Here is a 106,945-nt window from a genome sequence, read left to right on the forward strand (position 1 = left end):
AAGGTTAAAACGGAGGAGTTAGTTGGATGATCCAGCACCTCCGGCGCTGCCTCATCCCGCGCTGCGCCGCGGGGGCCCGGGCCGGGCCGCCAAGGCGGCCCGCGGCGCTGGGGCGGCCGCGGTGCGGCCGGGCCGGCCCCGGGTTGGTCATCTGGCTGTCAGCTGGGCCGAAGGGGCCCCGGCGAGGAGGGGCCCGCCAGGCCTCTCGCCGGGTGGGTCAGAGGGGCGCTCCGATGGGGCTGAGGTACACCACGGTGTGCCGTTCCGGCACCTCGAAGTACGAGCCATCCGCGAGCTCGATGTAGGTGGTCAGGCCGAGGGTGTGTGCCCTGGTCACGAAGGTGGGGCGCATGCCGGGCCCCTCTCGGACGATCCAGTCCGAACCGGCCATGAGGTAGCAGGCCAGACCCTTGCAGATGTGGTTGCCGTTCTCGTCATAGCGGGCCATGTCAGGGCGTCCTCTCGGTTGCTGGTCCGGCCCCGGGGAGGGGCCGGACCGGTGGCTCAGGTCCAGCAGGTGCGCTCGGTGCAGTGGGCCGCGTGGCACTCGCGGTGGCAGGTGCCGTACTCACTGCACCCGGTGGGATCTCCTGCGCCGGTGAGGGTCAGGTCCCAGGAGTGCTCGGGGCAGACGGGCTCGCTGCACAGGCCGCACTCGTCGAGCGCCTCGCACTCGTGACCTGCGGGGCAGCCGGTCGGGTAGGTGATGGTGGCGGGGGCGGGGAAGGCCAGGGCCATGGTCGGCGCCTCTCTCTGCGGGGGCTGGTCCCGGCCCATTGAGGGCCGGGACCGGAGGTCAGTGGCGGCAGGTGCAGTACGAGTCCTCGGGGTCCTCGCCATCGAGGTAGGGGTTCCACGCTGCGTAGGCGCAGTCGCCGTGGGCGCCGTCCTCGCATGCCGCGCAAATGTCCTGGTCAGAGAGGGTTTTGATCGGTGGCATGGTGCGCCTCTTCCTGGAGCGGGTCGAGCCTTGCGGCCCCTTGCTTGCTGACACTCTTAGTTTAACAGATTCTACGGTCCTACGCACACCCTCGCCGCGCCACGTTATCTATCCGTTACCGAATCTGGAACGATTCAATCGATCCTCCTACTTCTTATGTGTTAAAGTAAGAGTGTCAGCAAGCAAGGAACCCGAGTTGAGAGGGACGCCCATCCCATGAGCACCACGCCCGCACTGAACCGCACGACCGACCCGCTGCTCACCGTCATCGCCGCCGCCGGACGGGTCGGTGTCCCGGTGCTCCTCTGGGGGCACCCGGGCACCGGGAAGTCCTCGCTCCTGAGCGCCGTCGCCGCCGCCGAGGGGCTGCCCATGGAGACCGTCATCGCCTCCGTGCGCGAGCCCTCCGACTTCGCCGGGCTCCCCGTGGTCGCAGATGACGGCACGGTCACCATGGCCCCGCCCTCCTGGGCCCGACGCCTGGCCGACGCCGAGGACGGCGGTTTCCTGTTCCTGGACGAACTGTCCACCGCTCCCCCGGCCGTCCAGGCCGCGACCCTGCGCGTCACCCTCGACCGCGTGGTCGGGGACCTCCCCCTGGGCAAGAAGGTGCGCGTCATCGCCGCCGCCAACCCGCCCGAGTCCGCCGCCGACGGCTGGGACCTGCCCGCCCCGCAGGCCAACCGCTTCCTCCACATCAACCACACCCTCGACACCGAGGCGTGGTGCAGCGGCCTCATCACTGGCTTCCCCACCCCCACCATGGGACGCGTCTACGACCCGACCCGCGAGCGCCTGGCAGCCTCGCGCGGCCAGGTCTCCGCGTTCATCCACCACCACGGCGACTTGCTGCACCGGATGCCGCCGACCACGGACGCCTCTGCGACCGGCCGCGCCTGGCCCTCGCCGCGCACCTGGACGATGCTCGCCGACGTCCTGGCCGTGCTCGACGCCCACGACACCCCCGCCGCCCTCCTGGCCGCGTCCGGCCTGGTCGGCACGGGACCGGCGACCGAGTTCCTCAACTGGCGCGAGAACAACGACCTGCCCGACCCGGCAGACGTGATCGACGACCCCACGACCACGAACTGGAGCGCGCTGCGCCCGGACCAGGCCTACGCCCTGCTGTCTTCGGTCGTCGCCACCGCCACCGCACCGGGCACCAAGGCCGGATGGCTCCGCGCCTGGCCCGTCCTCGCGCACGCCAACGACAACGGCAAGGCCGACATCGCGGTCAACGCCGCACTATCCCTGCTGCGCGCCCGCCCGGCAGGAACCATGCCCCCGACCTCCGTCAAGGCCTTCACCCGCGTGCTCGACGCCGCCGGGCTCCTGAACGGCTGACACCCGCCACCGGGCCGCGAGCGCCACCCCACGGCGCTCGCGACCCGCGTCCCCCCGCAGCCGGGCCCGGTGGTGGCCGGGCGCCCAGCGCGGGTGACGCGTCCCCTGACCCGAGGAGAGGAGACTCCTATGCCCGGCACCACGACGACTGTGGCCCTGATCGGCTGTGGCGCAGCGAAGTTGGCCCGCCCGGCACCGGCCCGCGATCTCTACACGGGCGGCTTGTTCCGCAAGTCGGTTGCCTATGCCGAGGCGCTCCCCTGTGACCGCTGGTACGTCCTGAGCGGGCTGCACGGGCTCGTTCATCCGGACACCGTGCTGGAGCCCTACGACGTCGAGCTAGGCCGCGCACACGACGACCCGGGCACGGCGGCTCCGCCGACCTGGGACTGGATCGCGCTGGTTCGCGCGCAGCTGGCCGCCGAGCTCGCCGACGTCCCCCGGCCGTCGCTGGTCGTCCTGGCGGGCGAGCGGTACCGATCGTTCCTGCACCCCTGCCAGTGGCCGTACAGGGTCCCGATGCAGGGGCTCGGCATCGGCCAACAGCTTGCCTGGCTCAACCGGAACACCCCGCGGGACACGGCCGCCCCTGACCTCACCGAGGGAGCAACCCGATGAGCAACCGGCGCCCGTGGCGCCGCTGCGATGGCTGCGGCGGAGTCACGCACTGGCACGACGAGTGGTGGGTCTGCGACGAGTGCGGCGCCGAGTGGGACAAGGACCACGCCGCGAAGTACGCCGCACCCGACGCCACCCCCAACGACCCGACCCGAACGGAGAACCCTATGCAGATTGCAACCCCCCGCGACGTCGCCTTCGATGCCGCACGGCGAGCGGTCGACGCCGCGTCGTCCGCCGAGCAAGCCGCCGACCGGATCGCGGCCGAGTACGGCAGGACGCCTGTCACCGACCGGCCCAGCCTCATGGCGCTCTCGCAGGCCGCCGACTCCGCCGCGATCCTCGCCCGGCAGTGCGCCACGCAGGCGGCTCACCTCGCTCACCCCTGGACACAGAAGTGGAAGCCCGGCGACGAGCAGCGCGCCACGGAACTTGCCACCAGCACGCACCGCTACGCCCTGGACGCGCTGACCGCCCGCGATGCCGCCATCCGCCTCACGAACCAGGAGCCAGGGGCCCTCGCGCCCGACGTCGTCCTGCCGGGCGGCATCACCGTCGCGTTCTACACCGGCGAGCGAGACGGCCGGACCGTCGTGCAGATCGACGCCGAGACCGGCAGCGAGGTCCGCGTGAACCTCAACAACGGCCCAGCGCTGTTCGACGGGTCCCCGGAGCACGACAACCCGCCGGGCATCCTCAGCCACTCATGACCCGCACGACATCCACCGCGAGCAGCAGCTCGCACCCCGACGCAGAGCACACCGCCCCGAGACCTCAAGGAGATCCCGCCATGTCCGCCAGCAACATGGGCTTCGCAGCCCGATACGCCCACCCCATCGTGGTCACCGACCCTGAGCACCCCGACCTGGTGGAGGTGGGCGGCGACTCAGTCCCGACCCTGCTCATCACCGACAACGAAGACAACATGTGGTTCGACGGCGAACCCGCCGAGCTCGCAAGCGTTGGCGAGCGCATCCACATCGAGACGGCCCGCGCGTTCCCCGAGCACTCCCGAATGCGGTTCATCCACCGCGGCCGCCCCGACCCTGTATGCGTGTGCGGCAACGGCCACCCAGGCCAGCCGGAGCACACCGGCTTCTACCCCGGTGACGACGCCGGCGAATTCGCCGGCCGCCGGGGCACGACCACGACCATCGTGTGCCGCACCTGCGGCCGCGTCGGGACCCTCCCCAACCACACGCCGCTCCCCCGCACCCTGCCCGGGTACGGATTCATCGTCGCCCGGGTCACCGGCGCGACGATCGCGGCGGCCAACGCCCAGGCACTCATCACGGGGACGGCCGTATGAACGCGACCCATGCCAGGGGTGGCCGCGAGCGCCCCAGCGCTCGGCGCTCGCGGTCCTCGTATATGGGATGCACACGCTCATCATTTATGTTATTCTCATAGCGTCAGCAAGCAGAGCGTGAGAGGAACGCACGATGAGCAACAGCACGAACGAAAGCCCCGCCGGATTCTGGGGCCACGTGGTCCACACCTACCTGGTGGCCGACGCCGTGGCCGACGGCACCATGATCCCGGTCGACCAGGCCGTGGCCACCGAGGCCGGGTTCAAGATCCCGGTGATCATGTCAGCGCGCGCATGGGCCGACCTGGTCACCTGGGACCGCGACGAGAACTGGCAGGACGAGGCCGGGCGCCTATGGGACGTGCTGTTCATGACGGCCCTCGCAGCGAGCGTCACCCGCGACGGCGCAGCAGGCACCTCCGTCACGATCGGCCGCGTGCCGAACCGCACCAGCTCGGGCACACCTTCCCGGGCCCAGAAGCCCCAGAGAGTGACGTTCGAGGCCGTCGTCCAGGCGTACGACATGGGCGGCGAACCGTGCCTGACCATCTACCTCCCAGAGGAGCGGTGACCGCGCTCGCGGAGCGCGACGCCACCCACTGACTCGCCGCCGGGCTGGGCTGGGCGCGGACACTAGCCCGCCCAGCCCACCTGGCGACCTGGAATCCAGATCGAGAGGAGCACACCCATGGAGACCGCGACCATCAACCTCGCCCACTTCTACTCCCCCACCGAGCTGGAGTCCTTCGTGAACTTCGCCGGCTACCACCACAACGGGTGGGACCTCGCGGTACTTCACCACACCGTCTGGCGCGGCCAGATGGTCACCGTCCGGGCAGAGTTCATCGACTGCCCCGACATCCGCGTCCCCATCCCGGCCCTTGAGGCAGCGCGCACCCTCATCGCGCGCTCCCTCGTGTGGTCCATCAACGAGGTGGAGCCCAACCGCTCCACCGAGCAGGGCCGCGAGTCCTTCTCGTGGTACCTCTTCCCCTCCCTCATCCCCTAGCCCAGGGCCGTGCCCCGCCGACGCGGGGCACGGCCAAACCGCACGCTCGAGACCGCCGACCCTCCACACCCGCCCGGTGCGCACCTCCTCGACGTCGCCGCGGAGCTCGACGCCGGCAACGCGCGGGCGCTCGCGGCGGTGCGATGGGCGCGGCCGGCAGGGCGACAAGGCCTCCTGGCTGGGAGGCCCGACAAGACTGCCCGGGTACGCGCCCGCGGCACCGCCGAGTCAGTCGCAGGGGCGACGGCCAGGCCTCAGGAGCGCCCAACGCACTCGGCGATCGCGGCCGAGTCGCGTTCGGCGGCTCGGCGCGGTCGCGCAGATTGTGCCCACCAACTTGGCGCTCGGGGATGCCCCGCACCAATATCTATGTTATTCTAAGAGTGTCAGCAAGCAGAGATCGAGAGGACCCGAACTGATGACCCCCACAGACACCCCGCGTTCGAGCGAGCACACCGACGACGACGCCCCCGCACCAGTCCCCTACCCGGGCACGCTGACCAACAGCATCAACGCCACGTCCGAGGACGTCGGGACACTGGACTGGGCCCTGGCCAGCGGTGGCGTCGCCGCTGCGACCGACCCCAGCGGGCGGCTCATGGACTTCTGGTACCAGACCGACGCCCCGCAGGACGTCGCGCGCCTCGCCACCAAGACCCTGCTCGGCCACGCCGACGACCAGGTCGCTGCGCTCGTCGCCGGCGACGACTGCCTGCACCTCGACGGCAGCGGCACCGCGAACTTCGCGGTGAACGAGCTGGCCGGGGCCGTCCGCTGGTGCGAGGCCTATGCACGAGCGCTCCCACACGACGGCGCGAGCTAGTCCCACCTCAAGAAGCGGCCAGGCCGCGCCCGCGAGCGCCAACGTGCGGGCGCGGCCTGGCCGCTGAGGGGCCGTCTGCGCTGATGGCCCCTGCGGCGTGAACGCGGCGATGTCAGTGGTCGCAGGCACGATCAGAACTGAACACGGTCCGACGACGAGCGAAGGACGCCATGACCACCACTCCCAGCCCATCGCCGGGCTACGTCCCGACATTCGACGACCCGTACGACGGTTGGCTGTTCTCGATCGTCCAGAGCCTCTACGTCGTCCAGGCCGGCGCGATCGCCCCGCGCGACCGTGATCCCGACGCGCAGCCCGACGTCGCCGCGGCGCTCGCCGCGGTCACTGCGCGACTGGCCGCGGACGTTGGCAGCGTCGACGCGCTCCTGGCCGGGAACCCGGCGGGGAGCGGGCAAGCAGATCTGGTTCGCCAACTCGTCGCCTCCGCGACTCCGCCCGACGGACTCCTGCCCCTTCGCACCCGGGCCGTGCGGCTCACCGTGGACACCAGCGCGGAGTTCCTCACCTTCGGACTCACGCAACGGTTCACGGACGAGTACGAGGCCGTCTGTCGCGCCATTGGCACCGCGCAGACCGAGATCGAGGCAGACGACGCGCGCACCCTCGCTGGCGAGATGAACGCCATCTGGGAGGCAGACAAGGCCGCCTGGATGGACGACCTGGCCAAGACCGCTCGCGCCATCCTCGCCGCTCGCGGGCTACCGGAGACGGTGCCCGTCGACGTCGTCGACGTCGGACCCGCCGCCGAGCTCGAGCACGACGCCCTCGCGACCGAGGTCTTCGAGCTGGCTTTCGACCGCACCGCGATTCCGCGGGCGGCCGAGCCGGAGGCATGGGCGGACCCGGCGGACGCGACCTACACCGCAAGGGCCCGGCGGGTGCTTGCCGCCCGTGAACAGGCCGCGGCGCAGAACCAGGAGCCCCGATGAGCGTCACCGTCACGCCCGATGAAGAGGCAGAGCGGATCGGTACACGCCGCGCCGCCGGCCAGCTGGCTGAGCACGTAGGCCAACCCGTCACCCCTGGCGACGTTCGCGCCCTTGTCGCGGCCGGCGTCCCCGCGTAGCTACCCGACACCCAGGGGGCGGGGCCTGAGTGAGCCCTGCTCCCCTGTTGGCCGGTTCTGGAGGATGAGATCGGGGATGCATTTCGGCTTCATTTCTGTTATTCTAATAGTGTCAGCAAGCAAGGATCCCGGCTAGGAGAATCCATGACCCACTCACTCAACCTCACCAGCAACCAGGTCCAGGACCTGCGTGGCATCCTCATCTCCGCCGAGCAGGACCGCGCCAGTCTCCGCCGGCGCGCGTCGAGCGACGACGCGATCACGCTGGAGACCGCCATGGTCCATGCACGGCAGGCGGCCACCACGAAGCTCATCCTCGAACAGCTCGACCTGGACGAGGCCGAGCGAGAGGGCGCGGTCTCGAACCTGCGCCGCATGGCCGGGGCCACGCGCCTGGCCGTCACCCTCGGCACCGCGCCGCACGGGCTCGACTGGCTGTCCGTGGCCGTGGAGTGCGATGCCATCGCCGACCAGGTGAACATCGACATCAAGGCATCTGCTGCCACCGAGGGCTGAGCAAGAGGACCGGGGGCGCCGTCGGATGGCGGCGCCCCCCCCCCGGCGCCCACGGACGGCCCACGCGATAGCGTCGTCCCAGGCCGACTACCACAGCGGGTAAGGAGCCCACCATGTCCCAGAACAACGACCAGAGTCCCCAGAACGAAGTCCAGGGACATCGCTCGGGCGGTTGGTTCCGCCCCCCTGATCCTGGCAGGAGCGGCGATCGTCGCATTCGTAGTGGTACTCATGCTCATAGTCCCGTGGATCGAAGAGTCGATCTCGAAGATCTGACCGACCGCGTCGATCCCAGCAGCGACCAGGAGGAGATCGCGGGCCTGGTGCGAACGACGCTGGTCGACGCGGCCCGTCACGTGGCGGACGCGTGAATCCAGCGAGCGAGGTCCGCACGACCTGACCAGACTGGCAGCCATGTGCGGTAGGTACGCCAACGCGCGGCGAGACCAGGAGCTCGCTGACCGGTTCCACATCGCGGAGCTCATCGGCGGGCGCCTCGACCCGTCGTGGAACGTCGCGCCGACGCAGGACGTCAGGGCGGTGCTCGAGCGAGTCGAGGGCGGGCACGCGATGCGTCAGCTGCGCACCTTGCGCTGGGGCCTGGTGCCGTCCTGGGCCAAGGACATCAAGGTCGGGGCCCGCCTGATCAATGCTCGCGCTGAGACGCTCACCGAGAAGCCTGCTTTTCGCAAGGCCGCTTCGCGGCGGCGTCTGATCGTTCCCATGGACGGCTACTACGAGTGGCAGGCGCCCGAAGGGAAGGGCCGCAAGCAGCCCTACTACCTGACCGACCTCGACGGCGAGCCGCTGGCCGCGGCAGGCCTGTATGAGCTGTGGCCGGATCCAGCCAAGGACGACGGCGCTGACGACCGGTGGCTGTGGACGTTCACGGTCATCACGACCACCGCGACCGACACCCTCGGGCACATCCACGACCGCTCCCCGCTTCTGCTGCCCCAGGATCGATGGGACGACTGGCTCGACCCCGAGCTGACCGACGCCGGCGACGTCGACGCTCTCATCGCGTCGATACCCGAGCCCCACCTGACCCCCGTGAAAGTCGGCGTGGCCGTGGGCAACGTCCGCAACAACAGCCCCGCGCTCGTACACCCCATCGAGTGAACGTGGCTCGCCATATCCGAGGTAGCTGGCCAGGTTTGATCGGGACGGCTACCAGCGGGTGGCCGCGGTGGCCCCGGCCACCGCGCTACCCATCACTCGCTGATTGTCCCGTCCGGCGGCGTCCGGCTGCCCAGCTCACCGCCGGCGCCGCCAGGACCGTCACTGTCACCCAGGCCGCGGCCTGGGCCTGGCCGCCCAGCTCCCAAAGGAACCGGAACACCGCGACGCCAACCGCGGCTCGGACCAGCAACCACACAGCACCCCACAAGACCGCTCGACACCAGCTCATGACGCCCTCTTTCGCTACGCTCCCCGCTTTGTCCGGGGAGTCAGCGCGAAGCAGACCAGGTGCCGCAAGTTACCGTCGCGGTCTGAGTTGGGTCATCGAGTGCGGGCCAGCGACGGCGTTCCCGTGCTCTGCGGCGTGAGCTCCGCCGAAGTCTCCCGAGGCCCGGCGGGTGGCGAGCTCGGCGCTGGCTGCTCGTCCACGACGGCTCGGTCCTCTCGCTGGTCGACGTAGTTGGCCAGCCACGGGCCCATGCCAAGGCTCCAGGCCGCGAGCGCCACGTCGTAGTCCTCTGCGTGACCGTCGGCAGGACTATCGTCGCGCGGCCCGCCCTGGGAGGAGAATCCTGTCCATGCCGGACCTCGCTCCTCAGTCAGCAACCGCAGCGCGGCTGTACGCCGCCGCGAGGTACCACGCTCGCGCTGCTCTCGACCTCGCGCAGGCTCCGTGGGACGCACACAAGGCGCTCGACATAGCCACGCGCGCAGGGTCAGTCGTGGAGCTGCTCGCCAAGGCCCTTCTCGTGCACCACGACGAGAGGCTCGTCACCTACAGAGACGCTCACCAGCACCTGCTCGACATCGTCCTGCACAAGGCCGGCAAGCCCGCTCCTTCAGCATTCAGGCCGAACAAGCAGACTGTCGATGCCAGAGTCGCCGTTGAGCTCGTCCAGCGGCTTGGCCCAGACATCGATCGGCACGGCAGAGTTGCCAAGAACGTCCTCAGTGCTCGCAACGATGCGGTGCACATGGCGGTCCCGCGGGACCGCGCGGACCTCGAGGTGATGATCACGCAGATGAGCGACTTCGCCAATGCGATCCTCATGGCGCTCAAGCTCGAGGTGCACGATTTTTGGGGCGGGCACACGAGCGCCGTCCGCCAGCGGGTCGACGAGCACCATGCGGAAGTCCTCCTCGACGCACGGGCCGCCGTCGCTGCTGCCCAGCGCGCGTACGAAGACCTCCGCTCCTCGATCGGTCCAGAGGCATGGCCGGCCGTTCTTCTCGCGCTGCAGCAGCGCGTGCCTCAGTACACCGCCAGCGAGCTGAGCGCCGAAGTCGCCTGTCCTGCATGCACGAACCCCGCCAACATCAGCTGGTCGACGGAAGTCGAGGTCGACGTCGACCACGGGGAGACGATCTATTACCCGTACTACGTCCTCGATGGCCTGCTGTGCCCCGTGTGCTCGCTCCATCTGAACTCCGACCAGGTGGAGTCGCTCGAGCTTGAGGACATGCCCGACCTGGGTGAGATCGCGTCGGCCTACGAGGAACGTGAGTCCGAACGCCTCTACGAGCTCTGGCAATCACAGTAGGCGACAGCCGGCCCGGCACCGGTGTGCTGCCGGTGCGCTACGTGAGTCGCCTGACTTCGGCCAGCGGATACGGGGCGAGCTGGCCCGTGTCGTTGAACAGGATGTACACGAGGCCATCTTCGATCTGCTCGACAACGCCGTGATGGTTCGGCTTCGGCTCGCGCCCTGTCGCTCTGCGCATGATCTCGCGCAGCTGCGCCAGGCCCTCATCCAGGACCTCGACCTGTTCGCCGACTCTCACCTCAGCCATGACGCAATACTGCCTCACAGGCCGAGCCGGGCCTCGTCGACGGCACCAGATCACGTCGACCGGCAGCGCACGGCATGATGGCGGGCATGGACTTCACGCCGCAGATCCTCGCCAACTCCGGTCTGATGCACGCGTGGGCCCAGGGCGCCCACCGCATCCTGCTCGACGCGGACCGCAACGCGCGCGACCGGATAAAGATCGGGCGCCGGATGATCTATCTGATGGCGCTCGACCCCGACAACATCGCCGGCATCCCCGAGATCGGGACAGCGCCGGAAGCCCTGCCCGCCGAACTGCACGAGTGCTGGCAGCTCGCGTTCTCCGACGACGACGCTGACACCGACACCGACCGGCTAAGCGCCGTCCTGTACGTCTACGGCACTCTGCAGATGGCGGCGGCGGCGCTTGAGGGCGAGAAGATCCTGTACCGCGAACTCGGCTCGTCGACGCCAACCACCGGGTTGCTGGCCAGACAGTAGAAGCCGACCGCCCGGCAAGCATGACACCCAGCTCGTGGAGCCCCGCACCCTGGCCGACAGCGTCCAGACCGCGAGCGCCAATCTCTGTGGAGTCGCAGTGTGCGACGTCGTGCGCCTTGGCGAGCTGTGGGTCGGCACGGTCTCGACCATGCCGAGACCGTGCCGACCCGAGGGCTTCGGCTTTGCCTGGGTCTCGCGCTACCGCTCAGTGGTGAGCGCAAGTAGCACCGCCGACGTCGACCAGCGACATGCGGAGGCCGCGCACCTGTACGGCGTCAATCACCGACGGCATGAGATCTACCGCCCGGTGGGGTCGCCCGCGGCGGCACGGATCTGGTTGACCGGAAGGTCCAGGCCTGTCTCGTCGGCGGCCCTAACCATCCGCCCGATCACGTCCCGTGCTTCGCTGTAGTGCTCGTATCCCATCGCGGTCGCGATGTGCTCGGCCAGGTCGTGCGGCCCGCTGCTGTCGAAACCGTAGGACCACAGCTGTTCCATGGTCGCCGCCGTCCGCGGCAACGGGACCAAGGTTTGGCTGGGCAAGAGCACCAGGACCGGGGTGTCGTACTGCGCGGCGTCTGCCACGACCCGGGCGCCAGGCACCATGAGGTCCTCGTTGGGGCGAGCTGGCCACTCGGGCTGCTCGACCCCTCTGATGCGTGCCGGCCACTCGACGGCGAACCGGTCGATCCCGCGGGCCGTGACGACCGCGACGCGGTGTCCCTGAGGGTCGGTGCCGAACCACTGGTCCTTGTCCTCCTCGGTGCCGGTCGGAACGTCCTTGCGCAGCTGCGCGGCCAGCCGGCGCTCGTTGGCGGTCAGTGGCGCGCCGAAGCGCCGGTCGGTGAGCTGGTCGAGGTAGGCGCGCGTCCGCGGGCCGTTGACGTCGTAGGGGCCGCGGGGGATCCACGGCGGGCCTGGGTACCGGTAGAGGTTGTCGTAGCCGGTGAGCGACGTCGCGCGGTGGCTCATCAGCAGGATGCCCTCGGCGAGCGCCGTGTGGAGGACGGGGTCGGGGAAGTCGGCGTACTCGTCGACCTCGTACTGGAGCTCGCCGAGGTGGTCGATCGTCTCCAGGACGGTGGGCAGGTGGTCGTCCTGGATCTCGTATCGCTGGGCGAGGTCGGTCAGGAAGGCGCGGTCGTCCGCGGAGACGTCGGGCTGGACGACGCGGGTGGCGAACCGGTCGGGGTCGGGCCACTGGGCGTCGTCGTCTCCGCGCTGGGTCTCCGGCCTGGTGCGGTCCGGGCGCGGTGTCTGGTCACGTTGCTCGATGCGGGCCTTGGTCAGGTGGCCGGTGAGCGACGCGGCACTGCCCAGGAGATCGTCGCCGTGGCGCCCTCCGAGTTCCTCTGTGTAGTCCGCCAGGGCGCGGCTGCTGGCCACCACGCCGGTGACGTCCCAGTCGTCCAGGACCACGTCGATCTGCGTGGTGGTGTGATCGCGTGCCCGCTCGCGCAGCCAGCGCTCGACGTTCTCCACGGTGTAGGTGCCCTTGGCGAACACGTAGAACCTGTCGCCCAGGACCTGCTCCAGGTCGGTGAAGTCGATCCGCAGCGGGTGGCCCGGGTCGTCGTAGACGTCGCTCGGTCGTGCGTCCTTGCGGCTGGTGTCCTTCTTGATCAGGTTGGTCACGCCGAGCCACTGGCTGCGGTCACTCCAGTGCTCTGGCCGGTACTCGAGGAACACGGATCCGCTGATCGTGACCGCGGGCAGCAGCCGCATGAGCTCGGCGACCACCTCGGGCAGGTGCTGGTTGAGGGCGACGACCTGGTCCTCCAGGTGTCCGAGCACGACCAGGTGCTGCCCTCCGTCGTCCGGGTGCCGCTGCCAGACGCGGACGTGGACCGCTGCGGCCGCTGAGCCGCCCCAGTCGCTGTGATAGGCCATGACCGTGTCGACGATCTTGGCTGCTGGGCGGGTCGCCGGTCCCATGCCCACCAGTGACAGGGAAGTCTCCTGCCCGCGGCGTCGGGCGATCAGCGCCTCGACCGAGCCCTGGTGGATTGCTGTGGCGCGGCTGCCCAAGTTCGTCGCGGTGGGGAGCTGGCTCTCGGCCAGCTTCCGGACGCGCTGCTCGCTCACGCCCAGCATCTCGGCCACCGCTCGGATCGGTAGCCAACCAGGGATCTTCATAGCCACTCCACTCCATAGGGTTGTTTTAAGGAGACCCTAACTGGATTAAGTGAGTTGCGCTAGAGAAACCATGACTAGCCGGTTCTGGTTCTCTAGCGCAACAGGTGGCGCGACACTCGCCCGGGATCGCCCCCTGGGCGCTGAGCCTCGATCTGCGATCGCTGGGCGGGTGGCATCCGTCATCTCGTATGACAGTGCTACACTTCTCGTCATACACACCATCAAGGAGTCATCATGGCAGTTCTGAACATCCGAGTCGACGACCACGTCCGCGATCAGCTCAAGGAGATCGCCGAGGGCAACGGCCTCACTCTCAGCGAGTACGTCCGAAACCTGCTCATGGAAGCGGTCGTCCCGGTCTACGAGGCCGAGGTCGAGCACGGCAGCGAGCCCGCCGCGGAGAGCATGCGGATCGTCGACCGTCAGGTGCTCTCGCTCCTGCACCGGATCCTGGGTCGCGTGCTGCCGGAGGACGCGAACGACGTCGACGGCGACCGCGAGTACCAGCTGATGCGGGCGGAGATCCTCGAGGAGGGCTACACCGGCGAGTACTGGTACGAGACGGCCGGCTTCAGCACCGAGCTGTCGAAGCGGGATTGCGCGCGGGTCTCAGACATCCTGCAGATGTTCCGGATCATCACCTTCAGCATCGGCGACCTCGCGAAGGAGGGTGCGCCGGTCGACGAGAAGCTGGCACAGGACCTCGAGTTCGAGGGCTTCGACCACAACGATCCGCTCGAGGGCCACATGGCGAGCTACGTCAAGTTCCTGATGCGCGACGAGCGCAAGTGGACGGAGCTGCGACCGCAGCTCGAGCGCCACGACGAGGGCAACTCGCACATGCCCATGCTCGACGTGTACCTGCGGATGCTGACCGAGTACCGGCGCATCAAGGACAGCCGCGAACGTGGGTCCGGCCGTCTGGGTTACATGCTGTCGCTGGACGAGCTGAAGCAGCTCGCCGATGCGCAGACGCACCCCTCTCACCGCCGGAAGGCACAGGACTGACCGATGGCCGAAGTCTCCAAATACGAGCCGCGTCATGCTAGCCTTGGGGCATCACGACCGGTTCCGCCTACTTCGGTAGGTCCAGGGCCGGTCTTCATTTTTCCCGGACGGTCCGCATGCACGACGAAGTGAAGGCGTACCGGACGTACGACGAGCAGGTTGAGCCGCTCGTCCAGCGGGGCATGGATGTTGGCGACCATGACGCCGCTGTCGGCGTGCTGCAGCGGATCAACTACTACCGCCTCAGCGGGTACTGGTATCCGTTCCGGCAGCAGACCAGCACCGGCCGCGGCGACGACTTCTACCCTGGCACCCGGCTGGACGACGTCGTCGCGCTCTACGAGTTCGACGCCAGGCTCAGGGCGGCGACCTTCTCCGTGCTCGCGCCGATCGAGCTCGCGTTCAGAGCCTTGCTCGGACACGAGCTGGGGCGCATCGACCCGTGCGCCCACCTCGATCCCGCTCTACTCGGTCCCACCGCACGCGACCGCACCGGCGGGGAGAGTGAGTCGTATCGCCGGTGGCGTGACGGCTACGAGCGGGAGCTCGGGCAGTCGCGCGAGGACTTCGTCGCGCACCACCACGCCAAGTACGGGAGCAAGCTGCCCGTCTGGGCCGCGGTCGAGCTGCTGGACTGGGGTGCGCTCTCGTATCTGTACGGTTTCGCACCGCGCGACGTCCAGGACTCGATCGCCGACGTGTGCGGCCTGCGCAGCCCTCAGCTGGCCAGCTGGCTGAAGACGCTCAACCTGCTGCGGAACAGCTGCGCGCACCACGGCCGCCTCTTCAACCGGGTCCATACGATCAAGCCCAAGCTGCCCAGGGTCGGAACACACCCCGATCTCGATACCGCAGCGACGCAGTGGAGTCGCACCTTCGGCCAGCTGACCATGATCCAGTTCCTGCTCGACCGGCTCGAGCTCGGCCGCATGAGAATGCTTCCCGCGGTGGTCAAGAGCTACCCCCAGGTCACGCTGATCCCGCTCTCCCACTTCGGTGCCGAGCGAGACTGGCAGACCGCGAGCCCGCTCTGGAGCCCGTGAGCACCCGTCCGAGGCAACGCCTGACGGCGGGCAGCTGGTCGTCAGATCGAGCGTTCCCGGACGGTCGTCACGCGCTCAGACGACGCGCGACCGATACTGGCTCGGTGACGACCGATGACGATTGGTTCGTGGCCGAGAGCGCGGCGATGGCCCCGCACGAGATTCGGCAGAGGTACATGGCCGAGCATCGCCCAGGAGACGACGAGCCGGTGGCGATCCAGCGGCGCCGGCTGGAGAAGGTGGCACTGATCCTCGAGACGTTCGCGTTCGACGAGGTCGGCGAATCTGCCGACGCTCGGGCCGCGATCCAGTACCTCCGGCTGGAGTCGATCGAGCAGTACCGCGGGCCCGGCGCGACGGCGCCGTCGGCTGCGGAACTCGGGGAGCGCATCGATGCGCTCGAGTGGCCGGCCAAACCAGCTTGACCGCGCAGAGGGCCGGCTCTACATGCCGACCCTCCGCGCGGCACCGGGCACGCTGGCTCTGCTCAGACGCCGCTGTTGCCCGCCGCAATCTGGAGCGGCTCTGGGCCAGGCCTGACTGCGAGCCGCTCTTGAATCCATAGGGGCAGCGGCGCGATCGCCAGTGGGATGGTCGGGGTGTCTCCGGGCAGGTACTCCCGGCGCTCGCCGCTCTCGGGGTCGACGACGACGGAGTACGGGGCCACGACGTACCCGGCGCCCGCCCGGACATCGATGTCCGGGCCGAGGGCCGTGGTGCCGCCCGACGACGACGGCACCTGGATGCCCTCCGGGGCCAGGAAGTAGAGGTGCCGGCCGCCCGAGGGCGTGTGCACGTAGAACGTGGCGGGGATCGTCTCGCCCAGCTGCTCGGCGAGCGCTGTGAGCGAGGAACGCTTGCCTGCGTTGTCGGGGGTATCCGCGAAGTCGTCGTCCAGCACGATGACGCCCGAGGGGCCGCACGCCACGCCCACGTTCGCGCCGTCGTCCGGCCAGGACGCGGCAACCTGCTCGGGAGTGCTCACCAGCCGATCACCCCAGCCGGCGGCCGGTACCCGACCGCCAGGCGGCAGTGGGAACACGGTCAGTCCACGGTGCACGGCAGCGAGCGCCGCGGAGGCGGTGACGGCGCCTTGCCAGGACTCGTCGAAGGCGGCGCGCTCGGCGGCCTGGGCGGGGGTCGCGGTGGCGGTCTCGCACACACACTCGGCGTAGGGGCTGCAGCCGTCCTCGCAGCCGCCGCAACCACCGCCGCACTCCGGGCAGCCGGTGTGTGCGCAGCCTTCCTCGTCGAGGTCGTGGAAGCTGCCACAGCGACCGCAGTACTCCGCACCGTCGTCGGGGTGGTCGGAGGCGATGGAGTAGTCGGGGTGGGCGCCGTCGGCGATCGCGACGGCCTCGGTGTACGTAACGCCGAGGCGGGCCTGGAGCTCGCGGGCCTGGTTCTTGCGTGCGTAGTTCTTCACCATGGTGCTGGTCCTCTCGCACCGACGTGCCCGTGATCCGCCGGCGTGCTTGGAGCCAGGCAGGTGGGTGTCTTGGGTTCTGATCCGAGGGACCTTCGGGGCCGGGCGGTGGCTGGTCACGGGCCGGCCACCTGCACTCCGGGCCCTGAACCAGGGCCACGACCACACCATAGCGAGGGCCACTGACAGCCGGCGGCCGGGCGTGCGGGATGTCCGCGAGCGCCGGGTCGGCGGGGCGCCGGCCTGGCACCGCTCACCCGGGCCGGCGTTCAGCTGGTCGGCGGGCGGACGTCGTCCGGGCGCAGGTCTGGGCGCGCCCGGATGAAGCGGAGCGGGTGTCTGAACGAGGTAGAGTCCCAGGCTGCGTCCGCACTGACCTCCACGACCAGCGGTTCGACACGGGTGAGGTCGATGTCGGCGCGTGGGCCGCTGAAGCGTCCGAACGTGGTCGAGCGCACACGTACCGGCCATGGATGCTCGCCGGCCGCTGGCACCAGCCACGGCACCAGCGACGCTCGCGCCGTAGGCCCCAGGGGCCCGGTCCTGCCGACGATCCGCAGAACGCCGTCCACGGGCAGCCCGGCGACGACCTGCTGTGGGGCCCGCACCGAGCCGATGACTGCGGCGCACACCACGTCGTGCGCGCGTCTGGCCTTCACCTTCAGCCACCGGCGGGCGCCGCCGGCCGGGTACGGGTCGGCTCCGCTCTTGATCATCAGCCCTTCGATGCCCACCGCGGTGTAGCTCCGGAACCACTCGGCAGCGACGGCAGCGTCGGAGGTGATGAACGAGAGGTTCAGCGGTGGAGCCCAGCTGGCGGCCAGCTGCTCGAGGTGCTCGCGGCGCTCGTCGAAGGGGTGGTCACGTAGGTCGACGTCGTCTTCAGCGAGGAGGTCGAACGCGGCCAGCGACGCTGGGTGCTGGCGCGCCAGGACGTGCGCGCTGCGCGGTCCGCGGGCCATGCGCATCTGCAGGAGCGGGAAAGCCAGTCGGCCCTCGTCCCAGATGACGAGCTCACCGTCCAGGACGGTCCCGGGGGCGAGCTGAGCTTCGGCCGCGGCGGAGATCTCGGGAAACACCGGTGTGAGGTCGGTGCCGCGGCGAGACCACAGGCGCGCGGCCGCGTCGTCGCGCACGATTGTGATTCGAAAGCCATCCCACTTCGGCTCGTACCGCAGCAGCGCGCCGGGAGCCGGGAGCCGTTCGACGGAGCGCGCGAGCGCTACCTCTACCGGGCCGGAGAGCCCGGGCGGCAGTGCCATGTCAATCCGGCGTCGGCTGGTTCGTAGTCATCGGCGCCCCCTTGTCGCTAGATCCACGGTCGCGCGCGGACAGCGGCCGCGCATCCGGGAGCTGAAAGGGTCGCTGGCCAAAGCGGGCTCAGCTCGCTCGAGCATGAGGTTCAGGAGGTGGACGGCGGCTGCGGCGCAGCCCCGTCCCGTCCAGGCTCACGCTGGCCCTCTGCCCACCCGACCACGCGCACCATGCTTACTGCTCACTGGTGAGCGCAAAGGGTGCCAGCCGCGAGCGCCGCATGAAGTGCGGTGCTCCGTAGGGACTCAGCTCCGGCGGAGGAGGCGGTCCATCCAGGAGCGAGTCGGCTTGTCGTCCCACCACAGCGGCTTGCTGGTGGACAGGTACCAGCCGTGGCTGCTGCCGTCGCGGGTCACGACAATGTACGCCTCGTCTCCGAACACGGGAGTCGGGAACCGTGCGGTGCCCTCCCCGAGCGGCACCCACCACCCTCGTGCAGTCTCACGAGCTCGGCTGTCATCGAGCGCCACGTTCGAGGCGACGATGCGTTCGGCGAACCACTCGGGCCGTTCGCGCAGTTCTTCCTTCACCAGGTCGAGAGCTTCCACCGTCGTCGTCGGTGTCGTGCCGGTCATCGAAGTCTCCGTTTCCTGGGTGCCGGGTCTGTCAGGAGTAGTGGCCCAAGTCCTGGGCTTCTGGTGCGTTGTCGAGCGTAGCTGGCCGCTCCTGGGTACAGAGCGGCCAGCTGCGGTGGCATCAGGAAGAGAGGAACGCGCCGCAACGAGGGCAGGTGTCCTCCTCTGAGTTCTTGGTGACCCGGGCCGCATGGCCCCGGAGCGCGCAGAAGTCCGCGGGCGCGGTGCGCTGGCACGGGGTTGAGGCGGGAACCTCTCCGTCCGTTCCGGTCGCCCAGTCGACCCAGACGTTTCCCCTGCTGCCGACCTGACTCCGGATGGCGAAGGCGCGCTCGGCGAACTCGCCGTCGGTGATGATGCCCGTCTCCCCCGGGCGTAGGGCGCCAGCCGTTGTGGTCATGGCCGGCTTGGTCGCCGGGGCGCGCACCAGCTCGACATCCAGCAGGACGAGCATGTCCAGCACCGCGGACACCTGCCCGTCGAAGACGTCGTCGCGATACGTGAGCCCCGCGTGGGTCGTGGTCGTGATGGTGCAGGACAGGTCGCCCGCCTCGTACAGCTTGACGCTGACCTCCCTCGACCTGACGTCCACGTCGGCGCACTCGATCTCACGCATGTCGAAGAGCGCGACGGCGTGCTCTCCGCTCCGGCGGACGGTCCGGTAGCTCAAGTGAAAGCTGTCCGGCGCGACGGACTGCAGCGAGCGCGCCAGGACGGGCGCCTGCTCCTCGAGGCTGATGTTGTGCTCGGTCGTGGTGAACATGCTGCTCCCTCTCCATTGCCCTGGGTGCGGTGCTCACCGCTGGTCCCAGGGGATGCCGTTGGCTTCAATATATGTTATTCTAAGAGTGCCAGCAAGTGCTAGCCCGATAGGAGCCCACCATGGTCACCACCCGCCCCCTCGACCACGACGAGACCGAGGCGCTCGCAGCCGCGCGCCTCGTCGCCCTCCAGCACGCCCCGTACCTGGCCACCGCGCTGTTCGCGATGCGCCCGGTCGCCGCCGAAGGCCTCGGCACCTTCGCCGTGGACGGGGCATGGCGGCTCTACCTCGACCCCGCCACCCTGCGCGAGTGGGGCGCGGAGCACGCCGGTGGCGTGCTCCTGCACGAGGCAGGGCACCTGGTGCGCGACCACTCAGGCCGCAGCCGCGCGCTCGGCAGCCGCGTCGACCACGACCGCTGGGGCCTGGCCACGGACGCGGCGATCAACGACGACCTCATCGAGGCAGGCATCCCGCTCCCCGGCTCCCCGGTCACCCCTGCCGCTCTCGGCCTGCCCGACGGCGGCATCGAGGAGGCCTACTACCACGCGCTCACTCCGCCCGAGGGGGAGGAACAGGATCAGGCGAGCCCGGAGGCGGAGGACGGATACGGGTGCGGCTCCGGAGCCGGGGACAAGCCCGCCCCGTGGGAACTGGGACTGGACGACGACGCGGCCCCTGGCCTGGACTCCGGCCAGGTCGAGATCGTGCTGCACCGCGTAGCACACGACGTCGTCAACCACATCGAGGCCAAGGGGCGTGGCTCCGTCCCTGCCGGGTTCGAGCGCTGGGCGATCCGCGCGCTGACGGCTCCGGCACTGCCGTGGACCAAGGTGCTCGCGGGCATGGTCCGCCACATCGCAGCCCTGACCACAGGCAGGGTCACCTACTCCTACTCCCGACCGGGTCGCCGACGCGTCCCCGGAATCGTCATGCCCGCGATGCGAGCGCCGCGCCCGCGCGTCAGCGTCGTCGTCGACACCTCCGGCAGCATGTCCGAGGGCGACCTCGCCGCCGCACTCGCCGAGGTCCAGGGAGTCCTCAAGGCGGTCGGCGGGACAGTCCGGGTCCTGACCTGTGACGCGGCCACCGGCGACGTCCAGACGATCCGCAACGCGGACAGCATCCGCCTGACCGGCGGCGGCGGTACGGACATGCGGGTCGGCATTGCCGCCGCCGAGGCCGACCGCGAGCGGCCTGACGCGGTCGTGGTCATGACCGATGGCTACACCCCGTGGCCGCAGCAGCCGACCCGGGCCCGGCTCGTGGTCGTGGTGATCGGGAACACGACCGCTCAGGCCGACGTACCCGCGTGGGCGCGCGTGCTGTCGGTACCCGCATCCGACTGACCCCAGGGGCGCCCTCCCGGCAACCGGTCCGAGGGGGCGCCCCGAACGGGTCGCCACAGGGCGCTCGTCGCCACGCCACGGCGAAGGCCTCTGTGGGTGGCCGGCGTCCAGCTCGAGCCGCACGGCCGCAGGCAGCTCGCCGAACTCCGGTGTTGAGCACGCTGACATGTTTCTGTTATACTGGGAGTGTCAGCAAGCATTCACGAAAGGGAGCACCATGAACCTCGACCACCTGCCGTCCGACCTGGCCGACTACGCGTCGCAGGTCGCCGCGAGCGCCGGGATGGCGCTGCGCGAGGTCGTCGACGTCGTCGGCGAGGCCGGTCCTGAGACGCCGCCGCTGCGGGCGCTGCACGCCGGTTGGGCCTGCCCGAGCCGGGACGGAGAGCGGCGATGAGCGCGACGTGGTTCGACCTTGGCGCGCGGCTGCGCGCGGCGCACGACGGCGCGCCCACTCAGGTGGCTGCGTACAGCACGAGCCTTCCCGTCAACGCACCGGTGGCGGTGCTGACCTGGCGCGAGGGCGGGCAGATTCACATCGAGGCGACCGACGGCCGCGAGGTGGTTGCGGCGGCTGGGCCCGACGCCCTCGCCGCGCTGACCGGGCTCGGTGTGCGGCTCGGGGCGGTGCACCGGACCCTGGTGGTCGCCGACCGTGCCACGGTGAGCGACCTCGCGACGCTGGCCCGGACCGCTGGGCACGAGGAGTCCGCTTCGGTGATCGGCTGGTGGGACCAGCGCGCCGACCACCCCGGTTCGGGCGCGGTGCACATGGTGGTCCCCGCGGCGCGGGCACGGTGGGTGCTGGGCGTGGCTCCTGAGCGGGAGCAGCAGCTCGGGACCTGGATGGAGTGGCTGGGGGTGCAGAGCGAGGGTGCTACCGGCCTTCTGGAACTGGCGACGATCACGTCGGGCGGGCCGGTCCTGCCCGGCCTGCTCGTGATGGCCGAGGCTGACTCGCGCTCGTGGAAGTACCACGTGGAGCGGATCACGACCAAGGGCTGGGACTGGCGCACCTCCGACACCCGCAAGGAGGCCGCGCTGGGTCTGGCGACGCGCAACGACGCCACCGAACTGTTCGAGTCGCTGCGGCTTGGTGACCCGATGGTCGCCGCCCGCGAGGCGTGGCGCGGCCAGGTAGTGACCGGGCACGTGGTCTCGCACGACGACGCGCACCTGGTCGTCGAGGCCACTGCTCCCCTGTCCCGGCTCCGGGCAGGTGCTGAGGTCGCCGGGTGGTCCGGGGACCCTTCCCAGACCGAGGCCGCGATCCAGCGGCTCGACAAGGCGCGCATCGTGTCGACGAGCATGAGCCCGACGGCCGTGCTGACCCTGGTCCTGACCGACTGCATCACCAGGCCCGGACAGTTTGCCCCGGGTCAGGAGGTCACGCTGCGTCCAGCCCCGGTCTCCGACACCGTTCAGCAGCGCCGCCGCATGGGCATGTCCTCGCGCTACAGCCGGTCGGGCAATTGGCTCGCCGGGCGGGGGAAGCCGACCGTTCGTCGCGCCGACGTTCCGTTCGACGTCCTGCTCGCGGCGGCGGACGACTAGGGATGCGCGATCCGAGAGAATCTGTTAAACTAAGAGTATGAGAACAGCACCCGGAAGTGTCGCGACGAAGGCACCGGCCACCCGGCCGGTGCCCCGCCCGGCCGCGCACACCAAGAACCCGACCCTGGCCCGGGCGCTGTACGCACTGTGGTCCGGCGACCCGGCCGTCGTGGTGGACTCCCCTCCCGGGGCTGGCAAGACGCACCTCATCACGAACCTCGCCGAGCAACTGCACCGGCGCGCCGGGATGAGCGTCGCCATCGCAGCCCAGACGCGCGCACAGGCCTACGACGTGGCCAACCGCACCGCTCGCACCGGCGCGCCGGTCACGTTCCTCGGCAAGGTGGGCGCCATGCGCCCGACCGAGCTGGAGCAGGGCGTCACCTTCGCCTCGACCCGCTCGATGCGCCCCGACGCTGGCATCGTCGTGGCGACCACCGCCCGCTGGCTGGTCACCGACCCCAACCGGTGGCGCGCCGACGTCCTGCTCGTCGACGAGGCCTACCAGATGACCTGGGCCGACTTCGGGGCGCTGGGCGCGCTCGCCCGCGACACCGGGCAGGTCGCACTCGTCGGCGACCCGGGCCAGATCGACCCGGTCGTCGTAGCAGACACCCGCCGCTGGCAGCGGTGGGCCTCCGGCCCCCAGGTCCCCGCACCCGCCGCGCTGCGCGCCGCCATGGGCGACGCCGTGACCGTGCTGCGCCTGCCCCAGACCTGGCGACTCGGGCCGGACACCACGGACCTCATCCGCGCCCTGTACGACCTCGACTTCACCTCAGCACGCCCCGCACGATCCGTGCTGGCACCCACCGCCCTGCCCGAATACGCCGCCCACCCCATCACCATCACCAGCGGCGTGGCCGACCCCGCACTGATCCTCACCGCCGCCGACCTGGCACGAACCTTCGCCACCGGCAGCGCCACCGTCCGCACCGACGACGCCTCCCACCCCGTCACACCGAGCAACATCGCGGTCATCGCACCCCACGTGGAGCAGACGACTCTCCTGGCCGCTGCGCTCGCCGACCTGCCCGACATCTTCGTCGGCACCATCAACCAGGCCCAGGGCCTCGAACGCGATGTCGTCATCGCGATCCACCCCCTTGCGGGCCATCCGGTGGCCGAGGAGTTCGCCACCGACCTCGGTCGGATGTGCGTGGCGCTGTCCCGTCACCGGGCACACCTCGCCATGGTCACCGACGACCGAACGCCCGCCGTCCTTGCCCGGGCACTGCGCGACAACCCTGACAACGCCGCCGCACGCGCTCACCAGACGATGCTCGCGCGGCTGCTCGACCCTCCCCCACCGCCACCATGATCTCCGACCGAGGGGGAGCACCCCACCACCGCCCTGCGTGATCCTGCCCGGGTCACGCAGGGCTCCGCCGGGCCAGCCGCTCGAGGAGCTCGAGTTCAGCGCCGGCGGCCGGCCGCCGTCCGGCACGAAGTCCGCCGGCGACGGCAGGTCTACACGCTTCTCAATCCGTTCACCGTCCAGCCCGTGCGACCGCGCGATCAACCCCGCGGCGCAGGCCGGCGCCCGACGAGCAACCCACCCGTCCCACCGACGACTCGCCAGGAGGCGATTCCATTGCCCACACCCACATCCCCGACCTACCGTGTCCCCGTCCGGGCTGACAACGGCAGGTACACCCGCACGCGCGGTTGCCCAGAGGTCGAGCTCTTCCCTCACGTCAGCCCGGACAACACCTCGGAGGCAGGCGCATGAAGACCGCCGACTGGAACAAGTTCGCGGCCGCCCTGCAGGAGTGGCTGGCCAACAACGGCCCGCAGATCGTCGTGCCGGCCGCGGCGACCGTCGAGCTCGACGGCGCCACCTACCCCCCTGGGCGCCCGGTGCCAGGAGATCCTCGCCGCGGCGCGCGCCGGCGAACTCACTCCCCGCCAGATCGACACCCTGACCCACCTCGGGCAGAGGCCGTCGTTCCGCGAGCTGCTCGACCGGCTCGACGAGTGGGTTGCCGAGCACGGCACCGCCCAGATACCCCAGGCACAGGTCGTCACTGCACCCGACGGCAGCACCTACAAGCTGGGCCGGCAGGCCAACCAGATGCGCGACCGGTACACCCGCGGCACGCTGTCGGTCCCGCAGATCGTCGCGCTCGAGCAGCGGCCAGGCTGGACGTGGGGAATCTGGTACGAGCGCGCCGACCGGGTCGCGGCCTACCTGGCCGACAACGGTTCGCTGGACGGCCTGTACAACCACGACCGGGTGCTCTACGCGTGGCTGCAGCACCAGCTGCGCGCCGACCTCAAGCCCGAGCAGGCCAGCCGGCTGGCCGAGCTCACCGGCGATCATGACACCCGGTCCCACCTCGAGGTGTTCATCGACGACGTCCAGGCGTGGCTCGAGCAGGACGACCAGCGGACCCTGGCGGACCTGAAGGTCAGCGTCACCTACACCACGCCGGACGGGACCTCCGTGCTTCTCGGTAAGAAGGCTGCGAACTACCGCAGCCGGTACAACACCGGCAAGCTCGCCCCCCAGGACGTCGAGCTCATCGACGCCCGGCTACCCGGCTGGGTATGGACCCGTGCCTGACGTACCTCAGCGCCACGACAAGCTGGTCACTGCAGTCCGCCGTCGCGCCGGCGCCAAGCCGTTCGTAGCCGGCATGCCCGGCGACTCTTCACTGACGGACCTGCCACAGCTCACCCCACTCGCGGAACCTCCGTCGACGATCGCCCAGGAGGTGCACTGATGGACCTGACCGTGTGGGACGCGACCGCGGTACGGGAACTGTTCTGCGTGCTCTACGGCGGGCACCGTGACAGCCACGGCGAGTGGCACCCCAACGTGCACGAGGCCGCGCGCCGGCGGCGCGTCTCGGTGCGCACGGTGCAGCGTTGGCTCAAGGCGCGTGACGACGGCCAAGCCTCGATTCCCCCGGCCCAGCTCGCCGCGATCACAGGGCGCCGGCGCGTGCGCCGATCGGACCTACGTCGCGAGGAACTGCAGAGGATGCGCCAGAAGAAGATGCTCGAGCGCGAAGCCCTCGGCCGCGGCCGCGGAAATCTGCGCGCGGACTACAGCGAGACTGGGTGGCTCGAGCCCCACGTCGTCCTGGTCCTCGAGGACACACAGCGGCCACTGCGACGTATCGCCGTCGTCAAGGACTCGCAGACCGCGCGCCGGCGAGCTACACGCGGCGCGACGGTCGTCGACGTCTCGGTCGCCCGGAACAAGTTCCTGGCCGAACGCACCAGGTATGAGTACCTCGAGGCGGTAGGCCCGTGGCGGATCATGCTCCCCGGGCGCTCAGTTCCGACCGGGCACACCCAAGTCTGGCTCGCGAGTGCACCGCTGCCGACGACCCCTCTCAACATCGACGAGTAGATCAAGTTCCGCGTCCAGGCCCCGCCAGGCGACGTCGTGACCATCGCCTCCCCGTAGACAACAGCCACGTGACCAGAAGGATGAGCAGATGACCCAGCAGTGGATCGGCAGGCAGTTCGTCACTCGCTCGAAGCACCCCGAGGAAGCTGGACGAACCATCCAGGTCCTCAAGCAGAAGACGCCCGCCGCGTCCCTGTCGTTCGTCGTGCAGAACGTCGCTCACCCCGCCAACCCCAGCCTGGTCGGGCGCGAATCCACTGTGAGCGCCAAGACACTGAACAGTGCCTGGCTCCCCGTCGAGACCCCTGCAGGCCCAGGAGGCGGAACTTCGTTTGTCTCGCTCGACGAACTCCTAGCCAAAATCCAGGCCGAGCACGACCAGGAACACCCTGACGAGCACGCTGGTTGCCACACGCTGGTCCTGCTTGCGGGCATCCGTGCCGCACTGATCGCCTGCGACAAGGCCTCTACCGGGTCCATCGCCCCAGCGGCCATACGTGAGGCGATCGCCAGCGGTATTCGTGCCTCCTGAGCTGGAGTCTGAGCGACATCGTCGCAACAGAGGATCAGGGCGCAATCAGAACATCGTGCATCTCCAGCATCACGCTCCTGTCGTGCTCCGATGGGTCGCGCACACCACGGAGTCCCGCATCGCCTGTTTTCTGCAGCGGCGACCGTTGGTATTGGTCCCGTCGCAGCGGTGCCCCTCGCATATCGCTTCGTACGACACCTGGCCGTTCTCCCAGGCCATGACGACCTCCGCGGTCGCCTCGCAGCCTCGCTGCCCACACGGCTTCGGCCTGGTCCAGTACGGATACGCACGGATGCACCAGCTCGTGCCCACGAATGCGATGTACATCGTCTGCCGAGTGGCAGCGATCGTGGCGGCGTCGGTGCCGCGACGCGCATGGTCGTGAGCGGCGCGAGCTGAGAGATAGGCGTGGTCGCGCTCTGTTGCCGGGTCGCGCGGCGGCGGACCCAGATGCCAACCGCGCTGATCTGAGATTTCGAGCTTGTCGTTGATCATCCCGAGAGTCTCTCGACCTCTGTCAACGTGAGCCGACGTCGACGTGTACGAGCCGACGACCTCTAGCCAGGAAGGCAAGGGGTCACCAGGACTGGCTCCACCCGTCACGACTCAGGGCTGTCCGGCTCGTCGGGGCGGTGCAGGTGGTGGGCGGTGCGGTGCGGCCGTCTCTCACCGCGCGGACGCTTCGGGTGCAGCGACGGGATTCCCACGGTTGGCCCATAGCTGGCCGCGCGACCCTCGGCCGACGGCGGCACGGCGCCGGTCGCCTCATCCGGGACAGGTGCACCGGCCTCACTTGCTGGGCTTTCGCCCTGCCCGGACAGCCGCGACAGCTCCTCGAGCACGGCCTCCGGTGACATGCCGGAGAGAAGTCCCAGTGCCCCTGTGACGTCCATGCGCAGCGCCATCACGCCCGTCAGCTGCTGCTCGACGTAGCCGATCGGGCGGCCCAGGAGCTCCGCGATCTGGCCGGCGGTCAGCCCGCGAGCGCCGATGAAGGCAGCCAGAACCCTGGCGAGGTTGGGCTCGTGTGGGTTGCTCATCCGTGAGGGTACGCATCGACGGCACGGCCGCGCGACGGCAACCGTGCGAGATCTCGCCGAGCAGCTGCACGCCGCCGGTCTGCGGCTCTGCTGCGCCGGATGGTCTGTCCTTTACCGCTCACTAGTGAGCGGTAAAGGAGAGCGGCCGCGAGCGCCGCGATGCGCCGTGTAGCGCGCGCCGCTGTTCCGAAGCTGGTCCTCAGTGCTGTGTGGACGTCAGCGCCGGGCCTGCTCTGTTTCCGTGGGGCGGAAGATCATGCGGAGCACGAAGCTGGCGAGGGTCGTCAGGGAGATGAGGATGGCTGCGAGCAGTGCCGCTCGGGGTATATCCAGGCCGGTCCCTCCCCCCAGCGGTATCAGGACTTCCGTGCGGGTCAGTATCTGGTGGTCGGCGAGCCACTGCGCAACCTGGGGCCATGACGACCACAGCCAGAGGATCCCGCCACCAATCAGGATGGGGACGAGGATCATCGACCACAGCTCGTAGTCGTCCTGACGGCCGGGACCGAATTTGCCGGTCATCGTGTGCCCCCGTCCGGTGAGAGCCCCCATGAGTAGCTGACGTGCTTGACCTCCATCGGGAACTGGCAAGCGTCGAGCTCGCTGCTGACCTTGGCCAGATCCCAGTACGACTGCTGCTGAACTTCGTGGATGGTCGGAGGGCGGGTGACCAGCACCTGTCCGGCGGTCAGGGGGTAGGCGACGAGGTCCTGATCGCCGTTGTCGAGGAGCGTCACCCGCTCGATCCCGCGGTCGGACAGAACGAGAGAGTCCAGGTCCTCGACGTCGTAGACCCACGTCGGCAGGTCGGATACGGTCTGGCCGGCTCTCCCCATCCCCGAGTGCCGGAGGCGGTGCTCAGTCCTCGTCGTCATGCGGCCACCGCCTCGGCAAGCTGCCTCACCTTGTCGGGCTGGAACCCCGCCCAGGAGTCGTGGTCCGTCACGACGACGGGGGCGCCTAGGTACCCAAGGTTCTTCAGCTGGGCGAGGGCTTCGGGGTTGGCGTCCAGGTCGACCGGCGTGTAGTCGACGCCGATCCGATCCAGCAGCTTCTTCGTCGCGTCGCACTGGACGCAGGGGCTCTTGGTGTACACGGTGACCTTCATGCCTGGCTCGCTCCACCGCGCGGGGCGGCCTGGGGCCGCCCGGACGTGACGGTCGCCTTGAGTTCCTCCAGCTGCGCGAGAACCATGCCGAGAAGGAACTCTTCCGCCGGGACCAGGCCGAGCTGGTCTCGCACCTCCTGCACGGTTCTCACCTCGTCGCGAACGTGGGCAGGCCACAAGAGGGATGACACATAGAGCCGCCGATGAACCTCCTCGGCCGATAGGCCTCGAGCGTTGACGATCCACTCACCGTCGACGAGCAACGGAGCGGGCACACGCAGCGAGAAGGGTTTGAGGAACTCCAGCCCCAGTCCGACCATGAACCCAGCGATCACCCCCAGCAGGAACGCGCCGAGCACGGCCCAAAGCAAGGCGTCGCCGGGACGCCCGAGCACGATTGTGACGGCGATGATGGTGATCATCATGGCCGGTTGCTGGATCGCGCCAATGACCCGGTTGCGTGCGAGATTGCGCCGGCGAGTGTGTTCGTCGAACCCTGGATGGACAACGACAACAGAGGTCTCTCGTGCGAACACTCCAGCGTGCGGAGCGTGTACGCGCTCCTGGGTAGGCCCGGTGGGCATGGGGTGACCCGTGAGCACTGGGACCAGGTGGACCACCCACGTCGGAGGGGCGACCGTGTGCCGAGCTCCTCCACGAGGGAAGGCCTTCACCCAGGTGCCATGGCCTGCCCAGCGGCGTTCGGCGGGTGCGGATGTAGTTGGCGTCGTGACTGGCTTGTTGCTGGTCATGCTCTCCTCCGGTGTCTCGGTCTCGTCTGGGACAACGGCGCAAGATCTGGTGCGTGTGACATGGGTGGCCGACTTACTCGAGACCTGCAGCGGCTCATGCCGCTGACCTGGGCGCGGGCTGCCCCTGCAGCTTTTCGGCCCGCAGGGTTTCGTTGGCCCGCAGGGCGCCGAGTAGGTCGCTGCGCTTGGCGCGCCAGAGACGGCGCGAGAACGGGTTGACGTGCTCGTACCCGGTCTTGGCCAGCGCTTCCCGCACAGTCGCCCCGCCGTCGGCGAGCTCCTGAACGGCCTGGACGAACTGGGCTTGTTCAGAGAGTCGTCCGCCGCGCGGAGAACCCACGCGAGCACGCTGCTTGAGGCTGGCGCGCCATGCAGCCGGGTCGGTGACCAGGTCGCGTTCCTGGGCGGTCAGGCCGCCGCGCATTCCGACACGAGGCACCTGGGCACCTTCGCTGCTCAGAGCGTCAGCCAGACAGTCGCGGACCACCGGGCACGCCGCGCAGATGGTCCGCTGCTTGCGGACCTGGGCCCGGGTCGGGGCACCGTCCTTCTCATGAAACAAGGGGTCCTGCCCGCACTCAGCCCGACGATGCCAGCCGGGCCGTGCCGGCCGGCGCGCACCGAGGACGAGTTCTGCCCACGCAGCGAGCAGCTGCTCGCGAGCAACGTTCTTGATCGGCGGCCGATATGCCGAAGGGTTCATCATCTTGCGGTCCCCCTCTGGGTGTGGACGGCACCTCAAGCAGAGCCGGGCCCGGTCGCTGGAGACGCACAGATCGGGATCGAACCGGTGTGCCGTGCGCCGAGAGCCGTCTCCCTCATGCGGAAGCACCGACCAGCTCGTTGTCTGGTTCAGGCTCGGGACGGCGGACCTCGACGACGTCGTCGCTCGGGAGCGAAAGAGTCCCGTCCGCGCCGTCGTCGTCACGCCACGCGATCGAGACGTAGCCGTCCTCGTCCTCGTCGAGTTCCTCGATGCCTTCGACCGCCGCCCACAGCCCGAGCTGATCGTCGACGCACAGCAGATCTCCGATCTCCACGCGTGAGACCGCGGCAGGGGCCGCTTCGAGGTAGCCATCGAACGGATCGAACTCAGGCGGCTCGTGGTGGTCATGGTGCTCGGCGCTCGCCAGCGGGGCGTCCTGCTCACCGGCTGAGCGCTGGACGCCGTGGAGCGAAGGCAGCCCCGGGAGGGCAGGTCGGCGAGCGCGTGGCTTGGCTGGGACGAGCGTTGCGTCCATGACCTGGAACCACTCGCTGATGTCGTGGCCGTCAAGGTCGACGTCGTCGCCCAGCTCGATCTGCTTGGGCGGGTGGTTGGTATTGGCAGGCCGGAGGTTGTCGAGGAGCTTCTGGTCGGACTTGTTGTCGTTGTGGTTGGTGCGGCGCGGGTCGGGGGTCCACAGGACCTGCACCTCCTCGACGCGCTCGTCCTCGGTGAGGCCGGTGCCGCGGCCGCGGATCTTGCGCGGCACGGAGACTCCCAGGTAGTACGACTCCCACATCATCTTGGCGCCCTCTGGCGAGAGTCGGCCGAGCGAGAAGCGGGTGTCGAAGTTGTCTCGCATGGAACCGGTCAGGAAGTCCGCGTCGGGACGCTGGGTGCCCAGGATGATGTGGACGTGGCCGGAGCGGCCCTTTTCGGCGATCGCCGCGACCCACTCGAAGACGGGGCACTTGGTCGGCAGTCCCTTGATGCCCGCCTTGGCTTCGGAGTACCAAGAGTTCACCTGCCTGAAAAAGTTGCGGTACTCGTCCAGCACCAGGACCAGCGGTTCGAAGTCGTCCTCGGTCGCGACTTCGTTCTCGATGGCCTCGTAGCGGCGTTCCATCTCGTCGTGGGCGAGCTTGATCGTGGCGATCATCTCGGCGACCGTGGTGGACACCATCTCGACGTTCGGCCAGTCGCGCAGGCCCATGAACTCGATGCGTTTGGGGTCGCAGATCCAGACCGGCCACCCCCGGCGGGCGATCTCCATGATGGCGCCGTTGATGGCCACCGTCTTGCCGGTGCCGGTCTTGCCGGTGATCAGCATGTGCGGTCCGGATCCCTTGAGGTTCCAGACCACGAGGTTCTCGTCCTCGTCGACAGCGACGGGAATGCGCCATCGGTTCTCGTCCGTGATCGGTGCCGGCTTGTGCGGCACGGCGGTGGGCATGACGGGCCGGCGTTCGAACGTGACCTCATCCTTGGTCAGTTCCCACTTCGCGCGCCAGCGCCCGTCCAGGAGCGCCGTCAGCGAGTTCTCGATGCCCTTGCGGACCTGCTGGCGTGCGGCCTTCGCCTTGAGCTTGTGCTCCACGCGCATGCGGTTGACCTGGTCGCCGTCATAGGCGAATTGGATGGTGGCCGACTCGCCGAACAGGTCCTGCAGGAGCTCACGGCTGCGCTTGACCTCGGACGGCTCGACGACGGGTGCTACCGATCGGAAGGTGATGCGGCAGCGGCGCTGGTTGTGCTTGCTGATCTCGAACGTGAGGCCGGTCCGTTGCTCGAGGACCTTCTTGAGCTTGCCTCGCAGGTCCGGCCCGTCGTCGACGGTGGGCGAGTAGTCGATGACGACCCGGGTGGGCAGGCCTCCGGTCACCTTCGACCAGCGCAGAACTTTCACGGAGGCGCGCACCGGGCGGGGGTAGCCCTGGAGCTGAGTCGCGGCCACGACGATGCGGTCGAGGATCTCGTCGCGGTGCAGCTCGCGCGCCCACAGCAGGCCGCTGACCACTGCGCCGGCGGCGCCGGCGGTCAGGCCGGGTCCGGCCGCCTGCTCGTAGCCGGTCAGTGTCGCCCCGCCGAAGGCGGCGAGTCCCGCCGCGACGCTGGCTGCGCATCGGCCGGGCCAGGCTGACCGACGGCGCGGCAGCATCGGTATCGGCGCCCGGGTGGGTGGCGCTGTCTTGAGACTCATCGAAGCTCCTAGATCGGGTGCTACCCCAGACAACGGCGCGGATCGGGGCGCGTGTGACACCCGTGTTTCCGTTTGGGCGCCTTGCACCGGGGGGCTACGCTCGCGACGACCGACTTGTCGCTAAGGAGCGAGCGAATCCCCTCCTCGCAGCTGTTGTTCTTCCCACGGGCTACTCGTCAGGTTCGTGCAGGCTCCTGGGCACGTTCTGGCCGCTTACTGGCTGACGTCGAGCGCCGCCCAGGCTTGAGCTGAGTGGTCGCCTTGCCCGTGTTCTCGCCGTTCCCGTGCCTCATTCCGGCACTGGACAAGGGGGTACCGACGAGCCCAGAGATGCGATGGCGCGCTTCAGGAGGCGGGTTGGCCGAGGGCGACGCCCTGCCCGGCGAGGAACACCCTGGGATCGATCGCCTGCCCGTCCTGGTGCACCTCGAAGTGCAGATGACATCCCGTGCTGGTGCCGGCGCCGGCAGGGTCGATCGACCTGTCTCCTCCCATCGAGGCGATCTGCTGCCCGGCCGACACCGTGTCCCCGACGGCGACCTGGTACGTCCCCGAGAGCACATGCCCGTACACGGTGCCCAGCCCATTGCCGTGATCGATCCGGACCTCGTTGCCCGTGCCCCACTGCGTCAGCCCAGCCACGGTGACGACGCCGTCAGCGGCCGCGTACAACGGAGTTCCGCAGGCCGCGGCGACATCCGTCCCCTGGTGGAAGGTCGACGCCCCGGCCGTCGGCGCGGTCCGGGGGCCGAACCCTGAGGCCAGGCGCCCCTCGGCGGGGTTGGCCCAGCCGTGAACGCCCACGTCGACCTGCTGGCCCGCCGCCGAGCACGGGCCGCGCGTCGACGCGTGGGAGGTTCCCGGCAGCTCGGAGCTTCCGGTGAGCGCTGCGACGACGTCGACCGCCGAATCCCAATACTTGGCGTAGTGGTAGGGGTCAGCGTTGCGCTGGGCCTTGTGCGCCACGATGGTCGGCTCCAGCGTCTGCCAAGCGTCGACCTGCAGGAGCCGGTCATAGAACCTCGAGGCCGCGCCGGCCGGATCCATGCGCTCGGCGACCGTGCCGTACCACTTCTGTTCCTGGAAGACGCCGATCGAGCTGGTCAGCGACCCATCCGGGTTCCGCACCCCGTACCGGTCGTCGCCATAGTCGACGTTGCGCAGCCCCGACTCCCCCATCCCGGTCATCACCGCAATGGTCTGGGCCCGCACCGGCAGCTCGCGCTCGGCACCGACGGCGATGATCGTCGCCGCGATCGCGAGCTGCTCACCGCCGTAGCCGGCAACATCGTCGCCCTCGTACTGACCATCCAGCTGAGCGGTGGGCCCATTGGCCCAGCACGCCTCGCCGGCGCCGCCCGACCCGGAAAACTGAGTGGCCGCCGTCAGGCCGACGACCGCGACCACGGGAGCGCCCAGCAACACGGCCAGGAGCACGGCCAGCCCAGTCGCCACAGCGAGCGCGGTCTTCACGAGTCGACCGGGACGATCTTGTCCGCAAGCCACGGGCTCGCGCCGTCAGCCCGCACGAGGGTCACCTCGTACGGACCCGCCCCCGTCGGGACGGTCGCCACCGCGAGCAACGCGCTGGCGGTGGGCGAGACCTCAGCGCTCCCGGTACGCGAGGCCGCCGGCAGCGCCTCTGGCGGCACCGTGTTGTAGACCGCGCGCGCAGCTGGGGTCAGGAGGACGGACAACCGGTCCCACCACCGTGTGTCCGAGTCCAGATAGGCGTCGACAAGGTCCTCGGCGGCGCTCGCGGCTGCGGCGCGTTCCTCTCGGCCCCAGGACGCGCGCGCCACCGGGGACGGAGCTCCGGCCAGGTCATAGCCAGGCTCCGATTCGTCCGCGCCAGGCGCCGCGGGCGTGGGCGTCGCCCCGGCGCGCTCGCCACCGGGCGCCGCCTCGGCGGGGGCGCTGGGCATCGGGGCCGCGATGCCTGGCGGCAGTGCCCCTTGTCCAGCGCCCGGTGGCTCGTCTTGCTGCGCCCACAGGTACCCGGCCGCGCCCACTGCGAGAGCCGTCAACGCCCCCAGGAGCAGGGCCCGCCTCACCGCTGGCCTCCGGTGGACTTGACGCGCGCTGGCTTAGACGCCGGCCTCGGCGTCGACGGGACCGCCGGCGGGGGCGGGTAGGTCACTGTGGGCGAGCTGCGCTGCGCGGTGTCGAGCTGCTTGCGCACGGTGAGGTTCTGCGTGCTGCGTACTGCCCCCTGGGCGGTGCGGGTAGCGCCGTGAACGGTCTGGACGACTCGGACGACCTTCGCCGCCTTCGCCGCGCCGGTCACCGCGGCCGATGATCCGCCGGACGCTGCAATGACCCCTGCCTGCACCGCCGTCTTCGCTCCCCTGGCAACCACCTTTCTCAGCCTGCGCACGTGTGGGCTCGGCGTGGCCCTTGCTGTACGCGAAGCGAGCTCGGTGCGCCGGAGTCGGACCGCAGGCTCGGCAGCTCGTGCTCGACCCGGGCCTACCGGTGCGGGCTGGGGACCAGCTGGCACGAGGCTAGGAGCTGGCGGAGGCGGCGCGGCCGGACCGCCGACGGTTGGTGGGCCGGCTGGGCCGCTCGGCACGGTCGGATGCGGCCCTGGGCCTGAGCTACCGCCCGGACGCGACGGAGGCGTGCCGCCCGGCGGAAGTGGTGCAGCTGGCGGCATGCCGGTGGCTCCAGGGCTGGGCGGTGCGATCGAGCGCATCTGTGGCTGCGCCGCGCGCGCTCCGGCCTGTGAGCGGGTCCAGTATTCCCAGCCCCAGTCGGCCATGCGGGCCATCGTGAAGATCTTCTGAGGTTCGGCCGGCTTGCGACCGTGAGGGCCGAGCTGGGCGATCTTGTCCCCGAGGTTGCGCATGGCTCGCTTGATGCGCACTCGGAAGGCGATCAGCACGATGACGCCGGCGACGATCAGGACGTTGGCCAGAGTCATCCGCATCTGCCAGGGCACGGGGGCGCTCACTGAGAAGAACGCCAGCAGCAGCTTCATCCACATGACGATGAATCCGATGCAGACCGCGATCATGATCGCGGCGAAGCCGACGTCGGCGAATGTCCTCATCAGCGCGGCACGTGGCCCTCCAGGGACGATGCCGGTCACCAGTAGGACGACGAGCTTGATGGCGGACCAGGCCGCGCCGAGCACGGTGATGAACAGGACGGCGACCAGGCCGAGGCTGAAGAATCCAAGGGCGCCTGCGGTGAGCAGGAGGCTGGTGGTGCCAGCGAATTTGAACGCATTGGGCTGGTCCGACCAGGTCTTGTAGGCGGGGTCGCACTCGGCGACCATCTCGCGGGCTGCCGTCTCGTCGGTCTCGGTCAGGGACCGGTCGTAGACGTCCTCGCACCGGGTGCCGTCGATGATCTCGCCGTAGTTCATCATCTGGTGCGGTGCCCGGATCAGTGTGTCGGTCAGGGACCCGATGGTGGCTTCTCGGATCAGGGTCTGGTCGCTTGTCTGGACGCGACCTTCGGTGACCACCGCGGTGGCGATGTCCATGCCAGCGTCTCGCCCGGAGTAGATGACTCCGTCGGGACCGGCGACCATCGCCCAGGGGTTGGACAAGACGTAGACCGCGAGACCCGCGATTGTTGCGCCGATGAGCAGTTCCGCGATGCCGCCGCCGTAGCGGCCGCGCATCAGCCAGAACCCCACGACGGTCGCCAGGATGGCCAGCATCAGCGGCATCAGGCCGATGTAGCCCATAACCGACTGTGTGAGGACGGAGACCGCCTGCATCGGAGTCAGCAGCCACTCGACCCACACCATGGACAGTGCCCAGTCCAGCAGCCAGATCATCGCTGAGGTGATGAACCGGTAGATGTCCCAGTACATGACCGTCAGCAGATTCCAGATCATCAGCTGCGCGTCAGCCGGGTTCAGCGGGTTCCCGTTGTACAGGGTCAGGTCGAACTGGAGCACGGAGATCCCGCGGGAGTCGTAGACGACCGCGGCGCCTCCAGTGGATTCCTGGTCGGCAGCCTGGACAAGGGCGTACGAGATCCCCGTGCGGCTCATCGGGCCACGTCCTGGTCGGGTGTGGTGAGGACGGCCTCGGCACGCTCGGGCACGAAGGGCAGCAGGATCTTCCCGCGGCCGTATCGAGCCTGGAAGTCACGGATGAGGCATTCACCTCGCCGATGGAAGGGCGTGCCGTCGGCGGTCACCGGGGAGGTGCCCTGGCTGATCAGGTCGATCAGGTCCTGGGCCACGGGCTGGTCTGGCTTCAGGCCGTAGAGCCAGCGCAGTCCGCGCACGGCGAGGTTCGCGTCACGGTGTCGCATCAGTACGCGGAACGGGATCAGGCCCCGCAGGACCTCGCCCCCGAAGTCTTCCTCGGCATCGTGGGATCCGAGGATGACCGCCGCCTTGTGCTTGCGCCCGTCACGGATGAACTCGCCGAGCTCCTCCTCACCCTCAGGGGAGGCGGTGAGGCCGTGGGTCTCGTCGGCAGCCAGGATGTCCAGGCGGGTGCGGTCGGCGAAGCACCGGTGTCGGGCGATCGACATGATCAGGGCGTAGACGGCACGACCGAAGATCTTCTCGACGCTCATCTGCGCGAACCGGTGCGACGAGTTGAGCTCGTCGTTCTTTGGCAGCTTGAGCTGGTGCGTGCGGAACACCAGCGCCGGTGCGTCGAGGTCGACGGCCGGCAGCGATGGGTCGAAGATCGCAGCGGCGAAGTCGAGTCGTGCATGCCCTTGTATGCGGCGGGCAAGACCCTTGGCACCAGCGATCTTGCACCCATCGGCCAGGTGCGCGAGCAGCCCTGGCAGGCTGTCGATCTGGTGCGCGTCCAAGTACTTGGACTCGAGTACCTCTCCCAGGAGCACTTCCTCGTCACTCCCAGCGGGCAGCCGCAGCAGTGGAATGAGGAACGACCGTGCCACTCGGCTACCAGTGGAGGACCCGAAGAGCCTGAGCGGATCGATGCTGAACTGCGCACGCTCAGTGACCTCGACGCTCACAGAGCCAGGCATGCCTGCGACCGCCTGCGACCACTCCCCCATGTCTGTGCGGTCGATCGCGGTCAGCGTGGCGCCACGGTCGACGGCATCCAGCGCCAGGCGCTTGCAGGCGAGCGACTTTCCAGCACCGAGCTCTCCGACAAACGCGACGGCCATAGCCACGTCCAGCGTCGACCCCGCTCCCGCCAGGTCGACGAGCACCGGTCGCGGCTGCCCGGCAGATGTCTCGAACGCCAGGAGGCTGCCCTGTTCGTCCCCGAGCTCCGTCGTGATCAGCGGAACCGCGGCCGCGAAGTTGTGGGCCGTGGTGACTTGGGACAGTTCGCGGACGGCTCGCGGGGTGGACGTGCCGGGCAAGCTCGCCCACCAAAGAGCCTCTTGCGCTGTCGGGTCGGTCACGAGACGAAACTGCGCGCTGGCGAAGAACTTCGTCAGCATCCGACCCTTGTCCATCGCCTTGGCAGGAGTCAGCGCGCCGACAGCGAAGATCGTCGTCGACTCGACCTCGACCTCCAGCTCGTCCGAGTCGATCAAAGCCTGATACTCGCCGAGCGCCTCCGCCGCGATACCCAGCTGACCACCGCTGGCCAGCTGCTCCCCCACACGCTGCTCCGTCTGGTCGGCCAGCTGGGTGCTCGCGCGCCGGTTCCGCGCCGAGACCTCCTCACGCTGCCGGATCGTCAGCCGAATCGCCCAGTCGATCTCCTCTCCGCACTCCTCGACGCGACCGATCCACTCCCCGCCCGGGAAGACCACACCTCCAGACGGGACTCCCGCCACGGCGAGCATGACCTGGTACGAGGGCGTCCCCGTATCCGCACTGACGACCTTCAAGTACCGACGGGCAAGCACGTCCGTCGGGCTCAGAACCTTCTTCCCGTCATCCGAAGTCCCGCAGGGGTCAAGCAGGGCAGACGGCACCACAGCACCGGACTGCAGCTGTGACTCCAATCCCCCAGGCGCGTCCGGCACCCCGAGATCCATCCGCAGCCCTCGTTGCTGGGCATGGACATGCAGCCACACCACCTCAGCCACGCTCGCCGACGTCGCCCCGAACACCCGCGGGATCTCCTGCTCCACACGAGCCGCCTGCGCCCTCCTGGCCTCGACCTGACCCGTCGACGGCCCACCTCGAGGCAGAGCCAGCGCATCAGCGAATCCCGACCACGCAGCGCGCACAGGCTCAGCCCACCCGCTGCCGGCGTTGGAGAGCGGCACCGCGAGGTAGAACACCCGGCGAGCAAGCTTGATGTCTTCAAGCTGATCCAGCGTCGCGACACATTCAGCGGCCCACTGCGGGTGCCGCTCGATCTCCAGCCCACGCATCATCCGCGCGATCAACTCAGCCGGATCCGTCTGCGCGCAGACGCCCAGGAGCAGACCCTCGCCTCTCAGGCCGCGCAGCAACGCGGTGTGCGCCGCCCGCACCTCCTCCTTGGCGTCGTCAGACCGGTACCCGTACGGCAGACCCCTCAGGCGCCAGACCGCCCACACCACGCCGCCGCGGGTCCACATCAGGTTCCCGGCCATCGCCGACAGCTCGCCGATCATGCGGAGGCCTCCCTGCTCGCTATGGCTGCCGCCAACAGCCGGCCTACGCCGCTCAGCGGAGCTACCCCCGTCATCTCCACCTCGGCCGGCTCTACCTGCTCCACCTGCTCCACCTGCTCCACCTGCTCCACGGGTACGAGGTGCGAAACATCCACCGAGACAGCAGCAGTGGGAACCGCCATCCGATAGGTCACCACACGGCACCGCGGCGCTCGCAGCGGTCGTAGGTCGAGCAGGCCACCCGCCGGACGGAGCAACAGCAGCGCCATGTCGAGTACCCAGGACAAGGGGTTTCTGCCTGTCCGAGGTAGCTTCCCGGCTCCCCAGGTGGCAGCGGCAACGACTGCTACTCCGAAGACCAGGTTCATCAGTCCGCCGAAGCGGGCCCAGATCCACGTGGTCTGCCAAAGGAGGAAGGCGGTACCCAGGAACGTGACGACCTGTCCGATGGTGTACGGCCCATACGGGATCGGCGCGCCGCCCACCAGCCGCCCGATCAGCGTCGGGATCCGACGGGCGACGGTGTAGAACCGTGCGGGTTCACGATCAGTCACGAAGCGCTCCTTAGATCTGAGGGTGGTTGGATCAGACGGCCAAGGGCACGGTCAGTGCGGCGCTGGCGAACTGCTCTCCAGCGAGCTGGGAGATGAGCTGAATGCCGCCACCGACCACGAGCCAGAGCACCAGTCCCCCCATCAGGCAGACCACGAAGACTGCCGCCGCGGCCATGCGGGTCTTGATCACGATTCCGGCTACCGTCGCCACGACACAGAGGATGACCACCGCGTAGAGCGCCTGGGTCGCCTCTGATGCCTGGGTCTCGACGAAGTCGAACAGGCCGTCTGCGTATACGGCGGAATGGGCGCTGATCGTGCTGGTGAGGCTTTCGATCTCGTACATCAGTTGTCTCCTTCGGTAGTTCCAGCCGGCTGAGGTCGGCTGGTCGCGTCGTGGTTGGTCCGAGTGACCTCCCACCGCCCTGCTCTCGCGGTCAGGGTCAGGTGGTACTGGCTCGTGACGGTCTCTCCGTCGGTTCGTGTGAGCTCGACCTCTGCGACGACCGCTGCTTGCTGGCCTTCCGCCGGCTCGTCGGGGTCTGTCACGTCGTCGCGCGCCGTCAGCGCGGTCAGGGAGACGGCCTCGTATGGGGCTGGGGCGATCGGGGCGAGCACGGTCTCCGGGCTCGTGTAGCGATCGATCGGACCCGTCCCCGTCAGGTAGGCCGTAAGAAAGCCGGTGATGGAGTCACCCAGTTCGCCGGACACCGACAGCGTTCCCCCGAGGTCCTCGCTGGTGTCGTTCAGGCGAACCGGCGCAGCCACAGGGGCTGGCAGGGCGGACGCGACGAGCCCGGTCCCGTACGCGGTCTCTGCAGCCTGGACCGGCACTTCGTAGTAGCGCCGGATCCACGAGACCTGCCAACCATCCTTGGCAGGATCCGCGACATCGGCGCCGACCAGAACGATCCAAGCTCCTTCGCCAGCCGGCTGGATCTGTGCTGGTGCCGCATCCCGCACATGCATGGGTGTCGCGGGCAATGCCGCAGGTACCGCGGGGTATAGCCGTTCCAGGTCAGAGTCGTCGCCCTCCGTTGCCGTGAGCCACGCCTCGACGACCTGGACGGCGTACTCCCCCGCCAGTGATCCAGCACCCTCCGACGATCGCTGCGCCTGCACGGGCTCAGGACTGGTCTGGTTCGCGAGTGCTGCAACTAAGGCAATCGGCCCGCAGGCCAGGGCTGCGAAGAGCCCCACGGTCACTGCCCGGGTCTTGAGCACCGAGCCTCCGGTCCACTCGATCCCGCGCTCGGCAGGACGCTCTTCGGCCAGCGCCGCCCCTTCTGTGGGTTCGTCCGCGGGTCGTGAGCGTCGAACCAAGGGGAGCCTCATGTCTCCTCCACAGCTGATGACTGCAGCAGGTCTTCAACCCGCGCGCGGGCCGCGCGACTCCCTGCAGCGCGCGGGCTGCTCAAGACCTCCCCCAGAGCGATCAGTCGCGCGGGGGTCAGGTTCGTGCCGAGGGGATCGGTCGAGAGGTCCTGGACGACCTCGTCCACCAGCGGCCGAATCTGCTGGCGGGCGTGATGCAGGTCGGCAATGTCGCGCAGACGGGAGATGAGAGGCAGCTCGGTCGTCATGTCAGTGGCTCCAGGGGTGTGGTGGGCTCCATGACCCTGACAACGGCGCAGTTGGACGCGCGTGTGACAGCGCGTCGCGATCTTTTTCTCCTGGCCCTCCCCTTGTCTGCGGCGCCCTGACCAGGTCGGATCCTCCCCGACGCGCGATGTGATCCAGATCACATCTTTGGCCGTCCGCTGGACAACGGTCTCGGACAAGGGCTGATGCGGAGCGTCGGGTGCAGACCTACCGAAGGGGGCTGCACCCATGTCCGCACCAGTACGAACCGTCGCGGCAGTACCGACCGTCATCACCGACCTGATCCTCGAGTGGGAGGCGCTCATCCGGCAGGGCTCGTTCGCGGACCAGCTCGACGCCTGGCTCGAGGCGTATCCCTGCCTGCGGGACGCGATCACACCCACCGATGCCGTGGTGGACCGTTCGGAGCAGGACGAGGCGTTCCATGCGCTCTTGTCGGCACACCGGGCTGGAAGCTACGCGGCCGGTCGGCTCGTCCTGCAGTGCATGCTTCCGGCCATCCGCAAGATGGTCGCTCGCGGAGGGCACCGGTACGGCTCCGGTCATGAAGCGGCTGCCGACGCAACCGCAGCGATGTGGACGGCCATCGCAACCCACGACCTCGATCGCCCCAGCAAGGTCGTGTCGCGACTCTGGTCACGCGCCCTGGATGCCTTCACCCGGCCCAACGGCCGTGCCGCGACGATCGTAGAAGTGGCCGCGTCAGATGCCATGATCGAGAGCGTGGCCAACTCCCGAACCCGCCTCGCCGGATCGTCGGCTGATGCCCAGCACCTCCTCGGGGCGACAGGCGAAGTCCTGGAGGTCCTCGCTTGGGGGCTGGACAACGGCATCATCCGACCGGAGGAGGCGGCACTCCTCACCCGGCTGTATGCCCCCGACCCCGATCTGCCGGAGTACGAAACGCTCGTCGACACGACCGCAACGGACCGATCAGGGCGCCCTCGTCCTCACTCGCGTTTCCAAAGCCGCGTTGCCGATGAACTCGGCCTCAGCCACGACGTGGTTCGACAGCGCGCAAGCCGTGCAGTCCGACGCCTCGCAGAAGGGGTCCAGGCGGCCCTGTGAGCGACTTTTGGGCCATCCCCGGTGTCTCGGTCCATTCCGGTGGGTCTGCGCGCCTCTGAGGCGCACGCGCGCAAAGCCGTTTTTCGTGGCATTTCAGACCGGTCACTCCCTGGATATGTATGCCGATACGGCAGTAAAGCCGCCAGTGAAGGCCTGGATACACCTGAGATCCACGCCCGTTGCGCGTCGGTATTTGACGCTGGACGTGCCCGCTCTCGGTCGGGACCTGGCCATGGTTCGGCCGTTATGCCGTCCGCATACGGCTGCTCACCCGTGTTCTTTGGGTCAGCCCCCGGTTGCTTCTGGGTTGACGACTAACCTGCATACGGCTGCTATACCACCAGTGGCCGATGTACTTCCGAGGCCTGTACTGCCAGGTGACGGCACTACGACGGCTAGTAGATAGTCAGCGTCGCGCTCGCTACAGCCCGACTCCTGGCTGTATAGGAGTCGACTCATCGCTATATAAGTACGCGCGCCGCGCCGCTGACTGGCAGCCTACTAGGCTTCTACTGGCTGGCTACTGGCCGGGTACTGGCTGGCTACTGGTCGCCTACTGCCTTGCTTACCGCCGGGCGCCCATCTAGGACGCGCTGACTTCTCGCCCCTCACCGGCTGCTTTACCGTTGGTCTACAGCGGCCTCCACAGGAGTGACCGGCTGGTGGTGCGCGAGTGTGCTATCTCCATACGGCTCGATACCGACGCTCAACTGACCGTCTACCGACCCGATGATCACTGCTATCGGGCTTGTCCCGGGCAGGTACCGGGGGTAACCTGCGCAGGGTACCTGCCGGATCCACGTGCTGAACCAGTGCCGCCGACGCTTGCAACGCGCTCGTCCACGGCCCGGCACGTGTCAGATCACAGCCACGAAGGGCGCATACGCGATGTTGACAGACGACCAGTGGTACAGCCTCAGGCGAGTCATAGCCGTGGCGAACGCCAAGGGAGGCGTTGGCAAGACATCGATCACCACCAACGTCGGCGCGCTACTCGCCGACGAGGGATTCAAGGTCCTCATCATCGACTGGGACCCACAGAACAACACACGACACGACCTGGGCTACGCGACGGACAACGGACTCGCCGCCTTCCAGGCAGTCAGCACCGGTCAGCCTCTTCCCGTCATCGCCAACGTCCGCGAGCGCCTCGATGTCGTCGCGTCGGGCGACTTCACCAAGAGCCTTAAGGCGGTGCTGCGAGACCTGGGAAACCGCGGTCCGGCTGGGCGTATGGAGCAGCTCGAGGCTCTGGCCGTCGCGCTTCTTCCCATCGCACCTCGCTACGACTTCATCCTGATCGACTGCCCGCCTGAGGCGGAGCTCCTTCAGGAGATCGCTCTCGGCACGGCGCGGTGGCTTCTTGCGCCAGTGAAGTTGGATAGTGCGTCGCTGGACGCGCTGGCAGATGTCGCGGGTGTGTTCGTCCGTGTCCGGGAGGAGATCAACCCCGGCCTGGATCTTCTGGGTGTCGTCCTCTTTGATTCCGACACTTCCGCGTCGAGTCTCCGTGAGAGCGCGAGCACCAAGATCCGTCGGGATTTCGGGTACTCCAGCACGTCTGGTGATGGGGACGCACTGGATCTGGATGACCCGCTGTTTCAGGGATTCGTGCGCCACGCTCCGAAGCCGTCCTCGTTGGCGCGCGAGCAGGGCGTCCTCGTCTTTGAGCTTGAGGACGCAGGGGTTCAGGTCCAGTCCGGAGAGCCGACCGAGAGTGACGAGGAGCAGGCCGCGGCGAGTGTCACTAGCCGTCTCGCGCGGAGTCGAGGTGTCCGCGTGACGAAGTCGATGTCCGGACTTGCGGCTGACTACCAGCGAGTGGCCTTGCAGAGCATCGACAGGATTCAAGCGGCAGAGAGCGCCGAGGAGATGGAGGAGGTTGCGCGATGAGCGACGACGAGAAGAACCTGGGCGCGATGTTCGCCAAGAGTGGCGGTCGGGGTAGGGGAGCGATCGCTGAGCGCGTTAAGTCGGCGGCGGTCGCTCGGGACGACGTTCCGTTGACTCCCGTTCCGACGCCGGTCGTGCCGGTGACCGATGCGGAGCCCTCGGACGAGGACGCGCCGGCGACGCCGGATCTTGAGCCGGCCCAGAAGGCGGCTGCGGGCTCCAAGAAGAAGGCGTCGGCGAAGAAGGCTGCCCGGCCTGCTTCGAGTGGGGCCAGTGACTACTCGCTGTATGTCCCGATCCAGATCCTGCCTGAGTTCCGGAAGCGCCGGGCAGAGGAGGGAACGCAGAACGCCCTTCTCGTGTTCGACGCAATCGAGGAGCTGGTTGAACGGGATGCGAAGGACCCCTACGAGCGGCTGCGTGGCTTTGTCCAGGCGTCGCTCGTCGGCGGAGCGAAGAAGCCAGCTCAGGCCAGCCTGTTCGAAAGGAAGCCGACTAGGGCGCAGAACAGCCCGTACGCCGGGCCGACGGCTCCGATCGTTCTTCGCCTCACGCCGACCAATCGCGACGTCTTTGACGACCTCGTCGAGAAGACAGGGGCCAAGGACCCCGGTCATCTTGCGTCCGTCGCCCTCGTCCACTACCTCGGTCTTGCCGAGGCCTGAAGAACTTTCCAGCAGGGGGAGTCAGTTCATGTCGAGCATCACGCACGCCGAACCCGCACCGCCGGCAACCCGCACCGCGCCGCCGGTGCCAGCTCCTGTGCGGACCAAGCGCAAGCCCGCACGGACGGCACTCGGGATCGCTCTGGTTGCCGCCGCGGCCCTGACGGGAGGCTGGTACGCGAACTCGGTATCCAACACCACCCAGGTGGTCGTCACCGGCGCCGACGTGAGCCGAGGACAGCAGCTCGCCGCTGGTGACCTGCACGTCATCGAGGTGCCCACGACAGTGGGAGCGCTCGCGACAGTGCCAGGTGACCAGATCGACGCCCTTGTCGGGCAGTTTGCCGACCGGGACCTCCCGGCCAACACCTTGCTCGACCCGGCGGCCGTCGCCCCGGAACTCAGCCCTGCAGCTGGGCGGTCCGCTGTCGGGCTCGCGCTCACGCAGTCCCAGATGCCACCGCGCACTCTCGTGTCGGGTGATCAGGTTCGGATCGTCGAGACGCCCGTCACCGGTGGAGACCCGCCGGTCGAGTCGCCCCGTGCGATCAGCGCCACCGTGGTTTCCTCAGAGCTGGCGGCCACCGGCGACGTCACCATCGTCGAGGTGGAGGTTGACCAAGCACAGGCGGCCGACCTGGCCGCGCGAGCAGCGACTGGCCGTATCGCGCTCGTGGTCGACCCTGCGGGGGAGTGACAGCATGCTGATCACTCTCGCATCCGCCAAAGGCGCACCTGGGGTCTCCACCACGGCCATAGCGTTGGCGATCCATTGGCCGCGGCCCGTGGTCATCCTCGAGGCCGACCTCTCCGGGTCGTCGATCATCCCCGGATACCTGCGCGGCCAGATCAAGCACGACCGGGGCGTGCCCCGGCTCACGATCGCGCACAACAATGGCCACCTCGCCGACGAGCTCCCTACGCAGACTCTGCCCCTGGATCCTCGACGACCAGCTGACGGCCCGCTCCTGATCCCTGGCCTGTTCGACGCAGGAACTGCCACGGCGGCCAAGGACCTCTGGGGGCCTCTGGCCAGCCACCTGGCGAGCCAGAAGGACCACGACACCATCGTCGACCTCGGCCGGCTGGATGCCGTCAGCGACCACCGTGACGCCTTCATTAGGCTCGCTGACCTTTCGCTTCTGGCCAGTACGTCTCGACTTCCCGACATCCTCGCGACCCGACACCTCGTGCGGCGTCGTGAGGCAAAAACCACCGAGGGTGCGCGCGCATTCACGAACCTGCGCAGCCTCACCATCGGGCCGGGCAAGCCGTATACGGCGAAAGAAGTCGCCGAGACCGTCGAGCTCCGGGCCGTCGAGCCCGTGGGATGGGACCCCAAGTACGCGAGCGCCTTCAGCGACGGTGTTTCGCGTGCGCCCCGGGAGTATTCGAAGTCAGAGTTTTCTCGTTCGATCGACAAGCTTGCTGCGGATGTGTCGCGTCAGGTTCGTGAGCGTGAGCTGCAGCTGCGACCACGAAAGGTGCGGTCATGACTGGTCCCGGTGAGCCTCCTGCTATTTCGAGTCTTCCTGTCTACGACTCGCCTGTTCCGGAGCCTGGTGTCGTTCAGGAGGTGTCTCCGTGGGCGTCGTCGTCGGTCACTGACAAGCTCACGGCGCGACGAACCGCTGGTGGTACCGGTGGGGTGACCAGTGGCGTGGTCGCCTCGCAGGCCACGCGGGGTCACGTGGGGGAGGCGCAGCGGGTCGTGCAGGAGGTGCGCCGTGTGCGGCCGTTGCCTGCGGATCCGTCGTTCTGGCGGCAGGTCACTGGGCTTCGGGAGCAGGTTGCTACGCGGTTGTCGCAGATCTTGGCGGATCGGCAGATGGATGACGAAGCGCGGCAGGAGCTGGGGAGGGAGCTGATCAGCCAGGTGGTCACGGACCACTCGGCGGGGCTGCTGGAGGGTGGGAGCACTGGATTGACCGATGGTCAGCGCTCGGATCTGACGCGGGCCTTGTTCGATGCGATGTTCCGGCTCGGCCGGTTTCAGCCTTTGGTGGATCGGGAGGATGTCGAGAACATCGAGATCACCGGCAATGACGACGTCCTGCTGCAGCTGGTGGACGGTTCGTTTGAGGAGGCTGCGCCGGTGGCTGAGTCCGACGCTGACTTGGTTGAGTTCCTTCAGTTCCTCGCGACCCGCGATCCTGCCAATGAGCAGGCGTTCACGCGCTCGAACTACAAGCTTGAGATGCCGCTACCAGGCAGGGCCCGGTTGGCGGCCATCTACTGGGTCGTGCCGCGGCCTCGCGTCACGATCCGTCTCCAACGTATTCAGCGCGTGGACCTGTCATGGCTGCGCAGGGCTGGTGAGCTCGACCTCGTGCTCGAGCGATTCCTTGAAGCCACGGTGCGTGCACGGCGCACGATCGTTGTTTCGGGTAAAGGGCAGGGCAGCGGGAAGACCACGTTGCTCCGGGCGCTGTGCGCTTGTATTCCGCGGATGGAGTCTGTCGCCACGATCGAGGGTGACTATGAGCTCTACCTGCACGATGATCCCGAGCGGCACCGTCGGGTGATCCCGATGCAGGCGCGGACCGGGGCAGGGGAGATGACCGCTGCCGGTACTCGGGTCGGCGCAGCCCCGACCGGGCTCCTGCTGCATGACTCGCTGCGGCACAACGTCGATCGCATCATCGTCGGCGAGGTGCGGGGCGCTGAGATCGTGACCCTGTTCGAGGCCATGCAGGCTGGCAACGGGTCGATGTCAACGGTTCACGCTGACTCTGCGCGCGACGTCGTGGAGCGCCTTGCTGGTCTGGCCGCGCGGGACGCGACCCTCTCCGAGACGTTCGCCTATCGCCAGGTCGCGCAGACCATCGACCTGATCGTGTACCTGGATCGGCGCCAGCGCCCTGATGGCTCCTGGCACCGGTACATCACCGAGATCATCGAGTGCACCAGGGGGGAGCAGGGCAACCCAGTCGCGACCAGCACCATCTTCGGGCCGGACGAGAAGGGGCGCGCAGTGCCGATGAACCCGCCCACGTTCCTCGACGAGCTGGTCCGCGGGGGTTTCGATCGTTCGTTGCTGAACTACCGCGATGGTCTCTGGGATGCGGACGACCAGGCCGAGGGGGGAGCAGCATGAGCCCCACGATCATCGGGATGGCCGTCGCGGCAGCGCTCGCCGGCGGTGGGCTGCTTCTCGTCACAGGGATCCGCCAGCAGCCGGCGGACGCTGCACCTGCCCCAGGGAGGGCCGCTGCACAGGCGCTGGTCGCAAGGCTCCTGGCCGCAACCGGCCTATCCGGTTCGGATCCTGCCATCCGGAGACGTCGGCAGTTCGTCGTGGGGGCTGCGATCGTCGGCCTGGTGCTGGCCTTGATGACCGGCTGGTACATCCTCGTGCTGGTCCTTCCCGCCGCGGTCCTCGGCCTTCCCGTGCTGATCCAGAGGGCGCCTGCCGCGAACGATCTGCAGCGGCTGACCGACCTCGATGCCTGGGTTCGGTCGTTGGCCGGCATCCTCGTCGGCGGAGGATCAGGCCTCGAACAGGCGCTGCGCGCAAGTCTTGGAAGCGCACCGAGCACCATCCGACCGCACCTCGGGCGCCTCATCGCTCGCCTGGATGCCCAGCAGCCCATCAAGCCCGCCTTGGAGCTGTGGGCCCATGACATGAATGACCACACCGCCGACATCGTGGCCATGGCGCTGATCCTGGAGTCCGAGCGCCGTGAGGGCGGAGTCGGCGAGGCATTGGCAGAACTAGCCGACAGCGTGTCGAACCAGGTCAAGGCCCGGCGTCAGATCGAGGCCGACCGGACCGGATACCGCGTCTCAGCACGGATCGTCACGGCCATCACGCTCGTCGTCATCGGTCTCATGATCTTCAGCGGCACCGGCATCGAGCCCTACAAGACACCCGTCGGACAGTTCATCGCTCTTGTCCTGCTCACCGCGATCACCGGCTGTCTGCTTTGGATCCAGAAGCTATCGGCCGGCAAGCCGATCCCGCGCCTGATGCCCGACCGCATGGGAGGTTCCCGATGACCTGGATCGTCGCCGCATTCATCGGTGCCACCGCCGCGGCCGGCATCTACCTCCTCATTCTCGAGCTACTGCCCACCGAACCCAGCCCCTCTCACGCCATCGCACGGATGAGCGGCACCGATCGGCCGACAATCATCAGAGCACCGTCGACCGACACGAAGGACCGCGTCGGAGGGTGGCTCGAAACCCGCATCCCAGAGCACTACCTGCTGCGCATCACACCGTCGGCCGCTGACCTCGAGCTCATCGGCGGTTCCCGTACCTCGCTGCTTGGTGAGAAGGCATTGGCGATGGTCCTGGGCCTGTTCGCGCTGCCGGTGCTGGCGCTGGTGCTCTCTCCGCTCGGTCTGCCACTCACCCTGCCGGCCGCGCTCACCCTCGCGTTCGTCGTCGCCGGGTTCGTCCTGCCAGACCTCGAAGCCAAGGCCAAGGCCAAGGCGGCCCGGGCCGACTTCGCCCGAGCCGTCACGGCCTACCTCGAACTGATCGCGATCGAACGGATCTCTGGATCCGGCGCCACGCAGTCGATCAAGGACGCCGCCCGCGTCACCGACTCCTGGCCCTTCCAGCGGATCACCTACGCACTCGACCACGCCCAGAACGCCGGACACCCCGCATGGCAAGGCCTGGCAGACCTCGCTGAGGACATCCAGGTCGACGAGCTGCGCGACGTCGCGAACATCATGAGATCGGCCGCTAGCGAGAACGCGGCCGTGTATGCCCAACTGCGCGCACGAGCACGGAGCCTTCGCTCCTCGCAACTCGCCCGTGAACAGGAGAGCGCCGCGGGGGCGACAGTCGTGTTCACGTTTCCGGTCTTCGTCCTGGCTGGCATCTTCTGCGCGATGCTGCTCTACCCAATGCTCCAGCTCCTGTAACCGATCACATAACGACCGCTAACCTCGTTTCGCCAGCGGAACTAACTTTCTGGCGAAAACTGACACCTACTCGATGTCACACCAGGCGCCTCCAGCGCCGTTGATATAGGTAGCGGGACACCACACGGACCGCACAGCAAGGAGATCCCCATGACCTGGCTCACCACACAGATCGTCACCGTCAAGGCCTGGTTCCAGCAGGCATCCCCCTCATCTCGCGGAGAGGACCCCGAGCGCGGCGACGCCATCCAGTGGATCCTCGTCGCAATCGGGGGTATCGCCCTGGCTGGGCTCGTCGTTCTCGCGCTGACCGGAAAGGTTGAGGAGCTGATCTCCCAGCTATGACCGCCGGTGCCACGTTCGTGCGCAGGACCATCGCCGCAGGGAGGCGCTGGCGCGATGCAGTGCGCCACGACGACCGGGGAAACCAGGCCCTCGCTGCCGTGCTGATCTACCCGTTCCTGCTCGCTTTCGTGTTCGGGCTCTTCCAGACGGCGTTCTACTTGCACGCTCGCAATGTCGCTCAACACGCCGCCAACGGCGCCGTTCAAACCGCACGCCTCGAAGGTGCCACTGACGCCGATGGTGTCGCCGCAGCCGAGGTGCGTCTCGACGCCGCTCAAGGCGTAGTGATCGACCCAGCCATAAGCGTCACACGCACCCCGATCGAGGTCACGGCCACCATTCACGGAGCCGTCCCCTCCATCATCCCGTTCATCCCGGATTGGTCCCTCGATCAGACGGCGAGCGGGCCGGTCGAGAGGTGGATCGAACCATGACGAGGACCAAGCCCCACAGAACGCCCGATACGGAGCGCGGTGACATGGCCATCAGTACCGTGATGGTCACGGTCGTCTTGACAGCCTTCTTCCTCACCGCGATCGCTTTCGGCCGAGTCTCCCTGGCCGAGATCACGGTCAGTGCCGCGGCCAGCGAGGCAGCCAGATCCGCCTCTTTGAGCCGAACAGTCGCACAAGCGCAGGTGAACGCAGAACAGGCGGCCAGTTCGACGCTGACGAACCGCGACCTGAAATGCTCCACCACCAGCGTGCACACAGACCTGAGCGCCTTTCGTGTCCCGGTAGGCCAACCAGGCACGATCACGACCACAGTCACCTGCGTCGTCCCGCTACGCGACCTCGGCCTTGCTGGCCTCAGCTCCTCGCGCACGATCACGGCGACCGGACACTCCACACTCGATGCCTACCGGGAGAGGGGATGACGATGAGGTCTCACCAGGAGGACCCCGAGCGCGGCGACGCCTCGCTGTTCATCATGGTCAGCGCCGTCGCCGTGATACTCGCCGTCGGCTTCATCGTCGATGGTGGCGGAAAGCTCGCAGCCACCGACCAAGCCCAGTTCGCGGCCGAGCAAGCCGCACGCGCAGCGAGTCAGAGTGTCTCGGGCGCTTCGTTGCGCGCCGGCACCAATCCGACCGTCGACGCCTCAGGGGCGCTCGCGGCAGCTCAGGATTCTCTTGCGGCAAATGGCGTCACTGGGTCGGTAAGGGTCTCCGCCGGCACGGTCTCCGTCGACACCGCCACTACGTACAAGACCAAATTCATTAGGGCAATCGGATTCCCATCCCTGCCCGCAGAGGGTCACGCCAGCGCCGAACTTGTACGCGGAATCACCCAGGGAGGCCAGTGATGGGCGGCACTTCTCTGCGCCTACTGCGGGGCCTGGGCGCGCTCCTAGTCCTCGGCGCCCTCATCATCGGTCTGCCGGCGCTGCTCATCGCCGTGGCCGGCAACCCGATCCCCAGCGAGCTGCCTGACTTCGAGCACATCCGCGGGGTCCTGTCCCGGCCGGACTCCACCGGGGTCGTCACGTCCACCATCCTGACCTTCGTGGCCTGGATCGCCTGGGCCACGTTCGCGGCCGCGGTGCTGGTGGAGATTCCGGCGCGCGTGCGCGGGCTGCCCACCCCGAAGGTGAGCGGACTCGGCGTCCAGCAGCGGATGGCCTCCGTCCTGGTCGGCGCCGTCGTCGCGATGCTCGGCGCGGGACCGCTTGCGGCCACTGCCGTCGAGGCCGCGCCCCAGCAGACCGTCGCGCAGGCCGCCGCCGTCTCCACCGCCGCTGCTGCTACAGGCGCCATCGACCTCGCCGCACAGCCGGCCGCTGCGTCGACGGCTTCGGAGCGCGAGGAGCGCAGTGCGTCCTCCCGGGGGAGGGAGGAGACGCACGAGTACACGGTGCAGCGAGGAGACAGCCTGTGGCGGATCGCCGAGCGCGAGCTCGGTGACGGGCAGCGGTACAAGGAGATCGCAGACCTCAACTACGGACGTCAGCAGCCTGGCGGCTACAGCCTGGACAAGTCCCACTGGATCGACCCGGGCTGGGTACTCCTCATCCCGGGGCCTGCCGCTGCCCCGGTCAGCGCCGAGGGCACGGCAGGCGAGTACACGGTGCGGCCGGGGGACACCCTCTGGGACATCGCGGCCAGCGAGCTGGGCCGTGGTGAGGACTACCCGCGGATCATGAAGGCCTCGCGGGACATCGTCCAGCCGGACGGCAGCACGCTGTCCGACCCCGACCAGCTCCAGCCAGGTTGGACGCTGCGGATCCCCGCCCAGCAGGCGTCGGCCCCCGCTGCACCGCAGGCTGAGCCCAAGCCGCAGAGCTCCCCGAAGGCGGACACCCGGGCCGAGCGCGACGTCGCCGACGAGCCCACACAGGCGCCCGCAGACGAACACCCGGCGCCTGCTCAGGAGGCCCTGCCCGTTTTGCCGCCGGCGTCTACCCCGGCTGACCGCCCAGCGGCAGCGGAGACGCCCCAGGCCTACGACCCACTGCCCACCAGCGAGCCAGAGACCCTCGGCGCGGACGTCGCGCAAGACTCGGAGATCGCGCAGGATTCAGACGACACCGAGGAGGCAGCGTTCCGTACCGCTGCGGGGATCGGCGGCCTGCTTGCGGCCAGTCTCGTTGGCCTGCTCGCCTTCCGTCGCACCCTCGCGCGCCGGCGCCGGCCGCCGGGTCAGCGCATCATCCTCCCCGCACCGGACTCCGAACCGTCAGAGCTCGAGGCGGACCTGCGAGCCGTCGCCGACCCAGCAGGGGTCGAGATCGTCTACGTTGCGCTGCGCTCCCTGGGCGCCTGGCACCGTAACCAGGGCCTGCCCCTGCCCGAGCTGCGCGCCGCACGGCAGTCCGGCAACACCATCGAGCTCTTCCTCGAGGACGAATCCGACCTGCCCGAGCCATGGAAGCCGATCGACGGCAGGTACGTCTGGCGCCTGGTCGCCGACGACGCCGCGGCGCTGGACCTTGCCGCTGACGCGTCGACCATGCCAGCCCCGTACCCGTCGCTGGTCACCGTCGGCCTGGACGAGGAGAACGCGAACCTGCTGCTCGACCTGGAGCAGGTGGGCTGCCTCGGGATACGTGGAGACCAGGGCGTCGCCTCTGCGCTGCTGACCGCGCTCGCGGTCGAGCTCGGCACCAGCGTCTGGGCCGACGACCTCCAGGTCACCCTCGTCGGAACTCTGCCCGACCTCCCTGCGGCGATCGACAACGGCAGGATCCGGCACGTGTCCAGCCTCGCCGAGATCTCACGGGAGCTCGAGGCACGTGCGGACGCCGTGACGGCAGCAATCGAGGAGGCCGGCGCGACCTCCCTGGCACAGGCACGCGGGCGCGACGAGGCCGGCGACACGTGGACGCCGGAAATCCTGCTGGTCGGCGCCGAGATGGATCGCGCTGACCGGATGCGGCTGGAAGGTCTCGTCAGTCGGGTCCCGCGGGTCGGGGTCGCAGCCGTGGTTGCTGGCACCCGGATGGGGGAGTGGGTCCTCGACCTCAACCCCGTCGACCCAGACACCGCGGTGGCGCCGACAGGGACGCTGCAGCCGGCCGGGATCGTCCTGCGTCCTCAGCAGCTCAGCGAGAGCCACCTGGCCATGATCAGCGAGCTCCTGCACCAGCCGGAGGAGGGCGTTCCCGGGCCCGCGTGGGGAGCAAACCTGCAGGAGGTGCCCGCCCCCGAGCTGGAGGACCTTGAGACCAAGATTCCAGCCCTCACCATCGTGCCCGTCGACCAGGCCGTCGTCGACGACCCGAGCTCCATGCCTGAGTTCGACCGGCCCGCGAGCGCCGCGGTGCCGGACCTGGAGGATTCCGGTGTGGCCGGTCAGCAGGAGCTCCCGGCTGGCCGGGCTGGGGTTCAGGTGCAGGTTGAGGTGCCGGCACCTTCTGGGCCGGTGGTACGCGTCCTCGGCGACGTCGAGCTCGATGGAGCGACTGGGGTCGCGCCGGCGCAGAACCATCAACGGCGGGACCTGGAGATCATCGCGCTGCTGGCGCTGCACCCCGAGGGTGTCAGCACCGAGAAGCTCACGTCGGCGATCTGGCCGAACTCACGGCCTGAGGCAGTGGCCAAGACCCGTAACCCGGCGATCTCGCAGACCCGGCGCTGGCTCGGCCAGGACGAGGACGGCCAGCCGTTCTTCCCGCTGTTCTCCGACGGGGTCTACCGGCTGGCCGAGACTGTGACGACCGACTGGGACCAGTTCCTCGCGCTGGTCGGCGAGGACATCGCCTTGACACCGACCGAGCAGCTGCTCGCCGCGCTCTCGCTGATCCGCGGCCGCCCGTTCAAGAACGCCAAGTCGACCCGGTACATCTGGGCTGACCCACTGGCCGAGGAGATCCGTGCGGCCGCGGTCGACGTCGCCCACGAGGTGGCGTCTCGTGCCCTGTCGAGCGGGGACGCCGCGACCGCGCGGCGCGCTTCGGAGGCTGGCCGCGCTGTCGATCCGGCCGACGAGCGGGGCTGGCGTGACGGGATCCGGGCCGAGTGGGCCGCCGGCCGGCGCGAGGCAGCTCAGCGCCTGGTCGACCAGCTGCGTGAGTCTCTCTCCGACCTCGACCTTGAACCTGAACCTGAGACTGAGCATCTTCTCGCCGATCTCGCCGACCGCATCGCTTAAGGAGCGACGACGTGACCACTTCCATCAGCACCCATCACCACGGTGGCCGACGGACCTTGCGCACCGTGCTCGTCTCCGCCGTGCTCATGACCGCGGTAGCCGGCTGTTCCATGTTCGGATCCGCGGACCCCACGCCCTCTCCGTCGACGCCCGCCGCCACCACCACCGACGCACCGACCAGCTCACCGAAGCCGAGCGATCCGGCCGAGGCAGCCAAGCAGCAGAACATCGACGACGCACGGCAGCGATACGAGGAGTTTCTCGCCATCGGCTCGAAGCACGCCAAGGCAGGAACCAGCGCGTTCGAAGAGCTCCTGAACAAGGGCTACCTCGGTGACAACGAGATCCAGGCATCGGAGCAGTCCTACTGGGAACAGTTCACCAAGCAGAAGCTCAAGCAGGTTGGTGACGGCGAAGGCGTCGTCTCCGTGCAGGTCCTCGACTACGAGGGCGACACCAGCAAGGACGGTGTCCTCGGGCACCGCGTGCACATGGAAGTCTGCCTCGACAACACGGGCCTCGACATCGTCAAGCCTGATGGGAGCTCGATCCTCCAGGAGGGGGTCTCTCAGAAGGTGATCATGGATGTGCTGATGCAGGGCCAGGAGACCGGACTCTGGTCGGTCCGCGAGAGCACCGGCACTGGACGGACGTGCTGACATGAGGATTGCTGCGTCGATCGTCTTCGCGCTTCTCGCGGTGCTGTTCGCCGCGCCCGTCGCGAGCGCCACCGAGCCGATCTGCGAGGAATACGACCGCTACGGCAACTGCGTCATCGGGATCGAGATACCCGGTAACGACGGCGGCACCACGCCCCCGATCGACAACCCCGGTGGCGGAGACGGCGGCGGGGGCGGGGGAGGCGACACGAAGTGCCGCTTCCAGGGCGACGAGATCCCCTGCAGCAACGGGTTCGGGACGTGGAACGGCTCCTGCTACGTCAAGCAGGCTGACCCACAACCGCCGAAGGACGACCCGATCTGGGACGGGCACGATGACGGCGTGATCGTCGAGTGCTTGCCGTATATCTGCATCCCCACCGGTGGAGACAACATCCCGATCACCGACTGCCCTGGCCGGCAGATCTACTGGGCCCCCGCACCGCCGCCCGGTGGTGGAGGACCGACGCCTGAGCAGCTCGCGCGGCAGGCCATCGAGCAGATGAACTTCCGCGCCGGCGAGATCGCGATGGCGCCGCAGGGGGTCAGCGTCGTGGGCTTCCAGACCTGGCTCTGGGTCGGCGACCCTGGTGAGTCCACCACCGGACCGATCGAGCGATCTGTCGGGGGCGTCACCGCGACCGGAACCCTGGACCGGATCGTGTACGACATGGGTGACGGGCAGACCGTGACCTGCCAGGGCCCGGGGACCCCGTACAAGGAGAGCTACGGCGACGCGGACTCCCCTGACTGCGGGCACACCTACACGCGCACCAGCCGGAATCAGCCGGGTCTCGCCTACACCGTGACGGCCACCTCGTACTGGACCGTCAACTGGGCCGGCGGCGGACAGTCCGGAACGATCCCGCTGGACTTCACCACGAGCGTCCAGCACCAGGTGGCCGAGCTGCAGTCGATCCTCAGGCGGGACGCTTCGCTCCAGTGATCCCGCTGCTCGACGCACCCGCCCGCCAGCTGCACCACGCGAGACACGTTCCAGAGCCCGCAATCCTGACCAGCGACGCCGACCACAACAGGAGACAGCCCCTCGTGAGCCAGACCTCCCGATCATCCTCGCGACGCCTCGTCCTGACCGGAGCCGTATCCGTCGCCCTCATCTCGACCGGGTCCGCGTACCTGGCGATGGTCCAGTTCGGCATCGACGTCCTCGCCATGAACCAGGGCACCGCCTACGCGACGGCGGGCGTCTTCGAGCTGTCTCTGGTGACGGTCGCGCTGCTGGCCCGCGAGGCCGCGCGTGACAACCGGCCCGGCGGCACCCTGCTCGCCCTGACCTGGGCGCTCTCGTCAGCCTCGGGCGTGTTCGCGGCATGGCACGAGGCGTACATCGGCCACCCGGTCGGCGCCGTGCTGTTCAGGTTCATCGTGCCGCTGCTCGCCGCCCTCATGTGGCACCTCGCCCTGATCGGAGACCGGCACCTCGCCACCGGCACGACCTGGTCCGCGATGCGGCAGTCCGCGCGCATGCACGCGCTCTTCCTCACCACCGAGGACCTGTTCCGGGCGCAAAGCCTGAACGACGGATCGCGCGCCGCGCGCCGTCGGCTCGCCCGGGCCGAGGCCGGACGCCGCCGCGCCCGCTCGGTCGCGCTCCGCACCGTGCCGCCCATGGAGATGCGGGCGCAGGTCGCGGCCTGGTGCGAGGCGCTCGCGGCCGTCGGGGACGGGACGGCCGACGTGGCCCGCCTGCACCTCGCCGACCGGCAGCGTCTCGCCGGCGTCGCGCGGGACCTCGAGGACGCGCTTGTGCTCGAGCGTGCCGCGATCAACGCGACGATCCGCGAGCTCACGGACGATGCGACCGTGGACATGGACATGGACATGGACGTGGACATGGACGTGGACTTGTCCACCCAGTCTCGCGAGACGGTTTCCACCGATCACCGTGGACACATTGTCCACGGACACCCTGCCGAGGCTGTCTCCGTAGACAACGTGGACAGTGTGGACAAGCTGCACAACGTGGACGGCGTGGACAACGTGGACGATTTCGCGGAACCACGGCGGGCTGTCTCTGCCGCGAGGGTGGACAGGTCCACGGAGACGGTCCACGGGAGGATCCGCGAGGGAGACGGTGGACGGTCGTCTACGTCTACGTCTACGTCTACGTCTACGTCTACGTCTACGTCTACGTCTACGTCTACGTCCACGTCGTCCACATCCACCCGCGGACTGCCTCCTGAGGTGGTCGACCAGATCGTCGAGCTCGGCAAGGCCGGCACGAGGGCAGACGAGGTCGTTGAGCGGACCGGGGCAGGGCGGTCCACGGTCTACAAGAAGTGGAGGGAGAACGGCGTTCCGACGCCTGGCTACGGCACCCCGCGCGTAGACAACTTGTCTACGCTCTTGTCCACGCCGCACGGCGTAGACGACGGAGCGGAGCGCGTGTCTCCCGAGGCCGCGCCGTGGACAACGGTGAAGCTGACGCCGTCCACGGCGCTCCCGGAAAGCGAGCCGCGTGCCGTGGAGACGGGACACGAGCTCGGGGCCGGCCGACGCGGCGCGGACGCGGTTCGGGCTCACAGAGGGTCTCTCGTCGGTGCAGGCCGGCCCTGATCGGAGACACCTGTCCACGGTGGACGGCGTCTATGGAAACCAGATCTCCGTAGACGCCGTCCTCGTTCGTCGCACTCCAGAGACACCTGTCCACCGTGGACAGGTGTCTCCGTCGTCTCGCGCCCGAGCCGCCCACGGAGACTCGCTCGTAGACAACCCCTTGTCCACGCGAACGCGGACAATCTCCGTAGACGAGTCCACTGTCCAACAGCGAGCAGCGAGACGTACCGCGTCCAGCGCGACACTATGTGCCGATGACATCCGCAAGCCGAGACCTCGAGCCCGACGGCTACGCCGAGCTGCTCACCGAGCTCAAGGACCGGGTACGCGCCACCCAGTTCCGGGCCGCCCGCGCAGCCAACACCGAGGTCCTGCGCCTGTACTGGTCCATCGGGCGTGGAATCCTCGACCGGCAGGAGACAGCTCGCTGGGGCGCCAAAGTCGTCACCCGACTCGCCGCCGACCTGCAGCGCGAGTTCCCTGATCAGACAGGCTGGTCACGATCCAACCTGCTCTACATGCGACGCGCGGCCGAGGTCTGGCCCACAGAGGACGAGTTCGTCCACCACGTTGGTGGACGATTGCCCTGGCGGCACGTGACCGTGCTGCTCGACCGGCTCGACACCCGCGAGGACCGCGACTGGTACGCGGCGCTCGCGGCCCAGGAGGGCTGGTCCCGCAACGTCCTCGAGCACCACATCAAGGTTGGTTTACGCCAGGCGCAGGGTGCGGCGCCGACGAACTTCTCCCGGGCCCTGGAAGCTACGGACTCCGACCTCGCGCAGCAGCTGGTGAAGGACCCGTACGTCTTCGAGCACCTGGCCCTCGTCAAGCGACGTGACGAGCGGGCCGTCGAGCAGGCCCTGATGGACCGGCTCCAGGACACCATGCTGGAGTTCGGCCGCGGCATGGCGTTCGTCGGCCGGCAGGTACGACTGACCGTCCCGGATGACCGCACCAACGAGGTCGACGAGTTCTACGTCGACCTGCTGTTCTTCTCCGCGGACCAGCTGCGCTACGTCGTCGTGGAGCTCAAGGTCGGCAAGTTCGAGCCCGCCCACCTGGGCCAGCTGGGCACGTACGTCGCCATCGTCGACGACCAGTACCGACGCCCCGCGATCCACGCGCCGACGGTCGGGATCCTGCTGTGCACCGGCAAGTCCGGGCCCACCGTCCGGTACGCCCTGGCTTCCACCTCAGCCCCGCTCGCCGTCGCCGACTACTACGGGCTACCCGACGACGCTCGCCAGGCCCTGCCCACCGCGGAAGAGCTGCAGGCCGTGATCACCGACGAGCTCGACCAGCAGCCCTGATCTCTCAGGTCTGGGCGGCAGGACCCTCCAGACCGAACATCTGGCGTACGCCGGCGGTATCGCCCTGGCGCCACAGATCGAACAGCGCGAGCGTGGCGACGACGGGGAAGTCCAGCGTGTCGACGAACTCACGGCGCCCGAACACCGCGAGCGCCCGCGAAGCCGGCGGCCGCTTGTGCTGGTGATTGACCACCAGCACAACGCCAGCGACGGGCTGGCCCGTGCCCACCGCCGGCCACGTGCGCAAGTGCCGGTGTGGCGCCTCAGCCAGGCTCTCTGGAGCGTTTCCGCCGACGGACTTCACCTCGACCAACAGTCGGCGGCCGGCGTACTCGACGAGCAGGTCCGCGCTGACTGTTCCGAGGATGTCGTCGAGCGGAGTGACCGTCACACCTGCGTCGACCAGGACCTTCGCTACGGCCTTGTCCAGCTCCGCACCCGAGCCGAACAGCAGCGGGTCGCGCACCGCCGAGACAGCAATGCGCTCGGCCGCGAGCGCCTGTTGCAGTTCGTCTTTCGCCTGTTCGTAGCGGTCCGTGAGCGTCGTGATCTGGTCGGTGAGGTCACGTTCGCGGGACGACTGGAGTTCGGGCTGGTCGGCGATGTAGCTGCGGGTGCGGGCTGCGGCGGTTGGGATGAGATCGGGCACCGCACGGTCTGTTAGCCACTGCAGGATCGGGTCGTAGGTCTGCAGGCGGGGGACTAGGTAGTGGTAGGTCGGTGTGTCGTATTCGCCGGCGTCGGTCCAGACTGCGGCGACGGTCAGGCCGTCCGGTGTGACGAGGAGCGGTGTCCATTCACCGAAGGACGCGGTGTCGTCCTCCTCTGGGTCGTCGTCGACGTCGATTGCCCGCCACTGTGCACCTGGGGCGTTGAGGATTCTTAGTGCGAGGTCGCGGTCGGTGGGGGACAGGTCGTCGCCAAGAGCTGGCGCCCTTGAGAGCTCGATCGGCTGGCCGAGGACCTTGAGCGGCGGAAGTTCGTAGAGGTGCTGGTGGGGCAGCTCTATCTCTCGTGCATGGGCTGCGAACCCGCTCAGGATGTCCGACCAGTCACCCTTCATCGGTCGATGAGGAGTGGTGGTGGAGATGTACAGGGCGGCCTCGCCGCGCGTCTCGGCGCCGAGCTGGAAGCGCACCCAGTCATTGCCGAGCAGCTCAGAAGCCTCGAGGGCGGCGACGGCGTTGCTGGGGTCGTCGCCAACCCACCGCGGCAGCAGGCCCATCGAGGGCCATGGGATTTCGTCCGTGACGATCTGGGGTCCCGTGGGGCGAGGGAGGCCGTGGCGGACAGGCATGCTGGCGCGCTTTGCCCACTCCTCGGGCCGGAGAGTGCCGATGTGTACCTCAAGCTTTTCCTGCACAAGGCGTGAGCGTAGGGCGGCTCTCTGACATCCCGGTATCGCAAACCGACGACTCGCCGAGGCTTGATCCTCAATCCTGTGCCTGTCGACGTCGACGCCGGTGAGATTCGTCTGGACCGGGGGCGGGGAGAACGACTACCTATCATAGAACTTATGTTCGATGCTGCGAAGGGTGTGACGCGGCTTGAGCGCGCCCGCGCGGCCCTGGACGGGGCAGAGCTGCGCGTGGGTGTCCGCTCTCGCGCTGAGGTCGTGACGCCGCTCGCGCCGCCCGAGCCTGCTCCCCTGGTGGACCTGCTGCCTGACCGCACGTTGCCTGTCGGCGCCGTGGTGTCCGTGCAGGGCCCGGGTCCGCTGCAGGGCTCGGCGTCGCTGACTGCCTGGTTACTCGGCGCGACACAGCACGGCCGGCCGGTCGCCGTCGTCGGCTGGCCCGAGCTCGGCGTGGTGGCCCTGAGCGAGGCTGGCGTCGACCTGGGCCGGCTCTACGCCGTGCCCGACGCCGGCGGACAGCCAGCGGGGGTTCTGGCCGCGCTCGTCGCCGGGTTCGAGATCGTCGTAGCCGGCCCTCGCCTGCCGCTCACACCGAGCGAGCGGCGCCGGCTCCTGGCTCGCGCACGCCACCTCGACACCACGATCCTGTCCGCCCGTCCCTGGGAGGGCGCGGCGCTGACGCTCGAGGTCGAGCGCGCGAGCTGGAGCGGACCCGCCCGCGGTGACTACTGGCTACGCCGGCAGCGACTGACCGTCGTCCGACGCTCCAGCGCCGACGGCGCCGGCCAGGCCTTCGAGGTCGCACGGCAAGACGCGGACTCACCGAGCGTCACCGCCGCAGTGCGAGCTCGCGCGGCCGGCCAGCTCACGGGGTGAGCTCGTGGACGCCGACGCCGACGAACAGCACAAGGCAGGTGTCAATCGGCGTGGAACGGCACTCATCTCGCCGACGTGCGGGTGCCTTCGTGGTAGCCGCGGCAGTCAGGGCAGCGGCATCCCGCGCGCCAGCCGTTCGGTGCTCCGTGCGCGAGCTCGGGGTTCCGCCCGGCCATCAGGGCCCGGTCGAGCCGGGCGGCGAAGCCGGGATCACGCCGCCGGTGCGCGGTCAGTGCGGCCGGAGCGATGCCGTGCTTGTCGAGCGCCTCGCGGTAGGTGACGCCGGCGGTCAGCTCGGCCAGCAGCGGGTTCTCGCGGGGCTGCCACCAGGCGACGCGGACGGCCTCGCGGCGCGCTCGGGTGTCGGCGTCGTGCCCCGCCCGGCAGAGGTCGCACGGGCAGCCTGTCCGCCACCGGCCCGGGGAACCATGCGGGCTCTGAGGTCCGCGGCCGCCGCGCTGCCGGGACTTGTTCCCGGCGGCGGTGACCTGTCGGCGCGTCCACGGACCAGTCTCGGGCAGCCAGCCCTTCGTGATCCACAGACTGATCGTCGCGGGCGTCACCCCCGCATGACGCGCCACGGCCATCCTCGAGTCCAGCAGCGTGGTCCGGCGAGTAGTCGACACCCGACGACAATACCCCCGCACGCACGGGCCCAACCGGCGTCCGTGCCAGCCACGGGGAAGTCGGATCGCGGCAACCCCAGAACCGCACAGACAGGCAGACGTCAGGTCGTGACGGGAACACCGTCGAGGATCGCGAGGACGTCGACCACCACGTCCTCGGGGTCGTATTCATGACCGCTGCGGAGCAGCTGGACGACGTCGCCAGCGAACTCGGTCCGGGCCCGGACCGTCAGGCGCAGTTCCTCGAGCTCGTCGACGCCGTCGGACGTCATGACGTAGGACGTGACACCGCCGTCGAGCTGGACGTGCTCCGCGAGCCCGGTGTCCAGGACAGAGCGTGCGAGCGTGTCGGCGGCCCGTCGCCCGCTCATCGTGGTGGTGATCTGGCAGAACTCGGTCGTCTCGCTCGGTATATAGATCATCGTCGCCTCACTATGTCGTGGACTGCGGGTGGTGCGCCAGCACTCTCTTGCCTATGTGGTGCAGCAACGACTCCGCGTCGTGCAGGACGTCCTTGGTCAGGTGCCGGAAGTGATTGGTGCCCTCCCGGAGGAAGACCGCGGTCAGCCGCGAATCGTCACAGCTCGGCACCACGCACCGCAGCTCCTCACCAACCAGCTCCCGGTAGGCCGCCTGTGCCTCTTTCGTGGACGAGACGTCGCGAGTGGGAAAGAAGACGACCTCGTTACTGGTCCTGGCGATCGCCACGGTCATCTGCGGCTTCCCGGCCTGAAAATCTCTCAGCCGGCGCTCGTGCTCGAGATCCATGGGCCGATGATCCCCTGGGCCACTGACACCGCCGGCGCCGGCCACTGTCTGGGGTGCGGGCTAGTCTCGACGGCATGTCCACACCCGACGTGGCCCCCGAGCGCCCTCGCCCTGTACTTGACCGCGCTACGGGCGTGCGCATCACCATCGCGATCGCTGTGATGATGTTCGTGATCCCCGCGGTGATCCTGCGCGACGGCGTTGACCCCCTCAGCGTGGTGCTGGCCGCAGGCACCGTCGTCCTGCTCGCGCTCACAGCCATCCAGGTATGGATGCTGAGCACCGCTGCCCACCACCTCTCCCGGTGGACACTCAGGCTCGTGTGGACCCAGCTCACCGTGATGGTCCTGCTGCTCGCCGCCATGCTCGGCGGCCCGATCGTAGAGGCCGTGTTCAGCCCAAGCCCCTAAGTCACTACTGCATCTGTAACGCTCAAGCGTTACAAATGCAGCTCAGCCTTGCGCTCGTCGACGGCAACGATGCGCGATGGGACCCCACCGGTGGCATGTGGGTCACTGAGTAGAGACACCACAGCCGCCGGCAGACATTTGCTTTTCCCGTTATGAAGCGGACTCCGAGATCGACGACCCGCTGCGGGTCAGGCCCCGACTCCGTCGATCTCGGCGATCCACTCGTTGACGGCGGTGACGGCCTCATCCAAGGTCGCCTCGACGCCGGCGTCCTGAGCGGCACGCTGGTAGTCCTTGGGCCAGTGCGGGTGCGCCACGACCTGTGGGGGCCAGTGCCGTGCTTGGCGACCCAGAGTCTCAGCGTCAGCCGCCCGCGCCTCGAAGACGGCACGCGCCGCCTCAAGGACCTCGGCGTTCGTCGGAATGCCCTCTTCCGTCACCAGTCCCCGCAAAAGGAGAAGGTCAACGACATCGCGTGGCCGATCGTTGACCCACGTCGGTGGGTCGTGCGGGTCCGAGCAGGCGTGCAGCTTCTGGGCGATCTGGTACCGCATGGCCAGTGCCGCGAGCGTGTCGGGGGAGGGGAGGCCGAAGGGATCGAGGGTCGGGGCTGGCACGCTCTCAGGCGTGGTGCCCGCTCCGCCCTCGTCGGGAGCGAGCTCCACCTGCACTTTGCGCCACCTCTGGCCTCTGATGTCGGCGTAGATGTTCAATCTGCGAGGCGCGATGATCCGAGTTGGGGTTTGAATGATCTCGATCTCGGAGCGGGACATCTCCAAGGGGCCCCATGGCTCTTCCAGCGCGTCGTCGAGGGCGGACAGGAAGTCGTCGATGTCGCCCCGAACCAGTCCGTCCACGTCGCTGGTGGCTCGTGCGCTCTGGCCGAGCCGGTGCTGGAGCAGGGTTCCCCCCTTGAGGAGAAATGAGGGAGTGCCCGTGGCGTCGACGGCACGCTGCAACACGGCGACGACGACGGTTGATGCCACCAGCCACCCCATGCGGCCGCCGGCTGCTGGCACCCCAAGGGTCTTCTCAGCTTGGTTGATCCACTGACTCAGGATGGCCGTGCTTCTCGGCGGATTTGCCTTCGGTTTCAGGTTGGCCAGCGAGGGCGTGTTGACGCTTGCGTCGTGGTCAGTGGTCATGGCGGGCCTCCAAGATGGCGCCGAGGCGATCTGCGTCGGCAGTCCGTACCAGCCCGGTGCGTTGTCCTCGCTCCATCGCTTGGCGCAGCAGATAGGTCGGCGTACCCAGGGTGATGCACTGCTCGATCGCTGTCGCCGCGGTCACGACCCGCATTTCTTCCCACCAGCGGACCTGCCGGGGCCCGAGCCGCTGTACGTGGACGACGAAGCGGTCGTTGTCTTCGCGCCGGATGCGACGAGGCCTGGGGATCGTCACGTGGTATCGGGCAGGGTTGACATCGCTGATCTCGAGCACCAGGAGTGCAGTCTCATGGCTCAACGCTGCCTCCGGGTCTCCCGTACGCAGGAGCGCCACCTGAAACGGCTCGTGAGCGATGCCGGGAAGGTGCGGGTAGCGGTAGATGCCGTGGGCGACTCGCACCAGGCTTCCGCGTGAGACCAAGTTGTCGATGGCACCCGCACTCAGGCCCAGGTCCTCAAGGGCCTGTTGCCGGGTGATCAACCCGTTCTGTACTGCTGCGAGGTCGCGGAGCACATCTCGGGCGAGGGACCTTCCTTCCGCCTGCATGTCAAAATTCTATCATTTCTGATGCATTATTGACGCGCCATGGGTGTTGCGGGGGATGACATAGCTGCCGCGCAGGACGAGCCCCGCGTCAGTTCCTGGAGGCCAGCATGGGGGCCGGCTCGGTCATCTGGGTGAGGAGATCGCGGGCGGCGATGCAGTCCTCAAGAGCGCGGTGTCCACCATCGAGGCGCAGGTTCCAAGCAGTCATGAGCCAGTCACTGCGAGCAGCCATGAGGCACTGCCAGCGCTCCGGTTCCCCCAGATGGGCCAGCTCAAGCCCATCGCGTTGCGCATGCCGTTCGACGACGTCTCGGTCGAACGGAGCGTTGTAGGCCAGGACGATCCTGCCCCGGGTGACCTCGAGCAGCTGGGGCCAGACCTCCGCGAGCGCCGGGGCGGTAGCGAGCTCGCTGTCCTCGATCTTGTGCACGGTCCGAGCGCCGTCCTCGATGGGGCAGCTGGGTTGCACCAACGTGTCCAGGAGAACGTCGCCGGTGGCGGCGTCGACGACTGCGATCTCGACGGCGAAGCCTTCGAGCCCTGTGGTCTCGGTGTCGAGGATGACGGCGGCGCCGGGCGCGCGCATCGCGCGGGCCCAGCGGATCGCGGCGCCGGCGCGTGTCGAGACGGTGATGTCGTCGGCGTACTTGGTCAGGGCAGGGTGCTCGGCGATCGCTTCGCGGAACTGCGTCACGGTCGGGGTGTCGTCGTGGCGCTCGTAGTCGCATTCCCAGCGGCCGAAGTAGGGGTTGAACCATGCCCATACCTCGGTGCCGAACCGGTCGCTGAGGTCGGCGAGCGCGCGGCGCACCACGGTTGCGCGCGCTTCTGTGGGTGGTGCCAGATGCCGTAGAGGTGAGCGTTCGCCGGGCTTCGCGTTCTGCGCGGCCGCCCAGTCGATCGCTGGGTGCTCGAGGAGCTTGTTCAGGTCTCCGGTTCGGTACAGCGGGATGGTCTGCTCCCGCTGCCGACCGATCCTCTTGGTGTGGTGCTTGTGCGCCACGACGAGGCCGGCGTTGACCAGGTGGTTGAAGTCGCTCCGGCGCAGCCGCATGTGCTCGGCGGCCGCGTCCGCGATCAGGAGCCGGTTCGCCGCGAGCGCCTTCAGGGCCGCCGGGTCGTGAGCCAGGGCTTCGATCTCGGATCGGGCGTATCGCTCCCACCTGCACGTCAGGTCGCGCTGGGCGGCGATCGTTTCCAGCTCGGACCGCGGCCAGCCCAGGAGCCGGGCCGCCTCCCGCGGGGTCATGCTCCGCTCGAACCATTCCTCGCGGTCCTTCGTGACCGCGGCGATCTGGTCGTCGGGCAGTGCGTCGAGCTCTGAGCATCCCCAGAGCGGCCAGCCTCCCTCGTCCTCGGCGACGACCGTCAGCTGCCCCGCCTCGGTCAGCGTCATCACGTCGTGCACCGTCACGGCCACGCCGGTGCGGGCGGCGAGCCGCTTGGCCGCGTGGCGTTCCCCGATCGGAGGCTCAGATCCGACGACGGCCACGATCTCCGCTCGGCGCTTCGCCACGTCGTCGACGACGGCACTGGGCCAGGCGGCTGAGGCAGGCCACACGGTCGTCAGGGGAGCCGGGCGGGATTCTTCGTCGGTAGGAATCAGGCCCATCGCGATCGCTTGGGCCCACTGCACGGGCGTCAGCCCTGACCGTTCCACGCTCTTAGGCAGGTCCAGGACGCGGGTCGCGCTGGTGCTCACTGGCTGCCCACCGGGCCTTGTGATGGTCACCGGGCAAGCGTGCCAGCCGTCACTGACAACGCCGCGGCGGTGATCACCTACGCCGCGGCGTAGGCCGCCGCGAGCGTCGAGCCGGCGGCGCGCCGCGCTCTCGATCTTCTGCGCGCGCCGCGCCGACGGCGCGCAGGGCGAGGGCGGTCGCCGTGCAGCTCAGGGTGGCCAGGCGCGCGCCGGATTCAAAGTAGGCAATTAGGCCCTAGTCAGGGGGCGGGCCGCTGCGCTGTTCCCGAGGCAGCCCTCACCTCGCGTCCGGTGCCGCCTTCTGCTGGCGCAGAACCTGCAGGTGCCTCACCGTCAGCGGCTGGCTGTCCTCCGCTGGAGCGCGCAGCAGACGGCTCACCACGCCCTGCGTCAGGCCTGTCGCGAGCGCGATCTCCTTGATGGTCATGCCGTACGCCTTGCTCAGGGTCTGCACGCCGGCCGCGGCTTCGCTCGTCGCTTCGGCCCTCAGCTCAGCGATCTGCACATCGAGCTGGCGCGCTCGCTCGAACCGGTCGAGAGCCGGTTCTGGCAGCTCGGGCACAACCACGACGTCGATCTGGGCCACCGGCAGAGAGGTCGCCGCGGCCAGGGCCTCACGGGCGGCTTCGTACGCGGCAGTGAGCCGGGGGACCTCGATCCAAAACGTCGGGTCCTGATCGGTTTCCAGTACCCAGTCGGTCCCGACCCGACGGGCTGTGACCCTGAACCTACGCATGCACGGCACCGGTCCGATCGTCATGCTTCACGTCGCCCACCGTAGCGACTCAAGAGCTAGGCGGCCGGAGTCCCGCTCTCCGCGGTCACATCGGCAGGCACCTCGGCCGGCACGTCGTCGAGTCGTCCGAGATTCATGACGCGCCAGCCCGGGGGCAGCGCGGCCTCAATGAGAGGTATGCCGTCCTCGTAGCTGTCGGCCTCGACGACGAGTTCCTCGGCCGGGCCGGGGGAGGGAAGGGTCAGTTCCTTCGGGATCTCCTCGATCCATGCGTGCACCTTCACCTTCGCGGCCACGGCCCTGCCTCGCTCTCTCGTCGCCGGCCGCACCAGGGCCGGATCATCCTGCGCTCAGATTACGTCGCCGCTGCTACCTGTTGACCGCACGGCGCTCGCGGCACGCCGAACCGATGATAGAACCTTTGTTCTATTCTGTTGGTATGCAAGGTGAGCGTCGGCGTGAACTACTGGAGGCTGATGCTCGCCGATTCTGGCCTTATGGCGCACCGGTCAACGCGGGGAGCCCTCGTTTCGTACCGCCTCAGATCGACTCGCACGGGGGGCTACCTGTGATCGTGCGGCTGGAGTGGGCCGGCCACGAGGAGCTGGTGCCGGCACGAGCCGGCCGGTGGACGGCGACTGCCGTGCTGGTCAGGATCGGAGCGCCGGGCGCACCGCGGAACGCTCCGGAGCTGCTGTGCTGGCTGAGAGCGGGCGACGACGTGTCCAGCTCGATCCCTCCACGCCCCCTCGGCAGGTGGTACCGCGGGCACGTGTCACACCTGGACCTGCTGGAAGTGAAGGCATCACGGTGGCCGGCCTCCAAGCCGCTCAATGAACGACAGCCGCGCTCGGTCCCGATCAAACCGCAGGGAGACGTCCCGGTGATCGTGCGCCTGGTGTGGCACGAGTACGAGGAGCTGCTGCCGGCACGTGTGATCCGTTGGACCGGTGAATCGCTGGACGATGCCGCGATGGCCGTGGTCCGACCGCCCCGTGGCCCAGGCATCGCTGAGCTGATCTGCTGGCTGGCGATCAGAGACGTCTCGACCACGATCCCGAGGCGCCCCCGCCCGCTCCAGTTCCGTCGTGCTCAAGATGCGCGCCGGACCGTCCAGCGGCGGAAGACCGCCTAGGCATCCACAACGCCGCGTAGTTGCGTGGGGTACAGGAGCCCACATGCACGAGTGAACAGCCGCGAGCGCCGGCGCTGGCTACGGTGAGCGACGTGGACGAGACCTTGGAGTTCCCCTACCCGGGCCCGGTGGAGAACGCGCTGCTGTGCATTCACTTCGATCCGACCAGCCCCGCGTTCGCTGGCCTGGCCGAGCGGCTCGGCGTCGACGTCGACGGTTCGCTCGCCGTCGATGAGGTCCAGGTGCTGCCGGACGGCTGGATTCGTGCTTTCTACCTGCACATGCCCAACCTCGACGTCGACGAGAGCCCGTACCCGACCGATCGCGTCGATGTTCTCCTGCGCGCTGATCAGGTTGTCGCGATCAGTTCTCGTCTCCAGCTGCGCGGCCCGCCGCCGAACAAGCTGGACGACTTCGACAGGGACGAGATCATCGAAGAGCGTGCGCGCCTTGATGCCGGCTTTCGATCCACCGCGCCTCCCCGAGCTGAGGCCTGAGGCAGGGATGGCCAGCATCCGCATCCGTGAGATCGCGCCAGCCCGCGAGACCGAGACAGCGCACTCGCTGGCGCAGCTCCGACGCAGTCTTCAGCGGTCTGATGGAACAGACAGCTTCGACAGCGTGACTGCGGCCAGGCCAGCGAGCGCCGCGGCCTGATCGCCGAGCACAGCGTCGTCGAACCGAACGGTCGCGGAGTGGTTCGAGGGTGCCGTCGCGGCCGGCACGTCCTCGGGGCGGGCTCCGAGCAGGATGAAGCAGCCGGGGACTTGCTCGAGGACGTAGGAGAAGTCCTCGGCTCCCATGATCGGGTTCGGGCGCTCGATGACACGGTCCGCGCCGTGCAGCTCGGCCAGGGTCGTCTTGGCGTGATCCCACATGCCGGTGTCGTTGATCGTCACGGGGTACTGCTGCTCGAAGACCACGTCGGCGGCGCAGCCATGTGCGACGGCGATGCCATCGACGAGCTGGGGGAGCTCGGCGGCGAGCTGGGCGAGCGATGCGTGCGACAGGTTTCGCACGGACGCCTTGAGCTCCGCCGTCGAAGGGATGACGTTGGCCGCGGTGCCGGCGCGCAACTCGCCGACGGTGATGACGACCGGGTCGAACGCGTCGTGGCGGCGCGTGACGTAGGACTGCAGGGCGCTGACGATTTCCGCGATGACCGGGATCGGGTCGACCGACATCCACGGGGACGAGGCATGGCCGCCTCTGCCGCGGACGGTCACCTGTAGGACGTTCGAGCCGGCCCACGCGGGCCCCGCCTTGGACAGGAACGTGCCCCGTTCGAACAACCCGGAGACGTGGATGCCGAACGCGGCGTCGACGCGCCCGCCGGCGGCCTCGAGCACGCCTTCCTCGATCATCGGCAGCGCGCCGCCGGGGCCTTCCTCACCGGGCTGGAACATGAACACGACGTCGCCCGCCAGTTCGTCCCTTCGCGCGCTCAGCAGCCGGGCTGCCCCGACCAGTCCCGCGACGTGCAGGTCGTGCCCGCACGCGTGCATCGCACCGGTGGTCGACGCGAACTCCTCCCCGGAGGCCTCCGTGACGGGCAGAGCGTCCATGTCGCCACGCAGCAGCACCACCGGCCGGCGGCCGCCCGCTGTTGGTGCGCCACCGCGAAGGACGGCGACCACGGAGCTCAGCGCCCGGCCGGTAGTGATCTCCAGCGGCAGGCCGTCCAACGCTTCCAGGACCGCAGCCTGCGTCCGCGGAAGGTGCAGCCCTACCTCGGGGTCTCGGTGGATTCGCCGACGCAACGCCACCAGCTCGTCGAGCATCCCCGCTGCTTCATCAACCCAGCCCACGCTGCCAGCTCCCCCCGGTCTCGGTACCGCGACACTATCGGCGCGACGACGCATCCCAGCCGACCACCAGCTGCCTGTCCCACCAGGTGGACCGCCAGGAGGGTCGGTCCGGAAGCCAGGCGCTCAGAGAGACGCCGCGGGGGTGCCGGGATGCAGCAACCTAAGGAAGGATCACCGCATGCGTCTTCTGATCCTGGGCGGTAGCTGGTTCCTCGGGCGTGCGCTGATCGCCGGCGCCGTCGAACGCGGCTGGGAGGTGACCGCGTTCACGCGGGGACGATCCGGCCAGCCGCCCGAAGGCGCCCGGCACGTGCAGGGAGACCGCACCGTGCCAGAGGACCTGATCCGGCTCGCGGAGGCCGGACCCTGGGACGCGACGATCGACACCTCAGCCTACGAACCCGGCGAGGTCACCCAGGTCCTGACCACGCTCGGAAACCGCGTCGGACGCTACGCCCTGATGTCGACCGTATCGGTCTACATGGACTGGCCTGAGCGCGCCGTGACCGAGTCCTCCCCGCGCTGGCCGGCCCGGCCCGATGCCGCGGCGACCGACCCCGACATCGAGCAGATGGCCGTCCCGACCCGGTACGGGACGCTGAAGGTCGCGTGCGAGCTCGCCGCCGAGCAGGCACCCGGCGGCGCCCTGATCCTGCGCCCGGGCGTCATCCTCGGCCCCGGGGAGTACACCGGCCGCATGCTCACACTCCTCGGCCACGCCCAGCAGGACGGCCGCTGGCTCTTGGCCGGCACACCCGACCGGCGGATTCAGCCGATCGACGTACGCGACGTCGCCGTGTTCGTCCTCGAGGCGCTCGCGGCGGGCCTGACCGGTCCCTACAACCTGGTCGCGCCGAAGGGCTCGGCGACCTACGGCGAGCTCATTGAGGCGTGCTTGCGGGTCACCGCCGGCACGGCTGAACCGGTCTGGGCGGCGGGCCCCTGGCTCAAGTCGCGGGGCGTAAACCAGTGGACCGAGATCCCGCTGTGGCGGCTCAACCCGGGCACCTGGGAGGTCGACTCGGAACGCGCTCAGGCGGCTGGACTGCACTGCCGACCCTTGGAAGAAACAGTCGCCGACACCTGGGCCGACTATCAGCTGCACCCGCCGGTCTCGCACCCGCGGCAGGCCGAGCACGGAATGGACCCTGAGAAGGAGACGCGCTTGCTCGCCGAACTGGACGCGATGCATGCGGTCGCTGAGCACTCACCGGAGCACCGATCATCGTCGAGCTGAGGCGTGCGCTGTGGTGGCGATGGAGCAAGCTCGATGCCCGGGTAGCCGGGGCGTCAGTGCAGGTGTGATGCCGAGTGGAACGGTCTCACCCGGTCGGGCGTCTCACCCCTCCCAACGTCGCTGAGCGCGCCCAACGCCTAGGACACGCTGGCGGCGAGCAGCGCGCGGTGCTGCTGTGCCGCGGTGACGAAGTCGCCGATGCGCTCGTTGAGGGCGCGCACTTCGCCGCCGCCGCGCCAGGTTCCCACGGCTAGTTCCTGGCGCACTCGGTCGAAGCGGCCGGTGAGTCCGTGGCGACGCTCACCAACCGGCATGTCCCACACGACGCGCAGATCATCGGCGGCGGCATCGAGATCGCCAGCGGCCAGATCGGCAGCGGCCAGATCGACATGAGCTGGTTCGAGCAACGTCTCGGGGTCTGGCTCTGGGCTCGCGAGCGCCCCGCGGATGCGGGGAACCGCCGCGGCCGGGTCGCCCGCTGCTACCCAGGCGGCACCGATGCACAGCTCGTGCCGGGTGGTGCGCCACCCGAACTCGCCGCCGATGTGGTCCTGCAGCTCGCTGTCGCCGGCGGCTCGCTCGAATGCAGTGTCGGAGCGTGCGACGTCGGCGGCGACCTCACGTGCGTCGCCGAGCAGTCCCCAGGCGCGAGCGCGGATCGCGTACAGCCGTGCCGTGGGTGTCCCCGCAGGTGCGTGGTCCAGTGCGCGGTCCAGGAGGTCGATTGCGTCGCGCGGCCGACCCGCCCAGTAGGCCACGAGAGCGAGGAAGCCGCCGGACCAGGCGCGCAGGCCGGCGTGGTCGATGAGGTCGGCGTAGCCGATCGACGCCTTGGCCAGGGCTTTGGCAGCGACCATCTGGCCGACGTCGAAGCTGGCCGCGGACAACAGCGAGCTGGCGATTCCTGCGGCTAGGTAGAGGTCGCTTTGCTGACCAGGACGGCGGGTGCGCTCCAGCAGCCCGTAGGCCATGTCCCGTGCGGCCCGGGCCTCGGCGAGCATCTGCCCGGCGGGTATCTCATGGAAGTCCTTGGCAAGCCGGGTCACGTCGTCCTGTACGTGCTCGATCCCACCATGTTCGATACCGGCCATAGCCGTGGACAGGTGAAGCCACGTCTCGCGGGCCGCGGCGGATGCGGCCAGCGAGTCGACCCTTGCGACGTCGGCCTGAGGCGTTCCCGGGCGCTGGACCGTGACGAGCTGGCGTTCCGCTAGGGAGTAGGTGCTGAGATCGTCCTCGTCAACGAGATCAGCGACGGTGCAGCCATGACCGAAGGCGAGCACCAGGCCGGCCAGGTGTTCTGGGCTGGGCTGCGCGCCTCCGAACGGCCATGACTCCCACTTTGAGACGCGGGTGTCGTCGATCGGAGCGGACGGGTTCGCGGCCCGGTACGCCTGCACCGCCCTCCATTGCTCCCACCCCAGTGCGTATCGCCAGGCGGTGCGCGGGCGCACGTTGAAGCGGCGCCCCATCTCGGCGGCGATCTCGGCGACGGTCAGGCCATTGGCGTGGAGCTGCTGGCGGACCTGTTCGCGTTCGGCCTTTCGACTACGTGCCATCGTGAGCTCGCTGTCTGTCCGGTGGTTCAGGAGGCAGCCCAGCGGGCGCTGGGCTCGTTGTTCTTCAGGGTTGCCAGACGGAATGCCAGCTGGGTCGCCGCGTCGTCGTCGCCTCGATCGGCGCGTTGGATGTAGGAGCCGAGGGTGTGCAGGTCCCGCAGCTCGGTCAGGACCGGCAGGCCGGGCCAGTCAGCCACGTCGTACCCGTAGGCCCGGGAGAACGCCTGGAGCTGGTCCTTGGTCCTGCCAAACCGGATCCCCTGGAAGGTGTTCGCGAGATCGACCTCCCGCGGCCCGACGGCCGCCTCATCCCAGTCACCGAGCCGCGCTCGGTCACCGTCCCACAGCGTGTTGCCGGGGTAGGCGTCACCGTGGATTAGGCCGCGACCGAGCGGGAAGTCGAGAGCGTCGTGCCTGGTCAGCAGGTATTGCGAGCGACTGAGCAGCCAGTCTCGATCGGCGGACGACAGCGCGACGGAGTTCTCGATCGTGTGCTGCAGTGCTACGTGTGGCCGGTGTGGCGGCAGCGTCAGGGGTGGGGCGGGTAACTGGTGCAGCTCGCGCAACAGCCGACCGAGGTGCTCGGGTCCTGGCGGTGGACCATCAGGCTGGGGGTAATGGCGCCACAGCGTGGCGGTGTGACCGTGTGTTTCCAAGGGCTGAGGTACGTCGAGCGGTTGGGTGACGTCAATGCCCTGGCTGGTGAGCCAGCGGGTGAGCCTGAGGGACCGGTCGAGTGCGTCGTGCTGGTCGGCGGTGCTGATGCGAACGATCGCTTGGTCCTTCGGTGCCACAAAGACGGAGGTGGCGTGGGCGCGTACGGGGGCAAGGTCGTCGGTGCGCAGCCCCCAGATTCGGCAGGCTTCGACGGCGGCGTCATGGGGTGTTGTGGCTGTGGCGGTCATCGGCGTTCTGGGCCCTCGGTTCCGTCGATCACGTCATAGTCGTTGATCAGCTCGGCGAGCTGCTTGATGGCTGGGTTTTTTTCGTGTTCGGGGCGGTGCATCAGTGACCGGACGCGGTCCATGGCGCTGCCGAGCTGGCGGATACGCATCTGGGGCGGCAGGTCGAGCACGTGCCGCAGGGCGTGCTCGACGTCGTCGACGCGGTCGTGGAGGATCCCGATGGTGAGCAGATCGATGTGTGCCAGCGCTTCGTCGCCGTAGGAGCGCTCCTCGACGGGTCCGGTGCGGTAGGCAGTGATCGCCGCGGTCGAGTGCCGCCGGGCGGCTTCGTACTCACCGAGCAGCGTGTACGTCCCGCCGAGGTAGTAGTCCTGCTTCGCCGCAGGGAACGTCAGCAGACCACCGAACTGGACGACCTCGTCGTTGACGGGTGTCTCATCGCGAGCCGCGTGGAACTGGTCCAGTGCTGCGCGGGCCCGCGCGTTGTCGCCGATCTTCGCTGCAGCCCGGGCTTCGATCGCGGCGATCCGGATCCGGGACTCGCCTTGCGGCGCGAGAGCGGCCGCCTGCTGCGTCAGCCTCAGCGTCATGCGGCTCTGGGGCGACCACTCGGTGATGAGAGCTGCTGTCCCCGCGGTCCAGGCCTGCAGGCCGGTGTGCCCGGCGTGCTCCGCGAACAGGCGCGCTGCCCGGATCTGCGTCACCGACGACTTGAGCTCACCGAGGTTCTGGGAGGCATGCGCCAGGAGCAGGCATGCGCTGCCGGCCAGGAAGAACAGGTCGCTGCTCAGTCTCGGGTTGGGCCGCTCGTTGAGCAGCGTGAAGATCTCGTCGCGGACGGCGATCAGCTCGGTGAACAGCGGGCGCAGCGGTGCGTGCACATAGTCGGTCGCGATCCGAGAGAGCCGGAAACCGAACTGCTCAAGAACGTCATCGCTGAGGCCCTGGGAGGAGAACAGGTCCGCAAAGGCACTCGAGCTGCGCGCCGCTTCAGTGGCCATAGCGCGCAGTCCCGCGGTGTCATCGCTCGGGGCGAGTTCTGCGACAGGAGGTTGAGGATCGATCACCGCCAGCTCCGCAGCGGAAAGGCTGCCGCGGTCGTGGTCATCGACCAGGTCACGCGGTGTGCAGCCATGGCCGAATGCCAGGGCGAGCCCGGCGAGATTCTCCAGGCTCGGCCGGCTGCCGCCATGCGGCCACCTCTCCCACTTGGAGAGGCGCGTCTCGTCGATGCGGGCAGTCGGGTTCGCTGTCCGGTACGCCTGGACTGCGCGCCACTGCTCCCACCCCAGCGCGAAACGCCACGCCGTGCGCGGACGCTCTCCGAACCGGCGTCCCATCTCGACCGCGATCTGAGCGACGCTCAAACCTGTGGCCTGCAGATGACGACGCACCTGCTCGCGCTCTGACTTCTCGCTTCGTGCCATGACATGCCCCTGTCCGGCGGGACTCAGCGGCGTGGTGCCGTGAGTGTCTTGAGGATCGAGTGGACTTGCTCGACGAGCTCGTCAGGAAAGGGCGCCTGGTCGACCTCGCGGAGTGCGCTGACAGGGATTGACCGGACCAGCTCGCACATCGCGACTTCGGCTTCCTCCGCACCAGGGTTCATCCGGACATGGGTCTCCCAGCCGCGGTCGATGGAGGTCAGCGGGACCACGATCGCGAGTCCGAGCGCGCGATGCTGTTCTGAGTGCGACATCACCAGCCACGGGCGACTGCTGGGCTCGGGGGACAGGCGCGCTCGGTCACCCTGACGGACGTCAGCGGCTCCGGACGGCCGGCTCATCGCGCGCCCTCCTCGAACCGCACCATGTAGTCCTCGACACCGCCAGGCTCCACGGAGGCATTGGCCTCTCGCCGGTAGTCATCGTCGGGGATCTGCCGTTTCACATTGGCCCAGAAGCGGCGCTGCTCATCGTCATTGAGCAGAGCGTCGACCGCCTGACCCAGCGTGAGTCCATGGGCAGCTGCGTACGCGCCCAACCGCTCCCGCACTGCGGGCGAGATCTTGATCGTCGTCTGCATAGCGCGAAGGCTACCCGGTGGTGCCTCAATCGGTATACCCATGAGTGTCCTTCTTGGTATACCTCGACCATCCGCCGCGCCCACGGGAACTTGCACCAGAGGCAAGTTCCTGCACCGCTTCTTGTGTATCCGCAGGTCAGGTGGTGGTTTCAAGCCGCGCGCAGAAATTGCATGAGCACCCGGGTTTCTGCACCTCTCATCGCGTGACCCTGTAGGGCACGGGCCGGCACAGGCCCAGCGAGAGCCGTCGCAGGGAGAACACCGATGACGCAGACAACGGAGCGAGAACGGCTGGGAGATGCGCTGGCCGTCGTCGGCCAGATCATCGACGCCATCGGCGAGGACATGATCGGGTCGCTCACATTCAGCCGATCGGTCATCGCGATCCAGCCCTCACACCTGAGCCAGGGAGAGGTGATCGCGCGCCAGCTGGGTCTGGACAAATTTGTCGATCACCAGATCCTCGTGCCGACCGTGACCGACTGGTCCGGTGCCTGGCCAGGTCCGTCCGAACCCTACGAACTGCACGTACGCGGGACGCGCCAGTCAGTGGCGGCGACGGCATGAGCATGCACTTGACCGACATCGCCGGCCTCCTGCACTACGTCTCCTACGGCGGCGACCTGGCCGTCGTGAACCAGACGATGCGCCTGGAGCCCGACGGAGCCGGTGACGGCTTTCCCCAGCACCGGGTGTTGGAGCTCATCGCCGCGACTCCCGCGGACGCAGGTCTGCTCGTGGCACGGCACAAGCTGGCCGCTGAGCATGAGCTCGCAGCCTGCCTGAGTCCAGGTACCCAGATGTGGTCCGGTTGGATCCACCGACCGACGGCTCAGCGCCCCGGCAGCGGCATGCGTTGCGTCGTGTACGCACCCAACACCCAGGGCCTGATCTCGTGACCGGAATCCGGCCGACAGCTCTCGCATACGTGAGCGGCCCCACCGAGAAGATTCTCGACGAACAGCATGTCGTCATCACCGAGCACGCCGCGGCCGAAGGCCTCGCGATCGAGCGCATCGTGACCGACCGGTTCGACAGGTTGACCATCAGCGAGCTCGTCGCCGCCGCACGGGCCTGTGACGTGCGGCTCGTGCTCATCCCCGCCAGCGCACGCATGGCCGAAGCTCAGGCCCGCGTGGCGTACGACCTCGAGCGACACGGCGCGGTGTGCCTCGTGATCGGCCGGGCCCGCCCTGTTCCTCAGCGAGCCGGGCGGCTCGCCAACGACCCCCCTCGCCAGCGCCTGGTGGTGCCGACATGAGCACCCCCCTACTCCCGGACGTGGACATGACAACGACGAATGACCTCCGCCAGAGCGGTGCAGCCATGGTGGTGCTGGACATCGACGGCACCATCGCTCCCTCTGGCACTGCGGAGGTCACGGCCGCCGTGCGCGCTGCGGTCGCCCGGGTGCGCGCAGCTGGACACCACGTGGTGCTGGGCTCAGGACGTTCCCTGGTCGGCGTGGTGCCGATCGCACGTCTGCTCGGGATCACCGCGGGATGGGTGGTCGCGTCCAACGGTGCGGTGACCGCTCGTCTGGACCCCCAGGCTCCCGACGGGTACCGCCTCCACCAGGCCATCACGTTCGACCCCGGTCCCGTGGTGCGCCGCACGCGCTCGGCGTTCCCCGGCGCGAGGGTCGCCGCCGAGCTCGTCGGGCGCGGCTACAAGGTCAGCCACCTGTTCACACCGCACGAGCTCAACGGCGCGCAGCAGATCGTCGACGTCGCAGAGGTCATCGACCGGCACACAACCAGGCTGGTCCTGAGTGCCCCAGGCATCACTGTCCTGCGCAGCAAGCTCCAGGCCGTCGGGGTGACGGTCACCCCGGCTGGCGACAACTGGCTGGACGTCACGCCACCCGGCTTGTCCAAGGCCACCGCACTCGAGTACGTACGCACCCAGCTCGATGTCCACCCCAGCCGCACCACCGCAGTCGGCGACGGCATCAATGACCTAGAAATGCTGGCCTGGGCCAACCGTGGAGTCGCTATGGGCCACGCACCGGCCGAGGTTCGCGCCGCAGCCGACGACGTCACGGGCACGCTCCAGGACGACGGCGCGGCCACCGTCCTGCGCTCGCTGCTGCCCGAGACGATGCCGGCTGGGCGGTGACCAGGGTGATGGCCAACTTTCCTCATGCGGGGCAGCAGCCCCTGGTCGAGCTATCCCGGGCCTTCCCGCTCACCGACCTGAGTGCGACCACGGCCGGGGCGGATCCCGCCCGGACCTACGAGGCGCTGCGTGCCCAGTGGGGCCCGGTCGCACCCGTCCAGATGGAGCCGGGCGTGCCCGCGTGGTTGGTACTGGGGTATCGGGAGTTCGGCACCGTCGCGCGCGACGAGAAGTTGTACTCGCGCGACACCACGAACTGGCGGCTGCACCGCGAAGGCCTCCTGCCAGAAGGCGCCGCGATCTGGGCATACACCCCGCCGGTCGAAAAGAAGCCGTGGAGCTCGTTCCACCACGACGGCGAGACCCGCGCCCGCCTGCGCCGGCCGCTCGACGACGCCCTGGACGCACTACCGGACGCAGCGGTCAAGGAGCGCACCAACGAGGTGTGCGGGCTGCTCCTGGACCGCCTGGACGGCGAAGAAGGGACCGTCGACCTGGTCCGCGAGTACGCGGCCGTCGTCGGGTTCGGCGCGATGGCGTCCCTGTTCGGATTCGACTCGGACACGGCCGAGCAGATGCGCCAGGACTCCGCGGTAATCATGCAGGAGTACGGTGCCCGGACCGCGGACGCACGCAAGCGGATGGGCCAGGCCCTGATGGGACACGTCGCCTCCCGCCAGGCCCACGCCGCCGTCGACCTCACCAGCGAGTTCGTCCGCCACCCCGACTTCCACAACGGCCGCGAGGTCGCCGACTCGATGACGGTGCCGCTGATCGCGGCCGCCGAGTTCCTGACCGCGTGGGTCGCACTGACCTTGCGGCTCGTGCTCACGGACGAGAGGCTCTCCGCCCGGTGGGAGGGCGGCCGCATCGACCTGGACCAGGCGCTGGACGAGGTCCTATGGCGCGACACCCCGGTCCCCAACTCGTGCCTGCCCAGGTTCGCGACCAAGGACACGGTGCTTGGCGGGGCACTGATCCGCGAGGGCGACGCCGTCGTACTGGCGATGGCCGGAGCGAACCGTGACCCAGAGTTCTTCGCCGGCGAGCTGGAGGTCGGCAACAAGTCCCACCTCGCGTGGGGCACCGGGCCGCACGCCTGCCCCGCCCAGCGTCACGCCCGGCTGATCACCCGCACCGCGGTGCAGCGCATCCGCCAGGAGCTCACCCTCACCCTCGACGTGCCCGTCGACGAGATCCAGTGGGCCTCCACCCCGTGGGTCCGCCATCCCCAGACCCTGCCCGCGCGGTACCGGCGAGAAGCCACGCGCGGCACCGAGCTGTAACCCGAAATCCCATCCCGTACCACCTACCCCCGGAGGTGCTGTCATGGAACCCGACCAGCTCGAGAACCTGTACCAGTTCGACAAGAACGGCGATCTGCAGAAGGACATCCGCGCGCTGCGTGAGCTTGGCCCGGCGCCCGCGGTCGCGTTGCCGGGCGGTGTGCGAGCGCGCGCCGTGGTCCACCCGGAGCTGCTGAAGGTCATCGCTCGGCACAAGCTGGTGTCCAAGGACGCCGGCGTGCACTGGCCCACCTACTACAACAAGCAGCTTCCGGAGGACTGGGAGCTGCTGCCCTGGGTCGCCGGCAAGCATGCCTTCTCCACCGAGTACGACAACCACACACGCCTGCGCGACCCGCTCAACAAGGCTCTCCACCCCCGCCAGGTCCAGGTGATGACGCCTCGGATCGAGCAGATCGTCGCAGCGGCACTGGACCGCGCCGCCGCGGCGGGCACTGATCCCGTGGGGCTGCCGTGCGTGGTGGACCTGCGCGAGACGCTCACGCTCGCTGTCCCCATCGCAGTCATCTCCGAGCTGCTCGGTATCCCAGACCACCTCGCTGGTCCATTCCAGCGCTGCGCCGACACCCTGTTCGACACCACGGTGTCCCGTGAGCAGATGCGCGCCAACCAGGGCGAGCTGCAGCAGACCCTCGAAGCGCTCATCAACCACCGGACAGCTCACCCCGGCGACGATCTGACCAGTGTCCTGCTCAGTGAGGAGGACGGCCGCGACCTCACGCCCGTGGAGCGCATGGCCACGATCCGCCTGATCCTCGTCGCGGCGATCGAGACCGTCGGAAACCTGATGGGCAGCGCGATCAAGGCCCTACTCACCCACCCCGGAGCGCTCGCCACCGTCCGCGCCGGAGAAGCGACCTGGGACGACGTGATCGACGAGACCCTGCGCCACGAAGGCCCCGCCGGCGGTGTGCCGCTGCGCTTCCCCGTCGAGGACATCGCCATCACCATCGACACCGACAACGGCCCCGAGACGATCCTCTTCGCCGCGGGCGAGCCCATCCTGCCCATCTGGGCCGCCGCCGGCCGCGACCCCCGCACCAACCCCGACGCCGACCAGTTCGACCTCACCCGCGACAAGCCGCAGCACCTAGCCTTCGGCCACGGCCCCCACTACTGCGCCGGCGCCCACCTCGCCGTCGTGCAGACCGAGATCGTCCTGCGCGCCGCATTCGACCGCTTCCCCAACCTGGCGCTCGCCGTAGACGGCACCTCCATCGGCACCACCCCGGGCTTCATCGCCAACGGCCCCGCCGAGCTCCCCGTCCACCTCGGTCAGGCGAACACCGCCAAGGTCGCTGAGAACGGTCACCCTTCGAAGAGGCGTGGCAAGGGCGCCGCGCGGTCAGCACCCCCGGGAACCGCACGGTGAAGACCGCCACCACCAGGCTGCTCGAGCTCGGCGCGCAGATCAGCGCCGCGCTCGAGCAACTGCCGCCGGACGCGGACGTGAAAGTCCGCGTCCGGCACGGGGACGGCCCTGCCCTGGAGGCGGCCTCGATCTGGGCCACTGTCGCGGGGACGGACACCCCAGTCCGACGATGCGAGCTGTCGGCCGCGGTCGGTATGCGTATGGACGAGATCGAGAAGGCGCTCGACCGGGCCGGGGTGCCCTACCCGAAGGCCGACCTCCGCCTGCGTGCGCGGTGGCGGCGCATCACGGCCCCCGGCGACGTCGTGCTCGGTTACGAGCTGACCGTCCACGTCCCGAACGGCCAAGACAGACCTCAGGCCGTCCAACCCCACGCCCCAGCAGGCGACGCCTGACCCCACCCAGCCCCTCCGATCAGACAGAGCTATGGACACGAACGTGAGAAAGAACCGCACCCCCCTGATCGGCCGGCGCACGGCCCGGCGCCCGTTCGCCGCACCAGCAAGACCCGCACCAAACGCGCCAACCACGTCGACCGCGACGTCGACCACCTTGGACGACGTCGGCCCCGCGCTCCTGGCGGTCGAGCTCGCCCTGACCGGCGACGGCCCGTGGTCGACCGCGCTAACCGCGATCAAGCAGATCCCCACCGGCCCGGACGCCACCTCTCGCGCGAGCCTGTTCCTCGGCGCACCGGCAGCCGCGTTCGCCCTGGACGCGGCAGCCGCGGACGGCTACCTGCAGGTCCCGGACGCCGAGGTCGTCGACGACGCCCGCCGTAGGCAGAGCGTGCTCGACGGCTACCTGTTGGAGGTCGTCGAGCAGCGCCTGGCCGGGGCGGCGGCACGGGCACAGGCCGGGCGCCCGCCGACGTCGGCCGAGCTGGGACTGACCGACGGGATCCTCGGGCTCGGAGTGCTGCTCCTGCGCCGCGCTCCGGGCAGCGAACTGATGCAGCAGGTGATCGACTACATCGTCGGCCTGACCCGCCCTGTGCTGGTCGACGGGGTGCAGGTGCCCGGCTGGTACGTCCACCACGCCCCCGCCCCGGGCGAGGCGACCCCCGGCGGGCACGTGAACCTCACCATGGCCAGCGGTGCCGCGGGATTGTTGGCGTTCCTGGCGACGTGCGTGCGCGCCGGCTACTCCCTGGAGAGCCTGCGCACACCGCTCCAGGACCTCCTCGACTGGTTCGTCACCTGGAAGCAGCCCCCGAGCGCCGAGTGGCCGGACAGTGTGTGGTGGCCGCGCTGGGTCACGCCGTCCGAGGTCCAGACGGGGCACATGGCTGGCCGTGACGAGGGAGAGGCGCTGCCGTCCTGGTCGCGGGTGGCGGGCATGGCCCGGGCCGTGCAGATGGGGGCAGGCGTGCTCGCCGAGGGCCGGCACGCCAGGTCGGACGAAGCGCGCAAGGTTCGGATGATGGCGGAGGAGGCGCTGCTGGCGTGCCTGACCGACCGGCAGGTGCGCCGACTCGGCGGCGGCCTGTGGGGTGGGCTGGCTGGCCTGTACCAGACGGGCCACCGGGCCGCCGCAGAAGCGGTCGGGCCGATGGAGATTCGGCTGAAGCACCGCATGTCCGCAGTCGGGGACGCGCTGCGTGCCCAGGTTGCCGCCCAAGCGGCGGGCGCACCGGACGATCTGTGGTCGGGGAGGTCCGGTCTGCAGCTGGCGGCGCAGACGCTGCGGCGCGGGACCGCGCCCACTTCACGGTGGGATGCCTGCCTGTTGATCACGGGCAACCCCCGCCCGGCCGCCCCGAGGAGTGGAACGTGGTCGTGATGCGAACTACCCAGCTCCGGGCCGGATTGGCCGTAGCGAACCTGCTCCAGCCCTTTCCCCTGATCGCGCGGCCGGCGCCGCTTGGTGTCGCGCTCGAGGTACGCGTCGCCCAGCTGACCTCGCTCCTGAAGGGCCCGTTCGGGAACGAGGGTGCCGCCTTTGCGTCGCGTGCCCTGAACGGCGCCGCGGCGCTGGCCTCCGAGTGCCGGCGTCCCAGGGAAGCAAACCGGATCCTGCGGGGGCACCTTGCGGTCTACGCCGGCAGGGACTCGCTGAGCGTACCGGCGGCGCTGTCGATGCTCGAGCCTGCTGCGGATCTGGCCCGTCTGTACGCCGTGGCCGGTCATCCGGACCTGGCGGTGACGTGTCTGACCAATCTGATGTACGCGGTCCGCGCTGGGACGAGCGTGAAGCTCGACCGCTACGTCCTGCCGCTGGACCGTGTTGAGGGCGGACCTGACGAGCTGCGGCTCTGGCATGAGGTGGCGTCGGCGCGGATGCTGGGCGACGCCGTCAAGATCCTGAACATGGCGGCGAAGTGGCCCGAGGCAGCGGATCTAGTCACCATGAACGGCGGTCCGGGATCCCGCCTTACCGAGCCACGCCAGGCCGTGATCGTGCCGCACCTGATCGGCGGCGGCCTGGCCTCGGCTCGTAGGCACCTGGAGCAGGCGCAACCCACCCAGGAGTGGGAGACCGAGATCGCCTCATGCCTGTCCGTGCTGGCCGCTGAGCCCGATGACCGTGCCGACGCCGCGGCGGTGATGATCGAGACCTTCCAACGCAGTGCGCCGGCGGCGCACCTCGCCGCCTACCGGGCGCGGTACGGGATCACCGTCACCCGCCTGGCCCACACCACCGGCCACCAATTCGCGAGCATCGCGCGCCAAGCCGCGGCGGAGGCGATCGCCGTCGGCGACGGCCACGCCGCCCGCGAGCTCCTGCGCACCGTGGCCGGCTGCCTGTCCCGGAAGGACATCGCCACCCTCGAGCGCAAAGTCACCCGAGCGGGCCTACGCGGCGGTGCGCTGACCGGGCACTACCTGTCCCGCCTGCGCAGCACCGCCGACCGCGCAACGACCATCCTGCGGGACTCCCTGCAGACCGCACCGCGCTGATCAGGAGGACCACCGATGCTGGAGACGACCAACCACGAGGCCAGAGCGCACCGGCCCGAAGGGATCAACCCCGGGCGTGCCCGGGGCGCGATTCGCCGCCTGTACGACCAGGAAGAGCTCGCACCCGCCCGCCTGTCCGCGCCCCTCCTGATCCGTCCCGACGGTGAAGCGACCGGCGCACTGCCCGGCGAGGTCGACCTGGTCGGCCTCTCCCACCACGTACGCCGGCTCGCCGCCCTCGGCTTGGGCGGGGTCAAGGTGTTCGCCGCTGGCCATGACCACGACCCGCGGGGATCGGCCGCGATAGCCCCCGACAACCGCATGCTCCGCGCCATCGAGACGATCAAGACCCACGCCCCGCAGCTTGCCGTCACCACGGAGGCCTGTGGCTGCTCCTGGACGTCCACCCACGAGTGCGTCCTGCGCCACGACGACGGCCGCATCGACCTGACCAATACCTACGAGCTCATGAGCCAGATGGCGCTCATGCACGCCGCGGCCGGCGCCGACGCCATCTCACCCACGGCCATGCTCGACGGGTCCATCCGAGCCGTCCGCCATGCCCTCAACGACGCCGGCTGGCGCGACGTCTCGGTCAACCCCAACATCGCCGTCGATACCGCCCTGTACGAGCCGTTCAAGGCGCTCATGGGGACCCAACCCGCCGCCGGCCGCCGCACGGGCCTGCAGATCGACACCGCCCGCTTGGTCCCCGCCTCCGTCGACTGTGCCCACCGCTGGCTCGCCGAAGGCGCCGACACACTCACCCTCCAGCCCGTCATGACCAACACCGACGCCCTCGCGGCGCTCGCGGCCCGGACCAATACTCCGGTGGTGGCGTACTCGACGTCGGGGGAGTGGGCCGCACTCCAGGCCGTGCCGGCGTCGGTGGCCATGGACTACCACCGGATGCTGTTCCGCCTCGGTGCCGGCCACGTGTTGTCCTTCGCCGCCGAGAAGATCGCCCAGACCCTGCAGAACGGACCCCGCTCGTGAACGACGCACCTCTGACCCGCCCCCACATTCTCGACGTCATCCAGGAGTCAGCGGCCCGGCTCGGGTTCCGCATGTCGTGCGAGGAACGCACCGGCGCACTCCTGGCGACCCTGGCAGCCTCGAAGCCGGGCGGCCGATTCCTGGAGATCGGCACGGGCGTCGGCGCGGGCGCCGCCTGGATGGCGTCGGGTATGGACGCCAGTTCGCGTCTGACGACGATCGAGTTCAACCCTGGCCTCCATGCCGCCGCGGCGGTGACGTTTTTCGACGACCCACGAGTCGAGCTCGTGTGCGCTGACGCCAGCGAGTGGCTGCGCGAGTACGACGGCGAGCCGTTCGACCTGGCGTTCGTGGACTGGCGGCCGGGCAAGTTCTACCAGCTCGACACGCTCCTCAACCTCCTGGCTCCTGGGGGCTTGTACGTCGTCGACGACCTGTTGCCGCAGGACACCTGGCCTGAGAACCACCCCGAGCGCGTCGACCAGTTCTTGGAGGCGTGGCCCCGCGCGGGCATGGTCGCGACGCCGATGAGCTGGGCCAGCGGGCTGCTCGTCGCCGCCAAGACGGCGTCGGCGCGGATACCGTGAACCCCATGTCTTCCCCCGTCCTGCGGATCGTTACCCGCTCCTCGCCAATGGCCCGCGCCCAGGTCGAGCGCGTCCGCAGCCTCCTGGCCCAGACCTCGCCTGACCTCGACGTCGAGGTCGTGCCTGTCACCACCACCGCGGACCGGTGGACCGGCCACCTGTCGGCCCTTGGGGGCAAGGAGAACTTCGTCCGGGAGGTCGACGCCGTCCTGGCCGCGGGCGCCGCCGACGTCGCCGTGCATTGCCTGAAGGACATGCCCGGCGAGAAGCCGCTCCCGCCCGGGATGACGATCGCGGGCTACCTCGAGCGCGACGACGTGCGCGACTGCCTCGTCAGCCCGGCTGGCCTGACGCTGGCCGAGCTACCGGCCGGGGCCAGGATCGGCACCTCCTCGGTGCGTCGACGAGCCCAGCTCACCGCCATCCGCCCTGACCTGGACTTCGTGCTGTTCCGCGGCAACGCCAACCGCCGCCTGGAGAAGCTCGCGGCCGGCGAGGTCGACGTGGCGATCCTGGCCGTCAGCGGCCTGGATCGCATCGGCCGAGCCGACGCCATCACCGAGATCTTCGAGCCCGAAGTCATGCTTCCGCCGGTCGGCGCGGGCATCCTCGCTCTGCAGTGCCGAGCGGACGACGACGCCACGCTCGAGGTCCTGGCCCCGCTCAACGACCCGGCCACGTGGCGCGAGGCCACCGCGGAGCGGATGTTCCTGCACGTCCTGCAGGGGCACTGCAACAGTCCGATCGCAGGCTGGGCGAGCCACGTCGACGACGAGCTGCAACTGCACGGCGCCGTCTACTCCTTGGACGGCAAGACCGCCCTGACGACGACCGAGTCCTCCGGCAATTTCACGCCCGCCGACCTGGGCATGAGCGCGGCCCTCGCGCTCGTCAAGCAGGGAGCCCGCGACGTCATCAGCGCCGCGCAGCACCCCTGATCCACCAAGGCACCTCCCCACGCGCCACGCGCGGCTGCTGCCCGATGAGCCCACCATCTGGAGGTACCCGATGATGACCGACCCGGAGCAGATTCTCGGCCAGCGCGACGAGCAGGCCGTGCTCGAGGCAGTGGGCGCCGCCCGCCGAGAGCAAGCGGCGCTCGAGGCGCTGGGCGGCCGGCGGTGGTTCGCGGCACCCCTGGCCTCGTTCGAGCGAGAGGAGGCTCGGTTCGAGCGGTGGATCAACTGCCATCTGGTCTCGCCCGCACGGTGGGACAAGCTGGCCGCCGAGGACATCACGACGAGCATGCACCGGTTCCAGAGCGTCCGCGAGACCCTGCGCAACCCGTTCCATCCCCGCACGCTGGAGATCCTCGACGAGGTCGCCGCGTTCATCCTGGAGCGCCGCGGCGTACGCGACGGGTTCGCCGACGTCGTCGACGACCTGCCCCCTTTGGCCAAGCGCCTGAACCAGGCGGGCATCGAGGAGTACATCCGGGCCGAGATCGCCCGCCGTCAGGCCGTAGCAGCCGACCCCGTGCTGCTCGTGAAGCACCAGCAGGCCGAGCTCAACACGGTCCAGTCCCACCGCGCCGGCGAGCAGTGGCTGATCGTGCAGCACAAGGCCAGCGGCATGCGCTCCCGGTTTATGTACAAGCCCGACCAGGTCGAGGGGAAGGTATACGCCAGGCCGTTCGGCATCGCCTCGATCGACCCCGACCGGATCGAGGACCCGCAGAACCGGGCCCCCGAGTGGCAGGACTACGCCGGACTCGGGATCGGCACCAAGCTCTACCTACGAGCCACCGAAGAACTACCCGACGTGCGCTGGGGAGCCACCTCCGTCAGCCCATACGCCGAACCACTGCGCACCAAGCTTCACGCCATCGACCCCTGGCGCTGGCGCTCGCGGATGTGCTCCTGCTACGAGACGTGGGGCGGGCTGACCCGGCAGGCCTTCGCCGAGGCCGTTCACGAGCCCGCGGTCCGCGATTCGGAGGCTTGAGAGATGGCAGTTCCGCGCCCGGATGCCGTCGCGGCGTACGCCGCCGCTGCCGCGGCGGACCGGACGGAATCGGCCCGCGCGCTCCTTGAGCGCGACGGTTATGTACCGGTGGATGGGCCAGGCGAGCTGTCAGGGGGTGCGGCTCTGCTGCGCGAGCACCTGGTCGCTCCTCCGCCGGCGCAGGATGTACTCGCTGAGCGTCTGCTGGAGTTTGCCGGCCGCCCGCGGCCCTGGCTCCCCAGCGGGGTCAGCGTGCGAACCGAGTTCGCGTGGATCAGCCCGGGCCGGATCTTGCTGGGCCGTGAGGGCCTGGACTCCTTCCACCATGACAACAGCGACGGCGCGCGACAGCGCGTCCGTGGCGAGATCTCACGCGAGGCGCGCGTGCCCTTCGATCCGGTGGCCGGCATCCCGCAGTTCGCGCGCCGGCTCGCTGCCGAGCAGGGACACCCCGAGAGTCTGGCCGAGCTGTTCGGCCTGCCGGACCCCGAGGTGCCACTGCACTTGATGGTTGAGGGCTGGTGGACGCCGGCCGGCGCGGTCTTCAAGGTCTCGGAGAACGGGAACCATCGTCTGGCCGCCATGGCTGTCCTGCGGGCGCCATGTGTCCTTGCTCGCGTGGAGTGGTACGGGCCAACCTTCGACTCCGGCTACGAGGACAACACCAGCCCTGTGATGGACCAGTTCGCGTGGATCGACTTCTTGCGGACCTTCCAGGTCGTCGCTGGCACTGGGGACCTGAACCACGAGCGCGCCCACCACGGTGTCGGCCTTGAGTACCTCGCCCACACCGGGCCGTTCACCACACGATGGCCGGTCCTGCTCAGCGGGCCCGACACGGCCAAGAGGTCACTGGCTGCCCTCGACACGCTCACCGGCACCGCCTACGCCGGGGGCATCGGCACGCTGCCACGGTCGCTGTTCGACGACCCCCGACGCGTCCGGGCGGCGATGCGACAGCTGCACCGGACCACGGAGAAGATCCAGGCCAGAGCCCCCTGGCCGGCCCCGCCGCGAACCGGTCTCCGGAGGTTCTCCGGCTCCGGTCTCTGACCCGTCCTGCGACCACGCCAGCATCAGACATCGCTTCGAGAGGATCCGCCCGTGACCTTCGACTGGAACGCCACTGCCCCCGGGGGCCGCACCGGTGTGCGGCTCGGCGCCGTCTCGTGACGTCGCTGGTCGTGGAGGTCGCTCGGCCACGGTTCTGGTGGCGAGCCGACGGCGATCGGCTGCGTGAGTGGGCCAACCTGCAGGTCAGCCCGGACGACGCAGACGGCTACCAGCGGCACGAAGACCGCGACGACCAGCGCTGGGATCTGGTCGCCACGGCGGTGGCGAGCGTCGGCGCCGAGCTGGCAGCTGGTGCGTGGACACCACTGTTCTACGAGGACGAGCCGACGAAGGACGGCAGGGTCGAGGTGGACCTGCCCAGTCCGCTGTCGCCCACCGAGACCCACATCGTCCGGTCCTGGTTCAACGACGCCGAAGCCGTGTGCACCGATCCTTGGGACGCCGACCTCGGCGTCCAGAACGGTCGGCACCGATTGTGGGACGCCCTGCGCCACAGCAGCGACCTGCTGCTACCGATCCGCGGCACCAGCCTCCGGTACGCGAACCCGTACGCCGCCAGCGAGTACGAGTCGCGCCCAGGCGTCACAGATCGCTGGCAGGACAGCTTCACCACCTACTGCCTCGACGAGCTGTACTTCATCGACTGGTTCGACCACCGCGACGCACTCAACCGTCGCTTCGTCGCCGCGCTCCAGGAGGCCGCCCGCGGCCAGTGGCCTGACCCGACAGCGCTCGGCCACGACACTCCCGAACCGCTCGTCGAGCCCGGCAGCACTGCACAGCCGCCACCGCCCACCCGCCTGCAGCGGATCGCTGCCTGGCTCCGGGGCGCCGAGAACCACCACCGATGAACACCGGATCCGCAGGGGGAACCGCATGACGACCACACCGATGACCGACCGCGCCGACGAACTGCGCGCGCAGCTCGTCGACGGACTGCGCACCGGTGTCCGGCGCCCACCGATGAACCTGCCCGCTCCCATCTGGGCGGCGATGCTGGCCGTGCCGCGCCATGCGTTCTGCCCACCCGGCACGACGCTGGAGGAGGCCTACGCCGACGACGTCGTCCGCACCCGACGCAACGAGACCACCGGCAAGACGACGTCCTCGGTCAGTGCCCCATGGCTTCAGGCGAAGATGCTCGCTCAGGCCGCCATCCACCGAGGCATGAGGGTCCTCGAGCTCGGCAGCGGAGGCTACAACGCCTCCCTGATCGCCGAGCTCGTCGGCGAGGCCGGCTACGTCGTGACCGTCGACATCGACCAGGTCGTCGTCGAGAACACCAGGGCCGCTCTGGCTGCCGCCGGATACGCCCACCGAGTCACCGCCATCTGCGCCGACGCCACCGCCCCGCTCGACCTCGGAACCTTCGACCGGATCATCGTCACCATGGGCGTCTGGGACATCCCAGCGGCCTGGACCGACCAGCTGAACGCCGCCGGCGTCCTCGTCGCGCCACTGCGGGCCCGCCACCCCAACGAGTGCTGGTCCATCGACTTCCACCGCGACGGCGACCTCCTGGTGGGGAGGACGGCGTTCGTCTGCGGTTTCGTCGACGCCCAGGGCGTCGGTGCCCTGCACCCCGACACCGCCGACGTCACCCTCGCCGACACTCCCGTCACCCTCACCGCATGGGACCCCACCACCGACCTCACTCACCTGGCCGCCGAGCTCGACCAGCCCACCTCTGTGCGCGTCGGGTCGGGCGTAGTTCTCACCCCGCCCGGAATGTTCGTCGGCATGCGCACCCACCTCGCCTTCCACCTACCCGGCCTCGCCGAGATCACCTTCGACGGCGGCGGCCTGACCCGCCGCTTCCACCAGGAGTCCTGGACCACCTTCGCGCGCGTCGACCACGACTCCCTCGCCGTCGCCGGCTACTGGGAGACCGACCAAGGGCACGAGCTCGGCGCTCGCGGCTTCGGGCCGCGGGCAGGTCAGGTCGCCACCGAGCTGGCCGGCTACATCGCTGAGTGGGGGGAGCGGGGGCAGCCGCAGCGTGCCGCGCACGTATATCGCGTTCCAGGCTCGACGGCGCCACTGGAGGGGTCGATGCTTCAGCTGCCCGGCGGCGGGCACCTGGCTGTCACCCAACACCAGGATCGCGCGGGGGAGGTCTGAGGGGCTCAAGGGTCCAGCCAACGCACCACCGCTCGAACACCCTCGCGTTCACCGTCACCCGATTCAAGCGCCTGAGGAGGCACCCGACCATGACCGAACGGCCGCTCGCTACCCCCACCGCCGTCACTCGGACCGTGGTAGCAACCACCTACGACCTCATCTGCCCCGACGACCTGGGCCCCACCGAGACAAACACATTCGTCCCGCGGCGGCTCGAGGTCAAGGTCTTCGAGGGCGGGACGGTGTTCGCCACGCTCACCGGGCGCATGGCTGCCGACCGCGGAGCGCCGCACGGCGAGGACCTGGTCCAGACGTGGGTGGACGGCCCGACCGACAGCGGGCTGCCTCGGACTGTGACCAGCGCGCCCGACTGGGTACGCAAGGCAGTCCAGAGCGCCACTGCCGCCGTGCCGGCGGGCCCAGCATGAGCACATGTGTGTTCTGCCAGATCGTGCAGGGGAAGGCGCCGGCGACCGTGGTGTGGGCGTGGGAGGACGCGGTCGCGTTCGTGCCGCTAGGCCCGGTCGTCGAGGAGGAGCACGGGCACGTGCTCGTCGTGCCCCGGACCCATGTCGAAGACTTCACGACGAACCCGGAAGTGACCGCGGCGACATCGCGCCGCGCCGCCGAACTCGGCGCCAAGCTGCGCGCCGCTGGCCGGGACCTGAACCTGATCACTTCTGCTGGCCCGGCGGCGACGCAGACGGTGCGCCACCTGCACGTCCACGTCGTGACCCGGCGGGCCGAGGACGGGCTCCATCTGCCCTGGACCGGCCAGAAGAAGGGCTAGGGGCAGCGTGAGCACCGAGAGCATGGGCGTGCCTGTTGTCCTGGACACGGACATCGGGGGCGACGCCGACGACGCGCTGGCCGTCGCCGCGGCCGCGCGCCTCCTGCCCGACCTGGCCGCGGTCGTGACCGGCGACGAGCTCGACGGGCAGCGCGCCAGGTTCGCCCGTCACCTGCTGGACCTGCTCGACCGGCCCGACGTCGTCACGGTCGCCGGCGCGGACCTGGGCCACGTCCGCGACTTCGTCGTGGAGGACCTGGTGCCCGACGACGTGCCGGCCCAGCGCGTCGACGTGGTCGACGTCTTGCTCGAGGTGTGTGCGCGCGCCGACGGGCCGGTCCGGTGGGTCGGGATGGGGCCGCTGACGAACCTCGCCCGGATCGTGACCGAGGTGCCAGTCGTCGCCGCGCGGCTGCAGGTGACGCAGATGGGCGGCGCGCTGCGCTACCGGCATCCGGACCGGGCCGAGCACAACGTCCACCAGGACGTGGCCGCGACGGCGACCGTCTTTGCTGCGGCCGCCGACGGGCGGCTGCCGCGGCCGTCGTTCGTGGCCTCCGAGGTGACGTGGGACCCGCGGATCGCGGTCACCCGTGAAAGCCCGATCTACCAGGGCCTCGCAGCCGACGACGCGCCCGCCTGGGCGCGGCTGCTGGTCCAGAGCCTGGACCGCTGGTTCGAGCGCTTCCACCCCGCGACCCTCCAGCACGACGCGCTGACCCTGACCGCGGCCCTCGGCCTGCCCTTCGTCAGCTTCGACATGCTGCCGATCCGCCTGGACGACGTCGGACGCACGAGCGTCGACGAGACCTCCGGCGCCCCGATGCGCTGGAGCTTGCGCGCCGAGCACGAGCCGTTCATGAACTGGCTTGCCGCAGCGCTCGCCCTGGCGAGCTCCACTGCGCGGTCGACCGCTGGCCATCGTCCGGTGGACCGGCGGGCGGAGGGCTGTTGTCAGAACTCGTCGTCGCCGGCGATCTGACCGATGGGGAAGATGTGTCGGGTGGCTGCGCAGACCGTCTCCAGGGCGTGCACCGGTGTGCCCTCCCTGGAGTAGCTGGTGCGAAGGATCTGGACGACCCACTCGTCTGGTTCGAGCTCGAGCGTCTGCCGTTCGAAGATGGTCGGCCGCCGGCAGGTGAGGGACTCCTCGGCGTGTCCGAACGTGTAGCCGAGATCGTCGAGCGCGGCCTGCAGGGTCGGCCGGACGAACTCGGGCTCGGCGATGCGTGTGTCGCCGAACAGGTCGGCGCGGAAGAACGAGGTCGCGATCCTGACCGGCACGTCGTTGGCCTTCATCAGCTTGCGCCGCGCGATCACGTCGGAGCTCTCGGGTACGTGCAGCACCGCGGCGATGTGCTCGCTGGCTGTCTCCGGTCCGACGTACAGCATCTGCCGGTCGGCCTTGATGCCCTGCTGCTCCGCCTCGACCAGGAAGAGGCTGACCGACCCGCGGGTGCTGGGCGGCGTGGGTAGGGACCGCTGCACCAGCACGCGCGGCGCCGCTGTGGAAGGCGGCTCGGGCGCGCGAGCGGCCTCACCCTTCCCGATCTGGGTGACGCGAGCTGGGGTGACGCCAAGCCTGGCGGCGATCTGGTCGCGTGACTTGCCCTCGGTCTTGGCGTCGGCGATCGCCTGCCGGCGGTAGCGAGCTCCCGCCTCGAGCAGACCCCCGCCCTCGGTCATCAGCCGCGTGAGTGCTTCCGCGCGGTCGAGCGGGTCCGGCAGGTTGGCGGCTTCCTGAAGAGATCGGGCGTCCATGGCCCCGAGTATCGCAGACGGGGTAAGGGGGGCTATCTCGAACCTCTTGCCATTCAGGGTTAGCCCCCCTTACTCTCAGAGAGTTATCCCCCCTTACCGTAAGTGGGGGTTACCTCATCGGGAGGCTGGCACATGGCACGTGTAACCGGCGAGACCCTCACGGACCGACTCGGACCGCGCCGGCATCCGAGCCGACCGGCCTCTGCTCACCGTCGGGGGACCGCGATGACCGCGGCCACCGTCGAGCTCGACTGGGCGACACGAGTCATCGCGCACTGGGCGGCCGCCGACCTGCGCAGCACCGACGCACGGCTCGGCGCCCTGAGCATCGGCGACCACAGAGTCGAGATCGCCGAGATCACCGTGACCGCAAGCTCCACCGACGACGCCACACGGCTGGCCGAGCTGCTCAGCCTCTCGCCCGCGAACCCCGAACCCGGGGTGCACTGGCAGGCCTGGTCCGGATGGGTCAGTGAAGCCTCCGCCCAGTACCCGGTACTGGTGCGCGTGGCCGCACCGACCGCCGGCCGCGAGGTGCACTCATGACCCTCCACAGCACGCTCCACGCGCCCACCGCCGGCATCCGCCTGGTGTGGCCCGCGGCCTACACCGTCGTCCTCGACCCCGGTGCCAGCGAGCAGGCTCGCATCCGCAACATCGTCCGCGAACGCTGCCTGATCGTTCTCGCCACCGGCCTGGCGTTCACCGCCATCGCGATCCTGCACAGCTCACAACCGCATGACCGGCCCTGGCCCCTTGCCGCCATGCTCCTCCTGGCGGCGCTCGCGGCCCGCCGCGGCTCGTCCGGGGCGAAGGGTCGTTCCCGCTCTGCTCGTCGACGTGCTCGACCCGCTGCGCGGCATGGCTCCCTCGGCGCCGAGCGAGGTGCAGCGTCTTGTCTGGGAGGCCAGCGAGCTGATCCGAACCGCTGAAGCGCTCGACGGCGCTCCGGGTTGCGACGCGTGTGGCGCACGCATCGAGGCGATCGCCGCCCGCCTGGGAACGCTCCTCGACGCCGCCGTCGCCGAGAGCCCCCTGCTCTCCTCGAGGAGGTCAGCCTGATGCCCCTGCTACTGGTCTATGCGGGGATCGTCGTCGTGCTGTGCGTGTGGGCGGCATATGCCTGGAAGCCCCACCGCCGCTGACGTCGGCCCGCACCGCATCTGTCCTACCTGCCAGCTACCCGGGTACGTCGAAGGCGCCCCAGGGGATGAGGAACACAAGTGTCAGCAAGCATCCCGCCCATGAGGCGCCTTCGGTTCGAGTGTCCCACTCGCGCGACGCGGCGTCCAGCGCCGCGGGCGGAGAGCCGCGGCGCGGTCGCGGTGGCCAGACGAGGTCGCTCGCGACTGCGCAGGTGGTCAGCTCCCGAGGAACGCTGCCGCCCACTCCATGAGCTGCTCCGCCGCGATGTTGCCCGCGACGCCGCCAGCGAGTGTCACCGCCCCGGACCGGACCTTGTCCACGAAGGCCACGAGCTTGCCCTTGCTCGGCTCCTCCCGGGCGGCAAGCACCGCAGCGACGTAGGCGCTCAGATCCTCGTTGCCCAGTCCGAGGTCCTGAGCAGCCTTGCTCAGGCTGGCAAGGTCGCCCGCGTTGACCGTGACGGTTTGGGTGACGTTGGCCCCTTGGGCGATGGTCGGCGAGCCGCCGTAGATGTGGTTGTGGAACGTCGTGATCACGCTCTGTACACCCGCGTCTTCAACGGTCGGTCCTCCAGGCTCGCCAGCCGAGGCGGCGGCATCCTGCAGGTCGAGCGCCAGCTTCATGACCTCAGTCCTGATCGCGTCGAGCACACCGACGATGGACGCCTTCTGCACCATGATCCGCGCTGAGAACAGCGACGTCCCCTCGACGTGCGCAGCCTTCCCTTCCGCGGCCAGAGAGTTCCACAGGAGCACGAGCTGGGCCGGCCACGGCTCACCGATCTCCTGGTCGCTGGCGGCCAGCCTTTCTAGTTCCGAGACCGGTTGGCGGAAGGGGAGCAGGAACCACGCCTTCGGGAAGTCGTCAGAGACGTCGTGCACCACGAGCGTGGTCGCCCCGTTGTATCCCGACCATGTCGCCTCGACCCCGGTCTCCGTGCTGCGGCGGTACACGGGCAGCTCGTCACGCTCGATGTTGGCGTCGTATCCGGCGAGCTCTCGCTCGACCCAGTTCCGCACCGTGTCGGCACGCAGACGGCGCGCCGCGGCCAGCGCGCTCCGCAGCAAGTTCGCAGTGCTGACGGACGGATCCGAGGCACCGTCGATGATCCTGTCGAGTGCTGACGCCATCGCGCGAGCATCTCACCTCTCGGCGTCGGCACGTATGCCTTCCCGGCAGCACCCGCTGGCTCCGCCCTCACTCCCACCGGGTGGGCGGCGTGGCAATGCGTCTTCCCACGGAATCTGCCGGTGCTCTGCCACCTTCGTGGCAGAGCAGCCGAAATACGCTCTGACCTGCACGATTACCCGGTTTGCCACCGGATCGCCAGAGCCGCTCTGCCAGCCCTGGCAGAGCGGAAAATATCGCTCTGACCTGCTTGAATACTGCGATCTCTGCCACTCTGCCACCACATCGCGGAACAGAGGGGTCGTATGCGTGCGTACACGCGCGCGAGAACTCCCACGGAATCGACCGAGCGACCAGCTCGACGCCGGCGCTCGCGGACCCCTGTGGCAGGTGGTGACCGACGCCGCGCGAGGCGTGCATGAAAAAACTTCCGGTCCAGCTGTCACACGGGCTGCGGACTGCGCCGTTGCCTGGGGTATGCGAGCGATTCAGAGCAGGGGAGCGGGCGACACGCCGGTGTGCGTCGGAATCGAGTTTCTGAATCAGAAATCTGATAGAACTTCGCCATGGCACGCACAAAGCCTGGCCGCGAACCACGAGGCGACCGCGAGGCGCGCAAGCAGCCTGGTCGGCCGCCCCTCGGCGATCGCGACGTGCACACCCTGCGGGTGCCAAGCGCCCACATGGCGCACTACGAGGCTGAAGCAGCGCGCAACGGTTACGCCAACCTCAACGCGTTCTTCGCAGCACAGCTCGCGCTTGCCCAAGGCCTCGACATACCTGATTGGGCTCGTCCGCGACGAGCCGAGCAAGACCAGCACGACCAGCAGGACATCGAACTTCCCCTCGGGGCCTAACTGGCTCCGGACAAACGAAAAGCACCCCTGCGCCTGCCAGCAGATGGGGTGCTCTTCGATCTCGGTATTGGTAAGGAGAAACCGTGTTTACCCGGGTCTACGACCTCGGGGGCTTCGCCCTACACGTTGTGGGGTTGATGCCCCCATGGTAGCGCCAACCCACGCGCCAAGTGCAAGACTGCCCGCTTCGGCGTGGCGCGCCCTGGTTTGCCTGCCTGCGCCCGCCCGTCGGTGGCGCCCATGAGCGCGCTGACGGTGGCTGGCGGCTGGGGGCCCAAGACGTCGCTCGACCGCGTCCGCAACGCCCTGGTCGACGGCGGGTACAAGCCCGACATGCGCCGCCCTGACGACTTCATGGCTCTGTGCCCGCTGCACGGAGAGCGCACCGGCTCGTTCCACGTCACCTGGACACACGAACAGGGTGGTCGGGTACGTCTGCACTGCTTCGGGTGCCCCAACGACGTCACCGAGCGTGAGCTCGCCGAGGCTCTCGGGCTGGGCCTGGTGGACCTGTTCGACAACCCTCCGCCGGATCGCCCGTTCGTCCGCGGCGCCTCACTGCCCGCGCCGGCCGTCGGCCGCCCTTCCCGTGCCCGCACCGCCGGCAAGCGCCGCGGCAAGCTCGGGCCGCTGCCCGCCCGCAAGGCTGTAGCCGCCAGCAAGGGCCGCTGCACCCAGCACGACCTCCAGCTCGTGACGACCTACCAGTACGTCGACGTCACCGGCGCCCTGGTCCAGGAGGTCATGCGCTGGACGTGCAAGGACTGCGGCAGCAAGGAGTTCACTCAGCGGTTCACGACGGCCGACGGCTCGACCGTCTCCAGGCGCCCCGAGGACTTCGTCCCGGTGCTCTACCGCCTGCCCGAGGTCGTAGCAGCAGTCGACGTCGGCGAGCCTGTCTTCCTCGTCGAGGGGGAGAAGGACGCCGACAACGGCGTCGACCGCCTCGGTGTGGCCGCCACGACCAACACCGGGGGAGCCCGGGCATTCACCACCGAGCTCGCCCAGCCGCTGCGCGGAGCGAGTGTCTACGTCGTGCTCGACCGCGACGGGGCCGGATGGGCCCGGGGCGTGCACGTCCACGAGGTCCTGACCGAGGTCGGTGCAGCCGAGATCCACCTCCTGCTGCCGGCCACCACCGCCGCCAAGAGCGATCTGACCGACCACGTCGACGCCGGCCACGGCCGCGACGACTTCCTCGAGGTCGAGCTCGACGACGTGCGCGTCTGGGACGCCACTGCCCGCGTCGAGGCCCCAGCTTCGACCATCCGCGAGAGCCTCGACGAGGCGCAGTACCACCTGCAGCAGGCCGAGGAGAAGAAGAGCCGGGCCCCCAAGGCCGCCGACGAGCACCGCCGGTTCGCCGAGCGCTGGTGCGCGGAGAGCGAGATCCAGTGGGAGAAGCTCGAGCACGCCGCGGCGACCGTGGCGCAGACTGCCGACGGCCGCGGCGGGGAGTGGGCCCAGGAAGCCGTGCAGCTCTCCGAGCAGCTCGTCGTGCAGTCGGCCGCCGTCGTGCAGGAGACGCACCGGCTGATCAGCCGGCCTGTGCCCGCAAGCGTCATCGCACGGACCCAGACCACCAACGCCCGCACAGCCGCCGCCCCGGTCCTCGAGGAGCACCTCGACGTCGCGCAGGATTCCAACGTCGTCTCCTTCCCGTCAAGCATCCGCGGCGGCGGCGGTGAAGGCGGGGACGGCACCGGCGGTGAGGGCGAACGCGACGAGAACATCGAGCGCAAGGAGTACGCCTACCTCAAGGGCTCGATCGTGCAGGTCAAGTGGTCCGCTCGCCGCGACGGCACCAGCTTCCGCAAGTACACCGAGCTGCTCAACCTCGACCTCCACCTCGACGGGCGCGAGTACGTCGACAACACCGACGAGGTCGAGGACGAGCTGCTCGAGGCCCTCGCCGTCCAGGCCAAGCAGCACGCGAAGATCAGCGACGAGCGCGTCGTCAGCCACTATCTCTTCAGCTACACCGACCCGATCACCCGTGACCGGATGCAGTTCCGCATCAGCGAGGACCGCGTCCGCTCGGGAGACTTCCTCGAGCACCTGCCGGTGGTGGGCCTGAAGTTTGACCACACCAAGACCGGCAAGGCGAGGATCATCGAGGCCGTCCGGTCCCTGTCCGGCGACTCGACCGACGTCGTGCAGTACCGCGGTACCGGGTGGCGCCTGGACCGCGTGCACGGCTGGTCGTACGTCCACCTCGGCGGCCTGATCACCGCCAAGGGCGTCAAGCCTGGCAACCAGATCCTGACCGGTGCCCTCTCCCGGTACCTGCTGCCGACCCCGACCGACGACGCCGCCGAGCTGCGCCGGTACTTCACCGAGCACAGCGCCTCGTTCCTCGACCGGTTCTCCCCGCGGGTGGGTGCGGTCCTGTGCGGGCAGATGTATTGCGCCCCCCTTGAGCGCGTGCCGTACTCGGTCGTGGTGCAGGGTTCCCCGGGCTCGCGGAAGTCCGGGCTATGCGCCCTGGCCATGCACCACTTCGGCACGGCCTGGGACCGCAACAGGGCCACGGTCTCCATGACCGGCAACGGCTCCACCCTGAACAGCGTGCGGATCCTCGCCCACCAGGCGAAGGACGCCGTCGTGTTCTTCGACGACGTCACCCCCGGATCGAACGCCGCGGCCGCCCAGGCCCGCCTGGGCGAGTACCTACAGCTGCTGTTCAACCAGGAGGTTCGCGACCGCGCCGAGCGCGACGGTCACGGGCTGCGCGCCGGGATGCTCCCGCACGCCACCGGCCTGTTCTCGTCCGAGCTGCTGCCCAAGGTCGGCGCCGGCGCTCGCCGAGCTCTCCTGGTTCCGCTGCAGCGCGACGAGATCAACGTGCAGGACCTGATCGAGCTGGACGCTCCAGCTTCCCGTATGGCCCGGGCCACGCTCATGGCCTCCTACCTGTCGTGGGCCGCCCGCGATCTGCCGGGCACCCGCCGCCAGCTGCGCGCCGAGATCGACACCTACACCCAGTCCATGCACCAGGCTGGCCGGACCAACGAGGAAGCCGACACCGCCGGATACCTCTGGGCCGGGTGGGCCATGATGACCGCCTTCCTGCAGGAGGTCGGCGCGATCAGCGCCGACGAGCGCATAGCGCTGCTCGGCCGTGTGCACGAGGGGATCTTCGCCGCCCTGGAGAGCGCCTCTGACCCCGACAGCCCGATGACCGTGGGCCAGCGACTGCGTGAGCTCATCGCGTCGGGCCTGCGTCAGGGTGTGGCCCACGTGACCGACGTCGCCACCGACGACGCGCCCTCCGACGAGGGCCTGGCCATCCGCCTCGGCTGGCGCCGGGAGAACCTCGGCCCTGGCTTCAACAGCGAGCCGCCCAAGAGCAAGATCGTGGCCCAGGGCAGGCGAGTCGGGTACGTCAACACGGGCACCGACGAGGTGCTGCTGGACTCGACCTCGCTCGAGGCTCTGATCAAGGCGGCTGCGAGCCACCTCAGCGAGCCGTTCACCATGGACGCCGGCACTGCTCGGCGTGCTCTGCACGAGGTCGGGGTGCTCAAGGCGCAGCGCGACAATGGCTCGGGCCGGTGGCGCTACACGATGAAGCGGACGATCAGCTGCGAAACCCACGCCACGGACTCAAGCCGCCGCGCTGAGCGCTACATGACCGTCCTGACGCTGTCGAGCCTGCTCGGCGACGACGACGGGAACGGCGACGACACGGCACCTCTACCGCCGCCGCCAGCGCCCCTGCCGCCCTCCGACGAGGGTCCCGTTCCGCACCTACCGAAGAACCCCACCCCACCCACCGGTGAGGCCGGCGACCAGTCCGGCACCGACGAGGGTCCCCTAGTTACGGCCCAGGAGAGCACGGACGTGAATGACACCGACAGCACGGCGCTTGTGGTGGAGATCCTGCAGGAGCCCCAGGACTGCGTGCACTGCGACAAGCCGACTCGCTACGCGCTGGAGGAGGTGCCCCTGCACCGCCACTGCTGGCCCGAGATGCTCCGGCGCGCAGAGGAGGCAATGCGGCAGCACGCCGCCGCCGTGGCCGCGGAGCCTGCGCCCAGCGCACCGGGGCCTGCTGGCCAGGGAGAGCCGGTTCTGACGCCGCCGTCACCGGCAGCCGCTGAGCAGGTCTCTGACCAGCCGGAGCAGCCTCAGGTACCCGCGGCCGCGGTGAAGGCTCCAGCAGCAGTCCGGTCCACCCAGAGCCGAACCGCGTCGAGGTCGGGCCGGTTCACCGCGGCCGCGGCGGTCCTGGACATCGACCTGGTCTATCTCCCTGACGGCAGCACCAGGCCCGCACCACAGATTCGGCACCTGGGCGACGTCGCCCAGCTCGCCTACGACCTCAACCTCGGCGTACAGGTCGTCGAGCCCAGTCGTAGCGTTCGGGGCCACACGGACCCTGGCGTCGTCGTCGTGACCGAAGAGGTCGCTGAGCAGCTGGGCATCCGAACGCGAGACCTGCCGCGCGGCGACACCAAGGCCAAGGCGTTCGAGGAGAACCACATCGAGCACCCGGCTCTGATGGACGCTCTGAGCGACGGGTGGCACACCCAGACGCCCAGGAGCCGCCCGCTGGCGGTCAAGGCGTGGACCAAGCTGTGGCGAGCCGACGGGTCGGACGGCGCATACGTGTCGTTCATCCCCCTGCTGAGCTCGACCGTCCGCCGGGGCGACGCGACGCCCGCCCAGATCGCACGCCGGCTCGGCCACTACGCCCATCTCATGGGGGCCAACTGGCGGGTCAACGGCGGCACGGTCGGGGTCGACCTGATGAAGGCGCTGCGGGTCAAGCGGCGCGAAGAATTCACGGTGCACGAGGTGCCCCGCATAGCGACTGCGATGATCAATCCTGAGTTCAACTGGACGCGCCCGCCGAGCGAGTCCCTCGGCGAGACGACGATGAAGTACGTCCACGCCTACGACCGCGGCGGTTCCCACCTCGCTGGCGTCGCAGGCCTGGAGCTGCCCGTCGGCGAGTTCGTCCACCACCCGGAGGGGACCGCCTTCGACCCCAAGCTCACGGGGCTGTGGAAGATCACCATGCCCGAACGGCCGGCGGACTGGCGCTATCCCGACCCGCTGTTCGCCGGTGTCCGCGAACGGCAGACGGGATGGTTCACCACCCCGGTGATTGCTCTGGCCATCGAGCTCGAGCACCTCGACGACAGCCTCGAGGTCCTCGAGGCGTACGTCTGGCCCAAGCGTGCTCGCGTCCTGGATCCCTGGTACTCCAGGATCCGCGACGCCCGCGCCGCGACCGACGCCGCCGAAGACCCCGACTGCACCGACGAGGACCTCATCGCCGTGCGGAAGATGATCAAGGAGACCTACACCCGCGCCATCGGGCTGCTCAACGCCCACACGATCTCGGAGGGCCGCGACTACTACTCGCCGGAGCGCTACCGCCACATCCTCGGCAAGGCCCGCTCCAACCTGGACCGACGGATCGTGAAGATCGGCATCGAAACCGGTCGCTGGCCGCTGGCCGTCAACTCCGACACCGTCCTGTACGCCTCTGACGAGCCCGACGCCGACAAGGCATGGCCCGGTGACCCAGAGCACTACGGGCTCGGCCTGGGCCAGTTCAAGCCAGAAGGCCACGGCACCGAGGGCCCGGCCACAGGCCTCCTGGCCGACCAGCTGCCCTACCTCACCGGCGGCCGCTGGGACCTCGAGGGCAAGAAGCTCGTCTGCGGCGAACCGAAGACAGGTGACGAGTGAGCAAGCGAGCCGAACTGCGCGGCAAGGTCTTCGCCGCCATCACCGGGCGCACACGCGCTGACGTCTCGGGCCGCGGCGGCGACATACAAGGCATGCTCCTGGCCGCGTTTGGGCCCTCTCCACGCGACCCTGCCAGGCCCGACACCCGGGCCGCCGCCGAGCACCTCGAGGTCTCACAGCGCACGGTCCAGCGATGGATCGCGAGCGCTGGGCACCAGCGGACCAAGCCCAAGCCCGACACCGTCGGCCAGCTCGCCAAGATGGCCCGTCAGGCTGCCTCGACCAAGGCCGGCCGGGCCCGAGCTGCCAAGCAGGCGTTCGGTGGAGCTGCACCGACCGACATGCGGGTCTCGGTTCGGGGCCGGCAGGGCCCGGTCACTTCCTCGGAGAGCAGCATTCGGTCCGATCGGTGGTCCCACTTCGACCTCGACGACCCGGAGTTCGCCAGTGCGTTCATCGATGCCTGGGTCGAGCGCGGCGAGAAGGGAGCCTTCGACTACATGTCAGAGAACTCCGACGTCCTCTACGCCACGGACGGCTGGTACTTCGACCTGGACAAGATCGAGCGATTCGACATCAGCGGCCCCTACGGCAGCGACCGCTGACACACCGCGGGGGAGCGGCGAGGACTGCGCATGGCGCGGTCCTCGCCGCTTTTTTCCGCGAGCGCCGGCGGTTGATTGGCCTGGGTGGGTCAGGCAGGTGCGGTGGTTCAGCGCTGAAGGAAGCGCGTGATGGTCGCCAGGTGCTGGTCGGTGAGCCCGGGGGACGGCATCGTCGTGACGAGGAGGACGTCGTCGAACGTGTCGCGGAGCTGCTGGCGCGATCGCGTGGTCAGGTCGTCGTCGGCGAAGACGACGCGGTGCGTGGTCGGGACCTGGGTGCGGATCGTCGCTACCTTCCACCACAGGGCGTCAGTGGGGTCTGCGCCGGCGCTGGTGGGCTGCTCGCCGGCGACAGGGAACGGGTCGAGCCCGACGGCGGGTGCGAAGAGCGTTGCCGCCTGCTGGCCCCAGGTGGTGAGCCATCGCATCTGTGCGCGCCCCGTACGTGCGAGGTCGTTGATGAAGGCGACGACCGAGGGGCGCCACCAGACCGGGACCTCTCTGAGCTCGCCGCCGTCGTGCACACGAAGTGTCGTGTGCACGAACTCGGGCCGGTGGCGCCGTGCCGGTGCGGGGGTGGCGTTGAGGACGCCGTCGACGTCCAGGAACCAGACCGGGACGTCGTCCGCGAGCGCCGATGGGTGCGTCACTGGTCGCGGGAGTGCTCTCGGGCCAGGCGCAGTTCGGTGTAGTGGCGGGTGGTGTTCGTCTGGTCGGGGAGCCTGATCGTCCACTCTTCGGGGCGCTTGCGGTCGACGATCTCGCCGTCGGTCCACTGTCCCGGTTCTGTGCCTGGGCAGTACACGCGGGTGCCGGCGGGCAGTGGGTCAGGGCCGTACTCCAGGAAGCCCGAGAGGAGTGCGTCGGTGGGGCGCGGCTTGTCGTTCGCCCAGGAGCGTGCCAGGGCCATGATGTGGTCGTCTGCGGCGCTGCCGGGCAGTGCGCGCTTGGCGGCGTTCATGGCCCGGACGAGGGCGGTGAGGACGCTGTCCTGCGGGATCTGCTGGCTGAACTCGACCTGTCCGGTGGTTGAGGGATCCCGCACGACCACTGCGTGTGCGCGTGCCTCGTAGCCGCCTTCGATGAAGCTGAAGCTCACCTCGAGCGCTCCGACGGTCAGGGTCACGACATTCTTGCGGGTGCGCTCTGCGGTCTGATCCGTCTCGGGCAGGCCGCGCATGGTGTCCAGGAGGTCGTCCAGCGTCTCGTTGTACACGCTGTCCGCCGTTCGGGGCTGCTCAGCCAGTTCGGGGTGCATCTCCTCGTACCTCTCGTTTGCTCGGAGCCCACGGTCCGTCGTCCGCGAGCGCCCGCTGGTTGTGTCGCCTCGACGCCGTCCCGGCGAGGGCTGTGTGGGTCTCTGGCGGCGGGCCGTCGATCAGGGCTGGTCTGTGTGGTCCAGCGGTTCCGCAGGAGCGGGCAGGTCAACGATGCTCGAGTCGTGCTCGCTGGCGTCGTGGTCTGGGGTGGGGTCGACGTCGACCAGCAGGACTCTTTGGTCGCGATCCCCAAGCAGCGACGCGATGTCCATGCGAGCTGTTGTTTTTGTGCGCGGGGCGTCGCTCTTCGCTGGTATCGAGATCTTCATTGGCTTCCGCTCTGCTGGCTGCTCAGCGGGGGTGCTCGACGGGCTCATCAGGGGCTCCTTGAGGTCGGTGGCCAGGATAGCGATGACGATTTCTTCGACGGCCGCGTGCGTGTGGTTCTAGAGGTTCCGCTTGGCGCGGTTCACGCGGTTGAGGACCGCGTCTCGGGCCCAGGATCGTGTCTTCTCGCCTGCCGCCGCGGCGACTTCCTCGAGATCGGCCAGCTCGGTGGGGGAGATGCGGATCTGCAGGACCACGGAGCGGCGTTCGGATGGGTCTTTGGCGGGGCGGCCGGCGCCGCGGCTGAGGATCTCGCTGCCGTAGTCAGCTGCGTCGTCGCCGGTGCGGGTGGTGGCGGAGGGCTCGGGCAGCGCCATGTCCTGCTCGGCCCAGTCGGCGGCCTTCTCGAAGTCCTTCGCCATGGTGTGGTTCCCCTTGTGCTCGATGGGCTGGTGGTGGATGTGCCTCACCAGTTTATGCACTACATAAATGTGGTGGTAGTCGATACACCACGGGGCGCCAGCCACGCTGGCGCACCGTGGTGACCATGGGACCCGCCGCGAGCGCCCTCGGGCGCTCGCGGTCATCGGTCGGTGGTGGTGTCGGGCAGCACGCCGTTCTCGATCTGGGAGCGGATTGTGGCCAGGAGGAAGGTGGCGTCCTCCTGGGTGTAGACCGGTTCGCCGGTGGGCGTCAGGCCGGCGGCGTCGGCGACGTATCGGACGTCGGCGGCGGTAGCGGTGCGCTCTGCGGTGCGGCTGGCCATGTGGTTCGCGTAGTCGGCGATGAGGGAAGCCGTGAGGCTTTTCATGATTGGCTCCTTTTGTGGGCGGGTGGGGTGTGCCCGGCGAACTGTGCCGGGCACACCGTTATCACGTACCGGCGTATTTGCATTGCACGTTTTCACCATTGTGTTGCCCCGTGCAGGTGATCCCTCCGAGCGTTCGCTCCTTCCTGGCCATGGCGCGTCGAGAGTTTCTTTCGAGCTCGTCGATGGCCGACTGTTCGAGTGCCTCGTGGTGCTCGCCAAGCTTGGCGAACTCGGGAATCGGCGGCAGGCCGGCTGCTCCCCACATGCGGAAGTAGAGCCCGACCGCCGAAGACTTCAGCGGCGTGACCAGGCTGGTCTCACAGCAGGCACAGCACACCTCGGCGGCCGTACCTGGCCGGGTGTCTCCGCCGGCGGCCAGGCGCTCCAGCAGCTCCCTGCAGTGAGCTCGGTAGACCACCTCGGTCGCCATGAGCTTGTGCGTCGGCGCCAGGAGGGTAAACCCGTGAAAGAGGATGTCGCTCTCCGCAGGGTGCCGCTCAATGGCTTTCGCTATTTCCTCTGCCGCCCAGACCGCTTGACGGAGAGGACCATCTAGGAGTTCAGCAGTTTCCTCTAGAATGGCGCGGAGGGGATCGTTGACACTTGTTTCGGGCATGACAAATAAACCCTTTCATTCTCGGTCCTGTATTCGGTCTAGTCGCCAGGGGGCCGCGAGCGCCGGCGGGTGGGCGCGGGCGCTCGCGGATCCGGTGTGTTGCTAGATGTCCAGGGGGATTCCGGCGAGGGCGCCGCAGCGGGTGCAGGCGGCGTCGTAGCGGCCGGGGGCGATGGGGCCGCAGTGGGTGGGGTCGTCGGTGTGGCAGTAGGTGCACATGGGGCGGGGCAGGATGACGACGTCGTCGCACCCGCCGTTGGTGTGCTCCCAGTCGATGGGGAAGCCGGGCTGCGGTCGAGCTTGGGTGAGCTCGTCGCCGCAGGTCTCGCAGTGGCGGACGGCGGGCAGCACCTCGACGTCGCGCAGGGTGGCGCCGAGTCCAGCGGGGGACAGGCGGCGAGCGCCGAACAGGTCGTAGGTCGTGGGCGGGTTGGTGGTGTCGAAGTCGGCCACGAGCTGGTCCGGGTCCGGGGCGCCTGCGTGGCGTGCCGCTTCGCGCAGGGCGCTGGAACGGCCGTCGTGCCAGCCGAGGGCCGTCGAGGATCCGGGGCGGTGAGTGCGGAAGTGCTCGTTGTCGCTGCTCCGGGTGACCAGGCAGCGGCCGTTGGGGCCGGTGACGGTGTACTGGGTGGGCCCGTCCGAGTCGGTGAGGGTTCGGATCGTGGTGATCATGGCGGTGCTCCTTCCAGGGGCTCTCGGGGTCAGGTCACGGGGACTGCGTAGGACGCGGCGCAGCGGGTGCAGTCGAGGACCAGGAGCAGCAGCCCTTCCGCGCGGAGGCGGGCGGTGCGGCGGGTGACGTGCTCGGGGTCGTCGGTTCGGCAGTAGGGACAGCGGGGCCGGGCGTCGATCTGGTGGGCGTCGAGGTAGGGGTAGCCGCTGGTGTGCCGGTACCCGGTGCTGAGGTCTCGCACGTCGCTGAACGGGTCGTAGGTGATCTCTCCGGCGCAGGTGGCGCAGTGATCCGGCTCGGAAAGCACGGGGACGTCGTGGCTCGGGGGAGTGCCGTACTTCGTCCGGCCCATCCCCAGCAGGGTCTCCGAGACCGTGACCGGATGGGCGCTGTTGAACGCCTCGATCAGCGGCTCGGCGTCGTCGATTCCAGCGATGCGGCTGGCGTAGCGGACCGCGAGGGTGCGGTCCGTGACGCGGCGGGCGGTGTCGAGGCTGTCGGAGAGCCAGACTTCGAAGGCGGCGAGGCGGTTCGTGCGGGTGACCAGGACGTGGGCGGCGGGCCCGTCGACCGCGATCTGGGTTCGCCCCATCGGGTCGATGTAGGTAGCGATGGATGGAGTCTGGGCGGCGTCAGTGTCATTACCCACGGTCCGAACCTCCAATCTGGTTACGTTCTGATAACTTCCGAATTTGTTAGTAGTACTTTGTAATCTGGCGTTTGGACAGGCCCCCGCACCCCCGCGAGAGCGGGCGGTTAGCGGCCCAGGTGCTCCTGCTCGGCGAGCAGGAGCACGTAGTTTCCGTGCGCCGAAGCGGCGATGCCCCGCAGGGCTGTAGCGGAATCGGTCTCAAGCTGCATCGCCTGCTCGGCCCAGCCAGCGGCGACCGTGTAGCGGTCAGTGCACATCTGTCAGTCCTCCATTCGTTCCAGGTGCTTCGTCCGGGCGACCATGACGTGGAAAATCACCACGTCATGCCGTGTGACCTCGACCATTACCTCTAACAGCGGGGCGCCGAAGTGCCGCTGAGGACCGATGAACAGGGTGGGCTTCACGCCGCCAGGGACCCGCGACTCGTCGAAGCCGGCCTCGGAGTAGACCGCGTGGTTGATCGCGTACATCGCGTCCTCCCGCGAGATCCCGTGCCGGTCCGCGCTGCCTGCCCACCTGATCGCCATGTCATTAGTGTAGTGCAAAAATCCAATTTTTGCACTACGGAAATAGCCGCGTCGGGGTCCGGTAGCCACCAGCGAAAAGTACCTCCGGCGAACCGTGGCCGCCTTGGCGGCCACCTCGGTAACCTGCGGGGCGCAGCCCCGCACACCCCGGCGCCGGAGGTGCTGGATCATCCAACTAACTCCTCCGTTTTAACCTT

Annotated in this window: 120 protein-coding genes; 69 read left to right on the forward strand and 51 right to left on the reverse strand. The window is 69.0% G+C overall.

What is annotated here, in order from left to right; genetic code table 11:
• Positions 1-217: 217 nt before the first annotated feature.
• Together ACNYC2_RS29315 and ACNYC2_RS29320 are read right to left on the reverse strand one after the other, a co-directional pair.
• On the reverse strand, positions 218-448 hold the full coding sequence (locus tag ACNYC2_RS29315) for a hypothetical protein (protein WP_419707994.1): 231 nt from the start codon (positions 446-448) through the stop codon (positions 218-220).
• 56 nt (positions 449-504) lie between these two features.
• On the reverse strand, positions 505-738 hold the full coding sequence (locus ACNYC2_RS29320) for a hypothetical protein (protein ID WP_419707995.1): 234 nt from the start codon (positions 736-738) through the stop codon (positions 505-507).
• A 418-nt stretch (positions 739-1,156) separates the two neighbouring features.
• On the opposite strand from ACNYC2_RS29320, the gene ACNYC2_RS29325 reads away from it, so the two are divergent.
• The 12 genes from ACNYC2_RS29325 (at position 1,157) to ACNYC2_RS29380 (ending at position 10,369) form a co-directional block, all read left to right on the forward strand.
• Positions 1,157-2,284: an AAA family ATPase gene (locus tag ACNYC2_RS29325; RefSeq protein WP_419707996.1), complete on the forward strand. Its 1,128-nt coding sequence runs from the start codon at positions 1,157-1,159 to the stop codon at positions 2,282-2,284.
• Between the two features lie 129 nt (positions 2,285-2,413).
• A complete protein-coding gene (locus ACNYC2_RS29330; RefSeq protein WP_419707997.1) occupies positions 2,414-2,902 on the forward strand; it encodes a DUF6884 domain-containing protein in 489 nt (162 codons plus the stop codon).
• Positions 2,899-3,612 (forward strand): hypothetical protein, encoded by a 714-nt coding sequence (locus ACNYC2_RS29335; RefSeq protein ID WP_419707998.1) that lies wholly within the window; start codon positions 2,899-2,901, stop codon positions 3,610-3,612. Before ACNYC2_RS29330 ends, ACNYC2_RS29335 begins: the two co-directional genes overlap by 4 nt.
• An 80-nt stretch (positions 3,613-3,692) precedes the next feature.
• On the forward strand, positions 3,693-4,211 hold the full coding sequence (locus tag ACNYC2_RS29340) for a hypothetical protein (RefSeq protein WP_419707999.1): 519 nt from the start codon (positions 3,693-3,695) through the stop codon (positions 4,209-4,211).
• Between the two features lie 133 nt (positions 4,212-4,344).
• Positions 4,345-4,782 (forward strand): DUF6573 family protein, encoded by a 438-nt coding sequence (locus ACNYC2_RS29345; RefSeq protein ID WP_419708000.1) that lies wholly within the window; start codon positions 4,345-4,347, stop codon positions 4,780-4,782.
• Between the two features lie 117 nt (positions 4,783-4,899).
• Positions 4,900-5,220, forward strand: a complete 321-nt coding sequence (locus tag ACNYC2_RS29350) for a hypothetical protein (RefSeq protein WP_419708001.1) — start codon at positions 4,900-4,902, stop codon at positions 5,218-5,220.
• A 418-nt stretch (positions 5,221-5,638) separates the two neighbouring features.
• Complete coding sequence (locus ACNYC2_RS29355; protein WP_419708002.1) at positions 5,639-6,043, forward strand: hypothetical protein; 405 nt, start codon at positions 5,639-5,641, stop codon at positions 6,041-6,043.
• A 170-nt stretch (positions 6,044-6,213) separates the two neighbouring features.
• Positions 6,214-6,993, forward strand: a complete 780-nt coding sequence (locus ACNYC2_RS29360; RefSeq protein WP_419708003.1) for a hypothetical protein — start codon at positions 6,214-6,216, stop codon at positions 6,991-6,993.
• Positions 6,994-7,274: 281 nt separating this feature from the next.
• Entirely contained in the window at positions 7,275-7,646 is a 372-nt protein-coding gene (locus ACNYC2_RS29365) for a hypothetical protein (protein ID WP_419708004.1), read from the forward strand.
• Between the two features lie 113 nt (positions 7,647-7,759).
• Positions 7,760-8,017: a hypothetical protein gene (locus tag ACNYC2_RS29370; protein WP_419708005.1), complete on the forward strand. Its 258-nt coding sequence runs from the start codon at positions 7,760-7,762 to the stop codon at positions 8,015-8,017.
• 43 nt (positions 8,018-8,060) lie between these two features.
• Positions 8,061-8,768, forward strand: a complete 708-nt coding sequence (locus tag ACNYC2_RS29375; RefSeq protein ID WP_419708006.1) for an SOS response-associated peptidase — start codon at positions 8,061-8,063, stop codon at positions 8,766-8,768.
• A gap of 638 nt (positions 8,769-9,406) precedes the next feature.
• Positions 9,407-10,369: a hypothetical protein gene (locus ACNYC2_RS29380; protein ID WP_419708007.1), complete on the forward strand. Its 963-nt coding sequence runs from the start codon at positions 9,407-9,409 to the stop codon at positions 10,367-10,369.
• Positions 10,370-10,406: 37 nt separating this feature from the next.
• Here ACNYC2_RS29380 and ACNYC2_RS29385 read toward each other — a convergent pair whose 3' ends face one another.
• Positions 10,407-10,619 carry a hypothetical protein gene (locus tag ACNYC2_RS29385; protein ID WP_419708008.1) on the reverse strand — a complete coding sequence of 71 codons (213 nt, stop codon included), beginning with the start codon at positions 10,617-10,619 and terminating at the stop codon, positions 10,407-10,409.
• Positions 10,620-10,705: 86 nt separating this feature from the next.
• Here ACNYC2_RS29385 and ACNYC2_RS29390 point away from each other — a divergent pair, with 86 nt between their 5' ends.
• The gene (locus tag ACNYC2_RS29390) at positions 10,706-11,098 is read left to right on the forward strand and encodes a hypothetical protein (RefSeq protein ID WP_419708009.1); all 393 of its coding nucleotides are present in this window, start codon (positions 10,706-10,708) and stop codon (positions 11,096-11,098) included.
• A gap of 297 nt (positions 11,099-11,395) precedes the next feature.
• Here ACNYC2_RS29390 and ACNYC2_RS29395 read toward each other — a convergent pair whose 3' ends face one another.
• Entirely contained in the window at positions 11,396-13,234 is a 1,839-nt protein-coding gene (locus tag ACNYC2_RS29395) for a helix-turn-helix transcriptional regulator (protein ID WP_419708010.1), read from the reverse strand.
• Positions 13,235-13,468: 234 nt separating this feature from the next.
• Between ACNYC2_RS29395 and ACNYC2_RS29400 the strand changes: the two genes are divergently transcribed.
• From ACNYC2_RS29400 to ACNYC2_RS29410, 3 genes are all read left to right on the forward strand, one after another.
• A complete protein-coding gene (locus ACNYC2_RS29400) occupies positions 13,469-14,242 on the forward strand; it encodes a YfbU family protein (protein ID WP_419708011.1) in 774 nt (257 codons plus the stop codon).
• Between the two features lie 116 nt (positions 14,243-14,358).
• Complete coding sequence (locus ACNYC2_RS29405; protein WP_419708012.1) at positions 14,359-15,285, forward strand: Abi family protein; 927 nt, start codon at positions 14,359-14,361, stop codon at positions 15,283-15,285.
• A 104-nt stretch (positions 15,286-15,389) separates the two neighbouring features.
• Positions 15,390-15,710, forward strand: a complete 321-nt coding sequence (locus ACNYC2_RS29410; protein ID WP_419708013.1) for a hypothetical protein — start codon at positions 15,390-15,392, stop codon at positions 15,708-15,710.
• Between the two features lie 62 nt (positions 15,711-15,772).
• On the opposite strand, the gene ACNYC2_RS29415 is transcribed toward ACNYC2_RS29410, so the two are convergent.
• The 4 genes from ACNYC2_RS29415 to ACNYC2_RS29430 form a co-directional block, all read right to left on the reverse strand.
• Entirely contained in the window at positions 15,773-16,714 is a 942-nt protein-coding gene (locus tag ACNYC2_RS29415) for a bifunctional DNA primase/polymerase (RefSeq protein ID WP_419708014.1), read from the reverse strand.
• A gap of 266 nt (positions 16,715-16,980) precedes the next feature.
• On the reverse strand, positions 16,981-17,973 hold the full coding sequence (locus tag ACNYC2_RS29420) for an ATP-dependent DNA ligase (protein WP_419708015.1): 993 nt from the start codon (positions 17,971-17,973) through the stop codon (positions 16,981-16,983).
• A 297-nt stretch (positions 17,974-18,270) separates the two neighbouring features.
• Positions 18,271-18,600, reverse strand: a complete 330-nt coding sequence (locus tag ACNYC2_RS29425) for a hypothetical protein (protein ID WP_419708016.1) — start codon at positions 18,598-18,600, stop codon at positions 18,271-18,273.
• 121 nt (positions 18,601-18,721) lie between these two features.
• Complete coding sequence (locus tag ACNYC2_RS29430; protein ID WP_419708017.1) at positions 18,722-19,363, reverse strand: hypothetical protein; 642 nt, start codon at positions 19,361-19,363, stop codon at positions 18,722-18,724.
• Between the two features lie 119 nt (positions 19,364-19,482).
• Here ACNYC2_RS29430 and ACNYC2_RS29435 point away from each other — a divergent pair, with 119 nt between their 5' ends.
• The 7 genes from ACNYC2_RS29435 (at position 19,483) to ACNYC2_RS29465 (ending at position 26,159) form a co-directional block, all read left to right on the forward strand.
• Positions 19,483-20,712 carry a DUF2201 family putative metallopeptidase gene (locus ACNYC2_RS29435; protein ID WP_419708018.1) on the forward strand — a complete coding sequence of 410 codons (1,230 nt, stop codon included), beginning with the start codon at positions 19,483-19,485 and terminating at the stop codon, positions 20,710-20,712.
• Between the two features lie 217 nt (positions 20,713-20,929).
• Complete coding sequence (locus tag ACNYC2_RS29440) at positions 20,930-21,109, forward strand: hypothetical protein (RefSeq protein WP_419708019.1); 180 nt, start codon at positions 20,930-20,932, stop codon at positions 21,107-21,109.
• Positions 21,106-22,266, forward strand: coding sequence for a hypothetical protein (locus tag ACNYC2_RS29445; RefSeq protein WP_419708020.1), 1,161 nt, complete (start codon positions 21,106-21,108; stop codon positions 22,264-22,266). Before ACNYC2_RS29440 ends, ACNYC2_RS29445 begins: the two co-directional genes overlap by 4 nt.
• A 37-nt stretch (positions 22,267-22,303) precedes the next feature.
• Positions 22,304-23,587, forward strand: a complete 1,284-nt coding sequence (locus ACNYC2_RS29450) for an AAA family ATPase (RefSeq protein WP_419708021.1) — start codon at positions 22,304-22,306, stop codon at positions 23,585-23,587.
• 753 nt (positions 23,588-24,340) lie between these two features.
• A complete protein-coding gene (locus ACNYC2_RS29455; RefSeq protein WP_419708022.1) occupies positions 24,341-24,832 on the forward strand; it encodes a hypothetical protein in 492 nt (163 codons plus the stop codon).
• Between the two features lie 159 nt (positions 24,833-24,991).
• Positions 24,992-25,627 carry a hypothetical protein gene (locus ACNYC2_RS29460; protein WP_419708023.1) on the forward strand — a complete coding sequence of 212 codons (636 nt, stop codon included), beginning with the start codon at positions 24,992-24,994 and terminating at the stop codon, positions 25,625-25,627.
• A gap of 88 nt (positions 25,628-25,715) precedes the next feature.
• Positions 25,716-26,159 (forward strand): hypothetical protein, encoded by a 444-nt coding sequence (locus ACNYC2_RS29465; protein WP_419708024.1) that lies wholly within the window; start codon positions 25,716-25,718, stop codon positions 26,157-26,159.
• A gap of 69 nt (positions 26,160-26,228) precedes the next feature.
• Here ACNYC2_RS29465 and ACNYC2_RS29470 read toward each other — a convergent pair whose 3' ends face one another.
• The 16 genes from ACNYC2_RS29470 to ACNYC2_RS29545 form a co-directional block, all read right to left on the reverse strand.
• Positions 26,229-26,654: a hypothetical protein gene (locus ACNYC2_RS29470; RefSeq protein WP_419708025.1), complete on the reverse strand. Its 426-nt coding sequence runs from the start codon at positions 26,652-26,654 to the stop codon at positions 26,229-26,231.
• Between the two features lie 104 nt (positions 26,655-26,758).
• Positions 26,759-27,199: a hypothetical protein gene (locus ACNYC2_RS29475; RefSeq protein WP_419708026.1), complete on the reverse strand. Its 441-nt coding sequence runs from the start codon at positions 27,197-27,199 to the stop codon at positions 26,759-26,761.
• A gap of 216 nt (positions 27,200-27,415) precedes the next feature.
• Positions 27,416-27,721, reverse strand: coding sequence for a hypothetical protein (locus tag ACNYC2_RS29480; protein ID WP_419708027.1), 306 nt, complete (start codon positions 27,719-27,721; stop codon positions 27,416-27,418).
• Complete coding sequence (locus ACNYC2_RS29485) at positions 27,718-28,074, reverse strand: hypothetical protein (protein WP_419708028.1); 357 nt, start codon at positions 28,072-28,074, stop codon at positions 27,718-27,720. Before ACNYC2_RS29485 ends, ACNYC2_RS29480 begins: the two co-directional genes overlap by 4 nt.
• Positions 28,071-28,307: a glutaredoxin-like protein NrdH gene (gene nrdH, locus ACNYC2_RS29490; RefSeq protein WP_419708029.1), complete on the reverse strand. Its 237-nt coding sequence runs from the start codon at positions 28,305-28,307 to the stop codon at positions 28,071-28,073. The genes ACNYC2_RS29485 and nrdH overlap by 4 nt, the downstream gene beginning before the upstream one ends.
• Entirely contained in the window at positions 28,304-28,732 is a 429-nt protein-coding gene (locus ACNYC2_RS29495; protein ID WP_419708030.1) for a hypothetical protein, read from the reverse strand. Before ACNYC2_RS29495 ends, nrdH begins: the two co-directional genes overlap by 4 nt.
• A gap of 421 nt (positions 28,733-29,153) precedes the next feature.
• Positions 29,154-29,765 carry a WhiB family transcriptional regulator gene (locus tag ACNYC2_RS29500; RefSeq protein WP_419708031.1) on the reverse strand — a complete coding sequence of 204 codons (612 nt, stop codon included), beginning with the start codon at positions 29,763-29,765 and terminating at the stop codon, positions 29,154-29,156.
• 112 nt (positions 29,766-29,877) lie between these two features.
• On the reverse strand, positions 29,878-31,965 hold the full coding sequence (locus ACNYC2_RS29505; RefSeq protein WP_419708032.1) for an FtsK/SpoIIIE domain-containing protein: 2,088 nt from the start codon (positions 31,963-31,965) through the stop codon (positions 29,878-29,880).
• A gap of 345 nt (positions 31,966-32,310) precedes the next feature.
• Positions 32,311-33,438: a M23 family metallopeptidase gene (locus tag ACNYC2_RS29510; RefSeq protein ID WP_419708033.1), complete on the reverse strand. Its 1,128-nt coding sequence runs from the start codon at positions 33,436-33,438 to the stop codon at positions 32,311-32,313.
• On the reverse strand, positions 33,435-33,890 hold the full coding sequence (locus tag ACNYC2_RS29515) for a hypothetical protein (protein WP_419708034.1): 456 nt from the start codon (positions 33,888-33,890) through the stop codon (positions 33,435-33,437). Before ACNYC2_RS29515 ends, ACNYC2_RS29510 begins: the two co-directional genes overlap by 4 nt.
• Before the next feature lie 125 nt (positions 33,891-34,015).
• Positions 34,016-35,974, reverse strand: coding sequence for a hypothetical protein (locus ACNYC2_RS29520; RefSeq protein ID WP_419708035.1), 1,959 nt, complete (start codon positions 35,972-35,974; stop codon positions 34,016-34,018).
• The gene (locus ACNYC2_RS29525; protein ID WP_419708036.1) at positions 35,971-38,475 is read right to left on the reverse strand and encodes an ATP-binding protein; all 2,505 of its coding nucleotides are present in this window, start codon (positions 38,473-38,475) and stop codon (positions 35,971-35,973) included. Before ACNYC2_RS29525 ends, ACNYC2_RS29520 begins: the two co-directional genes overlap by 4 nt.
• Positions 38,472-39,029, reverse strand: a complete 558-nt coding sequence (locus tag ACNYC2_RS29530) for a hypothetical protein (protein ID WP_419708037.1) — start codon at positions 39,027-39,029, stop codon at positions 38,472-38,474. Before ACNYC2_RS29530 ends, ACNYC2_RS29525 begins: the two co-directional genes overlap by 4 nt.
• A gap of 31 nt (positions 39,030-39,060) precedes the next feature.
• Positions 39,061-39,375: a hypothetical protein gene (locus ACNYC2_RS29535; RefSeq protein WP_419708038.1), complete on the reverse strand. Its 315-nt coding sequence runs from the start codon at positions 39,373-39,375 to the stop codon at positions 39,061-39,063.
• Complete coding sequence (locus ACNYC2_RS29540) at positions 39,375-40,253, reverse strand: conjugal transfer protein (RefSeq protein ID WP_419708039.1); 879 nt, start codon at positions 40,251-40,253, stop codon at positions 39,375-39,377. The genes ACNYC2_RS29535 and ACNYC2_RS29540 overlap by 1 nt, the downstream gene beginning before the upstream one ends.
• A gap of 107 nt (positions 40,254-40,360) precedes the next feature.
• Positions 40,361-40,612, reverse strand: a complete 252-nt coding sequence (locus ACNYC2_RS29545; RefSeq protein ID WP_419708040.1) for a hypothetical protein — start codon at positions 40,610-40,612, stop codon at positions 40,361-40,363.
• Between the two features lie 247 nt (positions 40,613-40,859).
• On the opposite strand from ACNYC2_RS29545, the gene ACNYC2_RS29550 reads away from it, so the two are divergent.
• From ACNYC2_RS29550 to ACNYC2_RS29630, 17 genes are all read left to right on the forward strand, one after another.
• Positions 40,860-41,699, forward strand: a complete 840-nt coding sequence (locus ACNYC2_RS29550; protein WP_419708041.1) for a hypothetical protein — start codon at positions 40,860-40,862, stop codon at positions 41,697-41,699.
• 888 nt (positions 41,700-42,587) lie between these two features.
• Positions 42,588-43,592, forward strand: coding sequence for a ParA family protein (locus ACNYC2_RS29555; protein ID WP_419708042.1), 1,005 nt, complete (start codon positions 42,588-42,590; stop codon positions 43,590-43,592).
• Complete coding sequence (locus ACNYC2_RS29560) at positions 43,589-44,257, forward strand: hypothetical protein (RefSeq protein WP_419708043.1); 669 nt, start codon at positions 43,589-43,591, stop codon at positions 44,255-44,257. The genes ACNYC2_RS29555 and ACNYC2_RS29560 overlap by 4 nt, the downstream gene beginning before the upstream one ends.
• A 28-nt stretch (positions 44,258-44,285) precedes the next feature.
• On the forward strand, positions 44,286-44,954 hold the full coding sequence (locus ACNYC2_RS29565; RefSeq protein WP_419708044.1) for an SAF domain-containing protein: 669 nt from the start codon (positions 44,286-44,288) through the stop codon (positions 44,952-44,954).
• A 4-nt stretch (positions 44,955-44,958) separates the two neighbouring features.
• The gene (locus ACNYC2_RS29570; protein WP_419708045.1) at positions 44,959-45,753 is read left to right on the forward strand and encodes a hypothetical protein; all 795 of its coding nucleotides are present in this window, start codon (positions 44,959-44,961) and stop codon (positions 45,751-45,753) included.
• Positions 45,754-46,085: 332 nt separating this feature from the next.
• Positions 46,086-47,354 (forward strand): CpaF family protein, encoded by a 1,269-nt coding sequence (locus ACNYC2_RS29575; RefSeq protein WP_419708046.1) that lies wholly within the window; start codon positions 46,086-46,088, stop codon positions 47,352-47,354.
• Positions 47,351-48,256: a type II secretion system F family protein gene (locus ACNYC2_RS29580; protein ID WP_419708047.1), complete on the forward strand. Its 906-nt coding sequence runs from the start codon at positions 47,351-47,353 to the stop codon at positions 48,254-48,256. Before ACNYC2_RS29575 ends, ACNYC2_RS29580 begins: the two co-directional genes overlap by 4 nt.
• A complete protein-coding gene (locus tag ACNYC2_RS29585; protein WP_419708048.1) occupies positions 48,253-49,134 on the forward strand; it encodes a type II secretion system F family protein in 882 nt (293 codons plus the stop codon). Before ACNYC2_RS29580 ends, ACNYC2_RS29585 begins: the two co-directional genes overlap by 4 nt.
• Positions 49,135-49,284: 150 nt before the next feature.
• Entirely contained in the window at positions 49,285-49,479 is a 195-nt protein-coding gene (locus tag ACNYC2_RS29590) for a hypothetical protein (RefSeq protein ID WP_419708049.1), read from the forward strand.
• Complete coding sequence (locus ACNYC2_RS29595; protein WP_419708050.1) at positions 49,476-49,913, forward strand: TadE/TadG family type IV pilus assembly protein; 438 nt, start codon at positions 49,476-49,478, stop codon at positions 49,911-49,913. Before ACNYC2_RS29590 ends, ACNYC2_RS29595 begins: the two co-directional genes overlap by 4 nt.
• Positions 49,910-50,356 (forward strand): TadE/TadG family type IV pilus assembly protein, encoded by a 447-nt coding sequence (locus ACNYC2_RS29600; RefSeq protein WP_419708051.1) that lies wholly within the window; start codon positions 49,910-49,912, stop codon positions 50,354-50,356. Before ACNYC2_RS29595 ends, ACNYC2_RS29600 begins: the two co-directional genes overlap by 4 nt.
• A 2-nt stretch (positions 50,357-50,358) precedes the next feature.
• Positions 50,359-50,784: a pilus assembly protein TadG-related protein gene (locus tag ACNYC2_RS29605; protein WP_419708052.1), complete on the forward strand. Its 426-nt coding sequence runs from the start codon at positions 50,359-50,361 to the stop codon at positions 50,782-50,784.
• Positions 50,784-54,068 carry a LysM peptidoglycan-binding domain-containing protein gene (locus tag ACNYC2_RS29610; protein WP_419708053.1) on the forward strand — a complete coding sequence of 1,095 codons (3,285 nt, stop codon included), beginning with the start codon at positions 50,784-50,786 and terminating at the stop codon, positions 54,066-54,068. Before ACNYC2_RS29605 ends, ACNYC2_RS29610 begins: the two co-directional genes overlap by 1 nt.
• Before the next feature lie 11 nt (positions 54,069-54,079).
• Positions 54,080-54,727, forward strand: coding sequence for a hypothetical protein (locus tag ACNYC2_RS29615; protein ID WP_419707934.1), 648 nt, complete (start codon positions 54,080-54,082; stop codon positions 54,725-54,727).
• A gap of 1 nt (position 54,728) precedes the next feature.
• Positions 54,729-55,673 (forward strand): hypothetical protein, encoded by a 945-nt coding sequence (locus ACNYC2_RS29620; protein WP_419707935.1) that lies wholly within the window; start codon positions 54,729-54,731, stop codon positions 55,671-55,673.
• Between the two features lie 104 nt (positions 55,674-55,777).
• Positions 55,778-57,304 carry a hypothetical protein gene (locus ACNYC2_RS29625; RefSeq protein ID WP_419707936.1) on the forward strand — a complete coding sequence of 509 codons (1,527 nt, stop codon included), beginning with the start codon at positions 55,778-55,780 and terminating at the stop codon, positions 57,302-57,304.
• Positions 57,305-57,558: 254 nt separating this feature from the next.
• Entirely contained in the window at positions 57,559-58,617 is a 1,059-nt protein-coding gene (locus ACNYC2_RS29630; RefSeq protein WP_419707937.1) for a PDDEXK nuclease domain-containing protein, read from the forward strand.
• Between the two features lie 4 nt (positions 58,618-58,621).
• Here ACNYC2_RS29630 and ACNYC2_RS29635 read toward each other — a convergent pair whose 3' ends face one another.
• Positions 58,622-59,980 carry a hypothetical protein gene (locus ACNYC2_RS29635; protein WP_419707938.1) on the reverse strand — a complete coding sequence of 453 codons (1,359 nt, stop codon included), beginning with the start codon at positions 59,978-59,980 and terminating at the stop codon, positions 58,622-58,624.
• A 153-nt stretch (positions 59,981-60,133) separates the two neighbouring features.
• On the opposite strand from ACNYC2_RS29635, the gene ACNYC2_RS29640 reads away from it, so the two are divergent.
• A complete protein-coding gene (locus ACNYC2_RS29640; protein ID WP_419707939.1) occupies positions 60,134-60,850 on the forward strand; it encodes a hypothetical protein in 717 nt (238 codons plus the stop codon).
• 62 nt (positions 60,851-60,912) lie between these two features.
• Here the strand turns inward: ACNYC2_RS29640 and ACNYC2_RS29645 are convergent, their stop codons facing one another.
• From ACNYC2_RS29645 to ACNYC2_RS29655, 3 genes are all read right to left on the reverse strand, one after another.
• The gene (locus ACNYC2_RS29645; RefSeq protein ID WP_419707940.1) at positions 60,913-61,476 is read right to left on the reverse strand and encodes a hypothetical protein; all 564 of its coding nucleotides are present in this window, start codon (positions 61,474-61,476) and stop codon (positions 60,913-60,915) included.
• Positions 61,477-61,577: 101 nt separating this feature from the next.
• Entirely contained in the window at positions 61,578-61,898 is a 321-nt protein-coding gene (cutA, locus tag ACNYC2_RS29650) for a divalent cation tolerance protein CutA (protein WP_419707941.1), read from the reverse strand.
• Between the two features lie 10 nt (positions 61,899-61,908).
• On the reverse strand, positions 61,909-62,244 hold the full coding sequence (locus tag ACNYC2_RS29655; protein ID WP_419707942.1) for a hypothetical protein: 336 nt from the start codon (positions 62,242-62,244) through the stop codon (positions 61,909-61,911).
• Between the two features lie 74 nt (positions 62,245-62,318).
• Here ACNYC2_RS29655 and ACNYC2_RS29660 point away from each other — a divergent pair, with 74 nt between their 5' ends.
• On the forward strand, positions 62,319-62,654 hold the full coding sequence (locus ACNYC2_RS29660) for a hypothetical protein (protein WP_419707943.1): 336 nt from the start codon (positions 62,319-62,321) through the stop codon (positions 62,652-62,654).
• 188 nt (positions 62,655-62,842) lie between these two features.
• Here ACNYC2_RS29660 and ACNYC2_RS29665 read toward each other — a convergent pair whose 3' ends face one another.
• From ACNYC2_RS29665 to ACNYC2_RS29685, 5 genes are all read right to left on the reverse strand, one after another.
• Complete coding sequence (locus ACNYC2_RS29665) at positions 62,843-63,799, reverse strand: nucleotidyl transferase AbiEii/AbiGii toxin family protein (RefSeq protein ID WP_419707944.1); 957 nt, start codon at positions 63,797-63,799, stop codon at positions 62,843-62,845.
• Positions 63,789-64,367 (reverse strand): type IV toxin-antitoxin system AbiEi family antitoxin domain-containing protein, encoded by a 579-nt coding sequence (locus tag ACNYC2_RS29670; protein ID WP_419707945.1) that lies wholly within the window; start codon positions 64,365-64,367, stop codon positions 63,789-63,791. Before ACNYC2_RS29670 ends, ACNYC2_RS29665 begins: the two co-directional genes overlap by 11 nt.
• Before the next feature lie 88 nt (positions 64,368-64,455).
• Entirely contained in the window at positions 64,456-66,099 is a 1,644-nt protein-coding gene (locus ACNYC2_RS29675) for a 3'-5' exonuclease (protein ID WP_419707946.1), read from the reverse strand.
• A gap of 247 nt (positions 66,100-66,346) precedes the next feature.
• Entirely contained in the window at positions 66,347-66,829 is a 483-nt protein-coding gene (locus tag ACNYC2_RS29680; RefSeq protein ID WP_419707947.1) for a sigma-70 family RNA polymerase sigma factor, read from the reverse strand.
• 32 nt (positions 66,830-66,861) lie between these two features.
• Positions 66,862-67,101 (reverse strand): hypothetical protein, encoded by a 240-nt coding sequence (locus ACNYC2_RS29685; protein ID WP_419707948.1) that lies wholly within the window; start codon positions 67,099-67,101, stop codon positions 66,862-66,864.
• Between the two features lie 476 nt (positions 67,102-67,577).
• On the opposite strand from ACNYC2_RS29685, the gene ACNYC2_RS29690 reads away from it, so the two are divergent.
• Together ACNYC2_RS29690 and ACNYC2_RS29695 are read left to right on the forward strand one after the other, a co-directional pair.
• On the forward strand, positions 67,578-67,940 hold the full coding sequence (locus ACNYC2_RS29690) for a hypothetical protein (protein WP_419707949.1): 363 nt from the start codon (positions 67,578-67,580) through the stop codon (positions 67,938-67,940).
• A 92-nt stretch (positions 67,941-68,032) separates the two neighbouring features.
• The gene (locus ACNYC2_RS29695; RefSeq protein WP_419707950.1) at positions 68,033-68,437 is read left to right on the forward strand and encodes a hypothetical protein; all 405 of its coding nucleotides are present in this window, start codon (positions 68,033-68,035) and stop codon (positions 68,435-68,437) included.
• A 90-nt stretch (positions 68,438-68,527) separates the two neighbouring features.
• On the opposite strand, the gene ACNYC2_RS29700 is transcribed toward ACNYC2_RS29695, so the two are convergent.
• Positions 68,528-69,721: a M20 metallopeptidase family protein gene (locus ACNYC2_RS29700; RefSeq protein WP_419707951.1), complete on the reverse strand. Its 1,194-nt coding sequence runs from the start codon at positions 69,719-69,721 to the stop codon at positions 68,528-68,530.
• Positions 69,722-69,926: 205 nt separating this feature from the next.
• Between ACNYC2_RS29700 and ACNYC2_RS29705 the strand changes: the two genes are divergently transcribed.
• A complete protein-coding gene (locus tag ACNYC2_RS29705) occupies positions 69,927-70,985 on the forward strand; it encodes an NAD-dependent epimerase/dehydratase family protein (protein WP_419707952.1) in 1,059 nt (352 codons plus the stop codon).
• A gap of 137 nt (positions 70,986-71,122) precedes the next feature.
• Here the strand turns inward: ACNYC2_RS29705 and ACNYC2_RS29710 are convergent, their stop codons facing one another.
• Genes ACNYC2_RS29710 through ACNYC2_RS29730 form a run of 5 tightly spaced genes read right to left on the reverse strand, consistent with a single transcriptional unit; the run spans position 71,123 to position 75,474 of the window.
• Complete coding sequence (locus tag ACNYC2_RS29710) at positions 71,123-72,544, reverse strand: hypothetical protein (protein ID WP_419707953.1); 1,422 nt, start codon at positions 72,542-72,544, stop codon at positions 71,123-71,125.
• A 26-nt stretch (positions 72,545-72,570) separates the two neighbouring features.
• Complete coding sequence (locus tag ACNYC2_RS29715) at positions 72,571-73,449, reverse strand: phosphotransferase family protein (RefSeq protein WP_419707954.1); 879 nt, start codon at positions 73,447-73,449, stop codon at positions 72,571-72,573.
• Positions 73,446-74,876: a hypothetical protein gene (locus ACNYC2_RS29720; protein WP_419707955.1), complete on the reverse strand. Its 1,431-nt coding sequence runs from the start codon at positions 74,874-74,876 to the stop codon at positions 73,446-73,448. The genes ACNYC2_RS29715 and ACNYC2_RS29720 overlap by 4 nt, the downstream gene beginning before the upstream one ends.
• Positions 74,877-74,899: 23 nt before the next feature.
• Complete coding sequence (locus tag ACNYC2_RS29725) at positions 74,900-75,235, reverse strand: type II toxin-antitoxin system PemK/MazF family toxin (protein WP_419707956.1); 336 nt, start codon at positions 75,233-75,235, stop codon at positions 74,900-74,902.
• On the reverse strand, positions 75,232-75,474 hold the full coding sequence (locus ACNYC2_RS29730; protein ID WP_419707957.1) for a hypothetical protein: 243 nt from the start codon (positions 75,472-75,474) through the stop codon (positions 75,232-75,234). Before ACNYC2_RS29730 ends, ACNYC2_RS29725 begins: the two co-directional genes overlap by 4 nt.
• Positions 75,475-75,738: 264 nt before the next feature.
• Here ACNYC2_RS29730 and ACNYC2_RS29735 point away from each other — a divergent pair, with 264 nt between their 5' ends.
• From ACNYC2_RS29735 to ACNYC2_RS29825, 19 genes are all read left to right on the forward strand, one after another.
• Positions 75,739-76,041, forward strand: a complete 303-nt coding sequence (locus ACNYC2_RS29735) for a hypothetical protein (protein ID WP_419707958.1) — start codon at positions 75,739-75,741, stop codon at positions 76,039-76,041.
• A complete protein-coding gene (locus ACNYC2_RS29740; protein ID WP_419707959.1) occupies positions 76,038-76,373 on the forward strand; it encodes a hypothetical protein in 336 nt (111 codons plus the stop codon). The genes ACNYC2_RS29735 and ACNYC2_RS29740 overlap by 4 nt, the downstream gene beginning before the upstream one ends.
• A gap of 29 nt (positions 76,374-76,402) precedes the next feature.
• A complete protein-coding gene (locus ACNYC2_RS29745) occupies positions 76,403-76,735 on the forward strand; it encodes a hypothetical protein (protein WP_419707960.1) in 333 nt (110 codons plus the stop codon).
• 26 nt (positions 76,736-76,761) lie between these two features.
• Positions 76,762-77,592: an HAD family hydrolase gene (locus ACNYC2_RS29750; protein ID WP_419707961.1), complete on the forward strand. Its 831-nt coding sequence runs from the start codon at positions 76,762-76,764 to the stop codon at positions 77,590-77,592.
• An 8-nt stretch (positions 77,593-77,600) separates the two neighbouring features.
• Positions 77,601-78,878 (forward strand): cytochrome P450, encoded by a 1,278-nt coding sequence (locus tag ACNYC2_RS29755; RefSeq protein WP_419707962.1) that lies wholly within the window; start codon positions 77,601-77,603, stop codon positions 78,876-78,878.
• Positions 78,879-78,921: 43 nt separating this feature from the next.
• A complete protein-coding gene (locus ACNYC2_RS29760) occupies positions 78,922-80,271 on the forward strand; it encodes a cytochrome P450 (protein ID WP_419707963.1) in 1,350 nt (449 codons plus the stop codon).
• A complete protein-coding gene (locus tag ACNYC2_RS29765; RefSeq protein WP_419707964.1) occupies positions 80,268-80,666 on the forward strand; it encodes a hypothetical protein in 399 nt (132 codons plus the stop codon). The genes ACNYC2_RS29760 and ACNYC2_RS29765 overlap by 4 nt, the downstream gene beginning before the upstream one ends.
• Before the next feature lie 43 nt (positions 80,667-80,709).
• Positions 80,710-82,053, forward strand: coding sequence for a lanthionine synthetase LanC family protein (locus ACNYC2_RS29770; RefSeq protein WP_419707965.1), 1,344 nt, complete (start codon positions 80,710-80,712; stop codon positions 82,051-82,053).
• Complete coding sequence (locus tag ACNYC2_RS29775) at positions 82,053-83,171, forward strand: hypothetical protein (RefSeq protein ID WP_419707966.1); 1,119 nt, start codon at positions 82,053-82,055, stop codon at positions 83,169-83,171. The genes ACNYC2_RS29770 and ACNYC2_RS29775 overlap by 1 nt, the downstream gene beginning before the upstream one ends.
• Before the next feature lie 15 nt (positions 83,172-83,186).
• The gene (locus ACNYC2_RS29780; protein WP_419707967.1) at positions 83,187-84,167 is read left to right on the forward strand and encodes a hypothetical protein; all 981 of its coding nucleotides are present in this window, start codon (positions 83,187-83,189) and stop codon (positions 84,165-84,167) included.
• Positions 84,164-84,754 (forward strand): O-methyltransferase, encoded by a 591-nt coding sequence (locus ACNYC2_RS29785; protein WP_419707968.1) that lies wholly within the window; start codon positions 84,164-84,166, stop codon positions 84,752-84,754. Before ACNYC2_RS29780 ends, ACNYC2_RS29785 begins: the two co-directional genes overlap by 4 nt.
• Before the next feature lie 5 nt (positions 84,755-84,759).
• Positions 84,760-85,692 (forward strand): hydroxymethylbilane synthase, encoded by a 933-nt coding sequence (gene hemC / locus ACNYC2_RS29790; RefSeq protein WP_419707969.1) that lies wholly within the window; start codon positions 84,760-84,762, stop codon positions 85,690-85,692.
• A gap of 70 nt (positions 85,693-85,762) precedes the next feature.
• A complete protein-coding gene (locus tag ACNYC2_RS29795; protein WP_419707970.1) occupies positions 85,763-86,698 on the forward strand; it encodes a hypothetical protein in 936 nt (311 codons plus the stop codon).
• A 3-nt stretch (positions 86,699-86,701) separates the two neighbouring features.
• The gene (locus ACNYC2_RS29800) at positions 86,702-87,751 is read left to right on the forward strand and encodes a hypothetical protein (RefSeq protein ID WP_419707971.1); all 1,050 of its coding nucleotides are present in this window, start codon (positions 86,702-86,704) and stop codon (positions 87,749-87,751) included.
• Between the two features lie 116 nt (positions 87,752-87,867).
• Positions 87,868-88,623: a hypothetical protein gene (locus tag ACNYC2_RS29805; protein WP_419707972.1), complete on the forward strand. Its 756-nt coding sequence runs from the start codon at positions 87,868-87,870 to the stop codon at positions 88,621-88,623.
• Positions 88,624-88,648: 25 nt separating this feature from the next.
• Positions 88,649-89,893: a class I SAM-dependent methyltransferase gene (locus ACNYC2_RS29810; protein ID WP_419707973.1), complete on the forward strand. Its 1,245-nt coding sequence runs from the start codon at positions 88,649-88,651 to the stop codon at positions 89,891-89,893.
• 89 nt (positions 89,894-89,982) lie between these two features.
• Positions 89,983-90,321 carry a hypothetical protein gene (locus tag ACNYC2_RS29815; protein WP_419707974.1) on the forward strand — a complete coding sequence of 113 codons (339 nt, stop codon included), beginning with the start codon at positions 89,983-89,985 and terminating at the stop codon, positions 90,319-90,321.
• Entirely contained in the window at positions 90,318-90,683 is a 366-nt protein-coding gene (locus ACNYC2_RS29820; RefSeq protein WP_419707975.1) for an HIT family protein, read from the forward strand. Before ACNYC2_RS29815 ends, ACNYC2_RS29820 begins: the two co-directional genes overlap by 4 nt.
• 7 nt (positions 90,684-90,690) lie before the next feature.
• Complete coding sequence (locus tag ACNYC2_RS29825; RefSeq protein WP_419707976.1) at positions 90,691-91,665, forward strand: nucleoside hydrolase; 975 nt, start codon at positions 90,691-90,693, stop codon at positions 91,663-91,665.
• On the opposite strand, the gene ACNYC2_RS29830 is transcribed toward ACNYC2_RS29825, so the two are convergent.
• Complete coding sequence (locus ACNYC2_RS29830; RefSeq protein WP_419707977.1) at positions 91,638-92,444, reverse strand: UTRA domain-containing protein; 807 nt, start codon at positions 92,442-92,444, stop codon at positions 91,638-91,640. The genes ACNYC2_RS29825 and ACNYC2_RS29830 overlap by 28 nt on opposite strands.
• A 225-nt stretch (positions 92,445-92,669) precedes the next feature.
• Here ACNYC2_RS29830 and ACNYC2_RS29835 point away from each other — a divergent pair, with 225 nt between their 5' ends.
• Together ACNYC2_RS29835 and ACNYC2_RS29840 are read left to right on the forward strand one after the other, a co-directional pair.
• Complete coding sequence (locus ACNYC2_RS29835; protein ID WP_419707978.1) at positions 92,670-92,990, forward strand: hypothetical protein; 321 nt, start codon at positions 92,670-92,672, stop codon at positions 92,988-92,990.
• Positions 92,987-93,376, forward strand: a complete 390-nt coding sequence (locus ACNYC2_RS29840) for a hypothetical protein (protein ID WP_419707979.1) — start codon at positions 92,987-92,989, stop codon at positions 93,374-93,376. Before ACNYC2_RS29835 ends, ACNYC2_RS29840 begins: the two co-directional genes overlap by 4 nt.
• A gap of 429 nt (positions 93,377-93,805) precedes the next feature.
• On the opposite strand, the gene ACNYC2_RS29845 is transcribed toward ACNYC2_RS29840, so the two are convergent.
• Positions 93,806-94,720, reverse strand: a complete 915-nt coding sequence (locus tag ACNYC2_RS29845; RefSeq protein WP_419707980.1) for a hypothetical protein — start codon at positions 94,718-94,720, stop codon at positions 93,806-93,808.
• Between the two features lie 564 nt (positions 94,721-95,284).
• Here ACNYC2_RS29845 and ACNYC2_RS29850 point away from each other — a divergent pair.
• From ACNYC2_RS29850 to ACNYC2_RS29860, 3 genes are all read left to right on the forward strand, one after another.
• Entirely contained in the window at positions 95,285-95,575 is a 291-nt protein-coding gene (locus ACNYC2_RS29850; protein ID WP_419707981.1) for a hypothetical protein, read from the forward strand.
• Positions 95,576-95,815: 240 nt separating this feature from the next.
• Positions 95,816-101,278, forward strand: coding sequence for a CHC2 zinc finger domain-containing protein (locus tag ACNYC2_RS29855; protein WP_419707982.1), 5,463 nt, complete (start codon positions 95,816-95,818; stop codon positions 101,276-101,278).
• On the forward strand, positions 101,275-101,883 hold the full coding sequence (locus ACNYC2_RS29860; RefSeq protein WP_419707983.1) for a hypothetical protein: 609 nt from the start codon (positions 101,275-101,277) through the stop codon (positions 101,881-101,883). Before ACNYC2_RS29855 ends, ACNYC2_RS29860 begins: the two co-directional genes overlap by 4 nt.
• A 107-nt stretch (positions 101,884-101,990) precedes the next feature.
• On the opposite strand, the gene ACNYC2_RS29865 is transcribed toward ACNYC2_RS29860, so the two are convergent.
• From ACNYC2_RS29865 to ACNYC2_RS29910, 10 genes are all read right to left on the reverse strand, one after another.
• A complete protein-coding gene (locus ACNYC2_RS29865; RefSeq protein ID WP_419707984.1) occupies positions 101,991-102,533 on the reverse strand; it encodes an HAD domain-containing protein in 543 nt (180 codons plus the stop codon).
• Complete coding sequence (locus tag ACNYC2_RS29870; protein WP_419707985.1) at positions 102,530-103,141, reverse strand: hypothetical protein; 612 nt, start codon at positions 103,139-103,141, stop codon at positions 102,530-102,532. Before ACNYC2_RS29870 ends, ACNYC2_RS29865 begins: the two co-directional genes overlap by 4 nt.
• 120 nt (positions 103,142-103,261) lie before the next feature.
• Complete coding sequence (locus ACNYC2_RS29875; RefSeq protein WP_419707986.1) at positions 103,262-103,519, reverse strand: hypothetical protein; 258 nt, start codon at positions 103,517-103,519, stop codon at positions 103,262-103,264.
• A 69-nt stretch (positions 103,520-103,588) separates the two neighbouring features.
• Complete coding sequence (locus ACNYC2_RS29880) at positions 103,589-103,939, reverse strand: hypothetical protein (protein WP_419707987.1); 351 nt, start codon at positions 103,937-103,939, stop codon at positions 103,589-103,591.
• A 113-nt stretch (positions 103,940-104,052) separates the two neighbouring features.
• Complete coding sequence (locus ACNYC2_RS29885; protein WP_419707988.1) at positions 104,053-104,280, reverse strand: hypothetical protein; 228 nt, start codon at positions 104,278-104,280, stop codon at positions 104,053-104,055.
• 61 nt (positions 104,281-104,341) lie between these two features.
• On the reverse strand, positions 104,342-104,896 hold the full coding sequence (locus tag ACNYC2_RS29890; RefSeq protein ID WP_419707989.1) for a hypothetical protein: 555 nt from the start codon (positions 104,894-104,896) through the stop codon (positions 104,342-104,344).
• A gap of 102 nt (positions 104,897-104,998) precedes the next feature.
• Positions 104,999-105,568, reverse strand: coding sequence for a hypothetical protein (locus ACNYC2_RS29895; RefSeq protein WP_419707990.1), 570 nt, complete (start codon positions 105,566-105,568; stop codon positions 104,999-105,001).
• Positions 105,569-105,597: 29 nt separating this feature from the next.
• Entirely contained in the window at positions 105,598-106,161 is a 564-nt protein-coding gene (locus tag ACNYC2_RS29900) for a hypothetical protein (RefSeq protein WP_419707991.1), read from the reverse strand.
• A gap of 164 nt (positions 106,162-106,325) precedes the next feature.
• Positions 106,326-106,478: a hypothetical protein gene (locus tag ACNYC2_RS29905; protein WP_419707992.1), complete on the reverse strand. Its 153-nt coding sequence runs from the start codon at positions 106,476-106,478 to the stop codon at positions 106,326-106,328.
• Between the two features lie 3 nt (positions 106,479-106,481).
• On the reverse strand, positions 106,482-106,748 hold the full coding sequence (locus ACNYC2_RS29910) for a hypothetical protein (RefSeq protein WP_419707993.1): 267 nt from the start codon (positions 106,746-106,748) through the stop codon (positions 106,482-106,484).
• Positions 106,749-106,945 lie beyond the last annotated feature (197 nt).

The sequence above is a fragment of the Promicromonospora sp. NFX87 genome (assembly GCF_048564965.1).
GTDB lineage: Bacteria > Actinomycetota > Actinomycetes > Actinomycetales > Cellulomonadaceae > Promicromonospora.

Excerpts from the sequence above, each read along its gene's own strand:
- ACNYC2_RS29375 (WP_419708006.1), top strand. The coding sequence starts at position 8,061 with ATGTGCGGTAGGTACGCCAACGCGCGGCGAGACCAGGAGCTCGCTGAC.
- ACNYC2_RS29455 (WP_419708022.1), top strand. The coding sequence starts at position 24,341 with ATGCGCGACCGGTACACCCGCGGCACGCTGTCGGTCCCGCAGATCGTC.
- ACNYC2_RS29610 (WP_419708053.1), top strand. The coding sequence starts at position 50,784 with ATGGGCGGCACTTCTCTGCGCCTACTGCGGGGCCTGGGCGCGCTCCTA.
- ACNYC2_RS29370 (WP_419708005.1), top strand. The coding sequence starts at position 7,760 with ATGTCCCAGAACAACGACCAGAGTCCCCAGAACGAAGTCCAGGGACAT.
- ACNYC2_RS29815 (WP_419707974.1), top strand. The coding sequence starts at position 89,983 with ATGACCGAACGGCCGCTCGCTACCCCCACCGCCGTCACTCGGACCGTG.
- ACNYC2_RS29630 (WP_419707937.1), top strand. The coding sequence starts at position 57,559 with ATGACATCCGCAAGCCGAGACCTCGAGCCCGACGGCTACGCCGAGCTG.
- ACNYC2_RS29565 (WP_419708044.1), top strand. The coding sequence starts at position 44,286 with ATGTCGAGCATCACGCACGCCGAACCCGCACCGCCGGCAACCCGCACC.
- ACNYC2_RS29730 (WP_419707957.1), bottom strand. The coding sequence starts at position 75,474 with ATGCAGACGACGATCAAGATCTCGCCCGCAGTGCGGGAGCGGTTGGGC.
- ACNYC2_RS29750 (WP_419707961.1), top strand. The coding sequence starts at position 76,762 with ATGACAACGACGAATGACCTCCGCCAGAGCGGTGCAGCCATGGTGGTG.
- ACNYC2_RS29315 (WP_419707994.1), bottom strand. The coding sequence starts at position 448 with ATGGCCCGCTATGACGAGAACGGCAACCACATCTGCAAGGGTCTGGCC.
- ACNYC2_RS29740 (WP_419707959.1), top strand. The coding sequence starts at position 76,038 with ATGAGCATGCACTTGACCGACATCGCCGGCCTCCTGCACTACGTCTCC.
- ACNYC2_RS29470 (WP_419708025.1), bottom strand. The coding sequence starts at position 26,654 with ATGATCAACGACAAGCTCGAAATCTCAGATCAGCGCGGTTGGCATCTG.
- ACNYC2_RS29425 (WP_419708016.1), bottom strand. The coding sequence starts at position 18,600 with ATGACCGGCACGACACCGACGACGACGGTGGAAGCTCTCGACCTGGTG.
- ACNYC2_RS29700 (WP_419707951.1), bottom strand. The coding sequence starts at position 69,721 with ATGCTCGACGAGCTGGTGGCGTTGCGTCGGCGAATCCACCGAGACCCC.
- ACNYC2_RS29715 (WP_419707954.1), bottom strand. The coding sequence starts at position 73,449 with ATGACCGCCACAGCCACAACACCCCATGACGCCGCCGTCGAAGCCTGC.
- ACNYC2_RS29835 (WP_419707978.1), top strand. The coding sequence starts at position 92,670 with ATGACCGCGGCCACCGTCGAGCTCGACTGGGCGACACGAGTCATCGCG.
- ACNYC2_RS29435 (WP_419708018.1), top strand. The coding sequence starts at position 19,483 with ATGGTCACCACCCGCCCCCTCGACCACGACGAGACCGAGGCGCTCGCA.
- ACNYC2_RS29340 (WP_419707999.1), top strand. The coding sequence starts at position 3,693 with ATGTCCGCCAGCAACATGGGCTTCGCAGCCCGATACGCCCACCCCATC.
- ACNYC2_RS29505 (WP_419708032.1), bottom strand. The coding sequence starts at position 31,965 with ATGAGTCTCAAGACAGCGCCACCCACCCGGGCGCCGATACCGATGCTG.
- ACNYC2_RS29485 (WP_419708028.1), bottom strand. The coding sequence starts at position 28,074 with ATGACGACGAGGACTGAGCACCGCCTCCGGCACTCGGGGATGGGGAGA.
- ACNYC2_RS29895 (WP_419707990.1), bottom strand. The coding sequence starts at position 105,568 with ATGATCACCACGATCCGAACCCTCACCGACTCGGACGGGCCCACCCAG.
- ACNYC2_RS29550 (WP_419708041.1), top strand. The coding sequence starts at position 40,860 with ATGTCCGCACCAGTACGAACCGTCGCGGCAGTACCGACCGTCATCACC.
- ACNYC2_RS29735 (WP_419707958.1), top strand. The coding sequence starts at position 75,739 with ATGACGCAGACAACGGAGCGAGAACGGCTGGGAGATGCGCTGGCCGTC.
- ACNYC2_RS29405 (WP_419708012.1), top strand. The coding sequence starts at position 14,359 with ATGCACGACGAAGTGAAGGCGTACCGGACGTACGACGAGCAGGTTGAG.
- ACNYC2_RS29775 (WP_419707966.1), top strand. The coding sequence starts at position 82,053 with ATGCGAACTACCCAGCTCCGGGCCGGATTGGCCGTAGCGAACCTGCTC.
- ACNYC2_RS29355 (WP_419708002.1), top strand. The coding sequence starts at position 5,639 with ATGACCCCCACAGACACCCCGCGTTCGAGCGAGCACACCGACGACGAC.
- ACNYC2_RS29385 (WP_419708008.1), bottom strand. The coding sequence starts at position 10,619 with ATGGCTGAGGTGAGAGTCGGCGAACAGGTCGAGGTCCTGGATGAGGGC.
- ACNYC2_RS29555 (WP_419708042.1), top strand. The coding sequence starts at position 42,588 with ATGTTGACAGACGACCAGTGGTACAGCCTCAGGCGAGTCATAGCCGTG.
- ACNYC2_RS29330 (WP_419707997.1), top strand. The coding sequence starts at position 2,414 with ATGCCCGGCACCACGACGACTGTGGCCCTGATCGGCTGTGGCGCAGCG.
- ACNYC2_RS29430 (WP_419708017.1), bottom strand. The coding sequence starts at position 19,363 with ATGTTCACCACGACCGAGCACAACATCAGCCTCGAGGAGCAGGCGCCC.
- ACNYC2_RS29585 (WP_419708048.1), top strand. The coding sequence starts at position 48,253 with ATGACCTGGATCGTCGCCGCATTCATCGGTGCCACCGCCGCGGCCGGC.
- ACNYC2_RS29475 (WP_419708026.1), bottom strand. The coding sequence starts at position 27,199 with ATGAGCAACCCACACGAGCCCAACCTCGCCAGGGTTCTGGCTGCCTTC.
- ACNYC2_RS29390 (WP_419708009.1), top strand. The coding sequence starts at position 10,706 with ATGGACTTCACGCCGCAGATCCTCGCCAACTCCGGTCTGATGCACGCG.
- ACNYC2_RS29360 (WP_419708003.1), top strand. The coding sequence starts at position 6,214 with ATGACCACCACTCCCAGCCCATCGCCGGGCTACGTCCCGACATTCGAC.
- ACNYC2_RS29885 (WP_419707988.1), bottom strand. The coding sequence starts at position 104,280 with ATGAAAAGCCTCACGGCTTCCCTCATCGCCGACTACGCGAACCACATG.
- ACNYC2_RS29535 (WP_419708038.1), bottom strand. The coding sequence starts at position 39,375 with ATGTACGAGATCGAAAGCCTCACCAGCACGATCAGCGCCCATTCCGCC.
- ACNYC2_RS29345 (WP_419708000.1), top strand. The coding sequence starts at position 4,345 with ATGAGCAACAGCACGAACGAAAGCCCCGCCGGATTCTGGGGCCACGTG.
- ACNYC2_RS29705 (WP_419707952.1), top strand. The coding sequence starts at position 69,927 with ATGCGTCTTCTGATCCTGGGCGGTAGCTGGTTCCTCGGGCGTGCGCTG.
- ACNYC2_RS29590 (WP_419708049.1), top strand. The coding sequence starts at position 49,285 with ATGACCTGGCTCACCACACAGATCGTCACCGTCAAGGCCTGGTTCCAG.
- cutA (WP_419707941.1), bottom strand. The coding sequence starts at position 61,898 with ATGATCTATATACCGAGCGAGACGACCGAGTTCTGCCAGATCACCACC.
- ACNYC2_RS29580 (WP_419708047.1), top strand. The coding sequence starts at position 47,351 with ATGAGCCCCACGATCATCGGGATGGCCGTCGCGGCAGCGCTCGCCGGC.
- ACNYC2_RS29810 (WP_419707973.1), top strand. The coding sequence starts at position 88,649 with ATGACGACCACACCGATGACCGACCGCGCCGACGAACTGCGCGCGCAG.
- ACNYC2_RS29800 (WP_419707971.1), top strand. The coding sequence starts at position 86,702 with ATGGCAGTTCCGCGCCCGGATGCCGTCGCGGCGTACGCCGCCGCTGCC.
- ACNYC2_RS29620 (WP_419707935.1), top strand. The coding sequence starts at position 54,729 with ATGAGGATTGCTGCGTCGATCGTCTTCGCGCTTCTCGCGGTGCTGTTC.
- ACNYC2_RS29795 (WP_419707970.1), top strand. The coding sequence starts at position 85,763 with ATGATGACCGACCCGGAGCAGATTCTCGGCCAGCGCGACGAGCAGGCC.
- ACNYC2_RS29820 (WP_419707975.1), top strand. The coding sequence starts at position 90,318 with ATGAGCACATGTGTGTTCTGCCAGATCGTGCAGGGGAAGGCGCCGGCG.
- ACNYC2_RS29605 (WP_419708052.1), top strand. The coding sequence starts at position 50,359 with ATGAGGTCTCACCAGGAGGACCCCGAGCGCGGCGACGCCTCGCTGTTC.
- ACNYC2_RS29445 (WP_419708020.1), top strand. The coding sequence starts at position 21,106 with ATGAGCGCGACGTGGTTCGACCTTGGCGCGCGGCTGCGCGCGGCGCAC.
- hemC (WP_419707969.1), top strand. The coding sequence starts at position 84,760 with ATGTCTTCCCCCGTCCTGCGGATCGTTACCCGCTCCTCGCCAATGGCC.
- ACNYC2_RS29875 (WP_419707986.1), bottom strand. The coding sequence starts at position 103,519 with ATGAGCCCGTCGAGCACCCCCGCTGAGCAGCCAGCAGAGCGGAAGCCA.
- ACNYC2_RS29780 (WP_419707967.1), top strand. The coding sequence starts at position 83,187 with ATGCTGGAGACGACCAACCACGAGGCCAGAGCGCACCGGCCCGAAGGG.
- ACNYC2_RS29335 (WP_419707998.1), top strand. The coding sequence starts at position 2,899 with ATGAGCAACCGGCGCCCGTGGCGCCGCTGCGATGGCTGCGGCGGAGTC.
- ACNYC2_RS29910 (WP_419707993.1), bottom strand. The coding sequence starts at position 106,748 with ATGGCGATCAGGTGGGCAGGCAGCGCGGACCGGCACGGGATCTCGCGG.
- ACNYC2_RS29325 (WP_419707996.1), top strand. The coding sequence starts at position 1,157 with ATGAGCACCACGCCCGCACTGAACCGCACGACCGACCCGCTGCTCACC.
- ACNYC2_RS29480 (WP_419708027.1), bottom strand. The coding sequence starts at position 27,721 with ATGACCGGCAAATTCGGTCCCGGCCGTCAGGACGACTACGAGCTGTGG.
- ACNYC2_RS29520 (WP_419708035.1), bottom strand. The coding sequence starts at position 35,974 with ATGAGCCGCACGGGGATCTCGTACGCCCTTGTCCAGGCTGCCGACCAG.
- ACNYC2_RS29640 (WP_419707939.1), top strand. The coding sequence starts at position 60,134 with ATGTTCGATGCTGCGAAGGGTGTGACGCGGCTTGAGCGCGCCCGCGCG.
- ACNYC2_RS29725 (WP_419707956.1), bottom strand. The coding sequence starts at position 75,235 with ATGAGCCGGCCGTCCGGAGCCGCTGACGTCCGTCAGGGTGACCGAGCG.
- ACNYC2_RS29670 (WP_419707945.1), bottom strand. The coding sequence starts at position 64,367 with ATGCAGGCGGAAGGAAGGTCCCTCGCCCGAGATGTGCTCCGCGACCTC.
- ACNYC2_RS29415 (WP_419708014.1), bottom strand. The coding sequence starts at position 16,714 with ATGGTGAAGAACTACGCACGCAAGAACCAGGCCCGCGAGCTCCAGGCC.
- ACNYC2_RS29655 (WP_419707942.1), bottom strand. The coding sequence starts at position 62,244 with ATGGATCTCGAGCACGAGCGCCGGCTGAGAGATTTTCAGGCCGGGAAG.
- ACNYC2_RS29710 (WP_419707953.1), bottom strand. The coding sequence starts at position 72,544 with ATGGCACGTAGTCGAAAGGCCGAACGCGAACAGGTCCGCCAGCAGCTC.
- ACNYC2_RS29905 (WP_419707992.1), bottom strand. The coding sequence starts at position 106,478 with ATGTGCACTGACCGCTACACGGTCGCCGCTGGCTGGGCCGAGCAGGCG.
- ACNYC2_RS29460 (WP_419708023.1), top strand. The coding sequence starts at position 24,992 with ATGGACCTGACCGTGTGGGACGCGACCGCGGTACGGGAACTGTTCTGC.
- ACNYC2_RS29350 (WP_419708001.1), top strand. The coding sequence starts at position 4,900 with ATGGAGACCGCGACCATCAACCTCGCCCACTTCTACTCCCCCACCGAG.
- ACNYC2_RS29830 (WP_419707977.1), bottom strand. The coding sequence starts at position 92,444 with ATGGACGCCCGATCTCTTCAGGAAGCCGCCAACCTGCCGGACCCGCTC.
- ACNYC2_RS29755 (WP_419707962.1), top strand. The coding sequence starts at position 77,601 with ATGGCCAACTTTCCTCATGCGGGGCAGCAGCCCCTGGTCGAGCTATCC.
- ACNYC2_RS29870 (WP_419707985.1), bottom strand. The coding sequence starts at position 103,141 with ATGCACCCCGAACTGGCTGAGCAGCCCCGAACGGCGGACAGCGTGTAC.
- ACNYC2_RS29420 (WP_419708015.1), bottom strand. The coding sequence starts at position 17,973 with ATGGCACTGCCGCCCGGGCTCTCCGGCCCGGTAGAGGTAGCGCTCGCG.
- ACNYC2_RS29900 (WP_419707991.1), bottom strand. The coding sequence starts at position 106,161 with ATGGGGCGAACCCAGATCGCGGTCGACGGGCCCGCCGCCCACGTCCTG.
- ACNYC2_RS29855 (WP_419707982.1), top strand. The coding sequence starts at position 95,816 with ATGAGCGCGCTGACGGTGGCTGGCGGCTGGGGGCCCAAGACGTCGCTC.
- ACNYC2_RS29320 (WP_419707995.1), bottom strand. The coding sequence starts at position 738 with ATGGCCCTGGCCTTCCCCGCCCCCGCCACCATCACCTACCCGACCGGC.
- ACNYC2_RS29380 (WP_419708007.1), top strand. The coding sequence starts at position 9,407 with ATGCCGGACCTCGCTCCTCAGTCAGCAACCGCAGCGCGGCTGTACGCC.
- ACNYC2_RS29400 (WP_419708011.1), top strand. The coding sequence starts at position 13,469 with ATGGCAGTTCTGAACATCCGAGTCGACGACCACGTCCGCGATCAGCTC.
- nrdH (WP_419708029.1), bottom strand. The coding sequence starts at position 28,307 with ATGAAGGTCACCGTGTACACCAAGAGCCCCTGCGTCCAGTGCGACGCG.
- ACNYC2_RS29600 (WP_419708051.1), top strand. The coding sequence starts at position 49,910 with ATGACGAGGACCAAGCCCCACAGAACGCCCGATACGGAGCGCGGTGAC.
- ACNYC2_RS29570 (WP_419708045.1), top strand. The coding sequence starts at position 44,959 with ATGCTGATCACTCTCGCATCCGCCAAAGGCGCACCTGGGGTCTCCACC.
- ACNYC2_RS29595 (WP_419708050.1), top strand. The coding sequence starts at position 49,476 with ATGACCGCCGGTGCCACGTTCGTGCGCAGGACCATCGCCGCAGGGAGG.
- ACNYC2_RS29760 (WP_419707963.1), top strand. The coding sequence starts at position 78,922 with ATGGAACCCGACCAGCTCGAGAACCTGTACCAGTTCGACAAGAACGGC.
- ACNYC2_RS29515 (WP_419708034.1), bottom strand. The coding sequence starts at position 33,890 with ATGCCCAGCGCCCCCGCCGAGGCGGCGCCCGGTGGCGAGCGCGCCGGG.
- ACNYC2_RS29495 (WP_419708030.1), bottom strand. The coding sequence starts at position 28,732 with ATGATGATCACCATCATCGCCGTCACAATCGTGCTCGGGCGTCCCGGC.
- ACNYC2_RS29500 (WP_419708031.1), bottom strand. The coding sequence starts at position 29,765 with ATGATGAACCCTTCGGCATATCGGCCGCCGATCAAGAACGTTGCTCGC.
- ACNYC2_RS29845 (WP_419707980.1), bottom strand. The coding sequence starts at position 94,720 with ATGGCGTCAGCACTCGACAGGATCATCGACGGTGCCTCGGATCCGTCC.
- ACNYC2_RS29525 (WP_419708036.1), bottom strand. The coding sequence starts at position 38,475 with ATGATCGGCGAGCTGTCGGCGATGGCCGGGAACCTGATGTGGACCCGC.
- ACNYC2_RS29840 (WP_419707979.1), top strand. The coding sequence starts at position 92,987 with ATGACCCTCCACAGCACGCTCCACGCGCCCACCGCCGGCATCCGCCTG.
- ACNYC2_RS29545 (WP_419708040.1), bottom strand. The coding sequence starts at position 40,612 with ATGACGACCGAGCTGCCTCTCATCTCCCGTCTGCGCGACATTGCCGAC.
- ACNYC2_RS29850 (WP_419707981.1), top strand. The coding sequence starts at position 95,285 with ATGGCACGCACAAAGCCTGGCCGCGAACCACGAGGCGACCGCGAGGCG.
- ACNYC2_RS29680 (WP_419707947.1), bottom strand. The coding sequence starts at position 66,829 with ATGACGATCGGACCGGTGCCGTGCATGCGTAGGTTCAGGGTCACAGCC.
- ACNYC2_RS29665 (WP_419707944.1), bottom strand. The coding sequence starts at position 63,799 with ATGACCACTGACCACGACGCAAGCGTCAACACGCCCTCGCTGGCCAAC.
- ACNYC2_RS29890 (WP_419707989.1), bottom strand. The coding sequence starts at position 104,896 with ATGCCCGAAACAAGTGTCAACGATCCCCTCCGCGCCATTCTAGAGGAA.
- ACNYC2_RS29440 (WP_419708019.1), top strand. The coding sequence starts at position 20,930 with ATGAACCTCGACCACCTGCCGTCCGACCTGGCCGACTACGCGTCGCAG.
- ACNYC2_RS29560 (WP_419708043.1), top strand. The coding sequence starts at position 43,589 with ATGAGCGACGACGAGAAGAACCTGGGCGCGATGTTCGCCAAGAGTGGC.
- ACNYC2_RS29720 (WP_419707955.1), bottom strand. The coding sequence starts at position 74,876 with ATGGCACGAAGCGAGAAGTCAGAGCGCGAGCAGGTGCGTCGTCATCTG.
- ACNYC2_RS29365 (WP_419708004.1), top strand. The coding sequence starts at position 7,275 with ATGACCCACTCACTCAACCTCACCAGCAACCAGGTCCAGGACCTGCGT.
- ACNYC2_RS29465 (WP_419708024.1), top strand. The coding sequence starts at position 25,716 with ATGACCCAGCAGTGGATCGGCAGGCAGTTCGTCACTCGCTCGAAGCAC.
- ACNYC2_RS29660 (WP_419707943.1), top strand. The coding sequence starts at position 62,319 with ATGTCCACACCCGACGTGGCCCCCGAGCGCCCTCGCCCTGTACTTGAC.
- ACNYC2_RS29575 (WP_419708046.1), top strand. The coding sequence starts at position 46,086 with ATGGATGACGAAGCGCGGCAGGAGCTGGGGAGGGAGCTGATCAGCCAG.
- ACNYC2_RS29395 (WP_419708010.1), bottom strand. The coding sequence starts at position 13,234 with ATGAAGATCCCTGGTTGGCTACCGATCCGAGCGGTGGCCGAGATGCTG.
- ACNYC2_RS29450 (WP_419708021.1), top strand. The coding sequence starts at position 22,304 with ATGAGAACAGCACCCGGAAGTGTCGCGACGAAGGCACCGGCCACCCGG.